Genomic DNA, 115,343 nt, shown 5'->3' on the forward strand with positions numbered 1-115,343 from the left:
TGGGCCGGGAGCTCGCCGTCATCGGCGCGGGCACCCGGGCGGAGATCTGGGATGCCCAGGCGTGGAACGACTACCTGAACGAGAAGGAGGCCGTCTTCTCCGAGACCGAGGAGGAAGTGGTGCCCGGGCTCTTCTGAGCGCAGGGCCGCCGAGACCACCGCGGAGCACGCGGAGCCGCTTCCCGGATGAGATCTCCAGCCGCACAGCCGTCACCGTCCTGACTCACCTTCCCCTGAGCCAGGCCGGATTCGAGGGACGGCCAGCGGATGGGGTTCTGATCCTGGAACGCCCGCCGCCGCACCACGGCGTCGACCCGGCGCCGGCCACCGAAGACCGATCCACCGTCGACCGCCAAAGAGAGGGCCCATGGCGCAACGCCCAGCCGAGCAGCTCCACGTTCCCGTGCTGCTCGAACGGTGCCTGGACCTGATGGCTCCCGCGCTCGGCGAGGACGGCGCCGTGGCGGTGGACGCGACGATGGGCATGGGCGGTCACTCCGAGGCGCTGCTGCGGCGCTTCCCCGGCCTGCAGCTGGTGGCGATCGACCGGGACCCGCAGGCCCACGCGCTGGCCGGCGCGCGGCTCGCCCCGTTCGGCGACCGGTTCCACCCCGTGCACACGACCTACGACCGGATCCCGGAGGCCCTCGGCCGGCACGGGTTCGACCACGCGGACGCGGTGCTCTTCGACCTCGGGGTCTCGTCCCTGCAGCTCGACGAGCGCGAGCGCGGCTTCGCCTACTCCTACGACGCGCCCCTGGACATGCGCATGGACTCCACAGCGCCCGTCACAGCCCAGGACGTGGTCAACGACTACAGCGAGGAGGACCTGCGCCGGATCCTGCGGGACTGGGGCGAGGAGCGCTTCGCCGGTCGGATCGCCCGCGCGATCGTGGCGCAGCGGGCCAGGACCCCGCTGCGGACCACGGGCGAGCTCGTCGAGGTCGTCCGCGGGGCCGTGCCGCAGGGTGCCCAGCACCGCAAGGGCCACCCCGCGAAGCAGACCTTCCAGGCGCTGCGGATCGAGGTCAACGAGGAGCTCGACGTGCTGCGCCGGGCGATCCCCGCTGCACTGGACGCCGTGCCCGTGGGCGGGCGCGTGGTGGCCATGAGCTACCACTCCCTCGAGGACAGGATCGTCAAGCAGGCCTTCGCCCGCGGAGCCGCCTCGACGGCGCCGAAGGGCTTTCCCGTGGAGCTCGACCAGCACAAGCCCACCCTGCGGGTCCTGACCCGCGGGACGGAGACCCCCACCCCCCGGGAGATCGACGAGAACCCCCGTGCCGCCTCCGCGCGCCTGCGCGCGGTGGAGCGCATCCGAGAGCACGTCCCCCCCACAGCACAGAACGCGCAGAGGTACACGGCATGAGCGGAACCGGACTCCAGCGACGCCCCGTCCGCCCGACCTCCCAGCGCACGGGCATCGGCGCCTGGGCCGGGCGGCGCGGGCAGCGTCCGCCGGTGGAGGGCACCTCCGCCCGCCAGCTGAGCGACCCGGCACCGCCCGCCGGGGAGCGGGCCGGGTCGAGCCGGGCCCCGCTGTCCGTGGTCCCGGGCCGGGCGCGCCGGCAGCGGTTCTCCACCGTGGTGCTCAGCCTGGTGGCGCTCGTGGTGGCGCTGGCCTCGATCCTGGTCCTGAACATCCAGATCTCCGGGGGCCAGTACCGGCTCGTGGAGCTCCGCGCCCAGGAGCAGGCCCTCAGCCAGCAGAACGAGGCGCTCACCCAGGACCTCGAGTTCTACAACGCCCCGCAGAACCTCGCGGTGATGGCGACGGACCTCGGCATGGTCCCCGCGCAGGACTCGGGCACGGTCGACGTCACGAACGGGACCGTCGAGGGCGACCCCATGCCAGCGCAACCCCAGAAGAACCACGAGATCCTGGTCGACCACGCCCACCAGACCGGCTCCGAGGCCGCGGACCGTGCCGCCCAGCGCGCCGAGGACCGCGAGCGGGAGCAGGCGGCGCAGGAGCGGGAGGACGCCGAGCGCAGCGCCCGCGAGGACGCCGCGCCGGCCGGCGCCGCGGAGGCGGAGGACGGCTCCCTCGCGGCCCCGCCGCAGCGCACGCCCGGGGAGTGACCGGGCCACCGGCCCCCGCACCCGCCGGCAGCAGCCCCCCGGACATCTCCCAGTCGCAACCAGGAACGAGGCAGACACGTGGCACGCGCACGCTCGACGTCCGACGCCCCCCGCGCCCGCGGCATCGGCCGCAGCCACATCGGCGTCGTCCTCGTGCTCGGCCTGCTTGTGGTCCTCGGGATCCGGCTGGTGTGGGTGCAGGGCATCGACGCCGCCGGCCGGGCCGAGGCCGCCGCCGGTGAGCGGTCCCGCACCGAGGTGGTGCCCGCGCTGCGCGGCGAGATCCGCGACACCCACGGCAACGTCCTGGCCCGCACGCTCCAGCGCTACGACGTCACGGTCGACCAGTCCCTGGTGCGCGAGTTCGAGCGGCCCTTGGCCGACGGCACCACCGAGACCGTGACCCCCACGCAGGCGGTGTACCAGCTCGCCGACGCCCTCGAGCTCGAGGACACCGAGGTCAAGGACGCCCTCGACGGCGACAAGCAGTTCGAGTACGTGGCCCGCGGGGTCACGCCCGAGCAGTGGAACACCGTGCGCGAGCTCGGTCTGCCCTACGTGTACGGGCAGCCGTCCTCCGACCGCATCTACCCCAACGGCCCGGTGGGCGGCAGCGTGGTCGGCTTCATGGGCGGGGACGACGAGGCGCTCGGCGGGATCGAGCAGACACAGGACGAGCTGCTGCGCGGCACCGACGGGAGCCGGACCTTCGAGATCAGCGCCGACGGCGTGCGGATCCCGGTGGCGCCCCAGGAGGAGAGCCCGGTGGAGGACGGCTCCTCGGTGCAGCTGTCGATCGACAGCGACGTCCAGTTCTTCGCCCAGCAGGCGGTCACCGAGCGCGCCGAGGAGCTCGACGCCGAGTGGGGCACGGCCGTGGTCATGCGGATCGAGGACGGTGCGGTGCTCGCACTGGCCGACTCCTCGACCGTGGACCCCAACGACATCGGCTCCGCCGAGGCGGAGGACCTGGGGGCGCGGGCCGTCACCCAGGCCGTGGAACCCGGCTCCACCCAGAAGATCCTCACCGCGGCGGCCGCCGTGGAGGAGGGCGTGGCCACGCCCCGCACTGAGGTCACCGTGCCCCCGTTCCTGGAGATCGACGGGCAGAAGATCACCGACGCCTTCGACCACGGCGAGCAGCGGCGCACGTTCACCGGGATCATCGCCGACTCGATGAACACCGGCACCGTCCTGGTCGGCGGCAAGCTCGCCCCGGAGCAGCGCCACGAGTGGATGCAGCGCTTCGGCGTCGGCGAGACCACGGGCATCGAGCTGCCCGGCGAGTCACCCGGCATCCTCACGAGCGCGGACCAGTGGGACGTGCGCCAGCAGTACACCGTGCTCTTCGGCCAGGGCGTCGCCCAGACCCCGCTGCGCACGGCGACGATCTTCCAGGCCATCGGCAACGGCGGGGTCCAGGTGGAGCCCCGCGTCGTCGAGTCCGTCCTCGCCCCCGACGGCACCAGCACCCCGGTCGAGCGGCCCGAGGGCGAGCGGGTCGTCTCCGAGGAGACGGCCGAGCAGGTGCTCGACATGATGGAGGTCACCGTCACCCAGGGCGGCGCCAAGGAGGCCGCCGTGGAGGGCTACCGGGTGGGCGGCAAGACCGGCACCGCCGAGGCCCCCAGCCCGGAGGGCGGCTACGACGGCTACACCACCTCCTTCGTGGGCGTCGCCCCCGTCGAGGACCCCCAGTACCTCGTGGCGGTCACGCTCCAGCGCCCCCAGGGCGACGTCCGCGCGATCGGCACCACCCCCACCTTCAGCAAGATCATGGGCCAGGTGCTGCGCCACTACGACGTCCCGCCCTCCACCACCGAGCCCGTACGGATCCCGCTGCGCACGGACGATCCGGAGGAGGACGAGAGCGAGCAGACGGCGCCGGTGGACACCCCGCCGGGCGTCGAGGCGCCCGAGGACGGCGGCACCGGGGCGGACGCCCCGGCCGACGCCGAGGAGGGGCCCGCCGCCGACACGGAGGCCGGCACCGGGGCCGACGCCGCGGCCGGGACCGGGGCCGGCGGGACCGCCCCGGAGGCGTCCCGGCGGGCCGACGAGGGCGACTAGACTTCCATATCGCCGTGCCCGGCCACCCCCCGGGCCTGCCCCCCGCTCCCGGCGGACCACCTACCCGCCGCCCAGACCACGAAGGACGTTGATGGACGCGACAGCCCAGCAGGGACACGACGCGCAGACGATGCGCCCCGCCCGCCCCCGGCCGCTGAGCCTCGCGGAGATCGCCCGGCTCGCGGGCGGGACGGCGCCGTCCCGCGCCGTGGACGTCACCGGCATCTCCCTGGACTCCCGGGAACTGCGCCCCGGTGACCTCTACGCGGCGCTGCCCGGCGCCCGCACCCACGGCGCCCGCTTCGCCGCGGCCGCCCAGTGCTCCGGCGCCGCCGCGGTGCTCACCGACGCCGAGGGCGCCGGGATCCTCCGGGACGCCGGCATCGGGCTGCCCGTGGTCGAGGCCCCGGACCCCCGCCGGTCCGTGGGGGCGATCGCCGCACGCATCTACGGCTCCCGGCCGGAGGACGGGACCGCCCCGGCCCTGTTCGCGGTGACCGGCACCAACGGCAAGACGACCACGACCTACTTCACCAACTCGGTGCTCCGCGCCCTGGGCCGGCGCACGGGCCTGATCGGGACCATCGAGATCCTCGCCGGCGACGAGTCGATCCCCTCCCGGCTCACCACCCCGGAGGCCCCGCACGTGCACGCGCTGCTGGCGCTCATGCGCGAGCGCGGCATCACCGCGGCGTCCATGGAGGTCTCCTCCCACGCCCTGCAGTTCCACCGGGTGGACGGCGTCCGCTTCGACGTCGCCGGGTTCACCAACCTGACCCAGGACCACCTCGACCTGCACGGGTCGATGGACGAGTACTTCGCGGTCAAGGCCCAGCTGCTCACCCCGGAGCGGACCCGCCGGGCCGTCGTCGTGGTCCAGGACGAGGACGACGTCTGGGGCCTGCGGATGGCCGAGCACGCGCGGGAGCGGCTCGGCCCGGACCTCGTCGACACGATCGCCCTGCGCGGCGGCGTGCCGGGGGACCGGGACGCCGGACCGGGCCGGCACGGCGCGGACTGGACGCTGACCAGCCTGACCCGCCGCGGGATCGGGCACTCCTTCGCGCTGCGGCACCGGGACGGCCGCACGCTGCGCGTGTCCACGGGCTTGCCGGGCGACTTCAACGTGGCCAACGCCGCGCTCGCCGTGGTCATGGTCGTGGCCTCCGGGGTCGACGTCGTCGACGTGCAGCGCGTCCTCGACGAGGCGGACCCCCTCACCACGGACGTGCCCGGGCGGATGCAGCTCATCGGCACGCAGCCCACCGCCGTCGTCGACTTCGCGCACAACCCGGACGCCCTGCGCCGCGCGCTCGCCGCCGTCGAACCGCCCGACGAGGAGGGCCGCGTGATCGTGGTCTTCGGCGCCACGGGGGAGCGGGACCGTTCCAAGCGCCCGGTCATGGGGGAGATCGCCGCCCGCCACGCGGACGTGGTGATCATCACGGACGACGACCCGCACGACGAGGACGCCGGCGCGATCCGCGCCGAGGTCGCGGCCGGGGCGTTCGCGGCCCGCGCCGCCGGCGCCCGGGCCCAGGAGGTGCTCGTGCTCGAGCCCCGCACCGTGGCCATCCGCGCCGCGGTGGCCATGGCGGGGCGCACCGACTCCGTGCTCGTGGCCGGCCGCGGGCACGAGACGGTCCAGGAGATCCGGGGCGTGGACCACCCGCTGGACGACAGGGAAGAGCTGCGGGCCGCGCTGGCCGACGGGCAGCAGGACCGTTGGGAGAACCGATGATCGACCTCACCGCCGCACAGCTCGCGCAGATCACCGGCGGGCGCGCCGTCGGCGCCGCCGCCGCGGCGCCCGTCGTCCGCCACGTCGCGACCGACTCCCGCGAGGCGCGTCCCGGGACGCTGTTCGTCGCCAAACCGGGGGAGGTCACCGACGGCCACGAGTACGTGGGCGCGGCCTTCGCCGCCGGCGCCGTCCTCTCCCTCGTCGAGCACGAGGTCTCCGACGCCGCGGGGGTCACGTACCCGGGCGTGCTGGTCCCCGACGTCGTGGAGGCGATGGGCCGGCTGGCCGCCTGGGTCGTGGCCCAGCTGCGCGCCGACCACGAGGTGAAGGTCATCGCCGTCACCGGATCCGTCGGCAAGACCACCACCAAGGACCTCCTGCGGGGCATCTTCGCCGCGGAGGGTCCCACGGTCGCGCCCCGCGGTTCGTACAACGGGGAGGTCGGCGTGCCGCTGACCGTCTTCGAGGCCGAGCCGGACACCCGGTTCCTCATCATCGAGATGGGCGCCACCCGGATCGGCAACATCGACTACCTGTGCCGGATGGTCCGTCCCGACATCGGGGTGGTGCTGTGCGTGGGCTCCGCCCACGCCGGCGAGTTCGGCGGGGTCGCCAACATCGCCCGCGCCAAGGGCGAGCTCGTCGAGTCCCTGCGGGCCGACGGCGTGGCGGTCCTCAACGACGACGACCCCCTGGTCCGCCAGATGCACCGCCGCACCGCCGCGCCCGTGCTGTTCTTCGGGGAGTCCCCGGCGAACGCGCTGCCCGACGTCCCGGCCGCCCGGGTGCACGCCTCCGAGATCCGGCTCGGGCCCGGCGGCAGCCCGGAGTTCCGCCTGCATTTCCCGGACAACTCCGCGCACCGGGTCGTCTCCCGGCTCATCGGGGAGCACCACGTCTCCAACCTGCTCGCGGCCGCCTCCGCGGCCTTCGTGGCCGGGGTCGCCCCGGAGCGGATCGCGGCCTCGCTCAACGCCCAGGGCGCCGCGAGCCGGTGGCGGATGGAGCGCACCGAGCGGGCCGACGGCGTCACGGTGGTCAACGACGCCTACAACGCCAACCCGCAGTCGATGCGCGCCGCGCTGCAGACCCTGGCCCAGCTGGGCCGCGGCTCCGCCGGGTCCGCGCCCCGCCGCACCTGGGCGGTGCTCGGGGGCATGCTCGAGCTCGGCGACAGCACGATCGAGGAGCACGACGCCCTGGGCCGCATGGTGGTCCGGCTCAACATCTCCAAGCTGATCGCCGTGGGCGACCTCGCCCGCCCGGTCTACGACGCCGCCCAGCTCGAGGGCTCGTGGGGCAACGAGGCCACCTGGGCGGCGACCGCGGAGGACGCCGAGGAGATCCTGCGCCAGGAGCTCGCACCAGGTGACATCGTGCTCTTCAAGTCCTCCAACGCCGCCGGTCTCCGGGTCCTGGGGGACCGGGTCGCGGCCGACGCCGGGGACGGCGCCGGAGGACCCGCCCCGGGCAACGACGCCCCGGCGCACGGCGACCACTGGCGCTCGGCCGGTCCCTTCGTCAACGCCTCCCTCGACCCGAGCGGGAGGCCCACCACCCCGGGCCCCTCCGCGGACGGGAACGAGCCGGCATGATCCAGATCCTCATGGCGGCCTGCTTCGCCCTGGTCCTGTCCCTCTTCGGCACCCCGGCCTTCATCAAGTTCCTCGCCCGGCGCGGCTACGGCCAGTTCATCCGGGACGACGGGCCCACCAGCCACCACACCAAGCGCGGGACGCCCACCATGGGCGGCGTGGCGATCCTCGGCTCCGTGGTGGTCGCCTACGCGCTCACACACCTGATCTCCGGGATGCTGTGGCCCTCCTACGGGGGCGTCACCCTCTCCGGGCTCTCCGCGCTGCTGCTGATGCTGGGCATGGGCTTCGTCGGGTTCATCGACGACTACAAGAAGATCGCCAAGAAGCAGAACCTCGGGCTCAGCCCCGTGGGCAAGATCGTCCTCCAGGGCCTCATCGGCACCGCCTTCGCCCTGCTCGTGCTGCTCGTGCCCGGTCCGCAGGGCACGACCCCCGCGTCCTCGGCGATCTCCATCACCCGGGACACCGCCCTCGACCTCGCCTTCGCCGGCACCGCGGTCGGGGCCGTCCTCTTCGTGATCTGGGTGAACCTGATCGCCACCGCCACGACCAACGCCGTGAACCTCACCGACGGCCTCGACGGCCTCGCCACCGGGGCGTCCATCCTCGTGTTCAGCGGCTACCTGCTGATCGCCATGTGGCAGAACACCCACCTGTGCGGAACCGTGGCCGAGGGGGTCTGCTACGAGGTGCGCGACGCCGCCGACCTCGCCCTCACCGCCGCCGCGCTGGTCGGGGCCCTGGTGGGCTTCCTGTGGTGGAACACCTCCCCGGCGAAGATCTTCATGGGCGACACGGGATCGCTGGGCCTCGGCGGCGCGCTCGCCGCGTTCGCGGTGCTCACCCGCACCGAGCTGCTGCTGGTGCTCATCGCCGGGCTGTTCGTGATCATCACGGTCTCCGTCATCCTGCAGGTCGGCTACTTCAAGCTCTCCGGCGGCAAGCGCATCTTCAAGATGGCGCCGCTGCAGCACCACTTCGAGCTCAAGGGCTGGAACGAGGTGACCATCGTGGTCCGCTTCTGGATCATCGCCGGGCTGTTCGTCGCGGCCGCGCTCGGCGTCTTCTACGGCGACTGGCTGCTCTCCCACGGAGGAATGATCCAATGATCCACGCGAGCAACGACAACCCCGTCCTGGACCGGCCGCGCCTGGCCGGGCTCACCACGTGGGACGCCGACTGGGCCGGGCTGCGCGTGGTCGTCGCCGGCATCGGCCTGTCGGGCTTCGCCGCCGCGGACACCCTGGTCGAGCTCGGCGCCCGCGTCGTCGTCGTCGACGGGGCGAACACCCCGGAGAACCGGGCGAAGGCCGACACCCTGCGGATCGTGGGCGCCGCCGACGTCCTGCTGGGGGAGGCGGCCCAGGGGGCCGTGCCCGACGTCGAGGGCGAGCGCCCCGACCTGGTCGTCACGTCCCCGGGGCTGCGGCCCGACCACCCCCTGCTGGCCGCCGCGGCCGCCGAGGGCGTCCAGATCTGGGGCGACGTGGAGCTCGCCTGGCGGGTGCGCGAGCGCGCCGGGCGCAAGACCGCCGAGTGGGTGTGCATCACCGGCACCAACGGCAAGACCACCACGGTCGGGATGACCGCGTCGATGCTGCAGGCCGCCGGGCTCACCGCGGCCGCCGTCGGCAACGTGGGCACCCCCATCCTGGACGCGCTGCGCGAGCCGGTCGAGCACGACGTCCTCGCCGTGGAGCTCTCCAGCTTCCAGCTGCACTGGACGTCCTCGATGTCGCCGCTGGCGTCCGTGGTGCTCAACGTGGCCGAGGACCACGTGGACTGGCACGGCGGCTACGAGAACTACGTGGCGGACAAGTCCCGCATCTACGAGCACACCCGGGTGGCGTGCGTCTACAACGCCCAGCAGGCCGAGACCGTGCGCATGGTCGAGGAGGCCGACGTCGTGGAGGGCTGCCGCGCCGTGGGCTTCACCCTCGAGACCCCGGACGTCAGCATGCTCGGCGTCGTGGAGGACCTGCTCGTGGACCGCGCCTTCCTCGACGACCGCCGGGGCTCCGCCCTCGAACTCGCCTCGATCACCGACACCGGCCCCCTCCCCACGCCCCACGGCGTGGCCAACGCGCTGGCCGCCGCGGCGCTGGCCCGGGCCGCCGGCGCCCCGCCGGAGGCCGTGCGGGAGGGGCTGCGCGCCTGGGAGCCCGGCGACCACCGGATCCAGGCCGTCGCCACGACCCACGGCGTGCTGTGGATCAACGACTCCAAGGCCACCAACCCGCACGCGGCCGACGCGGCCCTGGCCGCGTTCGACTCCGTGGTGTGGATCGCCGGCGGCCTGTCCAAGGGCGTCTCCTACGACCGGCTCGTCGCCCGGCACGCCGGCCGGCTGCGCACCGTGGTGCTCATCGGCACGGACAACGACTCGCTGCTGGCCGCGCTCGCCGCGCACGCCCCCGAGGTCCCCGTCCTGCGGACCGCCGAGCGTCCAGGCCCCGCGGCGGGCGACGCCGTGATGGGCGAGGCGGTGCGGCTCGCCCACGAGGTCGCCCGGAAGGGCGACACGGTGCTGATGGCCCCGGCGTCCGCCTCGATGGACCAGTTCAGCTCCTACGCCCACCGCGGTGACGCGTTCGTCCGGGAGGTCGCGGACCTCGTGGGACGGCTCTCGTGACGCAGGTGCAGGACCGGGCGGGGCTCGCGCACACGGCCCGCGGCTCCCTGGGCGGGGCGCGCCGCTTCTGGCGTGCCCTGGTGGACGGCCCCCTCATCCACTCCTACTACGCGCTGGCCGGCTCCGTGCTGCTGCTGACGGCCATCGGCATCATGATGGTCCTCTCCGCCTCGGCGGTCGAGTCGATCTCGGCGCAGGAGTCCGCGTACTCGTACTTCGTCAAGCAGGCCACCTTCGGCGGGATCGGCGTGGTCCTGATGTTCGCGCTGTCCTTCGTGCCCACCGCCTGGTACCGCCGGGGCGCCACCGGACTGCTGGTCCTCGCCGTGCTGCTGCTCATGCTCGTCTTCACCCCGCTCGGGCAGGACATCAACGGCAACCGGAACTGGATCGTGGTGGGCGGGCAGAGCTTCCAGCCGTCCGAGGCCGCCAAGCTCGCCGTGGCGATCTGGCTGGCCATGGTCCTGGCCCGGCAGGGCGACGCCGTGCGCGACTGGCGCCAGGCCCTGTGGCCGTCCGGGCTGGGCATCGGGATCCCCGCCGCGATGATCGTGGCGGGCGACGACGTCGGCACGGCCCTCGTCTTCGTGCTGATCTACGGGGCCGCCCTGTTCTTCGCCGGGGCGCCGCTGCGGCTGTTCGCGATCGCGGCCGCCGGGGCCGCGCTGGTCGGCACGCTGGCCGTGGCCACCGCGCCCCACCGCGTGGACCGGATCACCGGCTGGCTGTTCGGCGAGTGCGGCGCCACCGACGCCTGCTACCAGTCCCAGCAGGGGCTCAACGCCCTCGCCTCGGGCGGCTGGTGGGGCGTGGGGCTGGGCCAGTCCCGGCTCAAGTACAACTACGTCCCCGAGGCGCACAACGACTACATCTTCTCGATCATCGGCGAGGAGCTGGGCCTGCTGGGCACGGTGCTGATCCTCGCCCTCTTCGCGGTCATGGCCCTGGCGATGGCCCGCGTCATCCTGCGCGCCCGCAGCGGCTTCGTCCGGATCGCCACCGCCTGCATCGTGACCTGGCTGGTCGGCCAGGCGTTCATCAACATCGGCATGGTCACGGGGGTGCTGCCCGTGATCGGCGTCCCCCTCCCGTTCATCAGCTACGGTGGGTCGTCGCTGCTGATGAGCCTCGCGGCCGTCGGCGTCGTGATGTCCTTCACCCGGCTGCCGCGCCGGATCCAGGTCCCCACCCCCCGCCCCCGCACCCCGAACGAGGATCGCGCATGACACCGTCCGAACCCACCACCGGAGGCCCCGCGCCGTCGGTCCTGCTGGCCGGCGGGGGCACCGCCGGGCACGTCAGCCCCCTCCTGGCCGTGGCCGCCGCGCTGCGGGAGCAGGCACCGGAGGCCCGCCTCACGGCGGTGGGCACCGCGTCCGGGATGGAGACCCGGCTCGTCCCGCAGGCCGGGCTCGCGCTCGAGCTCGTCGACCGGGTCCCGCTGCCCCGCCGGCCGTCCGTGGACCTCGTCCGGCTGCCCGGGCGGCTCCTCGGCGCCGTGCGGCAGGCCGGGGAGATCCTCGACCGCGTCCGGCCGGACGTGGTGCTGGGCGTCGGCGGCTACGTCTGCACCCCCGTCTACCTCGCCGCCGCCCGGCGCGGGCTGCCCGTCGTGGTGCACGAGGCCAACGCCCGCCCCGGTCTGGCGAACCGGGTCGGCGCGCGCTGGGCCAGGACAGTGGCCGCCGCGTTCCCCGGCACCCCGCTGCGCGGAGCCGTCACCGTCGGCATGCCCATGCGCCGGGAGATCTCCCACCTGGAGCGGGAGGCGCTGCGCGCCGAGTCCCGCCGGTCCTTCGGGCTCGACCCCGACCTGCCCACCGTCGTGGTCACCGGCGGCTCCTCGGGCGCCCTCGCCATGAACCGCACCGTGGCCGGCGTCGTCGGGGAGGTCGCCGCGCGCGGCTACCAGCTCCTCCACGTCACCGGCCGGGGCAAGCAGCTCACCCGGGACGACGGCGCGCCGCTGAGCGCCCCCGGCTACGTGCAGGTCGAGTACGTGGACGGCATGGAGCGCGTCTACGCCGCCGCGGACCTGCTCGTGGCCCGCGCCGGTGCCGCGACCGTCTCGGAGGTCGCCGCCGTCGGCCTGCCCGCCGTGTTCGTCCCGCTGCCCGTCGGCAACGGCGAGCAGGCGTTCAACGCCGCCTCCCTGGTGGCGGCCGGCGCGGCGCAGCTCGTCGCCGACGACGCGTTCACCCCCGACTGGTACCGCCGGAACGTACACCCCCTGCTGGCCGACCCCGGCCGCCTCGCCGCGATGGCCGCCGCGAGCCGCGCCCACGGCGTGCGCGACGCCGACACCGTGCTGGCACGGATGATCCTCCAGGAGGTCCCCGGTGAGCGCTGAGCACGAGACCGACCCCGCCCTGCTGGGCCGGGTCCACTTCATCGGGATGGGCGGCGCGGGGATGTCCGCCGTCGCCAAGCTGATGCTCGCCCGCGGGGTCCCGGTCAGCGGCTCCGACCGCCAGGACTCCCCGGCGCTGCGCCAGCTCCAGGACCTGGGCGCCACCGTGCACGTGGGCCAGCGCGCCGAGCACGTGGACGGGGCGCAGACCGTGGTCGTGTCCACCGCGATCCCGCCCGAGGACCCCGAGTACTCCGCCGCCCGGGCCGCCGGGCTGCGCGTGCTGCACCGCTCCGAGGCCCTCGCGGCCGCGATGCACGGCCGCGCGGTCGTGGCGGTGGCCGGCACGCACGGCAAGACGACCACCAGCGCCATGGCCGCGCTCGCGCTGCACACCGCCGGGCTGGAGCCCTCCTGGGCCATCGGCGCGCACGTGGCCGACCTCGGCTCCAACGCCGCCCTCGGCACGGGCCCGTGGTTCGTGGCCGAGGCCGACGAGTCGGACGGCTCCTTCCTCGCATACGGTCCGCGGATCGCCGTGGTCACCAACATCGAGCCCGACCACCTCGACTACTACGCCTCCCGCGAGGCCTTCTACCGGGCCTTCGACGAGTTCGCCGCGACCCTGCCCGCGGGCGGGCTGCTCGTGGCCTGCCAGGACGACCCCGGCTCGCGGGAGCTCGCGGAGCGCCACCGGTCCGCCGGCGGACGGGTGGTCAGCTACGGCACGGACCCGGGTTCCGACGTCCAGGTGCTCCCCGGGGAGGCCGACGGGATGCGCACCAGCAGCACCCTGCTCCTGGGCGAGGGCGCCGACCGCCGCGAGGAGCGGCTCGAGCTCGTGGTGCCGGGCCGGCACAACGTCCTCAACGCGACAGCCGCCTTCTGCGTGGCCGTCGAGGCCGGCGTCCCGCCCGCGGACGCGGTGCGCGGGCTGGCCGGCTTCCACGGCTCCGCCCGGCGCTTCGACCTGCGGGGCGAGGTGGACGGGGTCCGGGTCTTCGACGACTACGCCCACCACCCCACCGAGGTGGTCGCGGCGCTCACGGCCGCGCGGGAGGTCGCGTCCGGGCACCGGGTGATCGCGATCTTCCAGCCGCACCTGTTCTCCCGCACGCGCGAGTTCGCGGCCGAGTTCGCCGATGCCCTGGCGCTGGCCGACGAGGCCCTCGTCATCGACATCTTCGCCGCGCGGGAGCAGCCCGTCGACGGCCTCACGAGCCAGATCGTCACCGACCGCGCCCCCGCCCACGTCCGCTACGTGCCGGACGGCGCCGACGCGGTCGCCGAGGCCGCGGCGGCCGCACGCCCCGGGGATCTGGTGCTCACGGTGGGCGCCGGGGACGTCACCGCCCTCGGGCCCCGGCTCGTGGACCGCCTCGGGGCCCGCTGATGAGCCGGCACGGCCGCCCGCACCAGCCCCGCTTCGGGGACCCGGCCGGGGACTCCGGCGTTCCCGGGCCCGCCGACGGGACCGTGCCGGAGACAGCAGCGGACCGCGCCCCCGAGCGCGACCCCGGACCGCAGGCCGGCCCCGGGGGCCCGCCGCGGTCCGGGAGCACCGCCTCCGGGGCGGCCGCGCCGGACGGCGGGCGCGTGCGCGTGCGCGTGAACGACGGGACCAAGGTCACGCCCCTGGCCGACGAGGACGACCTCGAGGAGGTCCCGGCCGCCGGCGGGCGCTTCAGCGCCTGGCGGCGGCACCGGCAGGAGCGCGCCGCCACCCGCACGCTCACCGCCTCCCGGCTCCCCCCGGTGGACGAGCCTCCGCGGGCCGGTTCCACGGCTGTGGGGGCCGCAGCCGTGGGGGCCACGGTGGTGGCCTTTCCCGCCTCACCGGGGGCCCGGCGCCGGCGCCGGCGGATCGGCGCGGTCCTCGGGGTGCTCGCCGCCCTGGCGGTGCTCGCCGGCGTCCTGTTCCTCTCCCCGGCGCTGGCCGTGCGGGACATCTCGGTGCGCGGCGCGGAGCTGACGGACCCGGCTCGTGTCGAGTCCGCGCTCGAGGCCTATCGGGGCGTCCCGCTGACGCGGATCTCCAAGGACGAGGTGCGGGAGCGGGTGGGGCGGATCCCGCAGGTCCGCTCCATCGAGGTCCTGCTCGAGCCCCCGCACCACCTCGTGGTCGCGCTGCGCGAGCGAGTGCCCGTGGCCGCGATCGAGGACGACGGGGAATTCGTGGTCGTCGACTCGGAGGGGGTGGAGCTGATGACCGCCGGCTCCGCGGAGGCGGCGGGCGTCCCCGTCGTCACGGGCGGGCGCGACGTGCTCGAGGGCGAACGGTTCGAGGCCATCGCGGACGTGCTGGCCGCCCTGCCGGAGTCCGTCCTCGCCCAGCTGCGCACCGCCTCGGCCGAGTCGCTGTCCTCGGTGGAGCTGGCCTTCACCGACGGCCGCACGGTCGTCTGGGGCACCGCCGAGGACAGCGAGCTCAAGTCGCAGGTCCTCCGGGAGCTCGTCGAGGCGCGCGGCGCCGGCAGCGGCGTCGAGACCTACGACGTGTCGAGCCCGACGCGTCCCGTGGTGCGCTGAGGGACGACACCGGACCTCACGTTCCACCAGAGGTCGAGAATGCGGCCGAAACGCAGCACGACCTGCGGTTTTGGCGAAAAGTGTCGAAAGCGGTATGGCTTGTCGTGCAGGTGGTCCCCGTCGTTGTTAGGCTTGACCCCGACATCGAACCCGCCGGGGGAGCAGCTGACGGCATGAGATTCGACCTTCGATAGAAGGTTGAGAAACGGCTCGCCATCCCCGACCCGAACCATCTCCAGTTAGGTACCCATGGACTCCTCCACCCCCCAGAACTACTTGGCCGTCATCAAGGTCGTCGGAATCGGCGGCGGCGGCGTCAACGCCGTCAACCGGATGATCGAGGAGGGGCTGCGCGGCGTCGAGTTCATCGCGATCAACACGGACGCACAGGCCCTGCTGATGAGCGACGCCGACGTCAAGCTCGACGTCGGGCGCGAGCTCACGCGCGGTCTGGGCGCCGGCGCCAACCCCGATGTCGGCCGCCAGGCGGCGGAGGACCACCACGAGGAGATCGAGGAGGTCCTCAAGGGGGCCGACATGGTCTTCGTGACCGCCGGCGAGGGCGGCGGCACCGGCACCGGCGGCGCCCCCGTGGTCGCCCGCATCGCCCGCTCCCTGGGCGCCCTGACCATCGGTGTCGTCACCCGCCCGTTCACCTTCGAGGGCCGCCGCCGGTCCAACCAGGCGGAGAACGGGATCGAGACGCTGCGCGACGAGGTCGACACCCTCATCGTGATCCCCAACGACCGGCTGCTGTCCATCTCCGACCGCAACGTGTCCATGCTGGACGCCTTCAAGTCCGCGGACCAGGTGCTGCTCTCCGGCGTGCAGGGCATCACGGACCTGATCACCACCCCGGGCCTGATCAACCTCGACTTCGCCGACGTGAAGTCCGTGATGCAGGGCGCCGGCTCGGCGCTCATGGGCATCGGCGCCGCGCAGGGCGAGGACCGTGCCGTGAAGGCGGCCGAGCTCGCCATCGCGTCGCCGCTGCTCGAGGCCTCGATCGACGGCGCCCACGGCGTGCTCCTGTCCATCCAGGGCGGCTCCGACCTCGGGCTGTTCGAGATCAACGAGGCCGCCCGTCTGGTCCAGGAGGTCGCCCACCCCGAGGCGAACATCATCTTCGGCGCGGTCATCGACGACGCCCTGGGTGACCAGGCCCGCGTCACGGTCATCGCCGCGGGCTTCGACTCGGTGAGCCCGGAGACCAACGCGAACAACACCAACGCGGCCGCCCAGCAGGCGGCGACCACGCGCGCGGCCTTCGGGTCCGGCGCCGGTCAGCCCGCCGGCGTGGGCCGTGCGCCGCAGCGCGGCGGGACCCCGTCCTTCGCCCAGCCCTCCACCTCGCAGCGGTGGGCGCAGCCGGTGCAGAACGACGACGTGCCCGACGACGCCGGCTTCGACGTCGACCTGCCCGCCGAGGCGGAGGCCGGCGCCGGGGCGGGCTCCGGGCGCAAGGACTCCCTGGACTTCCCCGACTTCCTGAAGTGAGTCCGGCCCCCTGGGGGCGGACGCGGTGGACCCGCGTCCGCCCCCAGGGCGCGTTAAGCCCCGCCGCCGGTTCCTCCGGCGGCACGACGAGACACGACGAGCAACGACAGGAGGACCCGGTGCTCTGGTGGCAGGACGACGTCGGGCAGGGCGTCCGGGTGGCGTTCACGGACCGCGGCGCAGGCAACCTCGCCCTGCACACGGGCGACGACCCGGACGCGGTGCGGGCCCGCCGGGCCGCGCTCGAGCGGTCGATCGGCGTCCCCGAGGGCTCCCTGGTGTTCCTCGACCAGGTGCACGGCACCGACGTCGCCGACGCGGACCGGCAGGACCGGCCGGCCGTGCCGACCGCGGACGCCGCCGTCACGGCGACGGGTGTCCCGCTGGCCGTGATGGTCGCCGACTGCGTGCCCGTCGTGCTCGTCGGGGAAGGGCCCCGAGGCCCGCTCACAGGCGTGGCGCACGCCGGGCGCCGCGGACTGCTCGAGGGCGTGCTCGAGCGCGCGGTCGAGCAGCTGCGGGCCCGGGGCGCGAGCGGGCTGTCGGCCTGGCTCGGTCCCTCGATCTGCGGCAGCTGCTACGAGGTGCCGGCCGCCATGCGCGAGGAGTCCGCGGAGCGGATCCCCGCGGTGGCCACCACGACGTCCTGGGGCACCCCTGCCCTCGACCTGCGCGCCGGGGCCCGGGAGCGGCTGTCCGCCCTCGGGGTCGCCGTCCTCGAGCCGTCGGGGGCCGGCTCCTCCTGCACCCTCGAGAACGAGCGGCTGTCCTCGCACCGGAGGGACCCCGGCTCCGGCCGCATCGTCGGTCTCGTCTGGAGCCCCGGTCCCCGCGGGGAGGGCGCCGCGTGAGCGCCGACCCGGCCGCCGCCCCCGGCGGCGACGATCCGCGAACCCTGGAGCTCGCCCGGTCCCTCGACCGGGTGCGTGCCCGGATCGCGGCCGCGGCGCGGGGGAGCGGGGCGGCCGAGGAGCCCGTGCTGGTCGCCGTGACGAAGTTCTTCCCGGCCGCTGACGTAGCCCGGCTGCACCAGCTCGGTGTCCGGGACGTGGGGGAGAACCGGGACCAGGAGGCCGCCGCCAAGGCGCGGGAGGTGGCCGGACTCGTGGACGGACCCCTCACCTGGCACTTCGTGGGCCAGCTCCAGTCCAACAAGGCGAAATCGGTGGTGCGCTACGCGGCGTGGGTGCACTCCGTGGACCGGGCCTCCCTGGTCACGGCCCTCGGCAAGGCGGTGCAGCGGCACCGAAAGGCCGTGGCGGCCGGGGACGCGGCCCCCGGGCCGTGCGCCGAGCAGGACCTGACGTGCCTCGTCCAGGTGTCCCTGGACGCCGAGGAGCGCCGCGGCGGCGCCCGCCCCGAGGACGTCGTCGGGCTCGCCGAACAGATCGCCGGCACCGAGGGGCTGCGGGCCGGGGGCCTCATGGCCGTCGCCCCGCTGGGGGCGCCCCCGGGGCCCGCCTTCGACCGCCTCCAGGAGCTCTCGCAGCGGCTGCGGCGGTCCCTCCCGGAGGCCACGGCCGTGTCCGCGGGCATGAGCCAGGACCTCGAGGAGGCGGTCGCCCGGGGAGCCACGCACGTGCGCGTCGGCTCCGATATCCTCGGGCCCCGGGCGCCCGTAGGATAGCTTGGAGGACGGCCCCGCGGGGCCAGGGCCGTACCGCGTTCCGGGCAGCACCACGGGCGCAGGGCGGTCCGAGGATCCCGGAACTCCCCCCACCGCCGATATCCGCACAGACAGTCAAGGAGAGCACCATGGCCGGAGCGTTGCGCCGCACCATGATCTATCTCGGCCTCGCCGAGACGGACGAGGACTACGACGAGCCGACGCCGTCCCGCCAGGAGCACCAGCCCACCGCCGCGGTCCGCGAGGAGCCTCGCGAGGCCCGCGCCCACGAGTCCACCGCAGTGGCCGTGCCGCGCCGGTCGGCCGAGTACCGGGCGCCGGTCACCCCCATCAAACGCGCCCCCTCCAGCTCTCGAGAGGACAGCTCGACCTTGCGCACGATCACCACGGTCCACCCCCGCTCCTACAACGACGCGAAGTCCATCGGCGAGGCCTTCCGCGAGGGCACGCCCGTCATCATGAACGTCAGTGACATGGGCGACGCCGAGGCCAAGCGCCTGGTGGACTTCTCCGCCGGCCTGGTCTTCGCCCTGCACGGCTCCATCGAACGGGTGACCGGCAAGGTCTTCCTGCTCACCCCGTCCTACGTGGAGGTCGTCGGGCACCCCGCCGGCGGCGAGGACGAGACCGACGACCACCAGGAGGACTGAGGCGGACCGATGGACCTGTTGCTCTCCGTGCTGTACCTGGCACTGCACCTCGTGTACGTCGCGCTGCTCGCGCGCCTCGTGCTCGACTGGGTGCAGATGTTCGCCCGCAACTGGCGGCCCCGCGGAGCCGCCCTCGTCGGAGCCTCCGCCGTGTACACCGTCACCGACCCGCCGATGCGGTGGCTCCGGCGGATCGTGCCGCCCCTGCGCTTCGGCGGGGTGTCGCTGGACCTCGGGTTCCTCATCCTCATCTTCGCCGTCAGCATCGTCCAGGGCATCATCGGCTCGATGCTGGTCTGACGCAGTGCTGGTCTGATCCCGTGCCGGTCCGACCCGGCCCGCCGGAGACCGGCCTGTACGCTGTAACCGCACGACCACCGGGCGCCGGCCACCGCGCCGCCCCGGCCCCGGTCGGACGGATCCCCCGCCGCGGGCCGCGCCCGCGCTCCGCCCACGAAGGAATGCACCCATGGCTCTGACGCCCGAAGACGTCATCAACAAGCGGTTCCAGCCCACCAAGTTCCGGGAGGGCTACGACCAGGACGAGGTCGACGACTTCCTCGACGAGATCGTCGTGGAGCTGCGCCGCCTGAACCAGGAGAACAGCGACCTCAAGCAGCAGCTCGAGGCCGCCGGGCAGCCCGTCGCTCCCAAGGACTCCGCGCCGTCGCCCGTCTCCGAGCCCGGCCTCCCGGTCGCCGAGGACACCGCCGGGGACACCGTCGAGGCGCCCGCCCCGGTCACCGGCGGTGCGCCGCAGGAGGCGGTGGAGCGGACCTCGCCCGCCGCGGCCGGCACCGGAGCCGGCGAGACCGTCCCCGCGGAGACCGCGCCCACCTCCGGCGCGGCGCAGTCCGCGGCCGGCGTCCTGGCGATGGCCCAGAAGCTGCACGACGAGTACGTCGCCGAGGGCACCGCCGAGCGGGACCGGATCGTCGGCGAGGCCCGCGAGCGGGCCGAGGAGCTCGTCACGGACGCCCAGCGCACGCGCGAGGAGACCCTCACGGCCCTCCAGGATGAGCAGGCCGAGCTGCAGGCCCGCGTTTCGGGGCTGCGCGCCTTCGAGCAGGACTACCGCACCAACCTCAAGGCGTACATCCAGGACCAGCTGCAGGACCTGGACACCACCCCGTCCCTCGAGCCCGCACCGGCCGCGGACAGCCCCGCCGGCCCGGTCCGGTCCGAGCAGGCCTAGCCGCCGCGCCGCGACGCGCACCCCGCGGAGGGACCGGCCACGTGCCGGTCCCTCCGTCGTCGCCCGCCCCGGGCCGCCCCTGGAGGGGCGCTCCCGGGGCGGATGGCTCCCGGGCGGACGTGGCACCATGGAACGGGACCGACGTCCCCGCCGCCCCGCCACCCGGGGCGGGCCCGATCCCCGCCCCGCCACCCGAGGAGAGCATGAGCGAGTCCCCCGAAGTCCCCGCCGGAGCACCCGACCGCCGGACCCCGCGGGGCGTCCTCCTCCTCGCCGCTGCCGCCGCGCTGCTGGTGTACGCCGCGGACCAGCTCACCAAGTGGTGGGTCGTCGCGACCATGGAGCTCGGCCAGCGGACGCCGGTGGTCGAGGGACTGCTGTGGTGGCAGTTCATCCGCAACCCCGGTGCCGCGTTCTCCCTGGGGGAGAACATCACCTGGGTCTTCACCCTGGTGATGGTGGTCGTCTCCGTCCTCATCGTGCTCACCCTCCGCCGCGTCCGCTCGGCCGCGTGGGCCCTGGCCCTGGGGCTCGTCCTCGGCGGCGCCCTCGGCAACCTGACCGACCGGCTCCTGCGGGAGCCCGGCTCCGGCATGGGCCACGTGGTGGACTTCATCGCCGTGCCGCGCTTCGCGATCTTCAACATCGCCGACTGCGGAGTGGTCGTGGGGGTCTCCCTCGTGGTGCTCCTGACGCTGCTCGGCCGGGAGCTCGACGGCACCCGCACGGGCGCGGGCGCCCCGGACGCGCAGCGGGTCGAGGCCTCGCCGGAGGAGGAGGGCACCCGTGGCTGAGCCCGAGGAGCACGTGCAGGAGCGCTTCACCGTGCCGCCCGAGCTCGAGGGCCAGCGCGCGGACGCCGCCGTGGCCGCCCTCACCGGGCTCTCCCGCTCCGCGGCCGCCGTGCTCTGCGCCGAGGGTCGCGTGCTGCACCGCGACCGGCCCGTCGCCAAGTCCTTCCGGGTCGAGGCCTCGCAGACCCTCACCGTGCACGTGCCCGTCCCCGGGGACCCGGCACGGATCGTGCCCCAGCTGGTCGAGGACTTCCGCGTGGTGCACCTGGACGACGACATCGTGGTGATCGACAAGCCACCCGGCGTCGCCGCGCACCCCTCGCCGGGCTGGAAGGGACCGACCGTCGTAGGGGCCCTGGCGGGCGCGGGCGTCACCGTGAGCACCTCCGGCGCCCCCGAACGGGCCGGTGTGGTGCACCGGCTCGACGTCGGCACGTCCGGGCTGATGGTCGTGGCCCGCACCGAGCGCGCGTACACCGCGCTCAAGCGAGCCTTCAAGGACCGGACGGTCACGAAGGTCTACCACACGGTGGTGCAGGGCCTCCCGGACCCGCTGCGCGGGACGATCGACGCGCCGATCGGGCGCCACCCCGGCTACGACTGGCGCTTCGCCGTGGTCGACGGCGGCCGCGCGTCGATCACCCACTACGAGGTCCTGGAGGCCTTCGGCCGGGCGGCGCTCGTCGAGGTGCACCTGGAGACCGGCCGCACCCACCAGATCCGCGTGCACTTCTCCGCGCTGCGCCACCCGTGCTGCGGGGACCTCACCTACGGCGCGGACCCCGCGCTGTCGGCCGGCCTCGGGCTCACCCGGCAGTGGCTGCACGCCAAGCGCCTGGGCTTCGAGCACCCCGGCACGGGGGAGCCCGTCGAGTACGAGAGCCCGTACCCGCCGGACCTCTCCTTCGCCCTCGAGACGCTGCGCGACGGCGGTCCCACCTGACCCGGCGGAGCGGCCCCGGCCGGGGGAGCCGGCCGCCGCGGGACGGCCCCGGCGGGGCGGAGCGGTCGGTGCGGACCACTACACTGGTCGGGTGACGACGGCGACCGGCAAGAACAGCTTCACCCACCTCCACGTGCACACCGAGTACTCCATGCTCGACGGTGCGGCACGCCTCGACGACCTCTTCGAGGCCTGCCACGAACTGGGGATGTCCTCCCTGGCGACGACCGACCACGGCTTCGTCTTCGGGGCCTTCGACTTCTGGAACAAGGCCCGCAACGCGGGGATCAAGCCCATCATCGGCGTGGAGGCCTACCTGACGCCGGGCACCGCCCGCTCCGACCGCACCCGCGTGAAGTTCGCCGACGGCGGCCGGGACGACGTCTCGGGCGGCGGCGCCTACACGCACATGACGCTACTCGCGGAGACCACCCAGGGCATGCAGAACCTGTTCCGCGCCTCGTCCCTAGCGTCCCTGGAGGGCCAGCTGTACAAGCCGCGCATGGACCGCGAGCTGCTGAACACCTACGGCAAGGGCCTCATCGCGACCACCGGCTGCCCCTCCGGGGAGGTGCAGACCCGCCTTCGCCTGGGCCAGTACCAGGAGGCGCGGCAGGCCGCGGCGGAGTTCCGCGACATCTTCGGCGCCGAGAACTACTACTGCGAGCTCATGGACCACGGCCTGGGGATCGAGAAGCGGGTCACCGGCGACCTGCTCAAGCTCGCCAAGGACCTGCAGCTTCCGCTCGTGGCCACCAACGACCTGCACTACACCCACGCCGAGGACGCGAAGTCCCACGCCGCCCTGCTGTGCGTGCAGTCCGGCTCGACGCTGGCGGACCCGAAGCGGTTCAAGTTCGACGCCGACGAGTTCTACCTGAAGTCCCCGGCGGAGATGCGGGAGCTGTTCCGGGACTTCCCCGAGGCGTGCGACAACACCCTGGAGATCGCGGAGCGGTGCAACGTCGAGTTCGACACCTCCGCGAACTACATGCCCCGCTTCCCGACCCCCGAGGGCCACGACGAGGAGTCCTGGTTCGTCGAGGAGGTGCAGCGGGGCCTGCACCACCGCTTCCCCGGCGGGATCCCCGAGGACGTCCAGCGGCAGGCGGACTACGAGAAGGGCATCATTCTGCAGATGGGCTTCCCCGGGTACTTCCTGGTGGTGGCCGACTTCATCAACTGGGCCAAGAACAACGGGATCCGGGTGGGTCCGGGCCGCGGCTCCGGGGCCGGCTCGATGGTCGCGTACGCCATGCGCATCACCGAGCTGAACCCGCTGGAGCACGGCCTGATCTTCGAGCGCTTCCTCAACCCGGACCGCGTCTCCATGCCCGACTTTGACGTCGACTTCGACGACCGCCGCCGCTCCGAGGTGATCCACTACGTCACCGAGAAGTACGGCGACGAGCGCGTGGCCATGATCGTCACCTACGGCACCATCAAGGCCAAGCAGGCGCTCAAGGACTCCTCGCGCGTGCTCGGCTACCCCTTCTCGATGGGGGAGAAGCTGACCAAGGCCATGCCGCCGGACGTCATGGGCAAGGGCATCTCCCTCAAGGACGTCTACGACGAGAGCGCCAAGCGCTACGGGGAGGCCGACGAGCTGCGCGAGATCCTCGCCCAGGACCCGGAGGCGAAGAAGATCTTCGACACCGCCGAGGGCCTCGAAGGGCTCAAGCGGCAGTGGGGGGTGCACGCGGCGGGCGTCATCATGTCCTCGGACCCGCTGATCGACATCATCCCGATCATGCGCCGCGAGCAGGACGGGCAGGTCATCACCCAGTTCGACTACCCCACCTCCGAGGGGCTCGGGCTGATCAAGATGGACTTCCTGGGGCTGCGCAACCTCACGATCATCTCCGACGCGATCGAGAACATCACGCTGAACCAGGACGGGTTCGTCCTCGACCTCGAGAACCTCCTGCTCGACGACGCCGAGTCCTACGAGCTGCTGGCCCGCGGCGACACCCTCGGGGTGTTCCAGCTCGACGGCGGGCCCATGCGCCAGCTGCTCAAGCTCATGCGCCCCGACAACTTCGAGGACATCTCCGCGGTCATCGCGCTGTACCGTCCGGGGCCCATGGGCGCGAACTCGCACACGAACTACGCGCTGCGCAAGACCGGCCAGCAGGAGATCACCCCGATCCACCCCGAGCTCGAGGAGCCGCTCGCGGAGATCCTCAACACGACCTACGGCCTGATCGTCTACCAGGAACAGGTCATGGCGATCGCCCAGAAGGTCGCGGGCTTCACGCTCGGCCAGGCGGACATCCTCCGCCGCGCCATGGGCAAGAAGAAGAAGTCGGAGCTGGACAAGCAGTACGAGGGCTTCCACGGCGGCATGGTGGAGCGCGGCTACTCCGAGGCCGCGATCAAGGCCCTGTGGGACATCCTCCTGCCCTTCTCCGACTACGCGTTCAACAAGGCCCACTCCGCCGCCTACGGTCTCGTCTCCTACTGGACGGCGTACCTCAAGGCGCACTACCCGGCCGAGTACATGGCCGCGCTGCTCACCTCGGTGGGCGACGACAAGGACAAGCTCGCCCTGTACCTCACCGAGTGCCGCCGGATGGGCATCACCGTGCTGCCCCCGGACGTCAACGAGTCCGCGCTGAACTTCACCCCGGTGGGCACCGACATCCGCTTCGGGATGGGCGCGGTGCGCAACGTGGGCGCCAACGTGGTCAGCGCGATGGTCGAGGCCCGGGAGGAGCACGGCGCCTTCACCTCCTTCAACGACTTCCTCGCGAAGGTCCCCGCCGTGGTGTGCAACAAGCGCACCATCGAGTCCCTGGTCAAGGCGGGCGCCTTCGACCGGCTGGGCCACACCCGGCGCGGACTCGTGCTCTGCCACGAGGAGGCCGTGGACGCCACGGTCGCCGTCAAGCGCCAGGAGGCGGCCGGGCAGTTCGACCTCTTCGGGGGCATGGGGCTGGACGACGAGGACCCCTCGACGTCGCTGACCGTCGCGGTGCCGGACGTGCCCGAGTGGGAGCGCAAGGACCTGCTGGCCTTCGAGCGCGAGATGCTCGGCCTGTACGTCTCCGACCACCCGCTGCGCGGCCTCGACGAGGCGCTCGGGCAGTACGCCGACACCTCGATCCAGCCGCTGCTCGGCGAGGACGGCCGGCCCGACGGCGCCGTGGTGACCGTGGCGGGCATGATCACGTCCCTGTCCCGCCGGATCGCCAAGACCTCGGGCAACGCCTACGCGCGGGTGGAGCTCGAGGACCGGACGGGCTCGATCGAGATCATGTTCTTCGGCAAGGCCTACGCCCCCATCGCGGGCGTGCTCGCGGAGGATCTCATCTGCGTGATCAAGGGCCGGCTGCAGCGCCGGGACGACGGGTCGGTGACGATCTCCGCGCAGGAGCTCACCGTGCCGGAGCTCTCGGCGGACGGGCACAGCGGCCCCGTGCTGATCGCCCTGCCCGAGTTCCGCGCCACGGAGGAGACGGTCAAGGAGATCGGCGCGGTGCTGCGCAACCACCGCGGGGACTCCGAGGTGCGCATCCACCTCGAGACCCGCCAGAAGGTGCAGGTCCTGCGCCTGGGCCCCGATCTGCGGGTGAATCCCTCACCGGCGCTGTTCGGGGACCTCAAGGTGCTGCTCGGCCCGACCTGCCTGGAGGTGTAGCCCACCGGGCGGCGGAGTGCAAGGCCCGGCACCCGGCCGGGCGCCGCGGTGGAATACCATGGAGAGCGTGACTACTGCTGAGACGACCACGACTCCCGTCCTGCGAACGATCGACCTGCGCGGCCGGCACCTGTCCTGGTCCGATCTGCGGGCGGCCGTGCCCCGGCAGAGCTCCACGTCGCTCGCCTCGGCGCAGCAGGCCGTGGAGGAGATCATCGCCGCGGTCCGGACCGAGGGCGCCGTCGCCCTGCGCCGCTACGCGCAGCGCTTCGACGGCGTGGCCCAGGACCGGCTGCGTGTCGACCCGGCGGAGATCCGGCGGGCCGTCGACGGGCTGGACCCGGCCGTGCGCCGGGGCCTGGAGACCGCCATCGAGCGGACCCGGGCCTTCGCGCAGGCGCAGCGCCCGGCCGACGCCCGCGTCGAGGTCGCGCCCGGCGCCGTGCTCGTGCACCGGTGGACGCCCCTGCGCCGGGCGGGGCTCTACGTGCCCGGCGGGCTGGCCGTCTACCCCTCGTCCGTGGTCATGAACGTCGTCCCGGCCCAGGCGGCCGGGGTCGGGTCCGTGGTGCTGTGCAGCCCGCCGCAGAAGGAGTTCGGGGGCCTGCCGCACCCCACGATCCTCGCGGCCGCGGGGCTGCTCGGGGTGGACGAGGTCTGGGCCATCGGCGGCGCCCAGTCGCTGGCAGCCATGGCCCACGGGGTCACGGACGGCGACGACGTCCTCGAGCCGGTCGACACCGTGACCGGTCCGGGCAACGTCTACGTCGCCACGGCCAAGCGCCTGCTCCGCTCCGTGGTCGGCGTGGACGCCGAGGCGGGGACCACCGAGATCGCCGTGCTGGCCGACGACACCGCCGTGCCGGCCTACGTGGCCGCCGACCTGATCTCCCAGGCCGAGCACGACCCCGCCGCCGGCGCGGTGCTGATCACCCACTCGCCCGGGCTCGCCGAGCGGGTCGCCGCGGAGCTCGCCGTCCAGGTCCCCGAGGCGAAGCACGGGGAACGGATCACCACCGCCCTGTCCGGGCCGCAGTCCGGGATCGTGCTCACCGACGACCTCGACTCCTCGATCGCCGTGGCCGACGCCTACGCCGCCGAGCACCTCGAGATCCACACCGCCGACCCGCAGGAGGTCGCCGCCCGGGTGCGCAACGCGGGGGCGATCTTCCTGGGGCCCTACAGCCCCGTCCCGCTCGGCGACTACGCGGCGGGCTCGAACCACGTGCTGCCGACGGGCGGGACGGCGGTGCACGCCCAGGGCCTGTCCACCAGCGCCTTCATGAAGGCCGTGCAGATCGTCGAGTACACCCAGGACGCGCTCGCCGTGATCGGGGAGGACATCGTGGCCGTCGCGCGCTCCGAGGACCTGCCCGCGCACGGCCGGGCCATCACGATCCGCACCGGGAGCTGATCCGACCGTGCACTGCCCGTTCTGCCGTCACACCGACTCCCGCGTCGTCGACAGCCGCACCACGGACGACGGGACGGCGATCCGCCGCCGCCGCCAGTGCTCCGAGTGCGGCCGGCGCTTCACCACGCTCGAGACCACGACCATCTCGGTCATCAAGCGCTCGGGCGTCACCGAGTCCTTCGACCGGCAAAAGATCGTCAACGGGGTGCGCAAGGCCTGCCAGGGACGGCCGGTGAGCGAGGACGACCTCGCGATGCTCGCCCAGGAGGTCGAGGAGACGATCCGGGCGCTGGGCGCCGCGGAGATCGAGGCGCACGAGGTGGGGCTGGCGATCCTGGCCCCGCTCCGCCGGCTGGACGTCGTGGCGTACCTGCGCTTCGCCAGCGTCTACCAGGCCTTCGACGGCCTGGGGGACTTCGAGGAGGCGATCGACCTCCTGCGCCGGCAGCAGGCCGAGCAGACCGGGCAGCAGACCATCCCCGCCACCGTGGAGCCCATCAGCGCCGCCCGGAAGCGCACCGGCCGGCGGCCGCGGGGCAAGGGCCTCGAGGGCGTGTCCCAGCCGAGGCTGCTCTGACGACCCGCCCGTGCGGTGCACCGGCTCCGGCCCCCACGTCCCGGCGTGTCCCTTGCCGCAGGCCCCAGGAGGACCGTAGAGTGGGGTCCACAACAAGCTCCCGCCGGGGGCTGCGGAGGGGAAGCCGCGGCCCCCGGCGGGTTTTTTCTGCCCCCGGCCGGATCGTTCCCGCCCGGTCACGACGACGCCCGGTCACCTCCTCGCGGAGGTGACCGGGCGTCGTCGTCGGACCGGGCTCAGCTCTCGGGCGCGTGCGGGATGCCGGCCCACAGGGCGGCGCCCACGATGCCGGCGTTGTTCCGGAGCTCGGCGACCTTCACGGGCGTGCGCAGCTCGATGAAGGGGAGGAACTTCTCCGCCTTCTTCGACACCCCGCCGCCGACCACGAACAGGTTGGGCGAGAACAGGAACTCCACGTGGCTGAAATAGCGCTGCAGGCGGGTGGTCGCCCACTTCTTCCACGGCATGTCCTCGCGCTCGCGCGCGGCGGCGGACGCCTTCGTCTCGGCGTCGTGGCCGTCGATCTCCAGGTGCCCCAGCTCGGCGTTCGGGACGAGCTTGCCGTTGAGGATCAGGGCGGAGCCGATCCCGGTGCCCAGGGTGATCACGATGACCAGGCCCTTGACGCCCCGTCCGGCGCCGTAGACGGCCTCGGCCAGCCCCGCGGCGTCGGCGTCGTTGAGGGCTTCGACCGGACGGCCGAGCCGTTCGGTCATGAGGCCGTCGACGTCCGTGCCGATCCAGGACTTGTCGATGTTCGCCGCGGACAGGGCCACGCCCTCCTTGATGATCGCCGGGAAGACGATGCCCACGGGCGAGTCGGGGGCGGGAGCCTCGGGACGGGACTGCAGCTCCGCGACGATCTGCTGCATCACCTCCGCGACCTTCTCGGGAGTGGCCGGCCGGGGCGTGGCGATCCGGAAGCGCTCGCCGACGAGCTCCCCCGTGTCGAGGTCCACGATCCCGCCCTTGGTCCCGGTGCCGCCGAAGTCGATGCCGATGACGCGGCGGTTCGGGACGGCGGCGACGTCGCGGTCTGGTGTGGTCATGGGGCGGTCCTCTCGTGGGGCCGTGGTCGGATGATCAGTGGGCAGTCTACGGCAGGGCCTACGGGAGGGTGAGGACGTCCACCCCGTCCTCGGTGACGGCCATGGTGTGCTCGAACTGCGCGCTGCGCCGCCGGTCGCGCGTGGTCACGGTCCAGTCGTCGTCCCACTGCTCCCACTGGATCGTGCCCAGGGTCAGCATGGGCTCGATCGTGAAGACCATGCCCGGGACCATCAGGGTGGAGTAGGACGGCGCGGCGTCGTAGTGGGGGACGATCAGCCCGGAGTGGAACTCCCGGCCCACCCCGTGGCCGGTGAAGTCCCGCACCACGCCGTAGTCGAAGCGCCGGGCGTACTTCTCGATGACGCGGCCGATGACGTTGATCTCCCGGCCCGGGCGGACGGCCTTGACGGCCCGGTTCAGGGCCTCCTCGGTGCGCTCGACCAGCAGGCGGGACTGCTCGTCGACCTCGCCCACCAGGAACATCCGGTTGGTGTCGCCGTGGAAGCCGTCCTTGTAGGCCGTGACGTCCAGGTTGATGATGTCGCCCTCCTCCAGCACCGTGGAGTCGGGGATGCCGTGGCAGATCACCTCGTTGAGGGACGTGCAGATGGACTTGGGGAAGCCCCGGTACCCCAGGCAGGAGGGGTAGGCCCCGTGGTCGCACAGGTACTCGTGGGCGATCCGGTCGAGCTCGTCCGTGGTCGTGCCCGGCACAGCGGCCCGGCCGGCCTCCTGCAGGGCGCGCGCCGCGATCCGGCCCGCCGCGCGGATGAGCTCGATCTCGTCCGGGGTGTAGACGTTGCCGCCGCGGCCCTCGTCCGGCTCCGCCCGGCCCACGTACTCGGGGCGGGGGATGGACGCGGGCACGGGCCGACCGGGGGTCACGGAGCCGGGGGCGAGGGCGCCGACGGGGGCGGTGCCGCCGGGGGCGGGAGCGGTGAAATTGTGCGTGGGCACGGGGGTCTGGACCTCCTGGGTCGGGTGGGCCGGCCCCGTCCGGGCCGGTCCGGGCCTAGGATCTACCCTAGCGCGCCGGGCACGGGGCCGGTCCGGTCACCGGGGCCCGGCGGCCACCGAGAGGAGAGGTCATGGCCGAGTACTGGTTCAACACCTACACCCACCAGGTCGAGGAGGGCCCGCAGTCGGACTACCGCAAGCTGCTCGGGCCCTACGCCACGCGCGAGGAGGCGCAAAACGCGCTGAAGCTCGCCGCGGAGCGCACCCGGCAGTGGGACGAGGAGGACCGCGCCTTCGAGGAGGGCTGATCCGCCGCGGGCGCAGTGCCCCGAGGGCCGGGGCGCCCCGGAACGGTGCGCCGGGCGCGGTGGTTCAGAAGCCGTGCTCCGGGGCCGGGAAGGCCCCCGAGCGCACGTCCTCGACGTAGCGGCCCACGGCGTCGGAGACCACCCCGTGCAGGTCCGCGTACTGCCGGACGAAGCGCGGCATCCGGCCCCGGCGCAGCCCCAGCATGTCCTGCCACACGAGCACCTGGCCCGTGGTCGCGGGCCCGGCCCCGATGCCCACGGTCGGGATCTCCAGGGCGGCGTCCACGGCCGCGGCGGCCTCCGCCGGGACCATCTCCATCACCAGGCAGAAGGCCCCGGCGGCCTCGAGGGCGCGGGCGTCCTCCACGAGCGTGCGCGCGGCGTCGCCGCGACCCTGCACCCGGTACCCGCCCAGGGCGTGCTCGCTCTGCGGGGTGAAGCCGATGTGGGCCACGACGGGCACCCCGGCCTGGACCATGGCCCGGACGTGGGGGGCGAACCACGCCCCGCCCTCGAGCTTCACCGCGTGCGCGCCGCCCTCCTTGAGGAAGCGCACCGCGGTGGCCACCGCCTGTTCGGGGGAGGCCTCGTAGGAGCCGAAGGGCAGGTCCACCACCACGAACGCGCGCTCGACGGAGCCGGACACGGCACGGCACATCGGCAGCAGCTCGTCCACGGTGACGGGCAGGGTGCTGGAGTGGCCCAGGACGTTGTTGCCCGCGGAGTCCCCGACCAGCAGTGAGTCGACGCCGGCCGCGTCGAAGATCGCCGCCGTCAGGGCGTCGTAGCACGTGAGCATCGTGAACTTCTCGTCACGGCGCTTGGCCTCGCGCAGGTGGTGCGTGCGCACCCGGCGCACGTCCAGCGCGCCCGGTGCCGGACGGGGTGTCTCCTGGGTCATGGCCCCACCCTATCGGGCGCGCCCGTCCGCGGCCGTCCGGTCCGGCGGGCGCGGCGGGGCAGGGCGTTAGAGTGGGCGGGACAGCAGGCGTGCCCGGGCGGCACAGCACTCCCGGGTAGGAAGACGAGGAAGACAACCATGGACCGTCAGCAGGAGTTCGTCCTCAGGACCATCGAGGAGCGCGACGTGCGCTTCGTGCGCATGTGGTTCACGGACGTCGTCGGGAGCCTCAAGTCGGTGGCCCTGGCCCCCGCCGAGGTCGAGGCGGCCTTCGAGGAGGGGCTCGGCTTCGACGGCTCCTCCATCGAGGGCCTGTCGCGGGTCTCCGAGGCGGACATGCTCCTGCAGCCGGACCCGTCCACGTTCCAGATCCTGCCCTGGCGCAGCGAGACGGAGCCCACCGCCCGGATGTTCTGCAACATCCTCACCCCGGACGGCGAGCCCTCCTCCTCGGACCCGCGCGGGGTGCTCAAGCGCGTCCTGGAGAAGGCCTCGGACATGGGCTTCACCTGCTACACGGCGCCGGAGATCGAGTTCTACCTGCTGAAGTCCGCGGACCTCGACGCCGAGGGCAGGCCCACGCCCGTGGACCACGAGGGGTACTTCGACCACGTGCCGGGCGGCGTGGTGCAGGACTTCCGGCGCAAGGCCGTCAACATGCTGGAGGCCGTCGGGATTTCCGTCGAGTTCTCCCACCACGAGGCCGGCCCCGGGCAGAACGAGATCGACCTGCGCTACGCCGACGCCCTGCAGACGGCCGACAACATCATGACGTTCCGCACGGTCATCAAGGAGGTCGCGCTCTCGCAGGGGCTGTACGCGACCTTCATGCCCAAGCCGTTCACCGAGCACCCCGGCTCCGGCATGCACACCCACTTCTCGCTCTTCGAGGGGGACACCAATGCCTTCTTCGAGGCCGGGTCCGAGTTCCGCCTCTCCCGCACGGCCGGGCACTTCATCGCCGGCATCCTGCGGCACGCCCCCGAGTTCACGTCGGTGACCAACCAGTTCGTCAACTCCTACAAGCGGCTGTGGGGCGGGGGAGAGGCCCCCTCCTACCAGTCCTGGGGCCACAACAACCGCTCCGCGCTCGTGCGGGTTCCCCTGTCCAAGCCGGACAAGGTGCAGGCCGCGCGCATCGAGTACCGCGGCATCGACTCCGCCACGAACCCCTACCTCTCCTACGCCGCGCTGCTGGCCGCGGGTCTGCGGGGCATCGAGAACGAGTACGAGCTCCCGCCCGTGGAGCTGGACGACGTCGCGGCGATGAGCTCCGCGGAGCGCCGCGCCCTCGGCCACAACCCGCTGCCCTCGAGCCTGTACGACGCCATCCGGGAGACCGAGGAGTCGGAGTTCATGGCCGAGCTGCTCGGGGAGCAGGTCTACGACTACTTCCTGCGCAACAAGCGTCGCGACTGGAACGACTACCGCCGGGTCGTCACGCACTTCGAGCTCAAGAACAACCTCGGCATCCTCTGACCCCGGACGGACCGTCCCATGACACACCCTCCCCAGTCCGCGGCCCCGGCGGGCACCGTCCCGTCCGGCCGTCTCATCAAGGTCGGCTTCGCGGACACGGGCAACGCCCAGCGCTGGCTCGGCTTCCCGGAGCTCGCCGAGGTCGACCTCGACCGGCTGCTGGAGGGTCTGGCCCTGGCGGCCTCGCCCGACGTCGCCCTGCGGCTCACCGTCCGGCTCCTCGAGGGCTCACCGGAGCTCGCCGAGCGGATCAACGCCGACCCGGAGGCCTCCGAGGCCATGTTCCGGCTCCTGGGCTCCTCCGAGGCGCTCGGGGAGTTCCTGCTCCGGCGCCCCGAGCACCTGGACCTGCTCGCGGAGCCCGCCGCCGCCGAGCCAGCGGAGATCCCCGGCGAGCAGTTCCGCGACGCGCTGCTGACGGCGGTCGGCGCGGACCCCACCGCGCGGACCCCGGTGGCCGCCGGGACCGGTGACGCCGCCTGCAGCGCCCTGCGCACGGCCTACCGGCGGGAGCTGACGCGCATCGCGATCCGGGACGTCGGCGCCCTCTACCCCGCCGACCACATGCCCGCGGTGGGCCGCCAGCTCGCCGACCTGGCCGCCGCGGCCCTCGAGGGGGCGCTCGCCGTCTCCCGGGCGGAGGCGGCGGGGACCTGGGCCCCCGAGACCGTCGACCGGGTGCGGCTCGCCGTGATCGGCATGGGCAAGTGCGGCGCCCGGGAGCTCAACTACATCTCCGACGTCGACGTCGTCCACGTCATGGCCGTCGAGGACCCGGACGGCGCGGAGCCCCTGGACGGAGCCGAGGCCACCGTCATCGCCACGGCCCTCGCCACGGGCACCGCCCGGGCGCTCATGGCCCGCGGCGCCGAGCCCCCGCTGTGGGAGGTGGACGCCAACCTCCGGCCCGAGGGCAAGGACGGGCCGCTGGTGCGCACCCTGGACTCGCACGTGCGCTACTACGAGCGGTGGGCCGAGTCCTGGGAGTTCCAGGCCCTGCTCAAGGCTCGGCCCGTGGCCGGGGACCCGGAGCTCGGGGCGGCCTACCGGAAGGCCATCGAGCCGTTCGTGTGGCGCAGCTCCGGGCGAGAGGGCTTCGTCGAGTCCGTGCAGGCCATGCGCCGGCGGGTCACCGACAACATCCCGGCCGCCGAGGGCGAGCGCCAGATCAAGCTGGGCCCCGGCGGGCTGCGCGACGTCGAGTTCACCGTCCAGCTCCTCCAGCTGGTGCACGGGCGCACGGACGAGCGGGTCCGGACCCAGGCCACGACCGAGTCCCTGGCGGCGCTCTCCGAGGGCGGCTACATCGGCCGCCGGGACAGCGAGCAGTTCTCCGCCCACTACCGCTGGCTGCGCCTCCTGGAGCACCGCATCCAGCTGTTCAGGCTGCGCCGCACCCACCTCATGCCGCGGGGCGAGCAGGAGCTCACGGTCATCGCCCGCTCCCTGCGCGGCGCCGCGGACACCGCCCGCCCCTCCGGCGACTCGCTGCTCGAGGAGTGGCGCAAGGTCAAGCGCAGCGTCCGGGGGATGCACGAGCGGATCTTCTACCGGCCGCTGCTGGCCGCGCTCGCCCACCTGCCCGAGACCGACACCCAGCTCTCGGCGGAGTCGGTGCGGGACCGGCTCGCCGCGCTCGGCTACCGGGACCCGAAGGCCGCCGTGCGCCACATCGAGGCGCTCACCCGCGGCGTCAGCCGGCGGGCCGAGATCCTGCGCACCCTGCTGCCCGTGCTGCTGGCCTGGCTGGCCGACGGCGTCGACGCCGACGCCGGGCTGCTGGGCTTCCGGCGGCTCTCCGAGTCCCTCGGGACCACCCCCTGGTTCCTGCGCCTGCTCCGCGACTCGAACGCCGCCGCCGAACGCCTGTGCCAGATCCTCTCCAGCTCCCGGTACGTCACCGATCTGCTGGAGAACTCCCCGGAGGCGACCGCCTGGCTCGGCCAGGACGACGAGCTGTGCCCCGTGTCCTTCGAGACGCTGTGGAGCGAGATCCGCGCCCAGATGGCCCGTCACCCCGATCCCGGGGAGGCCGTGCGGATGATCCGCCTCATCCGCCGCCGCGAGGAGCTGCGCGTCGCGCTCGCGGACACCTCCGGGCTGCTCGACGTCGAGCAGGTCGTGGCGGCGCTGTCCGACATCGACCGGGTCTGCGTCCTGGGCGCCCTGCACGTGGCCGAGCGGGAGGTCTACGACCGGGCCGGAAGGCTCGCCGACGTCCTCGTCGTCGCGATGGGCCGGCAGGGCGGGCGGGAGATCGGCTACGGGTCCGACGCCGACGTCATGTACGTCTACGCCCCGGTGGGGGACGCGGACCCCGCGGCGGCCCGGGAGCAGGCCGAGACCCTGCTGCAGCGGATGGTGCAGCTGCTCAAGGCGCCCTGCACGCCGCCCATCGTGGCGGAGCGCGTGCTGGAAATCGACAACGACCTGCGCCCCGAGGGCAAGCAGGGGCCCATGGTGCGCTCCGTCGAGTCCTACGCAGAGTACTACGCCCGGTGGGCGCAGACCTGGGAGTTCCAGGCGCTCACCCGGGCGTTGCCCCTGGCCGGCAGCGACGAGCTGGCCGACGCGTTCCGGCGGGTCGTGGACCCGCTGCGGTACCCGGTGGAGTTCACGGAGCGCCAGCTGCTGGAGATCCGGCGGATGAAGGCCCGTGTGGAGAACGAGCGGATGCCGCGCGGCGCGGACCCGGCCCGGCACCTGAAGCTGGGGCGCGGCGGGCTCTCGGACGTCGAGTGGCTCGTCCAGACGCTGCAGCTCCAGCACGGGCACCGCGTCCAGGGGCTGCGGACCACGAGCACCCTGCGGGCCCTGCACGCCGCCGAGGAGGCCGGTCTCGTGAGCGCCGAGGACGCCCTGGCCCTGTCCGCCGCGTGGCGGCTGGCCACGGCGGTGCGCAACGGCAACGTCCTGCGGACCGGGCGCCGCTCCGACGCCCTGCCCGCCAAGCGGGCCGACCTCGAGGCGGTGGCCCGCTGGTGCGGGTACCCCCACGGCGGCGCCGGGCGGCTCGAGGAGGACTACCTGCGCACCACCCGCAAGGCGCGGGCCGTGTTCGAGCGGCTCTTCTACGGCCACTGACGGCTGCCATCGACGGTGTCGTCGTCGTCGGACTGCCGGCGGCACGGGCAAGGCCCCGGACCCCCGCGAGGGGTCCGGGGCCTTCCCGGTGCGGTGGCCGATCCGTGCGGATCAGACGCCGTAGTACATCGAGAACTCCAGCGGGTGCGGGACCACGGACAGGGGCTTGAGCTCGAACTCGCGCTTGTACTCGATCCAGGACTGGATGGTGTCCTCGGTGAAGACGTCACCGGCGAGCAGGAACTCGTGGTCGGCCTCCAGGGCCAGCAGCGCCTCCTCGAGCGAGGCCGGGGCCTTCTTGATGTCCTTGGCCTCCTCGGCAGGCAGCTCGTAGAGGTCCTTGTCGATCGGGTCGGCCGGCTCGATGCGGTTGCGGATGCCGTCGAGGCCCGCCATCAGCTGGGCGGCGAACGCCAGGTACGGGTTGCACGAGGGGTCCGGGGCGCGGAACTCGAGGCGCTTGGCCTTCGGGTTGGTGCCCGTGATCGGGATGCGGATGCCGGCGGAGCGGTTGCCCTGCGAGTACACCATGTTGACCGGCGCCTCGAAGCCCTTGACCAGGCGGCGGTAGGAGTTCACCGTCGGGTTGGTGAAGGCCAGCACGGCCGAGGAGTGCTCCAGGAGGCCGCCGATGTACCAGCGGGCGATGTCGGACAGGCCCGCGTAGCCCTTCTCGTCGTAGAACAGCGGCTCGCTGCCCTTCCACAGGGACTGGTGGCAGTGCATGCCGGAGCCGTTGTCGTTGTAGACGGGCTTGGGCATGAACGTGGCCGACTTGCCGAAGGCGTCCGCGGTGTTCTTGATGACGTACTTGAACTTCTGCAGGTCGTCGGCGGCCCGGGTGAGGGTGCTGAACTTGTAGTTGATCTCGGCCTGGCCGGGACCGCCCACCTCGTGGTGGGAGCGCTCGACCTCGAGGCCCACCTCGTCCAGGGCCACGCACATCGCATCGCGCAGGTCGGCCTGCTTGTCGACCGGGGAGACCGGGAAGTAGCCGCCCTTGGTGGCGGTCTTGTTGCCCAGGTTGCCGCCCTCCTCCTTGCGCCCGGTGTTCCAGGACGCCTCGTCGGAGTCGATGGCGTAGAAGGATCCCTGCGGCTGGATGTCGTAGCGGACGTCCTCGAAGATGAAAAACTCGGCCTCGGAGGCGAAGTTGGCGACGTCCGCGATGCCGGTCGACGCCATGTATGCCTCGGCGCGCTCGGCGACGCCGCGGGGGTCGCGGTGGTAGGGCTCACCGGTGCGGGGGTTCACGATCGAGCAGGTGACCACGAGGGTCTTCTCGACGCGGAACGGGTCCACGAAGGCCGACGTCGGGTCCGGGATGAGCTGCATGTCTGACTCGGCGATGCCCTGGAAGCCCCGGATGGAGGAGCCGTCGAACAGCTGCCCGTGCTCGAAGAAGTCGTCGTCCACCGACTTGGCCGGGAGGTTGAAGTGCTGCTGCACGCCGGGCATGTCCGTGAACCGGACGTCGACGAAGACGATCTCCTCGTCCTTGATGAACGTGAGGACTTCCTCGGGTGTCTGGAACATGTGCTGTTCTCCTTGTTAGGTGGGCTGGACCGCCGTGCCGGGAATGCTCGTGCGGCGTCCGTTTCCGGGGACAACGCTACGGATCGCGCATTAAGGCTCCGTGTCCCGGGTGTTTCCTCGGTGTTACGCGGAGGACCTCCGGGGAGCCACGGTCTCCCGTCAGTCTAGGGGAGTCCCGCCCCGATACCCTGAGGGGATGATCGACAGACGTGACGTGGGCTCGTGGCTCGAGGGGCCGGGGACCGGCCGGCAGCGGTACCCGGGGCAGCGCCTCGGGCGACCGGAGCAGGGGCCGGGCTCCGTGGGACGCGTGGGGCGGCGGATCGTGGCCCTGGTGGTGGACTGGTTCCTGTGCTGGGGCCTCGCCGAGTGGCTCGTGCCCCAGTGGAACGAGCAGGGCCTGATGACCCTGGCGTTCCTGTTGGTGCTCAACGTGCTGCTGGTCGGCGCGACCGGCCACACCCCCGGGCACCTGCTCCTGGGCCTCCAGGTGCAGACGCCGGCCGGGCGGCCGGTGGGGTTCGCCCGCGCCGCGGTCCGCTCCCTCCTGCTGTGCCTCGTGATCCCGGCGGTCGTGTTCGACCCGGACCAGCGCGGCCTGCACGACCGGGCGGCTGAGACGATCCTCGTCCGCACGCGCTGAGCGCAGTGCCGGGCGCGGCACCCGTCACGACGACGACGGAGCCCCCGCCTTCCGTGGAAGGCGGGGGCTCCGTGCGTGTCGTGGTGCGTGCCGGGGGGCCGACGGCTCAGCGGCCGCGCATGGCCCTGCGGTCCGGGCGGGCGCGCATCGGGTCCACGCCCTTGGGGATCGGCAGACGGTTGCCCAGGGTGCTGATCCGCTTGTGCACGGTCTGCACCTCCTGCTGGGTGAGCTTCTTGTCGAGCTTCTTCATCCGCTTGGACAGCTCCCGCAGCGGGACCTGCCCCTCGCCCTTGCCGGTCTTGATGACGTGGATCGGCACGTTCTGGATCACGGGGCCGATCCGGCGGCGCTCCTTGGCGACGAGCTTGTCGACCCGCCCCGCGGGGCCCTCGGTCACGAGGACCACCCCGGGCCGGCCGATGGCCCGGAAGATGAGGTCGCGGGTGCGCGGGTCCATGGCGGCCGGCTGGTCCTCGACGATCCAGCCGCGGCGCAGCGCGGACAGCGCGGCGCCGGCGGCCCCGGGCTGGTCCTCGATCCGGGCGAACGCGGCGCGCTCGGCCCGCCGGGAGAGGTAGAAGGAGGCGGCCAGCAGGGCGAACGGCAGGCCGATGAGCAGCCCGGTGATCCAGTTGCCGAGGAGCACGCCGACGAGCAGGAAGACCAGCAGGACCCCGAGGCCGATCAGCAGCATCCACCAGCCGATGTTGGGCTCGACCTCGCGGGTCATCTTGAAGACCTGCTTGATTTGGCCGAGGAAGCCTGGCCCCTTGGTCGCCTTCCGCTGCTTCTTCGCCTCGCGCTTCTGCGCCCGGGTGGGCTTCCCGGACGGCTTGCCCGCCGGCTTCCCGGGGGAGGTGGATCGCGACGCGGGGCGCGACTTGGCGTGGGAAGGTGACACGGTGAGACCTCGTCCTGTGGTGCGGTGGCGGTGTTCCGGGGGGACCCGCGGCGTCAGGGCGTCAGGGCGCCCGGCCGTGGTCCGTCCTCCAGTTTAGCGGGTGGGCGGGGCCGCGCCCCGCCGGACCTCAGCGGAGTCGCTGGACGAGCGAGGAGGCCTCCTGGGAGGCGCTGCCGGTGTCCTCGATGTGCGCCAGGTGCTCCGGGATCGCCCGGCCCGACTTCTCCATGGCGCGGGCCCACAGCCGGCCGGCGCGGTAGGAGGAGCGGACCATGGGGCCGGCCATGACGCCCAGGAAGCCGATCTCCTCGGCCATCTCGGAGAGCTCCACGAACTCCTCGGGCTTGACCCACCGGTCGATCGGGTGGAACAGCGGGGAGGGGCGCAGGTACTGGGTGAGCGTGATGATGTCGCACCCGGCGTCGTTGAGGTCGCACAGCGCCTCGTAGATCTCCTGGTTCGTCTCGCCCATGCCGAGGATGAGGTTGGACTTGGTGATCATCCCGGCGTCCTTGCCCTGGGTGATGACGTCCAGGGAGCGCTCGTAGGTGAACGCGGGCCGGATCTGGCGGAAGATGCGCGGGACCGTCTCGACGTTGTGGGCGAAGACCTCCGGCGCGGCGTCGATGACCTGCTGCAGCCGGTCCGGCTTGCCCTGGAAGTCGGGAATCAGGATCTCCACACCGGTGTTCGGGTTCAGCGTGTGGATCGCGCGGATGGTCTCCGCGTACAGCCAGGCGCCGCCGTCGTCGAGGTCGTCACGGGCCACGCCCGTCACGGTCGCGTAGCGCAGGCCCAGCTCCTTGACGGACTCGGCCACCTTGCGGGGCTCGGTGACGTCCAGCAGGTCCGGCTTGCCGGTGGCGATGTCGCAGAAGTCGCAGCGGCGGGTGCACTTGGAACCGCCGATCAGGAACGTGGCCTCCCGGTCCTCCCAGCACTCGTAGATGTTGGGACAGCCCGCCTCCTCGCACACGGTGTGCAGGCCCTTGCCGCGGGCCAGCGACTTCAGCTCCTGGAACTCGGGGCCCATCCGTGCGGTGTTCTTCAGCCAGGACGGCTTCTTCTCGATCGGCGTCTCGGCGTTGCGCGCCTCGACGCGCAGCAGGCGGCGGCCCTCGGGGGCAACGGTCATGGTCGGTCTCCTTGTCGAGATGTCGACGGTGGTGCGCTCACGGTCCCGGCGGTCCCGGGGGCGGCGCGGGTCAGCTGACGGCGGTGGGCCAGGGCAGCGGACCCGGGGTCCCTGACGGGACGAACTGTTCGCACAACTCGTCCCGGCGGGCGTATATTTCCTGCTCCACGCGCGCGACCACCGTCTCCGGGGTCACGAGCCGGCCCGTCTCCTGGGAGAGGCTCGTGACGGAGGCGTCAGTGATGCCGCAGGGGATGATCTTGCCGAACGGCCGCAGGTCGTTGGAGCAGTTCAGGGCGAAGCCGTGCATGGTGGCCCGTTTGGAGACCTGCACGCCGATGGCGGCGATCTTGCGGTCCGGCCCGTGCTCGTCCGCGAGCACCCAGGCCCCGGAGCGTCCCGCCACGGTGGTGGCCTCCACCCCGAGGTCCGCGACGACGGCGATGATGATCTCCTCGAGCAGGCGCACGAAGCGCACGACGTCGATGGGCGTGGTCAGCCGGACGACGGGATAGCCCACGAGCATTCCCGGGCCGTGGTAGGTGAGCTTGCCCCCGCGTCCGATCTCCACGACCTCGGTCCCGTCGGTGGGGTGCTCGTGGGGCTCGGTGCGCCGTCCGGCCGTGTAGACCGGGGGGTGCTCCAGCAGCAGCACGGTGTTGTCCCGCTCGCCCGCGACGACCTCGCGGTGCACGTTCTTCTGCAGCTCGAGCGCCGAGCGGTAGTCGACGAGGTGCGGGTCGAAGCCGAGCCGTTCGAAGCAGATGGACATGTCCCCAGCCTATCGCGCGGCGGGGACAACGCGCGCCGGGCGGGGGCTGTGGACGGCGCCCACGGCCCGGGGCGACGGGCGGGCATGCTGGGGGCATGGAGTAGCGCCCCGCCGCGCACGGCGGCCACCACGAGCCCTCCCGGGCCCCGTCCGTCTCCGCCCGGGCGCGGCTCGCCGCGGCCGTCCGGGACGACGGTGCGGACCCCCTCCCCGGCACGCGGGCCGAGGACACGCCTCCGCGGCTCCCGCCGGAGGACGGCCTGGAGCCGGTGCGCCGCCTGGGCGGCCGATCGTGGCTGGTGCGGGAGGCCCGGTCGGGGGAGCACTTCGTCCTGCGGCCCTGCCCGGAGGAGCCCGGACCGGAGCGCGACCGGTCGAGGGCCGCGCTCCGGTCGCTCGCGGTCGCCCTGGCGGGCCGGGACGAGGCCTGTCTCGTGGCCGTGCGCGGCCTGCTGGGCCCGGCGGCGGCACCAGCCGGACTGGTCGAGGACTTCCTGCGGGGCGGCTCCCTCGCCGACCGGCTGGCCGAGCGCGGCCGGCTGGCGCCCGCCGAGGCCGCCGCGGTGCTGCGGGACGCCGCGACCGGCCTGGCCGCCTTGCACGCCCTCGGCCGGTGCCACGGGGAGCTCTCCGCCCGGCAGGTCCTGTTCCGCGGCACCGTGACCCCTCCGGAGACCCCGGCCGCGGGCCCGGCGGAGGGCACGGCGGCCGCGGACGGCGCGGGGCACGTCGCCGCGGTGCGCGCGGGCACCGCGGCGGCGAGCCCGGAGGAGGACGTCCGCGCTCTCGGGGCCCTCGGGTGGGCGGCGCTCACCGGGCGGGCCCCGGCCCGGGAGGCGCGGCGGGCGCCCCTGTCCCTGCTGTGCCCCGGCGCCCCGCCCGGCCTCGTGCGGGCGGTCGAGGCGGCCCTCGACCCCGACGCCTCGGCCCGGCCCACGGCGGCGGAACTGGCGGACCGGTTCGCGCGACCCCAGGAGCCGGACCCCGGCGGGCGTCGGGTCGCCGCCGCCCGCCCGGAGCCGGTCCGGACGGGCGGCGGTCGCCGGGCCGCGCTCGTCGGGGCGGCGGCGCTGCTGCTGGCCGCCGGGGGCGCGGTCCTGCTCCCCCTGGGCGGGGCCGACCCGTCGCCGGACCCGGCTGCCGATCCGGCGAACACGCCGGCGGCGACGACGCCCCCGGCGCGGTTCCCCTCTGCGGCGCGGTCGGGCCCGGTGGCGCCGGGGTCCGTCGTCGACCCGCCGCAGGACTCCGTCGAGGACGCGGACCCCCGGCGGGCGCTGCGAGAGCTGGTGGCGCGGCGAGGAGAGGCCCTGCGCACCGGTGACGCCCGGCTGCTGGACGAGGTGTACGCGCCCGGTGCCCGGGCCGCGGCGGCGGACCGGGACACCATCGCCCGGGCGGACGGCGGTTTTCCCGGCCTCGTCCTCGAGGCCGAGAGCGTCCGCGACGGGCCGGCGGGGTCCGCGCCGCCGGGCGGGGTCGTGCTGGTGGCCGAGGTGCGGGTGGACGGCCACCGCGGCGGGCCGGGCACGGTCCCGTCCGTGGTGCCGGCCGGGGACGGATGGGTGCAGACGGTCCTCGTCGAGCTGGTCCACGGGGAGCAGGGCTGGCGGCTGTCCGGGGTGGAACCTGCGGCGGGGGCGACGGCCCCGCCGGGAACCGGCTCGGACGGGCAGTCGCGGAACGGACAGGGGCTGGACGGGCAGGAGCCGGACGGACAGGAACCGGCACGGCAGGACCCCCGGGGCTGACGGGCAGCGCCGGGGGTCCGGTCGTCGATGGTGCGGTGGTGGGCGGGGCTCACCAGAGGGTGGCGACCGCCATGTTGATCAGCGCCAGCCCGCCCACGGCGTGGGCGAGACCGGTCGAGACCGTCTCCCCGCGCCTGGTCCTCCGCTGGCCCACGAAGGCGGCGACCGCCACGGCGAGGGCGACCAGCAGCTTCACGGCGACCTTGGCGTGGTTGACGTCAGCCTCGCCCATCTCGTAGACCGCCACGAGCAGGAGACCGGTCACCAGGCTCAGCAGCGAGGCGTGGAACTGGCCGGGGGACACCGTCGGGCGCTTCATGGTGTAGATCCAGGTGCCCACGATGATCGCGGCGCCGACGAGGTGCAGGAAGACGAGGAGTCCGGTCAGGAAGGTCATGCCGTCGAGCCTATCGGAGCGCCGCCGGCGGACGCCGAGAGGGCGTGCCCCTGTGACCAGGAACACGCCCTCTCGGCGTCCGCCGGCCCTCCGCAGGTGCTCAGCGGGGGCCGTGGACCGGCACGGGGCCGGTCAGAGGCCGACCTCGGACTCGAAGCGGCCCTCCTCCAGGCGCGCCTTGAGCGCCTGGAGGAAGCGGCCGGCGTCCGCGCCGTCGACCAGGCGGTGGTCGTAGGTCAGCGACAGGTAGCACATCTGGCGGATGGCGATGGTGTCGTTGCCGTCGGCGTCGGAGACCACCATGGGGCGCTTCACGATCGATCCCGTGCCGAGGATCGCGACCTGCGGCTGGTTGATGATCGGGGTGTCGAACAGGGCCCCGAACGACCCGAGGTTCGTGATCGTGAAGGTGCCGCCGGTGAGGTCGTCCGGCGTGATGTTGCCGTCCTTGGCCCGGGAGCCGAGGTCCGCGATCTGCTTGGCCAGGCCGCCGAGGTTGAGGTCGCCGGCGTTCTTGATGACCGGCACCAGCAGGCCCTTCGGAGTGTCCACCGCGATGGCGATGTTCTCCGAGCCGTTGTAGACGATCTCCTTCTCGGCCTCCTTGAAGGTGGCGTTGAGCTTCGGGTGGGCCTGCAGGGCCTCCGCCACGGCCTTGGCGAAGAACGGCAGGTAGGTGAGCTTGGCGCCCTCCCGCTCCTGGAACTTCGCCTTCGCCCGGCCGCGCAGCACGGCCACCCGGGTCATGTCGACCTCGGTCACCTGGGTCAGCTGAGCGGCCTCCTGCAGCGACTCGCGCATGCGCTGGGCGATCGTCATCCGGATCCGCGGGGCCTTCTCGGTGGTCCCGCGCTTGGCGTCCGCCTTCGGCGCGGCCGGGGCGGCCTCCTTCGCCGGAGCGGCCGCGGCCGTCTCGGCCGGGGCCTCGGCGGCCGGTGCGGCCGCGCTCTTCTGCTGCTCGGCGGCGGCGAGCACGTCCTGCTTGCGGATGCGGCCGCCCACACCGGTGCCGGTGAGCGCGGAGAGGTCCACGCCCTCCTTCTTGGCGAGCTTGCGCACCAGCGGGGTCACGTAGGACGAGTTGTCGCCCGTCGGCGCCTCCGCGTTCTCGGTGCGGGCGCCGTCGCGCTGGGCGGCGTCCTGCTGCTCGTCCCCGGAGGTGTCGGCCAGCACGGGCTCGTCGGTCTCGACCAGGGCCTCGTCGCGGGACTGCGCCTTCTCCTGCTTCCCGGAGGAGGAACCCTCGTAGCCCTCGCCGCCGGCGGAGGACTGCTTCGCCGGCTTCTCCTCGGCGGAGGTGTCCGCGGCGGGCTTCTCGGCGGGCTTGTCCCCGGACGGGGCGGAGCCGGAGCCGATGACCGCCAGGACCTGGCCGACCTCGGCGTCCTCGTCCTCCTGCACCCGGATCTCCAGCAGGGTCCCGGCCACGGGGGAGGGGACCTCGGTGTCGACCTTGTCGGTGGAGACCTCCAGCAGCGGCTCGTCGACGGCGACCTCGTCACCGACCTGCTTGAGCCACCGGGTCACGGTGCCCTCGGTCACGGACTCGCCCAGGGCGGGCAGCGTGATCTCGCTGCCCTCGCCCGTCTGCTGGGCCTCGGCCTGCGAGGCCTGCTCCTGGCCGGAGGACTCCTGGCCGGATGACTTCTGCTCGGCGGCCTCGTCGGTCGCCTCGGGGGTCTCGGCCTCGGTCGCGGCGTCCTCGGCCTCTTCGGCGGAGGTGTCCGCGGCGGGCTTCTCGGCGGGCTTGTCCCCGGACGGGGCGGAGCCGGAGCCGATGACCGCCAGGACCTGGCCGACCTCGGCGTCCTCGTCCTCCTGCACCCGGATCTCCAGCAGGGTCCCGGCCACGGGGGAGGGGACCTCGGTGTCGACCTTGTCGGTGGAGACCTCCAGCAGCGGCTCGTCGACGGCGACCTCGTCACCGACCTGCTTGAGCCACCGGGTCACGGTGCCCTCGGTCACGGACTCGCCCAGGGCGGGCAGCGTGATCTCGCTGCCCTCGCCCGTCTGCTGGGCCTCGGCCTGCGAGGCCTGCTCCTGGCCGGAGGACTCCTGGCCGGATGACTTCTGCTCGGCGGCCTCGTCGGTCGCCTCGGGGGTCTCGGCCTCGGTCGCGGCGTCCTCGGCCTCTTCGGCGGAGGTGTCCGCGGCGGCCTCGTCCTGGCCGGACCCGCCGCCGGAGCCGGAGCCCGAGCCGTCACCGATGACGACCAGCGGCGCGCCGACCTCGACGTCCTCGTCCTCCTCGACGAGGATCTCCTCGATCACGCCCGCCACGGGGGAGGGGATCTCGGTGTCGACCTTGTCGGTGGAGACCTCGACCAGGGGCTCGTCGACGGCGACCTCGTCACCGACCTGCTTGAGCCACCGGGTCACGGTGCCCTCGGTCACGGATTCGCCCAGTGCGGGCAGGTTTACGGTTTCTGACATGGTCCGACCGTCTCTCTTTCGGTGCCTTCGATGGTGCGGTCCGGGCGCCGGGCCCGGTTCCGGGGTAGTGGGGGAGGCCCCGCCCGGGAGGGGCGGGGCCTCGACGCGGTCAGCCGTGCAGCGGCGTGCCCGCGAGTGCCATGGCGGCCTCGCCGATGGCCTCGTTCTGGGTGGGGTGCGCGTGCACGAACGCGGCGACGTCCTCGGGGTAGGCCTCCCAGTTGACGATGAGCTGGCCCTCGCCGATCTGCTCGCTGATGCGCTTGCCGATGGCGTGGAAGCCGATGATCGGCCCGTCCTTCTCGCGCACCAGCTTGATGATGCCGCCGGTGCCCAGGATCGAGCTCTTGCCGTTGCCGGCGAGGTTGTACTCGGCGACCTCGACGTTGTCCTCGCCGAACTTCTCCTTCGCCTTCGGCTCGGTGTATCCGACCGAGGCGATCTCCGGCTCGGTGAACGTGACCTTGGGGATGTTCACGTCGTCGACGACGGCCGGGTTCAGGCCGGCGATCTCCTCGGCAACGAACCGCCCCTGCTGGTAGCCGCGGTGCGCGAGCTGGACCCCGGGGACGATGTCGCCGATCGCGTAGATGTTGCCGACGCCGGTGTGCAGGCGCTCGTTCGGGGTGACGAAGCCGCGGTCCATGGGGATGCCCTGCTCCTCGTAGCCCATGTCGGCGGTGTTCGGGCCGCGGCCCACGGCGACCAGCACGATGTCGGCCTCGAAGACCTTGCCGTCGGCCAGGGTGACCTTCGCCCCGTTGTCGTCCTGCTCGACCTTCTCGAAGAAGGTGCCGAGGCTGGACTTGATGCCACGCTTCTTGAACTCCCGCTCCAGGATCTTGATGAGCGCGGGGTCCTCGTTGGCGACCAGGTGGGGGAGGCCCTCGATCACGGTGACGTCCACGCCGAAGGACTTCCACATGGAGGCGAACTCGCAGCCGATCACGCCGCCGCCGAGGACGATGGCGCTCTTGGGCACGAAGTCGATCTCCAGCGCCTCGGTGGAGGTCATGATCCGTCCGCCGATCTCGACGCCCAGGGTCTTGGAGATCGAGCCGGAGGCCAGCACGATGTGCTTGCCGGTGTAGGTGGTGCCGTCGACCTCGACGGTGTTCACGCCCGTGAGCTTGCCGACGCCCTCGATGACCTTGATCTTGCGCATCTTCATCAGACCCGTGAGGCCCTTGAACTTGCCGGCGACGATCTTGTCCTTGTACTCCCGGACGGCCGCCATGTCGATGGAGTCCAGCGTGGTGTGGATGCCGTACTTGGAGCTCTCGCGGGCGTCCTCGGCCAGCTCGGCGGAGTGCAGGTACGCCTTGGTCGGGATGCACCCCCAGTGAAGGCACGTGCCCCCGAGCTTGTTCTTCTCCACCAGCGCCACGGTGAAGCCGAGCTGGACGGCCCGCAGCGCGGCGGCGTAGCCGGCACTCCCTCCGCCGAGGACGAGGATGTCGAATTCGTTGTCGGCCACGTGTTTGGCTCCCTTGCGCGTTGACGTCGTTTCGGGTGGGTCGCACCCGTCCCGTGACGGGTTCGTTTCGTACATACCTTAGCCCTACGCCGGAGGGAGCAACCAGGCGGGCGCTCCCTCCGGCGCAGGGGTGTCGCGGGACCTCAGCCGCGGTCGGCGACCGCGTCCTCGAGCAGCCGCACGAGCGTGCGCACGCCCGCGCCGGTGCCCTCCACCGGGGTGTAGCCGTAGGGCGATCCCTCGTTGAAGGAGGGGCCGGCGATGTCCACGTGCGCCCAGGGCACCCGAGCCCCGTCGCCGCCGCCGACGAACTCGCGCAGGAAGATCCCGGCGACGAGCATCCCGCCGTTCTTGTCCCCGATGTTCTTGAGGTCGGCCACCTTGGAGTCCAGGGACGGGCGCAGGTGCTCGGGCAGCGGCATGGGCCAGCCGTCCTCGCCGGCGGCGCGGGCGGCCTCGGCCACGGCGGTGCGCACTGTCTCGTCGCCCATGATCCCGAACGTCCGTGCGCCGAGGGCCACCATCTGCGCGCCGGTCAGCGTGGCGATGTCGACGACGGCGTCCGGGGCCTCCTCGCACGCGGCCACGAGACCGTCGGCCAGCACCAGGCGCCCCTCGGCGTCGGTGTTGAGCACCTCGACGGTGCGGCCGCCGCGGATGGTGATGACGTCGCCGGGGCGGGTGGCGGTCGAAGAGGGCAGGTTCTCGGCCAGGCACAGCCACCCCGTGACCTTCACGGGCAGGCCCAGCTCGGCGGCGGTGAGGACGGTCGCGAGCACGGCGGCCGCGCCGGCCATGTCCGACTTCATGGTCATCATCGAGGCCGGGGGCTTGAGGGAGAGGCCGCCCGAGTCGAAGGTGATGCCCTTGCCCACGTAGGCGTAGTGCTTCGCGGCCCGCGCCGGGGCGTACTCCAGCTTGACGAGGCGCGGACCGTGCACGGAGCCCTGTCCCACCCCCAGGAGCCCCCCGTAGCCGCCCTTGGCGAGCTCCTTCTCGGCGAGCACGGTCACGGAGACCTTGGTGCCCCTGGCGGCCCGGCGGGCGTAGTCCGCCACGGCCTCCGGGTACATGACGTTGGGGGAGAGGTCCACGAGGGTGCGGGCCGCGCGGACGCCGCGGCCGAGGGCGGCGGCGCGGTCGAGGCACCGGCCCAGCGCGGCGCGCGCCACGCCCGGGGCGTGCACGACGGCGGAGGCCAGCGGGTCCTGCACGGAACCGGCGGTCGCCGCGCGCTGGTGGACGAAGGCGAAGGCGCCGAGGGCGGCGCCCTCGGCGACCGCCGCGGCGTCCTGCTCGGAGTCCACGGGCAGGGCGAGCACCGCGGAGTCGGTGCCGGCGAGCCGCCGCACGGCGGCGCCCACGGCCCGGCGCAGCACTTCGGCGCGCTCCGCGGTCCCGGCGGGCAGGGCGCCGACCCCGGTGAGGACCACCACGGTGAACGGCAGCCCGGACGGGGCCGGCACCACGGTCACCTCGTCGGCGGCGCCCTTCACGCGCAGCGCCGCCGCGGCCTCCACCACGGGGGCGAGCCGTCGCTGCTCGCCGGCGGGGAGCAGGACACGGCCCGAGCCGTCGCCGTCCTGTCCCTTCGCCACGCCGAGCACGAGCGCGTGGGCCGGCGTCCGGCCCAGGGCCTTGTGCGTGGCGGTGAGCTCGATGCCCCGGGGTTCGAGCAGGTCCTGTACGTCGGGCATGGATCGTCCTTTCGCTGAGGTCTGGACCGGCGGGGCCGGTGCGGTCCGCGGTCGGCGGCCCGGCCCGGCCCAGCAGGCGTGCTGTCGATCCTATCCCCGGCCGGCACACCGCCGGGGCCCGGACGCACGAGACGGGCCCCGCGGGATCGGCGGGGAATAACGCGGTGCCCGCGGACGGTTGACATGATCCGGGCGCGCCGTCGGAGGCGTGCTCCCACCGGTCTCCCCACGGACGCCCGGAACCGACCCACCCCAGGAGGAAGAGCTGTGCTGGACCCCACCTCGCTGTACCTGAGCAACCCCGCTCTGCTCGAGGACGCCCGGGTTCGCGGACTGCCGCTGATCGTCGCCCTGTCCGGCTACGCGGAGGCGGGGCACGTGGCCGTGCAGATCGAGCACACCATCACCGAGGCCCTCCCGCACGAGGTCGTGGCCCGTTTCGACCTGGACCAGCTCTACGACTACCGGGCCCGCCGCCCGCACGTGAGCTTCGTGGAAGACCACTTCGAGGGCTTCCAGACCCCCGAGCTGTCCCTCCGGCTGGTCACGGACGGTCTGGGGCGCAGCTTCGCGCTGCTGACGGGCCCCGAGCCGGATCTGCAGTGGAACCGGTTCACCGAGGCCGTCGTGGGCCTGGCCCGGCGGATGGACGTGTCCCTCGTGGCCATCGTCTCGGGAATCCCCATGCCCGTCCCGCACACCCGTCCGTTCATCGTCTCGGTGCACGGCAACCGGGCCGACCTGCTCCCCGCCGAGCACGCGTGGAAGCCGGTCGTGGAGATGAGCTCGTCGGCCGCGCAGCTCCTCGAGATCCGGCTGGGCGAGGCGGGGATCGACAACATCGGCTTCACCGTGCACGTCCCGCAGTACCTGGCCGAGGCGCACCTGCCGCACGCCGCCGTGGCCGCCCTCGAGCACATCAGCGCCGTGACCTCGCTGACCCTGCCCTCGGACGAGCTGCGCGAGGCGGCCCGCGAGATCGAGCGCCAGATCGACCAGCAGGTCGGCGCCTCGCCCGAGGTGCAGGCGGTCGTGGCAGGACTGGAACAGCGCTACGATGACGTCGTCGACGCCTCGGTCCCGCGCTCCCTGCTGGTGGGGGACGAGTCCGAGCTCCCCGACGCCGACGAGATCGGCGCCGCGGCCGAGGCCTTCCTCGCCGCCCAGGAGGACGACCAGGACTGAGCCCGGCCGGCGCGCGGGGCGGTCCGGCGCCGTCCGGGGCGGCCCCGCCGTCCCGGGTCCCCGCCCGGACCCGTCCCCCGAGAGCGAAGTGCATGCCGTCCGACCGGTACCGGGCCCACGAGCCCGGCAAGGACTCCCGCCGCGCCTACCTGGTCTTCGCGATCGGCACCTTCGCCTACTTCAGCGCCGTGGCGCAGCGCACCAGCTTCGGCGTGGCGTCGGTCGACGCGGCCGAGCGCTTCGGCACCGCGGCCTCCGCGCTGTCGATGTTCTCGCTCATGCAGGTCCTCGTCTACGCGGCGCTGCAGATCCCCGTCGGCGTGCTCGTGGACCGCTTCGGCTCCCGCGTCCTGGTCGCCGTCGGGGCGCTGCTCATGACGGCCGGGCAGGTCCAGCTGGCCCTGGCCGACACGGTCGGCGAGGGCGTGGCCGCCCGCGTGCTCGTGGGCGCGGGCGACGCGACCACCTTCGTGTGCGTGATGCGGCTGATCCCCGCCTGGTTCTCCGCGCTACGCGTGCCGCCGCTGACCCAGTTCCTGGGCGTGGTCGGCAACCTCGGCCAGCTGGTCTCCGTCATCCCGTTCGCGTGGCTGCTCGATCTCACCGGGTGGTTCCCGTCCTTCGCGGCGCTGGCCTCGCTCGCACTGCTCGCCGCCGTGCTCGCCGCGACCCTGCTGCGCAACGCGCCCCCCGGGGTGGAGGTCCTGAACCCGGCGCTGGGCCTGCGGCGGACCGGCCGGGTGCTCCGGGAGAGCGTGGCCGAGCCCGGCACCCGGCTCGGCTTCTGGGTTCACTTCACCACCCAGTTCGCGGGCAACACGTTCGTGCTGATGTGGGGCTACCCCTATCTCGAGTACGCCCAGGACCTGTCGGACACCACGATCTCCCTGGTGATGACCTCCTTCGTGGTGACCAACCTGGCCGTGGCCCTCGGCCTCGGCGGGCTCTCCGCCCGCCACCCGCACCGCCGGGTGCGGCTGTCCCTGGGGGTGACCGCCGTGATCTTCGCGGCGTGGACCGTCCTGCTGGTCTGGCCCGGGACGGCCCCCGTCCCGGTGGTGCTGGCCGCCGTGTGCGTCATCGCGATCAGCATGCCGGCCTCCATGATCGCCTTCGACATCACCCGCAGCTTCAACCCGGCCCGCCGCTCGGGCACCGCCACGGGCATCGTCAACGTCGGTGGCTTCACGGCCTCGGTGCTGGCCATCTTCGTCACCGGCTTCGTGCTCGACGTGCTCCACGCCGCGGGCTTCCGCGACGAGCTGTACGCGCCCGACGCGTTCCGGGTCGCGATCGCGGCGCAGTTCCTGGTCGCTGCGGCGGGCGCCGCGGGCGTGCTGGCCACCGCCCGGCGGGTGCGCCGGCAGCACGGGCACGACGCCGCCTGACCGGCCGGCCGGTCCCGTCGGCACTGCACCGCGCCGGGCGCCGGGCCCCTGACCCGCCGGCCGTCCACAGACCGCGCCCCGGCCGGTGCTCCCGGACCGGCCGGTGCCCAGGCTGGGCGCATGAGACAGCACCCCTTCCGAGACCCCTTCGTCCCGGTCGTCCGGTGCGCGGCCGACCTGCTCGCCGTCGTGCCCCACACGCTCGGCTACTGGCCCGCCGACTCCCTCGTCCTGTTCGCCGCCGGCGGCGGGACGGCAGGGGCGTGCGTGCGCGTCGACCTCCCGGCCGGCCCGTCCGACGAGCGCCTCGGGGAGGTCTTCGTCGCCGAGCTCGCCGACCTCGTGGCCCACGACGCCCTGAGCGACCGGGTCTTCGTGATCGTGTACACGTCGCCGCCGCCCGGGGACTCCTCCGGGGCGGCGGCGCCACCCGCCGCGGTGGACGGTGTGCTCGCCGTCGTGGACGAGGCCGCCCGGCGCGCGGGGCGGGCGGTGGCGGCGCGCTGGATCGTGGCCGGCGACCGCTGGTGGCCGGCCGAGGACCCGGCCGACGTCCAGGACGTCGCGGACATCGAGGACAGCGCCGTCAACGCCGCGCTCGTGGCCTCGGGCAGCTCCTACGCCGCCGCCCCGCGGCTCGCCATGGACCAGGAGTACGGGGCGCTGCCCGCCGGCACCGCCCGTGCCACCGGGCAGGCCGCGGTCCGCTGGGCACGGGCCGGTGCGGACGCGTGGCACCACCTCGACCGCCTCGGGCCCGCACTGTCCGTCTGGGCCGACGTGCTCGCCACGGTCCGGGGTGCGCCGGGGGGTGCGGTGCCCGCGGTGCTGGACCACGACGACGACCTGCTCGGCTTCCTGGGCGCGAGCCTGGCCGACCCCGTGCTCGCCGACCTGCTCCTGGCCGCCTGCGCCACGGACGACCTCGACGGCGTCCTCGCGGCCGCCGCGATGTGGGCCGAGCTGTGCGACGACGTCGACGACCGGGCGGACGGACCCGACGCCCCGGGCGTTCCGATCGGGCCGACCCGGGTGCCCCTCTCTCCGGGCGTCCTGCCGGTGCCCCGGCGACCGGCGGCCGGTCGCGGCGGCACCGCGTCCGTCCCGGCCACCGCCCGGGTGCCCGTGCCGGACGCGGGGGAGCTGGTCCGGCTGTCCCGCGTGCTCTCCGGCGAGTGGGCGGAGACCCCGCACTGGTCGCTGCTCGACACCCTCTACCGGGTGCTCCAGGTGCTCAGCTGGCTCCTGGAGCCCACGGGGCTGGGGCCGGGGCCCGGACCGGAGCCCGGTTCGGGGGCGGCGGGCGGAGCGGCCGAGGATTCAGCGGGGACGGGCGACGAGGCGCGGACGGACGACGCAGCGCGGGGCCGGGCCGTGCTCGCGGGCGTGCTGGTCGAGCTCGCGCAGCTCAACCGGTTCCGGGCGCGCGGCTCCCACACCGCGCACTTCGTGCGCCGGGCCACGGCGCTGCTCCCCGGACACCCGCCCGCGCTGCGCGTGCTGCGCCTCGCCGACGCCCGGCCCGTGCCGCTCTGGGCCCGGGACCGTGCCACCGCCTGGCACTCCTGAGCCCCGCGCGCCGAGCTTTCTCGGGTCCGTCCGGTCGAGCGGGAACAAATCCCGCCCACGGGTGGTTCCGGCTGTCAGGACCCTTCAAGCCCGCCGCGCCGGACACTGCCCGGCGCACGGACTTGACAGGGTCATAGGCGTGTTGCCCCGAGGGCGGACGCCGTGACCGCTCAACGAAAGGCTCTCAGTGTCACCTGCCGCCAGCAACAAGACGACGGACACCGCCGCCGAGACCCCGGGCACCGGGGACGCTCGGTCGCCGTCCGGCACCACGGGCACGTCGCCGCGGGCGAAGACCGCCGCTGCGAAGTCGACCGCGACCAAGAAGACCGTGGCCGCGAAGAAGACCACGGCGGCGAAGTCCACCGCCGCGAAGTCCACCGCTCCCAAGAGCGCCACCGCGGCCGCCTCGACGAAGTCCACGGCCGGCCGGTCGACCGCGACCAGGACCGCCGCGAGCAAGCCCCCGGCCGCACCGAAGGCCACCGGCCGCAAGAAGGCTGCGGCCCCCGCGGACAAGGACGCCCTGGCCGTCGTCGGGGAGCCCGAGGAGGACGTCGTCGTCACCGACGACGCCGACATCGAGACCGCCCTGACCGACGAGGCCGGGGTCATCGAGCCCGAGGCGGACGAGGACGCCGACGCGGAGGAGGAGGCCGCGCCCGAGGACGCGCCCGCCGTTCCCGCGCCCAAGGACGAGAAGACCTCCGGCTTCGTCATCACCAACAACGACGACGACGACGCCCCGGCCCAGCAGGTCGTCTCCGCCGGCGCCACCGCCGACCCGGTCAAGGACTACCTCAAGCAGATCGGCAAGGTCGCGCTGCTGAACGCCGAGCAGGAGGTGGACCTGGCGCTGCGGATCGAGGCCGGCCTGTACGCGGAGCACAAGCTCGCGGACGGGAAGGACAGCCTCGACCCGCAGACCCGCAAGGAGCTGCGCTGGGTCATCCACGACGGCAAGCGCGCCAAGAACCACCTGCTCGAGGCCAACCTGCGCCTGGTCGTCTCGCTCGCGAAGCGCTACACCGGTCGCGGCATGCTGTTCCTGGACCTCATCCAGGAGGGCAACCTCGGACTGATCCGTGCGGTCGAGAAGTTCGACTACACCAAGGGCTTCAAGTTCTCCACGTACGCCACGTGGTGGATCCGCCAGGCCATCACCCGCGCCATGGCCGACCAGGCCCGCACCATCCGCATCCCGGTGCACATGGTCGAGGTCATCAACAAGCTCGCCCGCGTCCAGCGCCAGATGCTGCAGGACCTCGGCCGGGAGCCGACCCCGGAGGAGCTGGCGAACGAGCTCGACATGACGCCCGAGAAGGTCGTCGAGGTGCAGAAGTACGGCCGTGAGCCGATCTCGCTGCACACCCCGCTGGGGGAGGACGGCGACTCGGAGTTCGGCGACCTCATCGAGGACTCCGAAGCCGTGGTCCCCGCGGACGCCGTGAGCTTCACGCTCCTGCAGGAGCAGCTGCACTCGGTCCTGGACACCCTCTCCGAGCGGGAGGCGGGGGTCGTGGCGATGCGCTTCGGCCTGACCGACGGCCAGCCCAAGACGCTCGACGAGATCGGCAAGGTCTACGGCGTGACGCGTGAGCGCATCCGGCAGATAGAGTCCAAGACGATGTCCAAGCTGCGCCACCCGTCCCGCTCGCAGGTGCTGCGCGACTACCTCGACTGACCGGCCGCTCCCGCGCCCGGAGACCGTCCGGGCGCGGGAGCGGCCACGTCCGGGACCCGCGCACCGCTCCGGTGACCGGGGCGAGGACCGGACACGCAGGAGGGCCCCGACACCAGGTGTCGGGGCCCTCCTGTGTCGACCGCCCTCGGCGGTCGCCCGGTCAGGAACCGATGCGCTCGGTCTCGTCCTGCCAGGTGGCCGCCAGCGGCCGCAGCTTCTGCTCGTTCTTGCGCGCGTGGTGAGCGCAGAACAGCAGCTCACCGCCCGTCGACTCGAGGATCACTCGGACGTAGGCCTGGGCGCCGCACGCGTCGCAGCGGTCGGTCGCATTGAGCTCTCGGCTCTCCAATGTTGCGTTCACGGGATCCTCCTCCTGGGTCGTACTCGTTGCACGGGGCTCGGGGCCGCCGGTGCGGGTACCCGGGGTCTCGTGGACGCGTCGGGGTACTGCTCTATACAACCACGACCCTCGGACAATCGATTCCGGCGGAGGCCGTTTTTCGCCCCGGGCGTAGGTCACGGTGCCGGCCGGGGGAGCGTCCCCGCAACCAGCGCCCGGCCCTGCGGTGTCCGCCACCGGGACTACAGTGGTGGGGAATCCCGCCGTCCTCCAGGAGTCGTATCCCCGTGACACCGTCCCGTTCCGAGTACAACGCCCGCCACCTCTCCGTCCTCGAGGGCCTCGAAGCCGTCCGGAAGCGGCCGGGCATGTACATCGGCTCCACCGACTCCCGCGGGCTGATGCACTGCATGTGGGAGATCATCGACAACTCCGTGGACGAGGCCCTCGCCGGCTTCGGCCACCAGATCACGGTGGTCCTGCACGCCGACGGCGCCGTGGAGGTCCACGACGACGGCCGCGGCATCCCCATCGACCTCGAGCCGCGCACCGGGTTGACCGGCGTGGAGGTCGTCTTCACCAAGCTGCACGCGGGCGGGAAGTTCGGCGGCGGCTCCTACAGCGCCTCCGGCGGCCTGCACGGCGTGGGCGCCTCCGTGGTCAACGCGCTCTCCGCCCGTCTGGACGTCCAGGTGGACCGCGGCGGGAAGACCTACCAGATGTCGTTCCGGCACGGCGAGCCCGGCCGCTTCGTGGACCAGGGCAGGCCCTCCCCGCACGCCCGGTTCGAGCCGTTCGTGGAGGGGTCGGTGCTCGACGTCGTCGGCAAGGCCAAGCGGGGGGTCACCGGCACCCGGATCCGGTACTGGGCGGACGAGCAGATCTTCACGACGGACGCCCGGTTCAGCTACGAGGAGCTCGCCAAGCGCGCCCGCCAGACCTCGTTCCTGATCCCCGGGTTGCGCATCACCGTGCGCGACCAGCGGGGCCTGCCCGGCACGCCGGGGGAGTTCGGGACCCACGAGGAGGTGTTCCAGCACGACGGCGGGATCTCCGAGTTCGTGGAGTACCTCGCCGCCGACAGCTCGGTCACCGACGTGTGGCGGTTTCAGGGCGAGGGCCGGTTCAAGGAGAACGTCCCGGTCCTGGACGAGAACGGCCGCTCCAAGCTCACGGAGCTGGACCGCACGTGCGAGGTCGACGTCGCCCTGCGCTGGGGCATCGGCTACGACACGTCCCTGCGCTCGTTCGTGAACATCATCGCGACCCCCAAGGGCGGCACCCACCAGGCCGGCTTCGAGGCGGCCCTGCTGAAGACGTTCCGGAAGCAGATCGAGGCCAACGCCCGCAAGCTCAAGGCCGGCAGCGACAAGATCGAGAAGGACGACGTCCTCGCCGGGCTCACGGCCGTGCTCACGGTGCGGCTGGCGGAGCCGCAGTTCGAGGGCCAGACCAAGGAGGTCCTGGGCACCCCGGCCGTGCGCCAGATCGTGAGCCGGGTGATCGAGAAGGAGCTGACAGCCAAGCTCACGGCCACCGGCCGCCACGACAAGCAGCAGGCCGGGCAACTGCTCGAAAAGGTCGTGGCGGAGATGAAGTCCCGCATCTCCGCGCGGGTGCACAAGGAGACCCAGCGGCGCAAGAACGCCCTGGAGACCTCCTCAATGCCGGCCAAGCTCGTCGAGTGCCGCTCGAACGACGTGGAGCGCTCCGAGCTGTTCATCGTGGAGGGCGACTCCGCGCTCGGCACGGCGCGGCTGGCCCGGTCCTCCAACTACCAGGCGCTGCTGCCGATCCGCGGCAAGATCCTCAACGTGCAGAAGGCGTCCATCACGGACATGCTCGCCAACACGGAGTGCGCCGCGCTCATCCAGGTCATCGGCGCCGGCTCGGGGCGCACCTTCGACCTCACCGCCGCCCGCTACGGCAAGGTCATCATGATGACGGACGCCGACGTCGACGGCGCGCACATCCGCACCCTGCTGCTCACGCTGTTCTACCGCTACATGCGCCCCCTGGTGGAGGCCGGGCGGGTCTACGCGGCGGTGCCCCCGCTGCACCGGGTGGAGATCGTCAACGCCGGCGGCAAGGCCAACGAGATGGTCTACACGTACTCCGAGCGCGAGCTCACGGACCTGCTCGCCCGGCTCGAGGCGGAGGGGCGGCGGTACAAGGAGCCCATCCAGCGCTACAAGGGCCTGGGCGAGATGGACGCGGACCAGCTCGCGGAGACGACCATGGACGTCCGGCACCGGATGCTGCGCCGTATCCGGGTCGAGGACGCCGAGGCCGCCGAGCACGCCTTCTCCCTGCTCATGGGCTCCGAGGTGGCCCCGCGCAAGGACTTCATCATCGAGGGCGCCACGCACCTGGACCAGGAGCGCATCGACGCCTGAGCGCGCGGGACGGCGAGCACACCGGGGGCCGTTGCCCCGGTGCGGCCGCTACGCTGGGCGGGGACGAGCGACCGTCCCCGAGGAAGGACCCCGCATGACCGCCACCGGCCCGCACACCCCGTCCGCCGCACCCGGCCGGTCCCGGCCGGTCACCGTCACCGTGACCGGTGCCGCGGGCCAGATCGGCTACGCCACCGTCTTCCGGGCCGCGGCGGGCGACCTCCTCGGCCCCGGCACCCCCGTCCGCCTGCACCTGCTCGAGCTCCCGCAGGCGCGGCGGGCCGCGGAGGGCACGGCCCTGGAGCTGCAGGACGGGGCGTTCCCGCTGCTCGACGGCGTGGAGGTCTTCGAGGACGCGGACGCCGCGTTCGACGGCGCCTCGGTGGGGCTGCTCATCGGGGCCCGCCCCCGGTCCCAGGGCATGGAGCGGGCCGACCTGCTCGAGGCCAACGCCGGGATCTTCTCGGTCCAGGGGCGGGCCGTCAACCGCGGCGCCGCCGAGGACTTCCGGGCCGTGGTGGTCGGCAACCCCGCCAACACCAACGCCTACATCGCCGCCTCGCACGCCCCGGACCTCCCGCGTGAGCGGTTCACCGCCCTGACCCGGCTCGACCACCACCGCGCGCTGGCCCAGCTCGCCGCGGCCACCGGGGCCCGGGTCGACGAGATCGACGGCGTGGCCGTGTGGGGCAACCACTCGGCGAGCCAGTACCCCGACCTGACCCACGCCACGGTCGGGGGCCGGCCGGCGCTCGAGGTGCTGGCCGGGGGAGGCCACGACCTCGCCTGGGTGGACGGCACCTTCATCCCCCGGGTGGCGCGCCGCGGCGCGGAGATCATCGACGTGCGCGGCGGCTCCTCGGTGGCCTCGGCGGCCCACGCGGCCCTGTGCCACGTCCGCGACTGGGTCCTGGGCACTCCCGAGGGCACGTGGACGTCCATGGCGGTCGCGTCCGACGGCTCCTACGGCGTGCCGGAGGGACTCGTCAGCTCGTTCCCGGTGGTCTGCCGGGACGGCCGGGCAGCGATCGTGCCGGACCTCGAGCTGGACGAGTTCTCCCGCGCCCGCATCGACCGCTCCGTCCGGGAGCTCGAGGAGGAGCGGGCGGCGGTGGAGCAGATGGGGCTGCTCGGGCCCCGCCGCTGAGCCTCAGCCGTAGGCCGGACCCACCGCGTCGATCACCTGGTCGGTGGGCACGCCCGAGCCGTCCCGGCGGCCGTGCTCGGTGGGCAGGGCCCGGGCCACGCCCGAGGCCGCGACCGCCTTGGCCGGTCCGTGCCCCACCCAGGCCAGGGCCAGTCCCGTCTCGCCCTTGAGGAACCGGTGCGCGCGCACCCCTCCGGTGGCCCGGCCCTTGGGCGGGTACTCCGAGAACGGGGTGACCTTCACCGAGTACTGCGACATGCCGGGCAGCACCTCGTCGGCGCGGGCGAGGGTCACGACCACGGGCGTCTCGTCCGCGGCGCGCACCGCCCCGAAGAACACCACGGCGTCCCCCGCGACCAGCTTGACCCCGGCGACGCCGCCCGCGGTCCGGCCCTGGGGGCGCACCGCACCGGCCTCGAAGTGCAGCAGCTTGCCGTCCCGGGTCACGAACACCAGCTCGTCCTCCGCGGCGGCGGACTCGGCGAGGCCGACCACCTCGTCGTCGTCCTTGAGCGTGATGACCTCCCAGTCCTCGCGGTTGAGCGGATACTCGGGGTTGACCCGCTTGACCACGCCGTTGCGGGTGCCCAGGGCCAGCACCGCGTTGAGCGGCGCGAGCCCCACAAGCCGCTCCCCGCGGCCGAGGGTGAGGAAGTCCTTGACCGGGACCCCGTCGCCCAGCTTCGGGGTGCCCTCGAAGGCGGTCAGCACGGGCACGTCCATCACCTGGACGCGCAGCATGCGCCCGGTGGACGTGACCGCTCCGATCTCCCCGCGGGCGGTGGCGCGCACCGCGGAGACCAGGGCGTCGTGCTTGATCCGCCGGGGCGGGTCCACCAGCGGGACCTGGGAGGGCGTGCGGGCGAGCTGGCCGGAGGTGGACAGGAAGACCCAGCAGGGGTCGTCGGCGATCTCGAGCGCGAGCCCGCCCGCCGCCGTCCGCCCCGGAGCGGGGGCCGCCGCCGCGGCGACGGGCGCCGGCAGGGCCTCCGACTCGAGCAGTTCGGTGCGCCGGTCGTCGCCGTAGACCTCCGCGACCTCCGCGAGCTCCGCGGAGACCAGGGCCCGCAGCAGCGAGTCCGAGGCGAGGGTCTCCTCGAGCTCGGCGATCTCCCGGCGCAGCTCCTCCTGCTCCTTCTCGAGCTCGATCCGCGAGTACTTGGTCAGCTGCCGCAGCCGCAGCTCGAGGATGTGGTCGGCCTGCACGCGGCTGAGGTCGTACACGGCCATGAGCCGTTCCCGGGCCACGGCGGTCTCGTCGGAGGAGCGGATGATCTGGATGACCTCGTCGATGTCGACGATCGCCACGAGCAGGCCCTCGACCAGGTGCAGGCGGTCGCGCCGCTTGGCCAGCCGGAAGCCGGTGCGCCGCCGGACCACCGACAGCCGGTGCTCCACGTAGACCCGCAGCAGCTCGAGGAGACCCATGGTGCGGGGCCGTCCGTCCACGAGGGCCACGTTGTTGATCCCGAAGGAGTCCTCCATGGGCGTGTACTTGTAGAGCTGCTGGAGGACGGCCTGCGGGTTGAAGCCGTTCTTGACCTCGATGACCAGCCGCAGGCCGTTCTTGCGGTCGGTGAGGTCCACGACGTCGGAGACGCCCTGCAGCTTCTTGGCCTGCGCCGCCTCCTTGATCTTCTCGGTGACCTTCTCGGGCCCCACCATGTAGGGCAGCTGGGTGACGACGATGCCCTGCTTGCGGGGGGAGATCTGCTCGACCGAGACCTTCGCGCGGGTCTTGAAGGAGCCCCGCCCGGTCCGGTAGGCGTCCCGGATCCCGTCGAGGCCCACGATCCGCCCGCCCGAGGGCAGGTCCGGGCCGGGGACGAAGCGCATGAGCTCCTCGAGCGTCGCCTCGGGGTGCTCCACGAGGTGCCGGGCGCCCGCGACGACCTCGCGCAGATTGTGCGGGGCCATGTTCGTGGCCATGCCCACCGCGATGCCGGAGGAGCCGTTGACCAGCAGGTTGGGGAACGCCGCGGGCAGCACGCCCGGCTGGGTGAACTGGTTGTCGTAGTTGGGCACGAAGTCGACGACGTCCTCGTCGAGGTCGGCCGTCAGCGCCAGGGCGGCCGGGGCCATCCGGGCCTCGGTGTAGCGGGAGGCGGCGGGGCCGTCGTCGAGGGAGCCGAAGTTGCCGTGCCCGTCCACGAGCGGCAGGCGCATCGCGAACGACTGGGCGAGCCGGACCATCGCATCGTAGATGGCGGAGTCGCCGTGCGGGTGCAGCTTGCCCATCACCTCGCCCACCACGCGGGCGCTCTTGACGTGGCCGCGGTCCGGGCGCAGCCCCATCTGGTTCATCATGAACAGGATGCGCCGCTGCACGGGCTTGAGCCCGTCCCGGGCGTCGGGCAGGGCGCGGGAGTAGATGACGGAGTACGAGTACTCGAGGAAGCTCGTCTCCATCTCGGAGGTCACGTCGATGTCGACGATGTTCTCCCGGAAGTCGGGGGGCAGCTCGTCCTCGGCGGACGGGCGGGAGGGCGCACGGCGGCGTGCCATCACGGCGGGGGGTCCTTCGGTCGTGGGTCGGTCCGGGGCGGGCCCGGCGGCTCGGCGTTCGAGATCGTCCGGGGACGCACCGGGACGCACCGTTGACGGTGCAGGTTTGTCTACTAGCCTGAAGTCTATGGTTCCAGAGACCGCGGACACGGACGACGCCGGGCAGTACCCCGAGTACTGGGAGGCCGACGTCATCCTCCGCGACGGCGCGACGGCGCAGCTGCGCCCGATCTCCCCGGAGGACAAGGACGCGCTCCTGGCCTTCCACCAGTCGCAGTCCGAGAACTCCATCTACCTGCGCTTCTTCTCCTACAAGCCCACCCTCTCCGCCCGGGAGCTGGAGCGGTTCACCCGCGTGGACCACCGGGACCGCGTCTGCTTCGTGCTGCTGCTGGCGGACCGGATCATCGGCGTGGGCCGCTACGACCGCACGGACCGGCACGACGACGCCGAGGTCGCGTTCATGATCTCGGACGCCCACCAGGGGCGGGGCATCGGCTCGATCCTGCTGGAGCACCTCGCCGCGGCCGCCCGCGAGAACGGGATCGACCACTTCTCCGCGGAGGTCCTGCCCGAGAACCGCAAGATGCTCCGCGTGTTCGCGGAGGCGGGCTACGAGCTCACCCGCAAGTTCGACGACGGCGTGGTGGTGGTGGGCTTCGACATCGACCCGACCGAGAAGTCGCTGGCCGTGATGGCCGCGCGGGAGCACCGCGCCGAGGCCCTCTCCATGGCCGACCTCCTCTCCCCGTCCTCGATCGCCGTGATCGGGGCGTCGCGGGACTCCGGCCACGCCGGGCACACGCTGGTCGAGCACCTCGTCGCCTCCGGGTTCGCCGGCCGGCTCAGCGGGGTGAGCCCCACGCCCTTCGAGCGGGAGGGCATGACCCACGCCACCTCGATCAGGGAGGTCCCCGAGCCCGTGGACCTCGCCGTGGTCGCCGTGCCTGTCGACCAGGTGGCCGACGTCGTGGACCAGTGCGGCGCGGCGGGCGTGCGCGCCGTCGTGGTGGTCACGGGCGGGTACGCCGAGGCCGGCGCGACGGGCCGGGCCCGGCAGACCGAGCTGGTGCGCCGCGCGCGCTCCTACGGGATGCGCGTGGTCGGCCCGGCGAGCCTGGGGCTCTACAGCACGGCCCCGGAGTCCCGCTTCAACGCCTCCATCCTGCCCACCGTGCCGCGGGAGGGCCCGCTGGGGCTGTTCAGCCAGTCGGGGGCCATCGGCATGATGCTCAACGCGGCCGCGCTGCGCCACGACGTGGGAGTGTCCACGTACCTCTCCGCCGGCAACCGGGCCGACGTCTCCGGCAACGACATGATGCAGTACTGGGAGGACGACGCCACGACCCGCGCGTGCGGGCTCTACCTGCAGTCCGTGGGCAATCCGCGCAAGTTCTCCCGGATCGCCCGCCGGCTGTCCCTGACCAAGCCCGTGATCGTGGCCAAGAGCGAGGTCACCGGTCTCCGGCTGCCGCCCGGCCACACCGGGCGCACCACCCAGGCCCCGCCGGGGGCCCTGGACGCGATGTTCCGGCAGGCCGGCGTGATCCGCGCGGACACGAGCGAGCACCTCATGGACGTGGCCGGGATCCTCGCCGGCCAGCCCCTGCCCGCGGGCGCCCGCACGGCCCTCGTCTCCAACGCGCTGGCCCTGGGCCAGCTCATGGAGGACCGGTGCATGCAGCTGGGCCTGGACGTCGCGGTGACCCAGGCGGGGGTCCGGACCGCGGACGGCGGGGACGACGCCCTCGAGGCGCTGCGGGCGGCCGTCGACAGCTGCCTCGGCGCCGAGGCCGTCGACTCCGCCGTGGTCACGCTGATGCCGATCCCGGGCACCACGCCGGAGCGCGTGGCCGAGCTCGTGGGCCGGGTGGGGCGGGAGCACGGCAAGACCGTGGTGGTCGTCTTCACGGGCAGCACCGAGCCCGGAGCGGTCTCCGCCCTGCACCACGCCGAGGACGGACTGGACGTGCCCTGCTTCGACTCCCCGGGGGCGGCCCTGCGCGCGCTCGCCAAGGTGGTGGACTACACCCGGTGGCGCGCCCAGGACCAGGGCAACCTCGCCGAGCCGAAGGGCATCGACGCGGAGGCGGCGGAGACCTTCGTGGAGAAGATCCTGCCCAGCGTCTCCGGCGACGAGCTGCTCGAGCTGGACGGGGACCAGGCGCGGGAGCTGCTGGAGACCTACGGCGTGGGCCTGCTGCCCAGCGAGCGGTTCACCGACCCCGAGGACGCCCTGGCCGCCGCCGACCGGCTCGGCTACCCCGTGGCCCTGAAGACCACCGACCCCAACCTCCGGCACCGCCTGGACCTGGGCGGCGTGCAGCTCAACATCCAGGACGACGCGCAGCTGCGGGCGGCCATCGAGACCATGCACCGGGCGCTCGCCCCCTTCGGCACCTTCGACCTCGAGGTGCAGGCCATGGCCCCCACCGGCCAGTCGGTGGTGCTCCGGGCCATCGAGGACCCCCTGATCGGCCCCGTGGTCTCGTTCGGGATGGCGGGGGACGCGGTGAACCTCCTCGAGGACTGGGCCCACCGGGTCCCGCCGCTCACCGACCAGGACGTGCGGCGGATGGTCCGCGAGCCCAAGGCCTCGCGCAAGCTCTTCGGCCACCAGGGGGTCCCGGCCGCGGACGTCGACCGGCTCGAGGACCTCGTCTCCCGGGTGGCGCTGCTCAAGGACCGGCACCCCGAGATCGCCCGCGTGGAGCTGAACCCCGTGCTGGTCTCCAGCGGCTCCGTGACCGTGCTGGGGGCCTCGGTCGGCATCGGCAACGCCCGGCAGCGGACGGACAGCGCGCGCCGGGCCATGCGCAGCTAGGCGGGCCCGGACTTCGTGGCGGACACCATAGCCGGTCGGTACACCCTCATCGACCCGATCGCGCGCGGCGGCAGCGGCTCCGTGTGGCGGGCCTGGGACGGCCGGCTCCAGCAGCTGTGCGCGGCCAAGGTGCTGCGCCAGCGGGACTCCGCGGACCTGCTGCGCTTCGCGCGGGAGCAGTCGGTAAAGCTGGACCACCCGCACGTGCTCGCCCCCTACGGGTGGGCCGCGGAGGACGCGCACGTGGTCATCGCGATGCCCCTCGTGCACGGCGGCACCCTGGAGTCCGCGCTGCTCGACAACGGGGCCGCCTCGGCGGAGCTGACCGAGGAGGTCCTCGCCCAGCTGCTCCAGGCACTGCAGTTCGTGCACGCCCAGGGCTGGGTGCACCGGGACGTGAAGCCGGGCAACCTCATGCTGGACAGCACGGGGACGGGCCGCCCCCACGTCCTCCTCTCCGACTTCGGCATCGCCGTACGCGTCCAGGACGCCCGGCTGACCCGGACGGGCACGGTGGTGGGCACGCCCGGCTACCTGCCCCCGGAGGCCTACGAGCTCACCGACCCGAACCCCGCACAGGACCTCTACGCGGCGGGCATCACCGCGCTGCGGATGCTCGACCCCTCGCTGGAGCCGCAGGAGAGCCTGGGGCCCAACGACGCACGCGCCGTGGTGGGGGAGCAGGGCGACCTCGCGGAGCACCTCGCAGCCCTCCTCACCCCGGACCCCGCCCAGCGCCGCGACGCGGCCGTCACCGTGCTCCACGAGCTCACCGCGGGCGCGGCGCGGCGACGCTTCGACCCTGCCCGCACGCGGGACGGGGAGCCGTTCGAGGTCTTCGACGTCCTCGAGCCGCTGCCGGAGCCGTGGGCGAGCCGGGTGCTGACCGGGTGGGACGGCCCGGAGGGGACGGACGGGACGACCGGCGCCGGGCTCGGCGGCGGAGCCGCCGCGGGTGCGGAGACCGGCGGCCGGTTCCCGGACGGCCCCGACACCCTGGGCACCGGCTCCGGAGGCACCGCCTTCGCCGACACCGCTAGCGGCAGCACCGGGCAGCGAACGGTCGGGACCACGGTGGGCGGCGGCGGGGTGGCCGACACCGGCGGCGCCGGCAGCGGAACGAGCGGCAGCGGGAGAACCGGTGCCGGGGGAGCTGACAGCGGGGGAGTCGACACCGGGTCGGCCGACGACGCGGTGCCGCACCCCACCGGATCCGGGCGCGGCGCGTCGGGGCACGGGGGGCCCGGGCGCGACGGCTCCGGGCACGGCGGGTCCGGCGACGGCGACGGCGGGGGCACCGGGAGCGACCCCGGCCGGGACCGGGCGGGCCGCGGGCCCGCCGGGGGGAGGACCACGGAGGCGCTCCCGCGGCCGACGCGGACCGGGCGGCGCCGCGGCGGCCGCGCCGTGACCGGCGTGTTCGTGGTCCTCGTGGGGATGACCGCGCTGCTGAGCGGATATCTGCTGCTGGACCCCCTGGGCTCCGCAGAGCGGGTGCCCGGTCCCGGGAGCTCGCCCACGGTCACGCGCAGCGCCGACACGACCCCGAGCCCGGCGCCGGAGGAGAGCCCCGTGGTGCTGGAGCGGGTCTGCGAGGACGTGGGCGGCGGGGAGGAGCGGTGCTACTTCCGCGTGCCCTGAGGGCCCGTGTTGGGCACTGGCGCGGCCGTGGGGGAAAATGGCCCCCATGACGTATTCAGGTGAGCGCGGCCAGCGGCTGGTCGAGGACATCAACAAGGCCGGCTTCTACCCGCAGCTGGTGATCGACGTGGTCCAGGACTCCCTGGACGGCCGGTCCCCGGTCTCCCACCTCGTGCAGCTGGAGACCCACATCGACCGCACGGAGGTGCACCGCCACACCACCGTGCTGGTGCTGGCCGAGGACGTGCTGCACGTGACGCACGTGGACGACGAGGAGTTCGACGAGGGCGGCCGGGACGTGGTGGCACGGGTCTCCACGGAGACGGTCGGCATCTCGCAGATCCGTTCGGTCACGCTGAGCTACTCGTACTACCAGCCGGCCAACTACCGGCCGGACAGCCCGATCTCCGAGGTGACGCTCGCCATCGCGTGGACGGGCACCCTGCACGTGGACCTGGCGCCCGCACTCTGCGAGGACCCCCAGTGCCAGGCCGACCACGGCTACACCGGCACGGCCGCCCGGGAGGACATCGTGCTGCGGATCAGCGCGGAGGCCGACGGCCCGACCGCCGTGGAGGGCGCGCGGGAGTTCGCGCGCACGCTGCGCCGGGCCAACCTCTCCCCGCTGACCGACGGCGCGCAGATCGCCCAGCCGGCCCACGGGCGCACGCCGGCCCCGCGACGGGCGGCCGCCGCCACACCGCGCACCCGGTTCACCGATCGGTTCACCGGCCGGGACAGCGGCGCCGCCCGGTGAGGGCGGTGCAGGAGGTCCTGCCCGCGCTGCCCGCCGACCTGCCGGGGCCACCGCGCTACGGCAGCCGCTCGGTCGCGGAGGTCATGTCCTCGGCCGCGGCGTCCCTGGGCGTGCCCGGCTTCCGAGACGCGCTGGGGCTGCCCGCCGCCCGGAGGGTCGTCGTCGTCATGGTGGACGGTCTGGGACGGGCCCAGCTGCGGGCCCGCGCCGGGCACGCCCCGGGCCTGGCCGGCGCGCAGGGCCTGGCCACCCTGGACGCGGCGTTCCCCACGACCACGGCGGCCTCGCTGGCGTCCCTCGGCACGGGCGCGGCCCCCGGGGCGCACGGACTCGTGGGCTACGACGTGCTGGACCCCGACCGGGACCGGGTCGTGAACCAGCTCGGCGGCTGGGACGCCGCCGTGGACCCCCGGGTGTGGCAGCCGCTGCCCACGGTGCTCGAGCGCGCCGCCGAGCACGTGGACGTGGTCACGGTCAGCCGGCACCGATTCGCCGGCTCCGGGCTCACCGACGCGGCCCTGCGCGGGGGCCGGTTCGTGGCCGCGGAGGGGCCGGCCGCGCGGGTCAGCACCGCGCTCGACCAGCTCGCCGCGGGACGCGACGCCCTCATGTACTTCTACTGGGACGAGCTCGACCGCACCGGCCACGCCCGGGGCTGGGAGTCCTGGGAGTGGACGGCCCAGCTCGAGGAGCTCGACGCATCGCTGCGCCGGCTGGTCGCGCGCGTGCCGGCCGGCACCACGGTGCTGGTGACCGGTGACCACGGCATGGTGGACGTCCCGCGGGACGCGCGCGTCGACTTCTCCGAGCTCCCGGGGCTGCTGGACGGTGTCCGGCACACGGCCGGCGAGCCCCGCACGGTGCAGCTGCACCTGGAGCCGGACGCGACGGCGCAGGACGTCCGGGCGCTCGTGGCCGCCTGGCGGGAGCAGTTCGGGTCCCGCGTGTGGATCCTCTCCCGGGAGGCCGTACTCGACGCCGGCTACTTCGGTCCGCCGGCGCTCGTGCGCGACGCGGTGCGCGGGCGCATCGGCGACCTCCTCGTGCTGGGGCGGGAGCCCCTGGCACTGTTCGACCTGGGCCGGCTCCGCCCGAGCGTCCTGTCCATGGTCGGCCAGCACGGCTCGCTGACGCGCGCCGAGCGGGAGGTCCCGCTCCTGCGCCTGGCCTGAGCGCCCGCGCACCGGGAGCCGGCCCAGGGACGCCGCGCCCGGTGAGCCGCCACCGGGTTGCCGCGCCGGGTGAGCCGCCACGAGGCGGCCGCGCAGCGCGGCGATCCGGTTGCCGCGCCGGGTGGGCCGCGGCCGGGGGCCTGCGCTCAGGGTGCCGGCGAGGCGTCCTCGGCCGTGTCCTCCGTGGTGGCCTCCTCGGTCCCCGCCTCCTCGGTCCCCGCCTCCTCGGTCCCCGCCTCTGCGGCGGCCGGGCCGGCGTCCTCCTCGTCCGTGTCGACGTCCTCCGCGCCGGCCTCGTCGTCCTCCGCGGGCGCTCCCGGGGCGGTAGCACCGGGATTCGCCGGGGCCGGTGCGGACGGCGCCGGCGCCGGCGGCGGGGGCGGGGGCGCGGGGACCACGGGTTGCGGCGGGACCGGGGCGGGCACGACGGGTTCGGGCACGACGGGCTCGGGGACCACGGGTGCCGGGGGGACGTACGGCGCCGGGGGCGCCACGGGCTCCGGGGCGGGGGGAGGCGGTGCCGGCTCCTCCGCCGAGGGGCTCGGCGTGGGGGAGGGCGTGCGCGAGCGCGACGGCGTGGGCGACGCGGTGGGCGTGCTGGTGGGCGTGGCGGACGGCGAGCTGGTCACCGCCGGGGCCGGGGTGAACTCGGCCTCCCGGCCGGCGCCGAAGAGGTCGCGACCCACGCCGCCCAGGTAGAGCGCACCCGCGCCGGCCAGGACCACGAGCACGACCGCCCCTAGGACCAGCCCGGCGACGAACCGTCCCGGCCCGGAGCCGCGGACCAGCTCGGCCGGCGCCTCCGGAGCGGCCGAGGCGCCGCGGACACCGGGGTCGCCGGGGTCCGGGGCGGCGGCGTCGCGCTCGTCGTCCCCGAAGAGGTCGTCCTGGATGGAATTGCCCATGTCGTGCTGCCCCTGACGTGGTGTCGTCCGTCCGGGCCGCGCGCGGGATGGGGGAGCGCACGAGCCCGGAGGGACGGCGCGGAGCCGTCCCCTGCTGCGTGCACTCTAGCGCGTGCCGGGCCGGCGGCGCCGGACGGCGCGCACCGGCGCCGGGGCTCAGTCGGACGAGCTGCCGAAGACGATCTCGTCCCAGCTGGGCACCGAGGACCGCGCGGGGCGCCGTGCCTTGGCGGTCTTGTTGCGCGGGCGGGGCCGTTCGGGCGTGGTCTCCTCGGCGGGGCCGGAGTGCTCGGGCTCCTCGCCGGGGACCGCGGGGGCCGGGCCGGCGGAGCGGTCGCCCCGGACGTCGTCGTCCCGGGAGCTCCCGGTCACGGAGTCCTGGGTCGCAGAGTTCTGGGCTGCGGAGTCCTCGGCCGCGGGCGCCTCGTCCCGCGACGCGGCGGTGTCCGGTCGCGCCGCGGACCGCTCGGTGCCGTCGTCGACGCCCCGCTCCCGCCCGGCCTCCCGGAAGGTCTCCGAAGCGGTCCCCGCCACGGTGTCCCGGGCGCTGGCACGAGCGGCGGGGGCAGCGGGCGCGGTGGGCTCGGCGACGGGATCGTCGGCGGGCTGCACGGTGGCGGGCCCGTCCGCCCGGGGCGCGGGCTCACCGACCGGTGCCGGCTCCGGGAACCGGGTGGCCGGCTGGAAGGGGCGGTCGAAGACGGAGCTGTCCTCGGGTGCGGCCAGAGGGCGGGGCCGCCGCTCGACGTGTCCCATGCCGCGGCCCAGGATCTCGGCGAGGGCGTCGTCCCCCTCGGCGTCCTCGCCGATGCGCTGCCCGCGGCGGGCCTGCAGGACGTCGAGCAGGTCGTCGGCCTCCACGGCGGACCGGCGCAGCTGCGTGAGCTCGGGGTCGAGGCCCCCGTCCAGGACGCCGAGGCCCGTGCCGAGCGGCGTGTCCGGGGTGCCGGCCTCCGTGAGGGCCTCCGCCCACGCGTTCGTGGGACGGACGCTCTGGTTCGCCGGGTTGTAGAGCCACTCGGCCAGCGGCTCGTCGTGGGCGGGCGCGGCGGCGCGGTCCACCACGGAGAACCGGGCGACCACCGCCCACAGGTGGTCCTCCCGCTGCCAGGAGTCCCACTCGAGGGAGGAGGGGTCCACCCCGAGGTCGGCGGCCCGGTGGGCGACGGCGCGGCCCAGGGTCAGGGGTTCGCCCTCGAAGACGGAGTGGTAGCCGCGGTGCGCGGAGCGGTCCTCGATCTCGACCTTCTGGGCCTCGGTGGCGATGTGGGCGCGCTCGGCGAGGATCGGCCACTCGTAGCGGCGGACCCGGGAGGCCTCCCACCCGCTCTCGGCCACGATCTCCTCGACCGTGGCCCCGGAGCGGAACCGGGCCTGGATCTCACGCGGCCCGAACTGGCCCGTTCCCCGCTGGCGGGCGCCCGGCAGCCGCCGGGCGCGCTGGACGGCCAGGCGCAGCTCCTGGTCGATCCGCAACAGGTGGCGGGTGCCTGCCTCGTCCTCGACGACCAGGTGCTCACCGTCGTCGTGCACACCTGCCAGGCGCAACTGCTCCATGCTGTCATTCCTCCGGGTGGTTCTCGGGTGCGCTCGGGGTCGTCGAGCGGGCGCTGCGGGGCGGGTCCGTCGGTCGCGGCCGACGTGCCGGCCCGGACCCGCCCCCAATCCTACTGGCCGTCGCGCGCCCCGGCCGGAGGTCGCCCGCGGACGGGCCCGGCCGCGTGTTCGCGGGCCCGTGACGGGGTTGGATTTTTGCCCTCGGATGGTGAACAATCTACGCGACACAGAGCCCGGAGGGCGGCGCACAGCCGTGCCGGAGCCCGCCCTCGGACCCCGCATTGGAGCGAAGACCGGACATGGCCACTGATTACGACGCGCCGCGCAAGCAGGAGGACGAGCTCAAGGAGGACTCGATCGAGGAGCTGCAGACGCGCCGCACCGATGCGCAGTCCGGCACCGTCGACGAGGACGAGGCGGCCGCGGCCGAGAGCTTCGAGCTGCCGGGCGCGGACCTCTCCAACGAGGAGCTGTCCGTCGTCGTGCTGCCGGCCCAGGAGGACGAGTTCACCTGCGGCTCGTGCTTCCTGGTGCGCCACCGCTCCCAGATCGCCGAGGAGCGGGGCGGGGTCAAGTACTGCGTCGAGTGCGTGGGCTGAGCCCCACGGGGCCGAGCTCGTCCGGAGAACCGGAGCACCCCGTCGCGACGGTCGTCGCGGCGGGGTTCTTCCGTGCGGTGGCGGCGGGCGCGCTCACGGGCGCGCGGACAGCACCTCGACGATCCGCTCCGGGTGCCGGGTGGAGGTGAGCCAGTACGGCGTGGGGTCCACGGGGTCGGTGATCCGGATCCGCACCACGGGGCCCACGGATGCCCGGAAGTTCATGAAGGCCCGCCCGTCCAGGTCGGGGCCGCGGACCCTGCGGACGTCGTCGCCGCGGAAGGCCTCGGCCTCGCCCACGAACCGTCGCTCGATGCGGGCCCGGCCGACCTGCAGGGACTCGTCGGTGACGACGATGGTGCTGCTGGAGGCCACGAGGGCCACGGCCGCGCCGCCGCCGACCACGACGGCTGCCGCTCCGGCCACCCACGGGTCGACGGGGGCGAGCGCGACGAGGGCGACGACGCCGGCGAAGAGCACGAGCAGCCACATCCACCACGCGGGGGTGAGCTTCTCCTGGTAGAGGATCTCGGCGCCGGGCCGCTCGGAGGAGGACCGGCGGGGTTCGCGGGGGCCGTCGGCCGGGGACGCAGTGGAGGACGCAGGACGGGACATGCCTCTAGCGTCTCACGACTGCGCCCGGGGTCCGGCGCGTTAGAGTGGGGCACTGTGAACGACCAGTCGACAGGCCACCGGCCGCCGTCGGGCAACGGGCGCCCGCTCAGCATCGCGCTGCAGGCCCTCGACCCGGACCTTCCCCTGCCCGTGTACGCGAAGCCCGGAGACGCGGGCGCCGACCTGCGCTCGCGCGAGGACGTGGTCCTCGGCCCCGGTCAGCGGGCCCTGGTGCCCACGGGGGTGGCGATCGCGCTGCCCGAGGGGTACGCCGGGTTCGTGCACCCCCGCTCGGGTCTGGCGGCCCGGCACGGGATCACGGTGGTCAACGCCCCGGGCACGGTGGACTCCGGCTACCGGGGCGAGATCATGGTCACCCTGCTCAACACGGACGGCGCCGAGCCCTTCACCGTCCGCCGCGGCGACCGCATCGCCCAGCTCGTCGTCCAGCGCGTCGAGCAGGCCGTCTTCGAGCTCGTCGACGTGCTGCCCGAGTCGGCGCGCGGCGGGACGGGGTTCGGCTCCAGCGGCACCGCCTGAATCCACGAGCAGACCCCCCCCACGAGCTCACGCCACGAGCCGGCACCGCGTGCCGGCGGAGGAGAACGACACCATGTTCGGTCGCAAGAAGAAGAAGGCCGCGGCGCAGGACGCCGCCCCGCAGCAGCCGGAGGCCGCGCCGAGCGCGGAGGACGCCGCGGCGGCGCGGCGGCGCGAGCCGCAGGGCCCGCTCGACGTCTCCCAGGTGGAGGACCGGGACGGCTACCTCGATCTCGGCGCCGTGCTCGTGCGTCCCCGCCCGGGGCTGGGGGTGCGGCTCGAGGTGGACGAGCGCACGCAGCGCCCCCGTGCCGTCGCCCTCGACCTCGACGGCGGCTCGGTCCAGGTCCAGGCGTTCGCCGCGCCCCGCTCGGAGGGGCTGTGGGACGAGGTCCGCCGCGAGCTGGTGCAGTCGCTGCGCTCGAGCAACGGCGAGCCGACGGTCGAGAAGGGCCCGTTCGGGCTCCAGGTCGTCACCCGCTTCCCCGCCACCGCCTCCGACGGGACCCGCGGCTTCCGCCTCGCTCGCTTCGTGGGCGTCGACGGGCCGCGCTGGTTCGTGCGGGCGGTGTTCACGGGCACCGCCGCGGTGACCGCGGAGTCGGCCGCGGCCCTCGACGAGGTCGTGCGCGAGCTCGTGGTGGTGCGCGGCGACCGGCCCATGCCCCCCCGGGAGCTGCTGACGCTGGTCGTGCCCGAGGACGCGGTCCGTTCCCCCGCCCCAGAGACGGAGACGGAGACGGAGCCTGAGCCTGAGCCGGCTCCGGAGCCCGTGCGGCCGCCGCGGCGCGGACCCGAGATCACCGAGATCGGCTGAGCCATGACGAGAACAGGCGCCGGCGAGTTCCGGCCGACACCGGGGACGGGGTCCATCGACGTGGTCGCCGAGGCGCCCGTGTGCGCAGGCGACCTCGACCCCTCGACCGCCGCCGGGAGCCGGCGCCGGGTGATGGCGACCGGTCTCGTGGTGGAGGTGACCGTGCCCCCGGTGACCGGCGCGCAGAACTACACCGCCCTGCTCGCCCCGGACTGCCCGCAGGCGCCGGGGGACGAGGGCCTGGCCGCCCCCCGGCCGCTGCGCCTCGTGTGGCACGGCCAGCGCACCGTGCCGGGCGTCACCGCGGGGACGCGGCTGCGCTGCGTGGGCGTGGTGAGCTTCCGGGACGGGCGCCCCTCGATGTTCAACCCGCGCTACGAGATCATCGCGAAGCAGGTCAGCAGATGACGGATCCCCAGGAGCCCGGGTGCGCCGGGGACGGGCCGGGGCGCGGCCACGACGTGGAGCGCTCGATGGCCGCCTACGCCGCGCGCTCGGGAATGCGCCGCAAGGACAACGGGCAGCTCGACGTGCTGCACGCCGTCGGCGGCTGGCGCGGTCTGGCCGAGACGATCCTTCCGGGCTTCGTGTTCCTCGCCGTGCTGCTCGTCGGCAACGCCCTCGGGGTCGCGCTCGCCGCGTCCCTGGGCACGGCCGCCCTGTTCACCGTGCTGCGCCTGGTCCAGCGCCAGAGCCTGGTCCAGGCCGTGTCCGGGTTCGTGGGCGTGGGCGTCTGCGCGCTGTTCGCGCGGGCCACCGGCGAGGCGCTGGACTACTACGTCCCCGGCTTCTGGATCAACGCGGCCTGGTTCGGGGGCCTGGGCGCGTCCCTGCTCCTGCGCTGGCCGCTGCTCGGCGTCTTCTACGGCTACATCCGCGGGGAGGGCGCGCAGTGGCGCGACGTCCCGGTGCGCCGCCGCGCCTACCAGGTGGCCACGGTCATGCTCATGGCGATGTTCGCGGCCCGCCTGCTCGTGCAGGTGCCCCTGTACTTCGCGGAGAACCTCACCGGCCTGGGCGTGGCGCGGCTGGTCATGGGCGTGCCGCTGTACGCGCTGACCCTGTGGCTCGCCTGGCTCGTCTCCCGGCCCCCGGAGCAGATCGCCGCCCAGGAGCAGGACACCCCCTGAGGCCCCGGACCGCGCTCAGCTCCGGTGCGGCTCGTGCCGGCCGGCCGTCGTGAACATCGCGCGCAGCTGCGCCTCGCCCTCCGTGGTGGAGACGAAGAACAGCTGGTCGGCGCCCTCCACCACGTCGTCCCCCGAGGGGGTGATGGGCACCCCGTCGCGCAGGATGGCCACGAGCGTCACGTCCGGCGGCCACGGCACCTGGGAGACCATCGTGGCGATGATGGGGTGCTCGTGCGGCACCGTGTAGGCGGAGAGGGTCGCCCCGCCCGTCTGCAGGGTCAGCAGCCGCACCACGTCACCCACCTCGACCGCCTCCTCCACGAGCGCGGTCATCAGCCGCGGCGTGGACACGGCCACGTCCACCCCCCACGCGTCGTCGAAGAGCCACTCGTTCTTGGGGTTGTTGACCCGGCCCACCGTGCGGGGCACGCCGAACTCGCTGCGCGCCAGGAGGGAGACCACCAGGTTCGCCTTGTCGTCGCCCGTGGCGGCGACGACGACGTCGGTCTCCTCCAGCCCGCCCTCCCGCAGCGTGGAGAGCTCGCAGGCGTCACCGATGATCCACTGGGCCCCGCGCAGGTCCGAGCGGCCGATGACCTCGGGCTTCTCGTCGAAGATCACCACCTCGTGCTGGTGGGACAGCAGCTCCCGGGCGATCGAGGCGCCCACGGCGCCCGCGCCCACGATGACCACGCGCATCAGGATCCTCCCCGGGAGGTGTCGTCGGAGCCGGGCGCGTCGTCGGACTCCCGGCGCAGGGAGTTGGCGAAGTCGAGCACGTCCGGGCCGGGCGGGCGGGACAGGACGCGGGACACGGCCTCGACGTCGTCGGTGCGCATCATGGCGTGCACCACGTCCCCCTGCTGGTAGCTCATGTCGGGACCGGGCAGCACGCCCTCCCCGAAGCGCGTCACGAACGCGATCCGCACCCCCGTGGCCTCCTGGATCGCGTCCAGGTGCAGCCCGGACCACGAGTCGTCCAGGGACAGCTCGCCCAGCTGCAACCGTCCCGAGGCCTCGCGGAAGTCGGCCGTGATCGTCTGCTCGGGCAGGATCCGGCGCAGCGCCTGGTCGGCGCTCCAGCGCACGGCGGCGACGGTGGGGATCCCCAGCCGCTGGTAGAACTCCGCCCGGGAGGGGTCGTAGATGCGGGCCACCACGTGGCGGACCTTGAACGTCTCGCGCGCCACGCGCGCCGCGATGATGTTGGAGTTGTCCCCGCTCGAGACGGCCGCGAAGGCGTAGGCCTCCTCGATCCCGGCCCGGCGCAGCACCTCCTGGTCGAAGCCGAGGCCGGTGACCTTCTTGCCCTCGAAGGACTTGCGCAGCCGCCGGAAGGCGCGGTCGTCCTGGTCGATCACCGCCACGGTGTGCCCGGAGTCCTCGAGGGTGTGGGCGACCATCACGCCGACGCGCCCCACTCCCATGATCACGAAATGCGCCATGCGTCCCAGCCTAGGTCACCCCGGGGCGCGCGGCCCGCACGGGGCGCGGCGGACAATCGGTGCGGGACGGACTACCGTGGGGAGCCGTGCAGAGCATTCCCCGGGCGCTGAGGCGAGCCCTCGTCGGCAAGCCCATCCACAACGAGCGGTTCAGCGACGCCGTGCTGCCCAAGCGCACGGCGCTGCCGGTCTTCTCGGCGGACGCCCTCTCCTCGGTGGCCTACGCCCCCGACGAGATCATCCTCACCCTCGCGCTCGCGGGGACCACGGCCGTGGCGGTCTCCCCGTGGGTGGGCCTGGCCGTGCTCGTGGTGCTCACCGTGGTGATCACCGCCTACCGGCAGAACGTGCGCGCCTACCCCTCCGGCGGCGGCGACTACGAGATCGTCTCCAAGAACCTCGGCCGCACCGCGGGGGTGGGCGTGGGCGCGGCCCTGATGGCCGACTACGCCCTCGTCGTGGCGGTGTCCATGGCCACCGCCGCCCAGTACGTCACCGCGGCGCTGCCCGCGCTCGCCGGGCGGCGGGTGGAGCTGGCCGTGGCCGGGATCCTCTTCGTGGGGCTGCTCAACCTGCGCGGGCTGAAGTTCATGGGCCGGGCCGCGGCCGTGCCCACCTACTTCTTTCTCGCGGTCCTGACCGCGCTGCTGCTCGTGGGCCTGGTCCAGGACCTCACCGGCTCCCTGGGGGACGCCCCCAGCGCCGGCCGGGAGGTCCTGCCCGCCGCCGGCTTCGACGCGGGGCTGGCCGGTCTCGCGGGCGCCCTGCTGGTGCTGCGGGCCTTCTCCTCCGGGGCCGTGGCGCTGACCGGCGTGGAGACCATCACCAACTCGGTGCCGTACTTCCGCAAGCCCCGCGCCGCCAACGCGGCGGCCACCCTGGGCGTGCTCGGGGCGATCTCGGCGGCCCTGCTGGCCGGGGTGCTGTACCTCGCGGACCGCACGGACGTCGTGGTCGTCGGCGACCCGGAGGAGCAGCTGCTCGTCGACGGCCGGCTCCCCGGCCCCGACTTCTTCCAGGACCCCGTGCTGGGCCAGCTCGCGAAGACCGTCTTCGGCACCGACTCCCTGTGGTTCTTCGTGCTCGTCGCCGCGACGGTGGGCGTGCTGATCCTCGCCGCGAACACCGCCTTCTCCGGCTTCCCCACGCTGGCGTCCCGGCTGGCGCGGGACGCCTTCCTGCCCCGGCAGCTGCAGGCGCGCGGGGACCGCTTCGCGTTCACCAACGGCATCCTGCTGCTGCTGCTCGTCGCCGTAGTGCTCACCGTGGCGTTCGGGGCCAACGTCAACGGCCTCATCCAGCTCTACATCGTGGGCGTGTTCGTCTCCTTCACGCTCACCCAGGCCGGCATGGTCCGGCACTGGGCGCGCGTCCGGCGGATGCGCCCGCACCCCGGGGTCCGCCGCGAGCTGTTCGTGCGCCGGGCCGTGGCCCTGGTCGCCTTCGTGCTGTGCGCGGCGGTGCTCGTCGTCGTCCTCGTCACCAAGCTCACCCAGGGCGCGTGGATCACCATCGTGGCCATCGTCGTCCTCAGCGCGGTCATGGCGGGGGTCCGGCGGCACTACGACGCCGTGGACGCCGAGCTCGCGCTGCAGCCCGACTCCCCGGTCCGGGCCCTGCCCTCGCGGGTGCACGCCATCATCTACGTCTCCTCCGTCCGCAAGCCCCTCATGCGCGCCCTGGCCTACGCCCGGGCGTCCCGGCCCTCGACCCTCGAGGCCGTCGTCGTGGACACGAACGCCGCCGCCACCCGCCGGATCCTCGACGAGTGGCGCCGCCTCGAGATCCCGGTGCCCGTCACCGTGCTCCACGCGCCCTACCGGGACACCATCGGCCCGGTCCTCGACCACGTGCGCGGGGTGCGCCGCAAGTCGCCCCGGGACCTGGTCGTGGTGTACCTGCCCGAGTACGTCGTGCGGCACCGGTGGGAGCGGCTGCTGCACAACCAGGCCATCCGGCCGCTGCGGGCCCGCCTGCACCAGGAGCGCGGGGTCATGACGGCCTCCGTGCCCTGGCACCTGTCCTCCGCCTCCGGCCAGGACACGGGCCCCGAGTCCGCCCCCGAGCAGAGAGCGTCCCGCCCGTGACCCCGTCCCACCCCCCGGCCCCCGCCGAGCCCGCCGTCCCCGTCGAGCTCGAGCTGCGCCTGGGCCCCGTCGCCCACGGCGGCCACACCGTGGCCCGCACCGGCGAGGGCCGCGTGGTGTTCGTCCGCCACGGCCTGCCCGGCGAGCTCGTCCGCGTCCGCCTCACCGACAGCGGCCCCGAGGCCCGGTTCTGGCGCGGCGACGTCGTGGCCGTCCTCGAGGCGGACCCCCACCGGCGGACCGAGCACGTGTGGGCCCCGGCCGACCCCCTGCTGACCTGGCGGCGCGGCGAGCCGCCCGTCGGCGGCGCGGAGTTCGGCCACGCCGAGCTGGAGGCCCAGCGCGCCCTCAAGGCCGCCGTGGTCACCGAGCAGCTCACCCGCCTGGCCGGGCTCGAGACCGAGCTCGTCGTCGAGGCCATGCCGGGGGAGGACCCGCAGGGCCGCGGCTGGCGCACCCGGGCGCACTTCGCGGTCGACCCCGCGGGGCGGATCGGGATGCACCCCCACCGCAGCGCGGCCGTCGTCCCGGTGGACGGCTTCCCGCTCGTGGTCCCCGCCATCGACGCCCTGCGGCTCGGGCGGCTCGACCTGCGCGGGGCGGAACGGGTCGACGTCGCGGCCCCCGCCGACGGCGGGACGCCGCTGGTGCACCTGAGCATGGCCGACGGGGCCGACCCGCACCGGCTGCGCCGCGAACTGGCACGGCTCACCACGGACCGGGACGTCTCCGTCACCGCCCGCGCCGAGCGGCAGCGCGAGCCCGAGACGTGGGCGGGCCGGCCGTCGGTCGCCGAGCACGTGGGCCCGCACCGGTGGGAGGTCTCCGCCGAGGGGTTCTGGCAGATCCACCGCGCCGCCCCCGCCCTGCTGCACCGGGAGGTGCCCGCAGCCGCCGCGGCGCGCCCCGGGGAGCACGCCCTCGACCTCTACGCCGGCGCCGGACTGTTCACGGCCGCGCTCGCGGACGCCGTGGGGGAGACGGGCACGGTCCTGGCCGTCGAGGGCTCGCCGGTCACCAGCGCCGACGCCCGCCGCGCCTTCGCCGGCCGGCCGGGGGTCCGCGTCGAGCGCGGGAGCGTGGACAAGGTGCTCGCCCGGACCTGGCCGCAGGCGGCGCCGGCCCGTGGCCGCCGGCCGGCGCGGGGAGGCCGCCCGGCCCGGAGCGGCGCGGCCCACCCCGACGTCGTGGTCCTGGACCCGCCCCGGGCGGGCGCCGGACGGACCGTCGTGGACCAGCTCGTGGCGCTGGCCCCGCGCCGGATCGTCTACCTCGCGTGCGATCCGGCCACGCTGGCGCGGGACCTGGGCCGGTTCCGCCGCGCCGGGTGGCACGTGCGGTCGGTGCGCGCCTTCGACATGTACCCGAACACCCACCACGTCGAGACCCTGGCGGTCCTGGAGCCCTGACGGACGCCGCCGCCCGCTGCGTGACGGCGACCGCCGGGAGTCGTTCGGAGTCACCGGGCTCACACGGGCTACACTGGCGGATGACTGTTCACGGGAGAACCTCCGGCCCTTCGCCGGTGTCCTCCCGCGGGCGTTTCCAAGACGGTGGCGAGAGGAGTTCCACGCATATGAGCACGGTGGACAGCTTCGGGGCCAAGGGCGTACTCGACGTCAAAGGCACCGAATACGAGATTTTCCGACTGAACACGCTGGAGGGTGCGCAGAAGCTCCCGTACAGCCTGAAGGTTCTGCTCGAGAACCTGTTGCGCACCGAGGACGGCGCCAACATCACCTCCGAGCACATCGAGGCCCTGGCCAACTGGGACCCCACGGCCGAGCCCAGCATCGAGATCCAGTTCACCCCGGGTCGCGTGATCATGCAGGACTTCACGGGCGTGCCCTGCATCGTGGACCTCGCGACGATGCGCGAGGCCATCGCGGACCTCGGCGGCGACCCCGCCCGCGTGAACCCGCTCGCCCCGGCCGAGCTCGTGATCGACCACTCCGTGCAGATCGACTCCTTCGGGACCTCGGACTCGATCGGGATCAACATGGACATCGAGTACCAGCGCAACGGGGAGCGCTACCAGTTCCTGCGCTGGGGCCAGACGGCGTTCGACGACTTCAAGGTCGTCCCCCCGGGCATGGGCATCGTCCACCAGGTCAACATCGAGAACCTGGCGCGCGTCGTGATGACCCGCGAGGTCGACGGCGTGCTGCGCGCCTACCCGGACACCTGCGTGGGCACCGACTCGCACACCACCATGGAGAACGGCCTCGGTGTGCTCGGCTGGGGCGTGGGCGGCATCGAGGCCGAGGCCGCGATGCTCGGCCAGCCCATCTCCATGCTCATCCCGCGCGTGGTCGGCTTCAAGCTGACCGGCCAGATCCCGTCCGGGGCCACCGCCACCGACGTGGTGCTGACCATCACCGAGATGCTCCGCGAGCACGGCGTGGTCGGCAAGTTCGTCGAGTTCTACGGCGAGGGCGTCGGCGCCGTGCCCCTGGCCAACCGCGCCACCATCGGCAACATGAGCCCCGAGTTCGGCTCCACCGCCGCGATCTTCCCGATCGACGACGTCACCCTCGAGTACCTGCGCCTGACCGGCCGCTCCGACGAGCAGATCGACCTCGTCGAGGCGTACGTCAAGGAACAGGGCATGTGGCACGACCCGTCCGAGGACATCACCTTCTCGGAGTACCTCGAGCTGGACCTCTCCACCGTGGTCCCCTCGATCTCCGGGCCGAAGCGGCCGCAGGACCGCATCTCGCTCACCGACGCGAAGGCGCAGTTCCACGAGGACATCAAGAACTACGCCACGCACGTCGACGACGACGCCTCCGGCGACACCGTGGACGACGTCGCGGCGCAGTCCTTCCCGGCCTCGGACGCCCCCGGCTACACCGCGGACGACCACCAGTCGGAGGCGGACCGCCCGCGCGAGCACCACGCCTACGCCGAGGACGGCCGCCCGAGCAAGCAGGTCCCCGTGACCATGCCCGACGGCCGCGAGTTCGAGCTCGACCACGGCGCGGTGTCCATCGCGTCGATCACCTCGTGCACCAACACCTCGAACCCGTCGGTCATGATGGCCGCCGCGGTGCTGGCGCGCAACGCCGTCGAGAAGGGGCTCAAGGCCAAGCCCTGGGTCAAGACCTCGATCGCCCCGGGCTCGAAGGTCGTCACCGACTACTACGAGAAGTCCGGTCTGGTGCCGGCGCTCGAGGAGCTCGGCTTCTTCATCGTGGGCTACGGCTGCACCACCTGCATCGGCAACTCCGGTCCCCTCGAGGACGAGATCTCCCAGGCCATCCAGGACAACGACCTGGCCGTGACCTCGGTGCTCTCGGGCAACCGCAACTTCGAGGGCCGCATCAACCCGGACGTGAAGATGAACTACCTGGCGTCCCCGCCGCTGGTCATCGCCTACGCCCTGGCCGGCAACATGGACTTCGACTTCGAGAGCGAGTCCCTGGGCCAGGACGCCGACGGCAACGAGGTGTACCTCAAGGACATCTGGCCGGACCCGGCCGAGGTGCAGAAGATCATCGACGCGTCCATCGACACGGAGATGTTCACCCGCGAGTACGGCACCATCTTCGACGGCGACGAGCGCTGGCAGAACCTGGACACCCCCACCGGAAAGACGTTCGAGTGGAACCCCGAGTCCACCTACGTCCGCAAGCCCCCTTACTTCGAGGGCATGACGATGGAGACGACCCCGGTCGAGGACATCACGGGTGCCCGCGTGCTGCTGAAGCTGGGCGACTCGGTCACGACCGACCACATCTCCCCGGCGGGCTCGTTCAAGTCCGACACCCCGGCCGGCAAGTACCTCATCGAGAACGGGGTCCAGCGCAAGGACTTCAACTCGTACGGCTCCCGCCGCGGCAACCACGAGGTCATGATCCGCGGCACCTTCGCCAACATCCGGATCAAGAACCAGCTCCTGGACGGCGTGGAGGGCGGCTACACCCGCGACTTCACGCAGGAGGGCGGCCCGCAGGCCGCCGTCTACGACGCCTCAATCAACTACCAGGAGGCCGGCGTCCCGCTGGTCGTGCTGGGCGGCAAGGAGTACGGCTCCGGGTCCTCCCGCGACTGGGCCGCGAAGGGCACCTCCCTGCTGGGCGTCAAGGCCGTCGTCGCCGAGAGCTACGAGCGCATCCACCGCTCGAACCTCATCGGCATGGGCGTGCTCCCGCTGCAGTACCCGGCCGGGGAGTCCGCGGACTCCCTCGGTCTGGAGGGCACGGAGACCTTCGACATCCAGGGCGTGACCGGGCTCAACGAGGGCACCACCCCGAAGACGCTCAAGGTCACCGCCACGAAGGAGGACGGCTCCACCGTCGAGTTCGACGCGGTCCTGCGCATCGACACGCCGGGCGAGGCCGACTACTACCGCAACGGCGGCATCCTGCAGTACGTGCTCAGGAACATCGCGAGGTCCTGATTCCAGGGCGTTCGCAACACGCAGGGGCCCGGTCCGGGAACGGACCGGGCCCCTGCGCGTCGTCGGCCCTGTCGGGGCGAACGAGTAGGATCGGGGGAGCGCGCCGCCCCGGCCCCTAGGGACCGACGGCGCGAGCGACCACGACGCCGAGGACTGCGGGAGAAACCATGAGCGTGCTGGAGCGGGTGTCCGGGCCCGAGGACCTCGCGGGACTGAGCCGCGCGGAACTGGGCCGGCTGGCCGAGGAGATCCGCGAGTTCCTCGTCACCCACGTCTCCGCGACGGGCGGCCACCTGGGACCCAACCTGGGTGTCGTCGAACTGACCCTCGCGGTGCACCGGGTCTTCGACTCGCCCAAGGACTCCGTCGTCTTCGACACCGGGCACCAGTCCTACGTGCACAAGCTACTCACCGGCCGCAAGAACTTCGAGACCCTGCGCCAGGAGGGCGGTCTCGCCGGCTACCCAGACCGGCGCGAGTCGGAGCACGACATCGTCGAGTCCTCGCACGCGTCCTCCTCCCTGTCCTGGGCCGACGGCATCTCGCGCGGCTACGCGATGACCGGCCAGCACGACCGGCACACGGTGGTGCTGGTGGGGGACGGGGCGCTCACCGGCGGGATGGCCTGGGAGGCCGTCAACAACATCGCCTCCGACCGCGACCGCAAGGTCGTCATCGTGGTCAACGACAACGGCCGCTCCTACGCCCCGACCGTCGGCGGCTTCGCCAACCACCTCGCGGAGCTCCAGGCCAGCGTGCAGCAGGGCGTGGACGCCGTGCGCACCGACCGCCGCTACGAGCAGACCCTCGAGACCGTGAAGGACCTGCTGAAGCACTCCGGCCCCGTCGGGGAGATGTTCTACCGCGGTCTGCACGGGATGAAGCAGGGCATCAAGGACGTCGTGGTGCCCCAGGGCATCTTCGAGGACCTCGGCATGAAGTACGTCGGCCCCGTCGACGGTCACGACCTCGAGGCCGTCGAGCAGGCTTTGAGCAACGCCAAGAACTACGGCGGACCGGTCATCGTGCACGCGATCACCGAGAAGGGCCACGGCTACGGGCCCGCAACCGCGAACGTGGACGACCAGTTCCACGCCGTGGGCGTCATCGACCCCGTCACCGGCCGCTCCACGGCCACGAGCTCCGAGCGCAGCTGGACGGCCGTGTTCCGCGACGAGATCGCCCGGATCGCCGACGAGCGCGAGGACGTCGTCGGCATCACCGGCGCCATGCTCATCCCCGTGGGGCTGCAGAAGATGCAGGCCGCCCACCCCGACCGGGTCGTGGACGTGGGCATCGCCGAGCAGCACGCCATCGCCATGGCCGCCGGCATGGCCTACGGCGGCCTCCACCCCGTGGTAGCCCTCTACGCGACGTTCCTCAACCGCGGCTTCGACCAGCTCCTCATGGACGTGGCGCTGCACCGGGCCGGCGTCACGGTCGTCCTCGACCGGGCCGGGGTCACCGGCCCGGACGGCCCCAGCCACCACGGCATGTGGGACCTCGCGCTGCTCCAGATCGTGCCCGGGCTCCACCTGGCCGCACCGCGCGACGAGCCCACCCTGACCGAGGAGCTGCGCGAGGCGGTGGCCGTCGACGACGCCCCCACCGTCATCCGGTACCCCAAGGGCGCCGTGGGCGCCCCCGTCCCGGCCGTCGAGCGGCTGGCGGACGGGGTGGACGTGCTCGCGCGCCGCGGCGGCGAGAGCGGGACCGAGGGCGCCCGCCGGGACGTCCTGCTCGTGTCCGTCGGCGCCATGAGCGCTCTGGCGCTGGACGTGGCCGACCGGCTCGAGGCCCACGGCGTCACCTCCACCGTGGTCGACCCCCGCTGGGTGCTGCCCGTGCCGGCCTCGGTCATCGAGCTCGCCGCCCAGCACCGGATCGTGGTGGTCGTCGAGGACGGCGTGCGCGCCGGCGGGATCGGCTCCCGGATTCGCCAGGAGATGCGGGCGGCGGGCGTCGACACCGCCCTCAACGAGGTGGGACTGCCCACGGAGTTCCTCCTGCACGGCTCCCGCTCCCAGGTCCTCGCGCGGGTAGGGCTGACCGCCCAGCGCGTCGCCCAGGACACGCTGGCCTCCGTGCTCGGCACCCGGGTGCCCTACGCGCGACCGGTGCAGGGCGCGGCCGCCGGCCAGGGCGCCGTGCCCGACACGGCCGAGGACGCCCGCGGGGCGTCGCTGCCGCGGTCGCACCGGGGCTGAGCCCCGCTCAGCCGAGCAGGATCCGCCCGTCCGTCACGCTCGCGGGGTACGGCTCCAGCCCGGACTCGGCGGGTCCGGCCAGGACCTCACCGGTCGTGGGGTCGAACTGCGAGGAGTGGCACGGGCAGAAGTAGAGCTCCTCCTGCGGGGCCACCATGCACCCCTGGTGCGGGCACACGGGGAAGAACGCGACGACCGTGTCCGGGTCCGGGCGGCTCACGACGGCCTGCACGCCGTCCCGGTCGAACTTCACGGCCGAGCCCACCGGCAGGTCCTCGACGGCGCCCGCGTCCACGGGGCCGGAACCCGCGGGGGCGGGGCCGCCGCCCGTCGACGGCGGGGCGTCGGCGGTGCACGCGGTGAGTGCCGCGGTCGAGCCGGCCCCGGCCAGGCCGAGAACAGTGCGCCGGGACGGGGCGGACGGGGTGGTCGGGCGCTCGGGCATCGGGGTCCTCTCGACGGCGGGGTGCGGGTCCGCCGTCAGTCTAGGCGCCGCGCCCCACCCCCGTGCGCTGCCTGCCCGAGGGCGCCCCGTGCGGTGATCGCTGTGAGCGGAGCCACACGGGGCCGGTGTCCGCCGCGCCGGTTCATCAGTAGGATGATGAAGACATCAGTCAGCGGGACGGGCCGTGCACGACCAGCTCGTCCTCGGGCCCGGCAGCCGCGCCGGGACGGACGGAAGGACAGCACCATGATCAAGCGACTCATCTTCGTCACCGGATTCGGGGTCGGCTTCGTGGTCGGCTCGGCCTCGGGCCGCAAGAGCTACGAGGCCCTCAAGCAGAACGCCGTGAAGACGTGGCACGACCCCAAGGTCCAGGAGAAGGTCTCCGAGGGCACCGACTGGGTGAAGTCCGAGGTGCCCGTGGTCGGCGGGAAGCTGGCCGACAGCGCCAAGAAGGCCGCCGACACGGTGGGCACCAAGGCCGCCGACGCCTCCTCGTCCGTCAAGGAGAAGGTCTCCGGGTCCTCGGCCGGCACGGAATCCTCGAGCGGTGCCACCGCCGGGGCTTCGACCGCCGGGACCTCGACCACCGGCTACGCCGACCTGCAGGACGCGAAGCCGGTGACCCCGGAGAGCCCCCTGGACCCGGCCGAGCCGCACCCGGCCCCCGGCGACACGCAGCACTGACCCGCCGGCGCCCGCCCGCAGCACCGCTGCCGCAGGACGCGGGCCGCGGGGCGCGCGGAGCCCGGCCCGCACAGGAGGAAGGGCCCCGGCCGTCGGCCGGGGCCCTTCCTCCGCCCCGGGGGGAGCGGCTCACGCGGCGGGCTCGCCCTCGTCCCCGGCCGGCGGCTGGTCGCGCTCCACCTGGCGCGCCGCGCGCTTGCGGGCTCGCAGCTCCCGCCAGGCCGGGCCGAGGACCGGGGCCGTCAGCTCGACCTGCCACCGGCGCGCCCCGAGGTCCCGCAGGCGGTCCGCCACCGCCTGGTCGGTGGTGCTCTTCGGCGGCTGCCAGCAGAAGCGCCGCAGGTGCTCGGGGGTGAGCAGGTTCTCGGTGGGCAGCTCGTGCGCCTCGGCGAGCTCGGCGACGAGCGGCTTCAGGACGCGCAGCCGTGCTGCGGCCTCGGGGCGCTTGACCTCCCACGCCTTCACGGGCGGCAGGGCGTCGGACTTCACGGTGAAGGGGACAAGCTCCGTGGCCGTGCGGGCCTCGGCGATCGCCCGCAGCCACCGGGGCGCCTCCCGAGCCGCGAGCCGGCCGTGGAAGCCGGGGGTGTCGAGGAGCTGCGGCACGGTGCGCGGCATGGCGGCCGCGGCGGCGACCAGGGCGGCGTCGGGCAGCAGCCGGCCGGGGGCGACGTCCTTGTGCTGGGCGAGCCGCTCCCGCTCCTCCCACAGCCCGCGCAGGGCGGTGAGCTGGCGCCGGCCCTTCACCTTGTTGAGCCCCGACGTCCGGCGCCACGGGTCCTGGCGCGGGGGAGCGGGCTCGGCGGTGCGCACGGCCTCGAACTCCTGGAGCGCCCAGTCCAGCTTGCCCTTCTCCCGCAGCAGCTCCTCCATGGCCCAGCGCAGCTGAATGAGCATCTCCACGTCGAGCGCGGCGTAGTTCAGCCAGTCCCTCGGCAGGGGTCGCTTCGACCAGTCCACCGCGGAGTGCTCCTTGGCCAGCGTGTAGCCCAGCAGCTCCTCCGTCTCCGCGGCCAGGCCCACGCGCCGGAGCCCCGCGATGCGCCCGCCCAGCTCGGTGTCGAAGAGCCGGTCCGGCTCCATGCCGAGGGCGCGCAGGGAGGGCAGGTCCTGGGTGGCGGCGTGCAGCACCCACTCGACGCCGGAGAGCGCCTCGCCCAGCACGGCCAGCGAACCGGTGGCCTCCGGGTCGATCAGCACGGTGCCCACGCCCTCGCGCCGCAGCTGCACGAGGAAGGCGCGCTGCCCGTAGCGGAAGCCCGACGCCCGCTCGGTGTCGATCGCCGCCGGGCCGGAGCCCGCGGCGACGGCGGCGGCGGTCCGCTCCAGTCCTGCCACGGTGTCGATGACGGGAGGGATCCCGTCGAACGGGGCCGCGAGGTGGACGCTGTCGGGGATCTCGAAGTCCTCGAAGCCGGCGACCACGGGGGTCGAGGGCTCGTCGGGCGCGGATCGGCGGTCGGCTGGGCTGGTCAAGGAGCGTCTTCGATTCTGTGTCGGCCCCGGCGGGGCGCGGTCGGTTCGGTGGTCAGCGGCGCGGGTGCAGCACGGTCACGCCCCGGGGGTACGGGGGCAGGCCCGCGAAGGTGCAGACCGTGTCGGCCCAGGCCGCCAGGTGCGGTGCCACGTCGGAGCCGTCGGGCGTCCAGGAGGCCCGCAGCTCGACGTCGGCCCCCTCCTCCTGGTCGCCGAGCAGACCGAAGCCCTCGGCGAGGACCCGGGACGCGGTGCCGCCCTCCCGAGAATATCCGGCCCGGTGGCGTTCCAGGGCCTCGAGGAGCCAGGTCCACGCGTGCGCGCCCGCCGTGTCGTCGCAGCCGATCTCGCGGCTCGCGGCCGCGCGGGCCCAGGTGACGATGCGGAACGGTCCGCCCCAGGCCGTCGGCTCGGACGGGTCGTGCAGGAGCACGAAGCGTCCCGTGGCCAGTTCGTCCTCCGGGGCGCCGGGCGCCCGGTCCGGGACGGCGGCCGCGCCGGCGTCCTGCGCCGCTGCCAGACCGGCCGTGAGGGCCGGGGCGCGGGTCGGCGCGGGCGGTCGCCGCACCTCGGCGCGCACCGCGGCCGCGAACGGCGCGAGGTGCGTCGGGGCCGGGATCGCCGTGAGCTCGACGCCCTCCCGGTGGCCGGTGCGGCGCAGCTGCTCGAGGGCGTCCTGGAAGTCCTGATACACCTCGGTCAGGTCGTTCACCGCGCTCACACTGGAAGGGTAGGCCGTCGGGGCGTCCCGGCCCGTCGTGCCACGCCGCGAGCGCGCGATCAGCGTGGTCCCGGTCACCCCGGTCCCGTCCGGGTGGGACCGCTCAGGAGCCGGCGGGCACGAGGCGGACGGAGACGGAGTTGATGCAGTACCGGAGGTCCGTGGGGGTCGGGAAGCCCTCGCCGCCGAAGACGTGGCCCATGTGCGAGTCGCAGGCGGCGCACCGGACCTCCACCCGCTCCATGCCCAGGGCGGTGTCCTTGATGTAGCGGACCCGGTCCTCGGCCAGCGGCGCGTAGAAGGAGGGCCAGCCGCAGTGCGCGTCGAACTTGGTGTCGGAGCGGAAGAGCTCCGCCCCGCACGCGCGGCACTCGTAGACGCCCTCGGCCTTCGTCTCCCAGTACTCGCCGGTGAAGGGCCGCTCCGTGCCCGCCTCGCGCAGCACGTGGTACTCCTCCGGGGACAGGATCGAGCGCCAGTCCTCCTCGGTCCGTCCGGTGGCGTCGGGGCGGTCGCCGTGCCTGGTGGTCTCGCTCATGGTGTGGTCCTCCGGGATGTGGTCGGTGCTCCGGGCGGCGGTCCCCGCACGGGGCCCGCCCGGCGGTCCGCACGGGGCGGCTCGGGGCCTGCGGGGCGCGGACCGCCCGGCCAGCACAACGACGCGTCCCTCCCGGTTATGCCCGGGCTGCGTGGAAGACTGGGGGGCATGCCCCGTCGCCCCCTGCCGGTCCCCGCCGCCCCCGAGCCCCAGTTCGCGACGCAGTGGGCGCGCGGTGCCGTGGTGGGCGCGGCCGTCACGGTGGGCGCGGCGTCCCTGTCCTTCGGGCTCTCGAGCGCGGCGGCCGCCTACTTCGCGCGGCAGGTGGTGGTCCCGCCGAAGTACCGCTCCGAGGACCTGCAGATCCTCGGCGTCACCCGCACCGGCGAGGACGGCGACCCGTCCGCGACGACGCTCGTGCGGCTCCCCGCCACGGTGGACACGACCGTGGCCGGGACCTACAGCCTGCGCTTCGACGCGGGCCGCGGTCACGCCCGGATCGGCGCCATCCGCTCCTACTCCCCCCGGGAGGGCACCGTGACCCGGGTGGTCGAGGAGGTCTACTCGGGGGACCTCTCCCGGGCGACCCGCGGCTTCTGGTCCGGGACGGTCTACCCGGACCCCGGGGCGGCGGGCCTGCCGTTCGAGGAGGTGGAGATCCCGATCGAGGTCGGGCCGGCACCCTGCTGGGTGGTCCCCGCGGAGGGTGGACCGACGCCGGAGGGTGAGCGGCCCCGGGTGCTCCCGGGTCCGTGGGCGATCATGGTGCACGGGCGCGGCGCCAACCGGATGGAGACGGTCCGTGCCGTGCCGGTGGCGCGGGAGCTCGGGCTGACCTCCCTGCTGATCTCCTACCGCAACGACCGGGAGGCGCCGCCCACGCACGACTTCCGGTACGGGCTGGGCTTCACGGAGTGGAAGGACGTGCAGACGGCGATCAGCTACGCGAAGTCCCGCGGCGCCACTCAGATCGTGCTCTTCGGCTGGTCCATGGGCGGGGCGATCTCGCTGCAGACGGCGGACCTGTCCTTCTACCGGGACGACATCGCGGCCCTCGTGCTCACCGGCCCGGTGGTCGACTGGTTCGAGCTGATCGCCCACCACTCCCGCTCCCGCCGGATCCCCTCGGGGATCGGCCGGCTGGCCACGAACCTGATTTCCCACCCGGCGGGGCGGATGCTGACGGGCCTCGCCGCTCCGGTGGACCTCCAGGCGCTCGACTGGCTCTCCCGGTCCGAGCACCTGCGCACGCCCACCCTGGTGCTGCACTCCGTGGACGACGAGTTCGTCCCGGCCGCCAGCTCCCGCCGGCTCGCGGAGCTCAACCGGCTCGTGGAGTTCGTGCCCTTCGCCCGCGCCCGGCACACCAAGGAGTGGAACGTGGACCCGCAGCGCTGGGAGGACGCCGTGCGGCGGTGGCTGCCCGCCCGGCTGGCCCAGGACGCCAGGACCCTCGGGCCCGTGCGCGCGCAGCGGAGCTGAGGCCCGGACCGCAGCGCGGCGGCGCTGAGATCTGGTCGGGGCCGCGGCCCGGCGGCGCCGAGACCAGGTCAGGAGCGCAGCGCGGCGGTGCGCCCGCCCGTGAGCCGCAGCAGCTCGGCCGGCGGCAGCTCGACGTCGAGCCCGCGTCGCCCGCCGGAGACGAGGACCGTGGGCCACGCGTCCGCGGAGTCGTCGAGCAGGGTGGGGGAGGGCGTCTTCTGCCCGAGGGGCGAGATGCCGCCCACCACGTACCCGGTGCGTCGCTCCGCCAGTCGGGGCTCGGCCAGGGCGGCCCGTTTCCAGCCCAGGGCCGCCGCCGCCGCGCGCAGGGACAGCCGCGCGGAGACGGGCAGCATCGCGACCGCCCAATCCCGCTCGTGCACGACCAGCAGCGTCTTGAACACCTGGTCCGGGTCGCGCCCCAGCGCGGCGGCGGCCTCCAGGCCGTAGGACGCCGCCGCCGGGTCGTGGGCGTACTCGTGCACGGTGAAGGCCACCCGCTCCCGCGCCAGGAGCGCGACGGCTGCGGTGGGGCCCGCTCCGCGGGGCGCCTTCGCCATGCCGGTGCCCCGGGGCCTCAGGCGTCCTGGAGCTCGCGGACGCGCCGCTTGATCCGGGCCAGCATCGCGGACATCCCGCGCATCCGCAGGGGCGAGACCAGCTGGGTGAGCCCGAAGCGCTCCGGCAGGTCGTCGGGGACGTCCAGGACCTGCTGGGCCGGGAGCCCGTCGAGGCCCTCGTGCAGGATCGAGGCGAAGCCGCGGGTGGTCGGGGCTTCCGCCGGGGCGGAGAAGAACAGCCGCACCGGGGCGCCGGGGCCGGGGACGGCACCCTCCTCCCACTCGACGGTCAGGAACAGCGGCGACTGGCACTCGACCACCTGCTCGAGCTCCTCCGGGTGCTCGCCCAGGCGGTCCGGCAGCGCCGGCAGGGAGCGGGAGAAGTCGAGCAGCAGCTCGAGCTTGTCCTCCTGCGGCACGGCCGTGAAGTCCGCGACGAGCTCCTCGAGCTGGGCGGGCAGGGCCCCGCTCATCGGGCCGACCCCGGGACTTCGCCGGGCTCCTCGCCGCGGACGATCGGCACGCGCACGGAGTTGCCCCACTCGGTCCAGGAGCCGTCGTAGTTGCGGACCCGGTCGTAGCCCAGCAGGTGCTTGAGCACGAACCACGTGTGGCTGGAGCGTTCGCCGATGCGGCAGTACGCGATGATGTCGTCGTCGGGGGAGAGCCCGACCTCGTCGCGGTAGATCGCCTCGAGCTCCTCGCGCGAGCGGAACGTGGCGTCCTCGGCGGCGGCCCGCGCCCACGGCACGGACGCCGCGGTCGGGATGTGCCCGCCGCGCAGCGTGCCCTCCTGGGGGTACTCGGGCATGTGCGTGCGCTCGCCCGTGTACTCCGGCAGCGACCGGACGTCGATTAGCGGCTGCTCGCCCAGGTGGGCCAGCACGTCCTCCTGGAAGGCGCGGATCGGGGCGTCGTCGCGCTCGACCACGGGGTAGTCGGCGCGCTCGGGCACGACCTTCTCCGTGGACAGCTCACGGCCCTCGGCGACCCACTTGTCCCGCCCGCCGTTCATGAGCCGCACGTCCGGGTGGCCGAACAGCTCGAACACCCACAGCGCGTAGGCGGCCCACCAGTTGGACTTGTCCCCGTAGACCACGATCGTGGTGTCGCGGGAGATGCCCTTGCGCGCCATGAGCTCGGCGAACTCCGCGGCGTCGACGTAGTCCCGGGTGTCGGGGTGGTTCAGGTCGGTGTGCCAGTCGATCTTCACGGCGCCGGGCACGTGGCCGGTCTCGTAGAGCAGGACGTCCTCGTCCGACTCGACCACGACGACCCCGGGGTCGTCCCGGTGCTCGGCGACCCACTGGGTGGACACGAGTCGTTCGGGGTGCGCGTACTGCGCGAATTCTTCGTTGTTCTCCACGGCAACGCCCATGGGGACTCCTTCCGGGGTGGGGATCAGGGCAACAGGTCCTCGCGGACCGGCTTCCCCTCCAGGGTAGTGGTCCCGGCGGTGGCCCGTCCCCGCCGGGGGGGCCGCCGGGGCCCCGGCCCGGCCCTGCGGCGACCCCGTCGCGGCGGTGCCGCCGCCCTGATGACGCGGCGGGCGCGTCCCGGGCGACGGGGAGCCGGTAAAATCGCCGGAGCACGCGCGTGCGCCGCTCGGCGCGCCGAACCAGCGAACCGCCGGGCGCGGCGGACAGAGAGGTCTCCCCGTGAGCATCCAGATCGAACACCTCACCGAGCGGCGCCCCCAGGTGTCGGCCGACGAACTGCTGTCGGCGTTCCGGCCCTCGGAGCGCTTCGGGGAGGTCTCGTTCGACACCTACCGCCCCGACCCGCAACAGCCGTCCCAGGCGGAGGCGGTGCGGGAGCTGCGGAAGTTCGCGGAGTCCGTCAACCGCTCGACCGGCTCCGGCGGCGGGTTCTTCACGAGGCTCTTCGGCGGGGGCCCCCGCAAGGACGAGGTCCGGACGGGGATCTACCTCGACGGCGGCTTCGGGGTGGGCAAGACCCACCTGCTCGCGTCCCTGTGGCACGCGGTCCCCGGTCCCAAGGCGTTCGGCACCTTCGTGGAGTACACCAACCTCGTGGGGGCCCTGACCTTCCGCAAGGCCGTCGACGCCCTGAGCGCCTACAGCCTCGTGTGCATCGACGAGTTCGAGCTCGACGACCCCGGGGACACGGTCCTCATGTCCCGGCTGATGCGCGAGCTCGCCGACTCCGGCGTGCGGATCGCGGCGACGTCCAACACCCTGCCCGGCTCGCTCGGCGAGGGCCGCTTCGCCGCGCAGGACTTCCAGCGGGAGATCCAGGTGCTGGCCGACCAGTTCGAGGTGCTCCGCATCGACGGCGAGGACTTCCGCCACCGGGGCCTGCCGCAGGCCCCGGCGCCGCTGTCCGACGGCGAGCTCGACCGGGCCGTGGAGGAGCACTTCCCGGGCCGGGTCGTCGCCGCCGACCGGTTCGCCGACCTCGTGGAGCACCTCGCGAGCGTGCACCCCTCCCGGTACCGCAAGCTCCTCGAGGGGATCGACGCCGTGGTCTGGCGCGACGTGCACACCATCGAGCAGCAGGCCGTCGCCCTGCGCTTCGTGGTGCTGGCGGATCGGCTCTACGACAAGAACCTGCCGATCATCGCCTCCGGCCGGCCCTTCGACGAGGTCTTCACGGCCGAGATGATGGCCGGCGGCTACCAGAAGAAGTACTTCCGCGCCGTCTCCCGCCTCACGGCGCTGGCCCGCGAGGGCATCCTCGGGGACGTCTCCGCGGTCTGAGCGCCCGCACCCCTCCGGGCGCCGCGGCGCCCGGAGGGACGGGCCCGGCGCCGGGCCCGCGCGTCGTCAGGACGCACCGACGACGACAGAGGGCCCCGGCTGGAATTCCAGCCGGGGCCCTCTGTGCACTGCTCGTGCGCGATACTGGGTTCGAACCAGTGACCTCTTCGGTGTGAACGAAGCGCGCTACCACTGCGCCAATCGCGCTCACTGCTCGAAAACCATAACCCACATCCCGGCCGCGGGCCAATTCGGGGGCGGGCACGGTCCGCCGGCACCCGCCGCGCCGCGGCTCCCCGGGGGATTTGGCGTTTCGGAAAAGGGTCCCGTAAAGTCTCCACCTGTCAGGAACACCGACGGGTTCCGGCGAGCGGAGCAGTTGCGAGGCCGCCCAGGGCACCGATCCCGTCGACCCCTGCACACCCCGGACCGGCGCGAACACCGCCGGAACGGTTGTGCTAGAGTTCCTGATCGGAAGATCGAGAGATCGGCCGAAGCAAGACATGCGGACGTAGCTCAGCTGGTAGAGCACCACCTTGCCATGGTGGATGTCGCGGGTTCGACTCCCGTCGTCCGCTCGCAGTGATCGGCATGAACGATGTCGTGACCGACGGCCCTGTCCGCAAGGACCAGGTCCCGGTGGGGTGGCCGAGTGGTTAGGCAGCGGCCTGCAAAGCCGTCTACGCGGGTTCGAATCCCGTCTCCACCTCGGTGCACACCCACCACGCTTGACGGTATCCCTCGGGAACCGCCGGTCGAGCGCGATTGGCGCAGCGGTAGCGCGCTTCCCTGACACGGAAGAGGTCACTGGTTCGATCCCAGTATCGCGCACCACCTGGAAGGCCCCGGCTCCACGAGCCGGGGCCTTCGTCGTGCCCGGACACGGCACCGCCCGGCGGGCGCCGTGTCCGAGGCGGTCGGTAGCCTGCGGGGCAGGACCCGGAGCCCCGGGACCGCCCCGGGCCCCGGGGCGAGGCGAGGGAGAGGCGACGAGCAGCGTGACACAGCCCAGGCTGGCGGAACAGACAGAGTACGGGCGGATGTACGCGAGGTCCGTGGCGGACCAGGCGACCGTCCCCTCCATCACCACGGTCCTCTCCCGGGCCGCCACGGACCTGGACGGGTGGTACGGCTACTCCGCCGCGCAGGCCGCCGTGCGGGACGACCGGCTGCGCGCGGCCCTGGGCTCGCCGGCCCAGCTGCGCGCCGTGGTGCGGGACGCGGCCAAGGCCGCCGAGCGGCACCGCGACGAGGCCGCGGCGCGCGGGGACCGCGTGCACACCTACGCCGAGCAGATCGCCCTGCGGGCCCTCGGCCGGCCCCACCGGGCCGCGGAGGCGCGGGCCGCGCTGGCCGAGCACGGCGAGGAGCGCTTCGCCTCGCGCTTCGACGAGTGGTGGGACCTCTACGCCCCCGAACCGCTCGCGGTGGAGGTCACGGTGTGGAACTCCACCGTGGGCTACGCGGGGACCCTCGACCTCGTGGCCCGGATCGCGGGCAAGGTGTGCCTGATCGACTACAAGACGAAGGGCACAGACCGGGACGGGCGCGTGAAGTCCCTGGACCCCAAGGTCGTGACCCAGCTCGTGGCCGGGCTCAAGGCGGAGGAGTCCCTCGTGGACGCGGACGCCGGCACCTGGGAGCCGTGGGCGTACGGCGGCGCGGACCTGCTGCTGGGCGTGGCGGTCGGGGAGACGGAGGTCGTGCCCGTGCAGGCCGTCCCGGCGGTGCTCGAGCAGCACTGGTACAAGTTCTGCGCCCTGCACCGGCTGTGGACCCAGGAGACGGCCCTCGCCGCGGCCGGCCCCGCCCTGCGCCCCGTGCCGCCCCCGCCGCTGCGCGAGCAGGCGTAGGCCGGGAGCGCCCCGCGTGCCCGCGGGGGGACGGGCGGCCCGTAGACTTGCCGGGTCGAGAGCGAGGTCCCGCCATGTCCGTCCTGCCCATCCGCACCATCGGTGATCCCGTCCTGCGCACCCGCGCGGAGGAGGTCACGGCCTTCGACGACGCCCTGCGCCGCCTCGTCGCCGACATGCACGAGACGATGCTGGACGTCGGCGGCGTCGGCCTCGCCGCGCCCCAGGTGGGCGTCAGCGTGCGGTTGTTCACGTGGGCGGTCGAGGGCAGCGCGGGACACGTGGTCAACCCGGTCCTGGAGGTGGGCGAGGAGCCCCAGGAGGGCGGCGAGGGCTGCCTCTCCATCCCGGGACTGGCCTACGACACCCCGCGCCGGAACTGGGCCCGGGTCACCGGCCTCGATCAGCACGGCGCCCCCGTGACCGTCGAGGGCACCGGCCTGCTGGCGCGCTGCCTGCAGCACGAGACCGACCACCTGGACGGGCGGCTCTACGTCGACCGGCTGACCGGCGCCGCCAAGCGGGATGCGATGCGAGCCATCCGCGCCGCCGGCTACGACGGCGTGGTGCGCGGCGTGGCCGGGCAGCGCGCCGCGCACGTGGGCACCTCCTTCGGCGCCGGCTCCTTCGGCGCCGGCCCGGCCTGAATTCCGCCCCCCCGTCCCCACCCGTCAGGAGAGCCGTGAAGATCCTCTACGCCGGCACGCCGTCCGTCGCCGTGCCGCCCCTGGTCCACCTGGCCGAGCGGCCCGACGTCGAGATCGTGGCCGTCCTCACCCGCACCGACGCCCCCGTGGGGCGCAAGAAGGTGCTCACCCCCTCGCCCGTGGCCGAGGAGGCCGGGCGGCGGGGCCTGCCCGTGCTCAAGGCCAACCGGGTGGACGCCGAGCTGACCGAGCGGATCCGGGGGCTGGGCGCGGACGTCGCCGCCGTCGTCGCCTACGGGGCCCTGGTCCCGCAGGCGGCCCTGGACGCCGTGCCGCACGGCTGGATCAACCTGCACTTCTCCCTGCTGCCGCAGTGGCGCGGCGCCGCCCCCGTCCAGCGGGCCCTCATGGCCGGGGACACGGTGGTCGGGGCCAGCACCTTCCTGCTGGAGGCCGGCCTGGACACCGGGCCCGTCCTCGGCACGATGACCGACGAGGTCCGTCCCGACGACACGGCCGGGACGGTCCTGGAGCGACTGTCCCGCACCGCGGCGCCGCTGCTGGCGGACTCCCTGCGCGCCGTGGTCGACGGCTCCGCCCGCCCGGCCCCGCAGCAGGGCGACGTGACCCACGCCCCGAAGCTCACCGCCGAGGACGGGCGGGTCCGATGGTCGGACCCCGCCGTGGCCGTGGCCCACCGGGTGCGCGGGGCGACCCCCGAGCCCGGGGCGTGGACCCGGCTCGAGGAGCGCCGGCTCAAGCTCGACCTCGTGCTGCCCCGGCCCGACGTCCGGGACCTCGTCCCGGGCCGGTGCGTCCTGCGCGGGGACGCCGTGCTCGTGGGCACGGGCTCGTACGCCGTCCAGCTCACCCGGGTGCAGCCGGCGGGGAAGAAGACCATGGAGGCCACCGCCTGGGCGCGGGGCCGCAGCACGGAGGACGAGGTGGTGTTCCAGTGAGCGGGCACGAGGACAGGCAGGGCGGCGACCGGCGGGGCGACCGCGACCGGCGACCGGGAGGCCCGCGGCGCAACGCGAGGGGCCACGAGCGCAACCGGCGGGCGCAGTCCGACCGCGCCTTCTCCTCGTCGGCGCCCGCGGGGCGCACGCGGCGGGCCGATCCGGCCCGGCTGGCGGCGTTCGAGACCCTGCGCGCGGTGTCCGAGGAGGGCGCCTACGGCAACCTCGTGCTCCCCAAGCTGGTCCGGGCCCACCGCCTGGACCGGCGGGACGCGGGCTTCGCCACGGAGCTGGCCTACGGGGCGCTGCGCTGGCAGGGCACCTGGGACGCCGTGCTGGCCCGGTGCGTCGACCGACCCCTGGGCGAGCTCGACGGCGCGGTGCTGGACGCCCTGCGCCTGGGCACCCACCAGCTGCTCGCGATGCGGGTGCCCGACCACGCGGCCCTCGACCAGACGGTGGGCCTCGTCCGGGCCGTCGTCGGCGCGGGCCCCGGTGGGCTCGTCAACGCGGTGCTGCGCAAGGTCGCGGCCCGGGACCTGCCCGCGTGGATCGCGGAGCTGACCGCCGACGCCGCCGACGAGACCGCCCGCCTGGGCCTGGCCCACGCCCACCCGGCGTGGGTGGTCCGGGCCCTGCGCCAGGCGCTCACCGCCCACGGGCGGGACGCCGCCGAGCTCGAGGCGCTGCTCGAGGCGGACAACGCCGCCCCCGTGGTCAACCTCGTGGTCCTGCCGGGTCTCGGCGTCCTCGACGAGGCCCTCGCCGCGGGCGCGGAGCAGGGGACGCTCGTCCCGGGCTCAGCGCTGAGCAGCGGAGGCGACCTGCACCGGCTCGCCTCCGTCCGGGAGGGCGGGGTCCGCGTCCAGGACGCCGGGTCCCAGCTCGTCGCCCGCGCCCTGCTCGCCGCCGGCCAGGGCGCCGACGGCGGTGCCGGGGGCGGGCGCTGGCTGGACCTGTGCGCCGGCCCGGGCGGGAAGGCGGCCCTGCTGGCGGCGCTCGCCGACCGGCAGGGGGCGCACCTGACGGCCAACGAGGTGGCCCCGCACCGGGCCGAGCTCGTGCGCCGGGCCCTGCGGCCGGTCCCGGAGCGAGCCTGGACGGTGCGCACGGGGGACGGGCGCGCCGCCGACGAGCTGCTCGGCGGCCGCCCCGTCGAGGAGGCCGGCTTCGACCGGGTCCTCGTCGACGCCCCGTGCACCGGCCTCGGGGCGCTGCGCCGCCGCCCGGAGTCCCGCTGGCGGCGCACCCCCCGCGACCTGGCCGAGCTCGGGCCGCTGCAGCGGGAGCTGCTGCACGCCGCCCTGGATGTCGCCCGCCCCGGCGGCCTGGTCGCCTACGCGACCTGCTCCCCGCACGCGGCCGAGACCCTCGCCGTGGTCCAGGACGTGCTGGCCCGCCGCGAGGACGCCGAGCTGGTCGACGCCCTGGCGCCGGTCCGGGCCGCGGCCCTGCCCGGCAGCCTCGACGGGGACCGCGACCCCTCCCGCCCGTGGGCGGGGGACGCCGGCCCCGCGACCGTCCAGCTGTGGCCGCACGTCCACGGCACGGACGCCATGTTCCTGGCCCTGCTGCGCAGGCGCTGATCCCCCGACCGCCCGACCACCAGGAGTCCCCGTGCCCCGAACCTGCATCCATCCCTCGATCCTCTCCGCCGACTTCGTCAACCTCGAGGCCGAGCTGGGCCGGATCGCCGCCGCCGACGCCGTGCACGTGGACGTCATGGACAACCACTTCGTCCCGAACCTGACGCTGGGTATGCCCCTCGTGGAACGGATCCTCGCCGTCAGCCCCCTCCCGCTGGACGTGCACCTGATGATCGAGGACGCGGACCGCTGGGCCGCGGGCTATGCCGAGCTCGGCTGCGAGTCGGTCACCTTCCACGCCGAGGCCGCGCGCGCCCCGCTGAAGCTGGCCCGCGAGCTGCGCGCCCACGGCGCCCGCGCCGGGATGGCCCTGCGCCCCGCGACCCCCGTGGAGCCGTACCTCGACCTGCTGCCCGAGCTGGACATGCTCCTGGTCATGACGGTGGAGCCCGGCTTCGGCGGCCAGGCCTTCCTCGACGTCACGCTGCCGAAGATCCGCCGGGCCGCCGAGGCGATCCGGGCCGGCGGGGGACGGGTGGCGCTGCAGGTGGACGGCGGGATCACGGAGGAGACCATCACGCGGGCCGCGGAGGCCGGGGCCGACACGTTCGTGGCGGGCTCCGCCGTCTACGGCGCGGAGGACCCCGGGACCGCGATCACGGCCCTGCGCGGGGCGGCCCGCTCCGCACAGTCCTGAGCCGGCCGGCCGCGGGCCGCCGCGGGCACGCCCTGTGACATAATCGGGGCACGAACAACGTGTTCCGGGGTCGGTGGAAGTCCGAACCGGCGGTCACAGTCCGCGAACCGGACGACCACGTCCCTGCGGGCGCCCAGCGCCCGCACCGACGGGTCGCCCGGCCGAACCGGTGGAACTCCGGTACCGACAGTCACAGTCTGGATGGAAGGCAACACGTTCAACGGCCCTCGTGGCGTGCCGTCGACGGCACCGGCCACGGCGCCGTCGGGACCCGTGGGTCCCGACGGCGGCACCGTTGTCCTGCGCCCCGGTTCCGCCCCGGGAAAGGACGACGTGATGGACCCGCAGCACCGGACCGGCGACGACGCCGAGCGCTCGGTCATGCGGACCGCCCTGCACGCGGCGGCGCGCGGCCCGCGCGGGGCCAACCCTCTCGTCGGAGCCGTCCTCGTCGACGCCGAGGGGCGGATCCTGCACGTCGGCCACCACCGCGGGGCGGGCACCGTCCACGCCGAGGTCGACGTCCTGGAGCGCGCCGAGTCCGCCGGCACCGACCTCCGAGGCACCACCATGTACGTCACCCTCGAGCCGTGCAACCACTGGGGCCGCACCGGCCCGTGCGCCGAGGCGATCGTGGAGGCCGGTGTGCCCCGCGTGGTCTACGGCGCCCCCGACCGCACCGCCGCCGCCGCCGGCGGAGCCGCCACCCTGCGCGCCGCGGGCCTCGAGGTCCGCTCGGGGCTGCTGGCCGAGGACGCCGAGCGGCTCAACGACCGCTGGGGCGAGACCGTGCGCGCCCAGCGCCCATTCGTGACCCTGAAGGTCGCCCAGAGCCTCGACGCCCGGATCGCCGCCGCGGACGGGACCAGCCGGTGGATCACGTCGTCGTCGGCCCGCGAGCACGGGCACGACCTGCGCGCCCGTGCCGACGCGGTCCTCGTGGGCAGCGGCACGGTCCTGGCCGACGACCCCCGGCTCACCGCCCGCACCGGCGACGGCGGCGTCGTCCCGCGGCAGCCCCTGCGCGTGGCCATGGGCCTGCGCCCCGTGCCCCCGGACGCCGCGATCCGCGGGACCGACGGGCGGTTCCGGCACGTCGCCACCCGCGACCCCCACTCCGCGCTGGCCGAGCTCTACGACGCCGGCGTGCGCCACCTGCTGATCGAGGGCGGGGCCACCGTCGCCGCCGGTTTCCTGCGCGCGGGGCTCGTCGACGAGCTCAGCCTCTACCAGGCGCCCCTCGTGCTCGGGACGGGACGGCCCGCCTTCGAGGAGCTGGGCATCGGCACCCTCGCGGACGCCTCCCGGTGGCGGCTCGACCCCGCCGGCGGCGGGCCCGTGCAGCAGCTCGGCCCCGATCTGTGGATCCACCTGCGGCCCGTCCCGCCGGACTGAGCGGACCGCCGGCAGCGAAGACCGACAGACCGACCGAGACAGAGTCAGAGACCGAGACAGAGACAGAGGTAGCACCGCATGTTCACAGGAATCGTCGCCGGACAGGGCACCGTGCGCTCGGTCGACCCCCGCCCCGACGGCACGAGCGCCCGCCTCCTCGTGGACGCCGGGCCGCTCGTGGCCGACCTGCCGCACGGCGGCTCCCTCGCCGTCAACGGGGTCTGCCTCACGGCCACGCGCACCGAGGAGATCGGCCCCGGGCAGTTCCTGGCCGACGTCATCGGCGAGACGCTCGTGCGCACCAACCTCGGGGCCCTGGCCGCCGGGGACACCGTGAACCTGGAGCGCTGCGTGCCCGCCGGCGGGCGGCTCGACGGGCACGTGGTCCAGGGCCACGTCGACGGCACGGGCACCGTCACGGTCCGCGAGGACCTGGGGGAGTGGGAGCGGGTCCAGGTCGCCGTGCCCGCCGAGCTCGCCCCGTTCCTCGCCGAGAAGGGGTCGGTCGCCGTGGACGGCGTGTCCCTCACCGTGACGGCGGTCAGCGCCCCCGGTGCCGCGGAGCACTGGTTCGAGGTCGGGCTCATCCCGGCCACCCTCGCCGAGACCACCCTCGGACGCCGCCCCGTCGGCGCGTCCGTCAACCTCGAGGTCGACGTCCTCGCGAAGTACGCCCAGCGCCTGCTGGCCTTCGCCCGGACCGACAGCACCCCGGCGCCGGAGACGGCCCGGACCACGGCAGGAGAAGGAGCATGATGCGGACCAGCAGCACCCACGAGGGGACCGGCCGCGGGGGCGACGGGGCGACCGGGGAGATCCGGCTCGACCCCGTGGGGGCGGCCGTCGAGGCCATGGCCCAGGGCCGGCCCGTCGTCGTCGTGGACGACGCCGACCGGGAGAACGAGGGCGACATCGTCTTCGCGGCCGAGCACGCCACGCCCGCGCTGATGGGCTTCACCATCCGGCACAGCTCCGGGGTCGTGTGCGTGCCCATGACCGGGGCTCGGGCCGACGCGATGCGGCTGCCCCCGATGGTCGACGTCAACGAGGACTCGAAGGGCACCGCCTACACCGTCACGTGCGACGCCCGCCTCGGGGTGAGCACCGGCATCAGCGCCGCCGACCGCGCGCTCACCGCCCGGGTGCTGGCCGACCCCGCGGCCGGGCCCGGGGACATCACCCGGCCCGGGCACGTGCTGCCCCTCCGGGCCGCCGAGGGCGGGGTCGCCGTACGCCGCGGGCACACCGAGGCCGCCGTCGAGCTGTGCTCGCTCGCCGGGCTCGAGCCGGTCGGGGTGATCGCCGAGCTCGTCCACGACGAGGGCGAGATGATGCGGCTGCCCGCCCTGCGCGCCTTCGCCGACCGGCACGGCATCCCGCTCGTGAGCATCGAGGACCTGGCGGCGCAGCTGCAGGAGGACCGCCGATGAGGCCGGACGCCCCCCTGGTCAGCTCCGAACCCGTGGTGGTGCCCACGCCCGAGGGCCGGTTCGAGGTGATCGGCTGGCAGCTGCCGGGCGGGCCCGGGGACGCGGTGGCCGAGCACCTCAGCCTCACCGCGCCCTCCTCGGACCGCGTGCCCGTGGGCCGGCCCCCGCTCGTGCGGCTGCACTCCGAGTGCCTCACGGGGGACGTCTTCGGCTCCTACCGGTGCGACTGCGGGCCCCAGCTGAACCTGGCGCTGCGCCGGATCTCCGACGACGGCGGCACCCTCATCTACCTGCGCAACCACGAGGGCCGGGGGATCGGGCTGGTGAACAAGCTGCGCGCCTACAAGCTCCAGGACGGCGGGGCGGACACGGTCGAGGCGAACGAGCTGCTCGGGTTGCCCGCCGACGCCCGGGACTACACCGCCGCGGCGGCCATCCTGCACCGCCTCGGGCTGACCCGGATCCGGCTGCTGAGCAACAACCCCGTCAAGGCCGAGCGCCTGGCCGACCTGGGGATCGAGGTGGTCGCCATGGTGCCCAACGAGGTGCCGGCCCGCCCGGAGAACCACGACTACCTCGTGACCAAGCGGGACCGCATGCGGCACCACCTGCGCCACGTCGACGACCCCACCGCCCACCGCGGCGTGGCGGTTGAGCCCGCCGACCGGACCGACCGCACGACCGACCGCACGTACGACAGCACCACCGACAGCACCACCAACAGCACAGGAGACCACACCCCATGAGCGGACACGGCGCCCCCGACATCGACCTCAGCACCGACGACGCGAGCGGCCTGCGCGTCGCCGTCGTCGCCTCCAGCTGGCACACCGAGATCATGGACGGGCTGGTCGACGGCGCCCGCCGCGCGCTCGCCGACGCCGGCGTGCGGGACGCGCCGGTCGTGCGCGTGCCGGGCAGCTTCGAGCTGCCCGTCGCCGCGGCCCGCCTCGCCCCGGGCCTCGACGCCGTGGTGGCCCTCGGCGTGGTCGTGCGCGGCGGCACCCCGCACTTCGACTACGTGTGCTCGGCGGCCACGCAGGGCCTCACGGACGTGTCGGTGCGCACCGGCGTGCCCGTGGGCTTCGGCGTGCTCACGTGCGACACCGAGCAGCAGGGCCTGGACCGCGCCGGGCTCGAGGGCTCCCAGGAGGACAAGGGCTACGAGGCCACGGCCGCCGCGGTGCGCACCGCGCTGCTGCTGCGCTCCCTCGGCGTCTGAGCCCCGCCCCGCGCGCCGTGCGGGCCCCCGCCGGTCCGGAGGCCGTCGCGGACCCATTACCCTGGTAGTCGTGAAAACCTTCGAGACCCTCTTCGCCGAGATCAGCGACAAAGCCGTGACCCGACCGGAGGGCTCCGGCACGGTCCGGGAGCTCGACACCGGCGTGCACGGCATCGGCAAGAAGGTCGTCGAGGAGGCCGCCGAGGTCTGGATGGCCTGCGAGTACGAGACCTCGGAGCAGGCCGCGGAGGAGATCTCGCAGCTGCTCTACCACGTGCAGGTGATGATGGTCGCGAAGGGTCTGCGGCTCGAGGACGTCTACCGCCACCTCTGAGCGCCCCGCCGCACCGGCGTCCCCGCCCCACCGAATTCCCTGAGCCGAGAAGGAACCCCATGCTGCGTGTCGCAGTGCCCAACAAGGGCGCCCTGTCCGAGTCCTCCGTCACCATGCTCAAGGAGGCCGGCTACCGGCAGCGGCGGGACTCCCGCGAGCTGGTGCTCGTGGACCCCGAGAACAACGTCGAGTTCTTCTACCTGCGCCCCCGGGACATCGCGGTGTACGTGGGCGGGGGCATCCTCGACGTCGGGATCACCGGCCGGGACCTGCTCCTGGACTCCGGGGCCCACGCCGACGAGGACCTGGGGCTGGACTTCGCCCGCTCCACGTTCCGGTTCGCGGGCCCGGCGGGCGAGTTCTCCTCGATCGCCGAGCTGGCGGGCCGGCGGATCGCCACGAGCTACGACGGCCTGCTGCGCGACTACCTCGCCGAGCGGGGCGTGGAGGCCTCCGTGGTCCGCCTCGACGGCGCCGTGGAGTCCTCCATCCGGCTGGGCGTGGCGGACGCGATCGCCGATGTCGTGGAGACCGGCAACACCCTGCGCGCCGCGGGCCTGCAGGTCTTCGGCGACCCCATCATGACCTCCGAGGCGCTGCTCATCCGCAGCCGCGCCGCCGGGGAGCCCGAGGGCCTGGCCGTGCTCCGGCGGCGCCTGCAGGGCGTGCTCGTGGCCCGGCAGTACGTGCTGATGGACTACGACGTCGCCGAGGAGTACGTCGAGGCCGCCACCCGGATCACCCCCGGCATGGAGGGGCCCACCATCTCCCGGCTCGGCCGCGGCAACGCCTGGGCCGTGCGCGCCATGGTCCCCAAGTCCGAGACCAACAAGGTCATGGACGCCCTCTACGACGTCGGGGCCCGCGCCATCCTGGTATCCCCGATCCAGGCCGCCCGGATCTGACCCCTTCCCGCCCCATCCCCGCAGCCGAGGAGGTGCCGCCCGTGGGCGTTGCCGTACGTGTCATCCCCTGCCTGGACGTCGACGCCGGTCGAGTCGTCAAGGGCGTGAACTTCGAGAACCTGCGCGACGCCGGTGACCCGGTGGAGCTCGCCAAGCGCTACAACGAGGCCGGTGCGGACGAACTGACGTTCCTCGACGTCACGGCGTCCTCGGCCGCCCGGGCCACGACCTTCGACGTGGTCTCCCGCACGGCCGAGCAGGTCTTCATCCCGCTCACGGTGGGCGGCGGCGTCCGCGCGGTCGCCGACGTCGACCGGCTGCTGCGCTGCGGCGCGGACAAGGCGTCCATCAACACCGCCGCGGTCGCCCGGCCCGGCGTGATCGACGAGATCACCGGGCACTTCGGCAGCCAGGTGCTCGTCCTCTCCCTCGACGCCCGCCGCACGGGCAACACGCCCTCCGGCTTCGAGGTCACGACCCACGGGGGGCGCACGCTGACCGGTCTCGACGCCCTGGACTGGGCGCAGGAGGCCGAGGACCGCGGCGTGGGGGAGATCCTGCTCAACTCCATGGACGCGGACGGCACCCAGGCGGGCTTCGACCTGGAGATGATCCGGGCCGTGCGCGCCCGGGTGCACGTGCCCCTCATCGCCTCCGGCGGCGCGGGCGCCCCCGAGCACTTCCCGCCGGCGGTGGACGCGGGCGCGGACGCCGTGCTCGCCGCCTCGATCTTCCACTTCGGTCCCGTGCACGCGATCGCCGAGGTCAAGGACGCGCTGCGTGCGGCCGGCCACGAGGTCCGCTGAACGGCCCCGTGGTCCGGGACGTCCACCGGGCGTAGAGTCGACAGTGAGCTGACGACAGTCGCTCGACAGGCCGACCCGAAGGAGAGTCCACCGTGGGACTGAACAGCATCATCAGGAGCTTCACCGGACGTGCCGGGGGGACCGCCGGCCGTCCCGCCGGCGGACGCCGGGGAACCCGCGGAATGAACGCCGCCGGCCAGGCGGGCGGGGGCAGGAGCGTCCGCGGTCTGGGCGGCAAGCTGCGAGGCCTCCTCAACCGCCGATAGCGCACCGCACGAGGGGCGGTCCCGGAACGGGGCCGCCCCTGCACATGCCGAGGACATCCATGACCACGAACGAGACGTCCGCGCCGGGAGAGGACTCCGGTCCCGCGGCGGACCCGGTCCGCCGGACGTCGTTCGCCACGAACGACGCCGACCGGGGCATCGCCGCCATGTCCGAGCTCTACACGGGTCTCGGCATGCGCCCGCCCACCGACGGCTCGTTCGAGCTGCGCATGGCGGCGGCCTCGGTGGGCCCGCTCCTGGCGCACCGGTTCCGGCTGTCCACCTCGGAGTCCTCCGGCACGGGCGACGTCTCGGGCACGTACTCGGTCGTGCACGTGCTGAGCGGGCGGCTGACGGTCAGCTCCGGGAAGGAGCGCATCGGCACGACCCTGCCGTTCCTGCTGCCCCAGGGACTGTACGGCGGCCGGTGGGACGGGCTGCTGGAGCTGAGCACCGTGGTCCTGGACGCCCGCTCGGTCGAGGAGATCGCGCGCGGCCTGCTCGGTACGCCGGACTTCGCGCTGCGCTTCACGGGCAGCGCGCCCGTGTCCGCGCAGATGACGCGGTACTGGCTGGCCCAGGTCCGGCACTTCCACCGGGACCTGCTGCCCAACGCGGAGGCGCTGCGCACGCCCCTGGTGCGGGCCGAGGCGTTCCGGTCGCTGGCCGGTGCCCTGCTGCACTGCTTCCCGAACACCTTCCTGGCGCAGCCGGCGCCGTCGGGGAGCGCACCGGCGCTGCCGGTGCAGGTGCGCCGGGCGGTCGCCTTCGTCGACGAGCACCTGCACGAGGACGTCGGTCTCGCCGAGATCGCCGCGGCGGCACGGATGAGTCCCCGCGGGCTGCAGGCCGCGTTCCGCCGGGAGCTCGGCCGCACCCCCGTCGGCTACCTGCGGGAGGCCCGCCTGGACGCCGCCCGGCAGGAGCTGCTCCGGGCCGACCCGGCCGGGGGCGTGACGGTCGCGGCCGTCGCGGCCCGCTGGGGCTTCGGCCATCCCGGGCGCTTCGCGACCGCCTACCGGGCCCGGTTCGGGGAGCCGCCCGGCACCACGCTGCACCGCTGAGTCCTCAGGCCCGGTCCCCGTCCCGGCAGGTCCCCTCCAGCCAGTCCCGCACGGGGGCGAGCGCCTCGTCGAGCGCCTGCCCGTCGAACCGCGCCGAGGAGTCCTCCGCCAGGTCCTCCCCGTAGGAGTCGACCAGCAGCTGCACCCGCGCGTAGTCCGCGGCCAGCGCCGGAGGAGCGGCCCCGCGCACGGATTCGACCTCGTCCTCGACGTCCTGCACCTCCGCCACGGTCGGGCCCGCCGAGAGGCCGGCCGGCAGCAGCGCGAGCACCAGGAGGTCGTCGGCGACCGCCGCACACGCCTCTCGGCGGTCCGGATAGGCGCCCCACGTGACGTCCGTGGCGGGAGTGGGCGACGCAGCGGGGGAGGCGGGGGGCGCCGCGGCCGTGGGCGAGCCGGTCGGCGGGCCCGGTGCGTCGGGGCTCCCGCAGCCGCACAGCACCGCGACGACGAGCGCGGCCACCGCCGTGCCGGGGGCCGCGCGCCGTTCCGTCGCCGTCCTGGGATGCATCGTCTCGGTCCCGCCCGCCGTCGCCGCTCTGGTCCTGCTCCCACCATAGGCGCCGCCGACCCGGCAGGGCCACGGGCGGGCGGGCACGGCCTGCGGGGCCGGAACTCCTATCCTGGAGCCCGGAGGACCGGGAGGAGGACGAACGTGCGAGTCGTCGTCGTCGCCGCCCGGGCCTGCGCCCTGGCCGTCGCGGTCTGGGCCCTGGTCTCGCGGGCGGACTGCGCCTTCGTGACGCGCACCTGCCTGGGGTCGAACCTGTTCAGCTACTTCACGGTCCACAGCGCCGTGCTGCTGATCCTCGCCGTGCTGCTGGCCCTCCTGCACACCGCCGCCGGGGCGCAGGAGCCGGGCTGGCTGACCGGGCTCCGGGCGATGGCCACCACCTACACCGTGGTCTCCGGGGCGGTGTTCGGGGTGCTGCTGGCCAACGCGGAGCTGTTCGGCCACCTCTTCCTCGTCCCGCTGTCCTCGCAGGTGCTGCACTTCGTGCTGCCGGTCTACGCCGTGGCCGACTTCCTTCTGTGCCCAGGCCGCCGGCGGCTGCGCTGGGCCGCCACCTGGGCGTCCACCGTGTTCCCGGCGCTGTGGGCCGTGTACACCCTGGTCCGGGGGCAGCTGGTGGGCTGGTACCCGTACTTCTTCCTCGACCCCGCCCTGGTGGGCGGCTATCGCGCGGTGGGCACCTACGCCCTCGGGCTGTCCGTGCTGATCCTCGCGGTGTCCTTCCTGGCCGTCGCCGCCACCCGTCTGCCCACCGTCCCGGTAGGGTCGGCCCATGGACGACTCCTCTCCCGCCGGGCCGGTCCCTGATCCGGACGACGCCCAGCTCCTGCGCTCGGTCCGGCGCCTGGTGGACCGCCTCGCCGCCCTGCCGCCCGAGCGCGGGGACGAGCCCACGCCGCTCGGGCGACACCTGTCCGCGGTGCTCGGCGCGGACGTGCGCATCCTGCCGGTGGTCTCGGAGGACTTCGCCCCGCACCGCCTGGCGGACGTCGACATCGCCCTCGCCGAGCTGGCGGGGGACGGGCCGGGCTCCCTCCTCGGCGTCAGCGGTGGCCGGAGCCGCGACGACCTCGGCCTCGCCGAGCTGCTCACGGCCCCGTACTCCGGGGCCGGCATCGGCCCCGTCGACTACGCGACCCGGGCCACGGGCCCGGCCACCGAGCGGCAGGTCGTCGCGTTCGGCATCCGGTGCCTCACCGTGGACGGGGTGCCGGTGGCCGTGCTCCAGCGCATGCCTCGGCCCGAGTACGGCCGGTCGCAGGTGGTCCTGGAGGTGCTCGCCGCGGACCCCGCCGTCTGCGGCACGTTCCTCGCCCGGCTGCGGGCGCTGATGCTCGAGCGCAGCGTGCTGCGCGGCCAGGTGCTCTCGTTCGCCGCCACCGAGTACGGCAGCGAGGCCGGGGCCACGTTCCTGCCGCGCCCGCACGTGCCCGCCGACGAGATCGTGCTGCCCCCGGGCCTGCTGGAGCAGGTGGTGGGGCACGTCGTGGGCATCGGGGAGCACCGCGACGCGCTCCGGGCCGCGGGCCAGCACCTCAAGCGCGGGATCCTGCTCCACGGCCCGCCGGGGACCGGCAAGACCCTCACGGTCCGGCACCTGCTCTCCGTCACCCCGGGGACCACGGCGATCCTGCTGACCGGGTCGGGCCTGCACCTCATCGGGGCCGCCGCCGAGGTGGCCCGCACCTTCCAGCCGTCGATCGTGGTGCTCGAGGACGTCGACCTCGTGGCGATGGACCGGGACCTCGGGCCCGGGCCCCAGCCGGTGCTCTTCGAGGTGCTCGACGCCCTGGACGGGCTCGACGGCGACGCCGACGTCGCGTTCGTGCTCACGACCAACCGCGTGGCCGTGCTGGAGCGGGCGCTCGCCGAGCGCCCCGGACGCGTGGACCTCGCGGTCGAGGTGCCGCTGCCGGACGCGGACGCCCGGTCCCGGCTGTTCCGGCGGTACGCGGGGGAGCAGAGGTTCTCCGCCGCCGCCCTCGACGCCGCGGCGGCGCGCGCGGAGGGGACCACCGGCTCCTTCCCGAAGGAGCTGGTCCGCCGGGCCGTCCTCGCGGCGGCCGTCCGGGGCGAGGGCGCGGTGGACGCGGACCTGTCCGCCGCCCTCGACGAGCTCCTCTCCGGCCGGGAGGCGCTGACCCGCCGGCTGCTCGGCCACGCGGACACAGGGGAGTCCCCCGACGAGTACGAGGACACGGACGAGGACACGAACGGGCTCCGGTGGTGCGCCCGGCCGGAGTCCCCCTGACGGCTCCGGAGGATCCCGGCGGACGCCGGGGGCCGGGCCGCCCGGACAGGTCGATAGGATGGGTGGCGATGAGCGAGCAGACCCCCGACACCGGAACCGACGTCCTCGACCCCGCCGTGGCCCGGCGGCTCAAGCGCGACCCCTCGGGCCTCGTGGCCGCCGTGGTGCAGCAGCACGACACCCTCGAGGTGCTCATGCTGGGCTGGATGGACGACGAGGCCCTGCGCCGCACCCTCACGGAGGGCCGCGTGACGTTCTGGTCCCGCTCCCGCCAGGAGTACTGGCGCAAGGGCGACACGTCCGGGCACGTCCAGGCCGTGCACAGCGTGAGCCTCGACTGCGACGGCGACGCCCTCCTCGTCCGGGTCGACCAGACCGGGGCGGCCTGCCACACCGGCACCCGCAGCTGCTTCGACGGCCGCGACCTCGGCGCCGTCGCCGCCGTCTGAGCCCCGCCACCCTCCTCCCTCCCGTCCGCCACCAGGAAGTCAGGTCGACACCCATGCAGGACCTGGGCAGCATCAGCCCCAAGCTCGAGGAGTTCCGCGCGCTCGCCGCGGAGCGCCGCGTCATCCCCGTCCGCGTCAAGATCCTCGCGGACGCCATGACCCCGATCGGTCTCTACCGGGCCCTCGCCCTCGAGGACGGGGCGGCCCGGGCGGGCACGTTCCTCCTCGAGTCCGCCGCCGAGGGCGGCGTCTGGTCCCGCTACTCCTTCATCGGCGCCAACTCGCGGGCCACGCTCACCGCCCGGGACGGCGAGGCGCACTGGATCGGGCAGGCCCCGGCCGGCGCACCCACCGGCGGCAACCCCGTCGAGGCGCTGCGGGAGACCATGGCGCTGCTGCACACGGCGCGCTTCGAGGACGTCCCCCCGCTGACCTCCGGGCTCGTGGGCTTCGTCGGCTGGGAGGCCGTGCGCCGCTGGGAGAAGCTCCCGCACCCGCCGGAGGACGACCTGCGCATCCCCGAGCTGGCCATGAACCTGGTCTCGGACATCGCCATCCACGACAACACGGACGGCACCGTGATGCTCGTGGCCAACGCGATCAACTTCGACGACACCGACGAGCGCGTCGACGAGGCCTGGGCCGACGCCGTGGACCGGGTTCACGCGATGCTGGAGCGGCTCGCCCGGCCCCTCGGCCACGGCACGGCCTCGACGCTCACCGGCAGCGACGAGATCCGGGGGGACCTCGAGTCCAAGGTCGACCAGAGCTGGGACCGCACCCTGTTCATGAACTCCATCGTGGAGGGCAAGAAGGCCATCGTGGACGGGGACATCTTCCAGGTGGTCGTCTCCCGGCGCTTCGAGACCGGGTGCACGGCCGACTCCCTCGACGTCTACCGCATGCTGCGCGCCATCAACCCCAGCCCGTACATGTACCTGTACAGCTTCGAGGACGCCGGCGGCCGTCCCTTCTCGATCGTCGGCTCCTCCCCGGAGGCGCTCGTGACCGTCACGGGGGACCAGGCGGTGACCCACCCCATCGCCGGGTCCCGCCCGCGCGGGCGCACGGTCGAGGAGGACCTCGCGCTGGAGCGGGACCTGCTCCAGGACGAGAAGGAGCGCTCCGAGCACCTCATGCTCGTGGACCTCGCGCGCAACGACATCTCCAAGATCGCCGTCCCGGGCTCGGTGGAGGTCACGGAGTTCATGGAGGTGGAGCGCTTTAGCCACATCATGCACCTGTGCTCCAACGTCGTCGGCCGGATGCGCCCGGACGCCACCGCCTACGACGTGCTCGCCGCGACGTTCCCCGCCGGCACCCTCTCCGGGGCGCCCAAGCCCCGGGCCCTGCGCCTGCTCGACGAGTACGAGCCCCTGCGCCGCGCCGTCTACGGCGGCGTGGTCGGATACCTCGACTTCGCGGGGGACATGGACATGGCCATCGCCATCCGCACGGCCCTGCTCGTCGACGGCAAGGCCTACGTCCAGGCCGGCGGCGGGATCGTCGCGGACTCCGACCCCGAGACCGAGGCCCTCGAGTCCCTCAACAAGGCCACCGCACCGCTGCGGGCGGTGCTGCTCGCCGAGCGGCTGCACGCCCTGGACCTCGACCGGGTGGCCGTGCCGGAGACGGGCGCCGGGCGTGCCTGAGGCCCGCGGCTCCCGGCGGGCGGCGCTGTCCCGGCGGTCCACGGTGGTGCTCGCCACCCTGGTCGCCGCCCTGGCCGTGTTCGCCTGCTCGGCCGCCACCTGGGTCTCCGCCACGGTGCAGACCACGCTCGAGCCCGTGACCGTGGACGTCGCCGGGTCCGACGCGGCGCCGGCCGTCACCGCCCTCGGGCTCGTCGCGGCCGCTGGCGCCCTCACCACGGCGATCTCCGGCCGGGTGCTGCGCACCGTGGTGTCCGTGGTGGTCGTGCTCGCCGGCCTCGGCGCCCTGGCCGCGTCCGTGGCCGTGCTGGCCGATCCGACCGGGGCCGCGCAGACCGCCGTGGGTGAGGCCACCGGCATGATCAACGCCGGCGGCGACTTCGCCGTCACCGCCTGGCCCCCGCTCGCGGCGGCCGCCTCGGCGCTCGTGGCGCTGTGCGGCGCCTGGGCCCTCGTGGCCGGCCGCACCTGGACCGCGGCCCGGCGCTACGAGCGCTCCGTGGCGGACGGGCCCCCGTCCGGGACGGCCCGCTCCGGCGACGAGATCGACTCGTGGGACGCCCTCACCGAGGGCCGCGACCCCACCGCCTGAGCGCCCTGCCCGCTCCGGGGCTCCGGGCCCGCCGCGGCGGGGGAGCGGGCGCCCCAGGGCCCCGTGGGGCGTGCGCGGGCGCGGCCCGAGGGGTGGCACAATGGGACGGGACAGACTGTCAGCAACCGCCGCGCCCCGCCGGGGCCGTGCGCGCGGAGCCGGCCGGCTCCGGCAGGGAAATCGGGAGTGCAACAACATGGCAAACGGAAACGAGATCGTCCTCGACCACACCGGCTTCGTGGGGCACGGCAACACGCTGGCCGCGTGGGTGACCGTCGGCATCATGTCGGTGGGCGTCATCGTGGGCGTGGTGGGCTTCACGGTGGGCAGCACCGCCCTGCTGATCGCGGGCATCGTGCTGGTCGTCGTCGGGCTCGTCGCCGGCGCCGTGCTGAGCAGGATGGGCCACGGCAGCGGCTCCGAGCAGCGCAAGCACGAGGCGCGCCAGCACCAGGGCTGAGACCGGGCCGGCGCGGGCCGGCCCCGGGAGCGCGGGACGCGCACGGGCCGACCGGTCCCCGGAAGGGACCGGTCGCCGTCCCCGCCCGGTCCGAGCGCGGCCCACGAACGCACCAGCGCGGCCAGCGCCGCCGAGAGGACAGGAAACCATGTCGCAACAGAGCACCGGGACGGTCCTGGACGCCATCATCGAGGGCGTCCAGGCAGATCTCGCGGAGCGCCGTGAGCACGTCGGCTTCGACGAGCTCCGCCGGGCCGCCGCGCAGCGGCCGCCGGCCCTGGACGCCGAGTCGGCGCTCCGGGGACCCAGCGCGGACGCCGTGCAGGTCATCGCCGAGGTCAAGCGCTCGAGCCCCTCCAAGGGCGCGCTGGCCCCGATCGAGGACCCGGCGCGCCTGGCCGCGGCCTACGAGCACGGCGGGGCCTCGGTGATCTCCGTGCTGACGGAGCAGCGACGCTTCAACGGCTCCCTGGCGGACCTCGACGCCGTGCGCGCGGCCGTGGGGGTGCCCGTGCTGCGCAAGGACTTCACGGTCGACGAGTACCAGATCTGGGAGGCGCGCGCCCACGGGGCCGACCTCGTCCTGCTGATCGTCGCCGCCCTCTCCGACGACGAGCTGCGCCGCTTCCTCGCGCTGACCCACGAGCTGGGCATGCACGCCCTGGTGGAGACGCACACGCCCGAGGAGATCGAGCGGGCGGTCGCCGTGGGCGCCCGCATCGTGGGCGTCAACGTCCGCAACCTCAAGACCCTCGACACCGACGTCGAGACCTTCGGCCGGCTCGCCGGCCTCCTGCCCCAGGACGCGGTGATCGTGGCCGAGTCCGGTGTCGAGGGCGAGGAGCAGATCGCCCTCTACGCCTCGCACGGTGCCAAGGCCGTCCTAGTCGGCGAGGCCCTCGTGCGCAGCGCCGAGCCCGCGTCCACCATCGCGGCCTTCCGCGCCGCCGGTGCCGCCGCGCGCGCCCGGCGGCACGTCCCCGAGGCCGAGGCGGAGGCCGTCGCCGCGGAGGCCGCCTCCCTGCGCGAGGCCCCCGGGCCGTACTTCGGGGACTTCGGGGGCCGGTGGATGCCCGAGTCCCTCATCGCCGCCCTCGACGAGCTCACGGACGTGTTCGAGAAGGCGAAGGCCGACCCGGAGTTCACCGCGGAGTTCCAGCGGCTCTCCCGCGACTACTCGAACCGGCCCTCTTTGCTGACCGAGGCCCAGCGCTTCGCCGCCGAGGCCGGGTGCCGGATCTTCCTCAAGCGGGAGGACCTCAACCACACCGGCTCGCACAAGATCAACAACGTGCTCGGCCAGGCCCTGCTGGCGCGCCGGATGGGCAAGACCCGGCTGATCGCCGAGACCGGCGCCGGTCAGCACGGCGTGGCCTCGGCCACCGCCGCCGCCCTGTTCGGCATGGAGTGCGTGGTCTACATGGGCGAGGAGGACACCCGGCGCCAGGCCCTCAACGTCGCGCGCATGGAGCTGCTGGGCGCCACCGTGGTGCCCGTGACCAACGGCTCCCGCACGCTCAAGGACGCGATCAACGAGGCCCTGCGGGACTGGGTCGCCTCCGTCGAGCACACCCACTACCTGCTGGGCACCGCGGCGGGGCCGTACCCGTTCCCCGCGATGGTCCGATACTTCCACGAGCAGATCGGCGAGGAGACCCGCGAACAGATCCTGAACCAGGCCGGGCGTCTCCCGGACGCCGTCGCGGCCTGCGTGGGCGGCGGGTCCAACGCGATCGGCATCTTCCACGGCTTCCTGGACGACCCCTCGGTGGAGCTCTACGGCCTCGAGGCCGGCGGGGACGGCGTGGAGTCCGGACGCCACGCCGCCACGATCTCGCTGGGCCGTCCCGGGGTGTTGCACGGCGCCCGGACCTACCTCATGCAGGACGAGGACGGGCAGACGCTCGAGTCCCACTCGATCTCCGCGGGCCTGGACTATCCGGCCGTGGGCCCCGAGCACTCCTACCTGCACGACATCGGGCGGGCGCGCTACGAGGCGATCACCGACGTGGAGGCGATGGAGTCCTTCCGGCTCCTGTGCCGCACCGAGGGCATCATCCCCGCCATCGAGACCTCCCACGCCCTGGCCGGCGCGCTGAAGATCGGCCGGCGCTGGGTGGAGGAGCTCGGGCCGGAGGCGGCCGCGGAGAAGATCATCGTGGTCTCCCTCTCCGGGCGCGGCGACAAGGACGTGGCGACCGCCGCGGAATGGTTCGGGATGCTCCCGGACGACAGCGCCGAGGCCGAGCTCGGCGAGAAGGGCGAGCGACTGTGAGCACCACCCGACACGAGACCCCCGGGGCGGACCTCGCGTCCCGCCTCCTGCCGCCGGGACTGAGCGCCGACCCCGGCTCGCGGCTCGCCGCGCGCATCGCCGAGTGCCGGGGCCAGGGCCGGCCGGCCCTCGTCGGCTACCTCCCCGCGGGCTTCCCGACCGTCGACGAGTCCATCGAGGCGGCCGTGGCCCTGGGCATCAACGGCGCCGACGTCATCGAGATCGGCATCCCGTACTCGGACCCCGTCATGGACGGGCCGGTGATCCAGCACGCGACCACCACGGCCCTCGCCAACGGCTTCCGGGTGGCCGACGTGTTCCGCGTGGTCCGGGCCGTGGCCGAGCGGACCGACGCGGTGCCCGTGGTGATGACCTACTGGAACCCCGTCCTGCAGATGGGCGTCGACACGTTCGCCCGCCGGCTCGCCGAGGCCGGGGGAGCGGGGATCATCACCCCCGACCTGATCCCCGACGAGGCCCGGGAGTGGTTCGCCGCGTCCCAGGCCCACGGCCTGGACCGGATCTTCCTGGTGGCGCCCTCCTCCTCGCGGGAGCGGCTCGACCTGGTGGTCAAGGCCGCGAGCGGCTTCGTCTACGCGGTCTCTGTGATGGGCGTCACCGGCGCCCGGGACGCCGTCTCCGACGTCGCCGAGAAGCTCGTGGCGGACACGCGGGCCGCCGGGGCCCAGCACGTGTGCGTGGGCCTGGGCGTCTCCCGCCGGGAGCACGTCGAGGAGATCGGGGCCTACGCGGACGGCGTCATCGTGGGCACCGCCCTCGTGCAGGCGCTGGCCGACGGCGGCCCCGAGGCCGTGGGCGCGCTGGCCCGGGAACTGGCCGGGCGCGCCTGATAGCGTGACGTGGCGCCCCGCCCTCCTCCGGGCGGGGCCGCCCGTCCCGACGACCCCACGAGCCGAGGCCCCACCGCATGCTGCTGAGCGCCGTTCCCCCCGTGCCCGCCCTGATGAGCGCCCCGCTCCGGCAGGGCATCCCCTCCCCGGACTGGTCCGGCTTCTCGCTCGGCCCGCTGACCGTGCACGCCTACGCGCTGTGCATCCTCGCGGGCATCGCGGCGGCGCTGTGGTTGACCACGCGCCGCTGGGCGGCCCGGGGGCTGGACCCGGAGATCGTGTGGGACATCGTGATGTGGGCCGTTCCCGCCGGGATCGTGGGCGCCCGCGTCTACCACGTGCTCATCACCGACCCGGCCGGCTACTTCGGCCCGGGCGCCGACCCCGTCGACGCGCTGCGGATCTGGGAGGGCGGTCTCGGGATCATGGGGGCCGTGGCCTTCGGCGCGGCGGCCGCGTGGTGGGTGTGCCGCCGCAACAACGTCTCCCTGGCCGTCTTCGCCGACGCCGCGGCACCCGGCCTACTGCTCGCGCAGGCGATCGGGCGCTGGGGCAACTGGTTCAACCAGGAGCTCTTCGGCCGGCCCACCACCCTGCCGTGGGGCCTCGAGATCGACCCCGGCAGCCCGAACTTCCCGGCCGGGCTGCCGGCGGACACCCTCTTCCACCCCACGTTCCTGTACGAGTCCCTGTGGAACCTGGCCGGCGTGGTGCTCCTGCTGGCCCTGGACCGGCGGTTCCGCCTGGACGGCGGCCGCCTCTTCGCGCTCTACCTGGTCCACTACGGCCTGGGCCGGATGCTCATCGAGCTGTTCCTGCGGATCGACCCGTCCCTCATGGTGCTGGGCCTGCGCGTGCACGTGTGGACCGCCCTGGGGCTCGTGCTGCTCGGGCTGGCCCTCTTCGCGGCGGTGGTGCTCCGCCGCCGCAGGGCCCGCGGCGCCGCGGTGGAGTCCTCGCGCGCCTGATACCGCACCGGGGGCCGCACCGGGGCTCCTGGCCGAAGAGTTTTCAGAGCTGTAACATCTGAGTGCTAGATTTTTCCAGCGCCTGACCGGCGGACGGGTGAACCACGTCCACCGCTCCGGTGCACGCCACGATCGTCCATCGTCGGACATTCCTGGAACGGGGCCCTTCCGCCGCCCGGCACCCCCTCGATCACTGCTCGAGGACGTCGGCGGCAGCTCACGATCCGGCGGCACCTCCCGACCGGAGCTCTGCCGCGGGGGCCGCTCCTGTTGACCGCATCCCATGGTGAGGAGACGTCAGTCATGACCTCTACCCCGGCCGGCACCCCCGGTGACACTTCCGCCCAGGGCGGCACGGACCCGCGTCCGGCCGATCCCGCCGAGACCGCGCAGGAGCAGCCGGAGTCCCCGTTCGAGCAGTTCTCCAACGCGCCCGAGGAGCAGGGCCTCTACCACCCGGACGAGGAGAAGGACGCGTGCGGCCTCGCCGTGGTCGCGACCCTCAACGGCGCACCGAGCCACGAGATCGTCGACGCGGCGCTGACGGCGCTGCGCAACCTGGAGCACCGCGGCGCCGTGGGCGGCGACGAGGGCACCGGTGACGGCGCCGGGCTGCTGACCCAGCTGCCGGACGCGTTCTTCCGCGCCGTGCTGGACTTCGAGCTGCCGCCCCTGGGCGGCTACGCCGTGGGCACCGCGTTCCTCCCGCACGGCGGGGAGAACGCGGAGCGGATCCAGGGCGCCCTTGAGGAGCTCGCGCG

Annotated in this window: 100 protein-coding genes, 4 tRNA genes and 1 riboswitch (2 of these 105 only partly in view); of the genes, 77 read left to right on the top strand and 27 right to left on the bottom strand. The window is 74.0% G+C overall.

All coding sequences use genetic code 11. The features are described from left to right. From mraZ to nrdR, 23 genes are all read left to right on the top strand, one after another. On the top strand, window positions 1-137 hold the 3' portion of the coding sequence (gene mraZ / locus RF647_RS07295) for a division/cell wall cluster transcriptional repressor MraZ (protein WP_031283112.1). The gene continues 295 nt to the left of window position 1, outside the view; the window shows 137 of its 432 coding nt (coding positions 296-432); its start codon lies beyond the left edge, outside the window; it ends in the stop codon at window positions 135-137. Between the two features lie 229 nt (window positions 138-366). Beyond that, window positions 367-1,368, top strand: a complete 1,002-nt coding sequence (rsmH, locus tag RF647_RS07300; protein WP_035924058.1) for a 16S rRNA (cytosine(1402)-N(4))-methyltransferase RsmH — start codon at window positions 367-369, stop codon at window positions 1,366-1,368. Further along, the gene (locus RF647_RS07305; protein ID WP_368811171.1) at window positions 1,365-2,081 is read left to right on the top strand and encodes a hypothetical protein; all 717 of its coding nucleotides are present in this window, start codon (window positions 1,365-1,367) and stop codon (window positions 2,079-2,081) included. The genes rsmH and RF647_RS07305 overlap by 4 nt, the downstream gene beginning before the upstream one ends. A 78-nt stretch (window positions 2,082-2,159) precedes the next feature. Next, the gene (locus tag RF647_RS07310) at window positions 2,160-4,151 is read left to right on the top strand and encodes a peptidoglycan D,D-transpeptidase FtsI family protein (RefSeq protein ID WP_368811172.1); all 1,992 of its coding nucleotides are present in this window, start codon (window positions 2,160-2,162) and stop codon (window positions 4,149-4,151) included. A 91-nt stretch (window positions 4,152-4,242) separates the two neighbouring features. Then, complete coding sequence (locus RF647_RS07315; RefSeq protein ID WP_368811173.1) at window positions 4,243-5,892, top strand: UDP-N-acetylmuramoyl-L-alanyl-D-glutamate--2,6-diaminopimelate ligase; 1,650 nt, start codon at window positions 4,243-4,245, stop codon at window positions 5,890-5,892. Continuing rightward, window positions 5,889-7,490 (top strand): UDP-N-acetylmuramoyl-tripeptide--D-alanyl-D-alanine ligase, encoded by a 1,602-nt coding sequence (gene murF / locus RF647_RS07320; RefSeq protein ID WP_368811174.1) that lies wholly within the window; start codon window positions 5,889-5,891, stop codon window positions 7,488-7,490. Before RF647_RS07315 ends, murF begins: the two co-directional genes overlap by 4 nt. Further along, window positions 7,487-8,602 carry a phospho-N-acetylmuramoyl-pentapeptide-transferase gene (gene mraY, locus RF647_RS07325; protein WP_368811175.1) on the top strand — a complete coding sequence of 372 codons (1,116 nt, stop codon included), beginning with the start codon at window positions 7,487-7,489 and terminating at the stop codon, window positions 8,600-8,602. Before murF ends, mraY begins: the two co-directional genes overlap by 4 nt. After that, complete coding sequence (gene murD / locus RF647_RS07330) at window positions 8,599-10,125, top strand: UDP-N-acetylmuramoyl-L-alanine--D-glutamate ligase (protein WP_368811176.1); 1,527 nt, start codon at window positions 8,599-8,601, stop codon at window positions 10,123-10,125. The genes mraY and murD overlap by 4 nt, the downstream gene beginning before the upstream one ends. Further along, complete coding sequence (gene ftsW, locus RF647_RS07335) at window positions 10,122-11,351, top strand: putative lipid II flippase FtsW (RefSeq protein WP_368811177.1); 1,230 nt, start codon at window positions 10,122-10,124, stop codon at window positions 11,349-11,351. Before murD ends, ftsW begins: the two co-directional genes overlap by 4 nt. Beyond that, window positions 11,348-12,475: an undecaprenyldiphospho-muramoylpentapeptide beta-N-acetylglucosaminyltransferase gene (gene murG / locus RF647_RS07340; protein ID WP_368811178.1), complete on the top strand. Its 1,128-nt coding sequence runs from the start codon at window positions 11,348-11,350 to the stop codon at window positions 12,473-12,475. Before ftsW ends, murG begins: the two co-directional genes overlap by 4 nt. After that, on the top strand, window positions 12,465-13,868 hold the full coding sequence (murC, locus tag RF647_RS07345) for a UDP-N-acetylmuramate--L-alanine ligase (protein ID WP_368811179.1): 1,404 nt from the start codon (window positions 12,465-12,467) through the stop codon (window positions 13,866-13,868). The genes murG and murC overlap by 11 nt, the downstream gene beginning before the upstream one ends. Next, window positions 13,868-15,004, top strand: coding sequence for a cell division protein FtsQ/DivIB (locus RF647_RS07350; protein WP_368811180.1), 1,137 nt, complete (start codon window positions 13,868-13,870; stop codon window positions 15,002-15,004). The genes murC and RF647_RS07350 overlap by 1 nt, the downstream gene beginning before the upstream one ends. A 249-nt stretch (window positions 15,005-15,253) precedes the next feature. Beyond that, window positions 15,254-16,501: a cell division protein FtsZ gene (gene ftsZ / locus RF647_RS07355; RefSeq protein WP_035924051.1), complete on the top strand. Its 1,248-nt coding sequence runs from the start codon at window positions 15,254-15,256 to the stop codon at window positions 16,499-16,501. A 119-nt stretch (window positions 16,502-16,620) separates the two neighbouring features. Next, window positions 16,621-17,352, top strand: a complete 732-nt coding sequence (locus RF647_RS07360) for a polyphenol oxidase family protein (protein WP_368811181.1) — start codon at window positions 16,621-16,623, stop codon at window positions 17,350-17,352. Further along, window positions 17,349-18,128, top strand: coding sequence for a YggS family pyridoxal phosphate-dependent enzyme (locus tag RF647_RS07365; RefSeq protein ID WP_368811182.1), 780 nt, complete (start codon window positions 17,349-17,351; stop codon window positions 18,126-18,128). The genes RF647_RS07360 and RF647_RS07365 overlap by 4 nt, the downstream gene beginning before the upstream one ends. Window positions 18,129-18,256: 128 nt before the next feature. After that, entirely contained in the window at window positions 18,257-18,778 is a 522-nt protein-coding gene (locus RF647_RS07370; protein WP_017833680.1) for a cell division protein SepF, read from the top strand. Window positions 18,779-18,787: 9 nt separating this feature from the next. After that, window positions 18,788-19,078 (top strand): YggT family protein, encoded by a 291-nt coding sequence (locus RF647_RS07375; RefSeq protein ID WP_017833679.1) that lies wholly within the window; start codon window positions 18,788-18,790, stop codon window positions 19,076-19,078. A 169-nt stretch (window positions 19,079-19,247) separates the two neighbouring features. After that, on the top strand, window positions 19,248-19,973 hold the full coding sequence (locus RF647_RS07380) for a DivIVA domain-containing protein (protein WP_368811183.1): 726 nt from the start codon (window positions 19,248-19,250) through the stop codon (window positions 19,971-19,973). Window positions 19,974-20,176: 203 nt separating this feature from the next. Next, on the top strand, window positions 20,177-20,767 hold the full coding sequence (gene lspA, locus RF647_RS07385) for a signal peptidase II (protein ID WP_017833677.1): 591 nt from the start codon (window positions 20,177-20,179) through the stop codon (window positions 20,765-20,767). After that, a complete protein-coding gene (locus tag RF647_RS07390) occupies window positions 20,760-21,710 on the top strand; it encodes an RluA family pseudouridine synthase (protein WP_368811184.1) in 951 nt (316 codons plus the stop codon). The genes lspA and RF647_RS07390 overlap by 8 nt, the downstream gene beginning before the upstream one ends. 91 nt (window positions 21,711-21,801) lie before the next feature. Further along, window positions 21,802-25,350: a DNA polymerase III subunit alpha gene (gene dnaE / locus RF647_RS07395; RefSeq protein WP_017833675.1), complete on the top strand. Its 3,549-nt coding sequence runs from the start codon at window positions 21,802-21,804 to the stop codon at window positions 25,348-25,350. Between the two features lie 58 nt (window positions 25,351-25,408). Beyond that, window positions 25,409-26,764 (top strand): histidinol dehydrogenase, encoded by a 1,356-nt coding sequence (hisD, locus tag RF647_RS07400; protein WP_368811185.1) that lies wholly within the window; start codon window positions 25,409-25,411, stop codon window positions 26,762-26,764. A 7-nt stretch (window positions 26,765-26,771) separates the two neighbouring features. Beyond that, window positions 26,772-27,341 carry a transcriptional regulator NrdR gene (gene nrdR, locus RF647_RS07405; protein ID WP_368811186.1) on the top strand — a complete coding sequence of 190 codons (570 nt, stop codon included), beginning with the start codon at window positions 26,772-26,774 and terminating at the stop codon, window positions 27,339-27,341. A gap of 236 nt (window positions 27,342-27,577) precedes the next feature. On the opposite strand, the gene ppgK is transcribed toward nrdR, so the two are convergent. After that, a complete protein-coding gene (ppgK, locus tag RF647_RS07410) occupies window positions 27,578-28,390 on the bottom strand; it encodes a polyphosphate--glucose phosphotransferase (protein ID WP_017834143.1) in 813 nt (270 codons plus the stop codon). 58 nt (window positions 28,391-28,448) lie between these two features. Further along, window positions 28,449-29,348 carry a type I methionyl aminopeptidase gene (map, locus tag RF647_RS07415; RefSeq protein ID WP_368811187.1) on the bottom strand — a complete coding sequence of 300 codons (900 nt, stop codon included), beginning with the start codon at window positions 29,346-29,348 and terminating at the stop codon, window positions 28,449-28,451. Between the two features lie 131 nt (window positions 29,349-29,479). Here map and RF647_RS07420 point away from each other — a divergent pair, with 131 nt between their 5' ends. Continuing rightward, entirely contained in the window at window positions 29,480-29,656 is a 177-nt protein-coding gene (locus tag RF647_RS07420) for an SPOR domain-containing protein (protein ID WP_017834145.1), read from the top strand. Between the two features lie 64 nt (window positions 29,657-29,720). Here the strand turns inward: RF647_RS07420 and panB are convergent, their stop codons facing one another. Further along, window positions 29,721-30,557: a 3-methyl-2-oxobutanoate hydroxymethyltransferase gene (gene panB, locus RF647_RS07425; RefSeq protein ID WP_133411694.1), complete on the bottom strand. Its 837-nt coding sequence runs from the start codon at window positions 30,555-30,557 to the stop codon at window positions 29,721-29,723. A 138-nt stretch (window positions 30,558-30,695) separates the two neighbouring features. Between panB and glnA (RF647_RS07430) the strand changes: the two genes are divergently transcribed. Beyond that, entirely contained in the window at window positions 30,696-32,036 is a 1,341-nt protein-coding gene (gene glnA / locus RF647_RS07430; protein ID WP_017834147.1) for a type I glutamate--ammonia ligase, read from the top strand. 18 nt (window positions 32,037-32,054) lie between these two features. Then, complete coding sequence (locus RF647_RS07435) at window positions 32,055-35,120, top strand: bifunctional [glutamine synthetase] adenylyltransferase/[glutamine synthetase]-adenylyl-L-tyrosine phosphorylase (RefSeq protein ID WP_368811188.1); 3,066 nt, start codon at window positions 32,055-32,057, stop codon at window positions 35,118-35,120. A 111-nt stretch (window positions 35,121-35,231) separates the two neighbouring features. On the opposite strand, the gene glnA (RF647_RS07440) is transcribed toward RF647_RS07435, so the two are convergent. After that, complete coding sequence (glnA, locus tag RF647_RS07440) at window positions 35,232-36,656, bottom strand: type I glutamate--ammonia ligase (protein WP_368796346.1); 1,425 nt, start codon at window positions 36,654-36,656, stop codon at window positions 35,232-35,234. Between the two features lie 196 nt (window positions 36,657-36,852). Here glnA (RF647_RS07440) and RF647_RS07445 point away from each other — a divergent pair, with 196 nt between their 5' ends. Continuing rightward, window positions 36,853-37,299: an RDD family protein gene (locus RF647_RS07445; protein ID WP_368811189.1), complete on the top strand. Its 447-nt coding sequence runs from the start codon at window positions 36,853-36,855 to the stop codon at window positions 37,297-37,299. Window positions 37,300-37,405: 106 nt separating this feature from the next. On the opposite strand, the gene RF647_RS07450 is transcribed toward RF647_RS07445, so the two are convergent. From RF647_RS07450 to lipB, 3 genes are all read right to left on the bottom strand, one after another. After that, window positions 37,406-38,203 (bottom strand): DUF4191 domain-containing protein, encoded by a 798-nt coding sequence (locus RF647_RS07450; protein ID WP_368811190.1) that lies wholly within the window; start codon window positions 38,201-38,203, stop codon window positions 37,406-37,408. Window positions 38,204-38,330: 127 nt separating this feature from the next. Beyond that, on the bottom strand, window positions 38,331-39,338 hold the full coding sequence (lipA, locus tag RF647_RS07455; RefSeq protein ID WP_017834152.1) for a lipoyl synthase: 1,008 nt from the start codon (window positions 39,336-39,338) through the stop codon (window positions 38,331-38,333). Between the two features lie 70 nt (window positions 39,339-39,408). Further along, window positions 39,409-40,110 (bottom strand): lipoyl(octanoyl) transferase LipB, encoded by a 702-nt coding sequence (gene lipB / locus RF647_RS07460; RefSeq protein WP_368811191.1) that lies wholly within the window; start codon window positions 40,108-40,110, stop codon window positions 39,409-39,411. 269 nt (window positions 40,111-40,379) lie between these two features. Here lipB and RF647_RS07465 point away from each other — a divergent pair, with 269 nt between their 5' ends. Next, the gene (locus tag RF647_RS07465) at window positions 40,380-41,861 is read left to right on the top strand and encodes a hypothetical protein (RefSeq protein ID WP_368811192.1); all 1,482 of its coding nucleotides are present in this window, start codon (window positions 40,380-40,382) and stop codon (window positions 41,859-41,861) included. Window positions 41,862-41,910: 49 nt separating this feature from the next. On the opposite strand, the gene RF647_RS07470 is transcribed toward RF647_RS07465, so the two are convergent. From RF647_RS07470 to RF647_RS07485, 4 genes are all read right to left on the bottom strand, one after another. After that, entirely contained in the window at window positions 41,911-42,258 is a 348-nt protein-coding gene (locus RF647_RS07470; RefSeq protein ID WP_017834155.1) for a hypothetical protein, read from the bottom strand. A gap of 132 nt (window positions 42,259-42,390) precedes the next feature. Next, complete coding sequence (gene sucB / locus RF647_RS07475) at window positions 42,391-44,691, bottom strand: 2-oxoglutarate dehydrogenase, E2 component, dihydrolipoamide succinyltransferase (RefSeq protein WP_368811193.1); 2,301 nt, start codon at window positions 44,689-44,691, stop codon at window positions 42,391-42,393. Window positions 44,692-44,800: 109 nt separating this feature from the next. Beyond that, window positions 44,801-46,168, bottom strand: coding sequence for a dihydrolipoyl dehydrogenase (lpdA, locus tag RF647_RS07480; protein WP_368811194.1), 1,368 nt, complete (start codon window positions 46,166-46,168; stop codon window positions 44,801-44,803). A gap of 143 nt (window positions 46,169-46,311) precedes the next feature. Then, window positions 46,312-47,865: a leucyl aminopeptidase gene (locus RF647_RS07485; RefSeq protein ID WP_368811195.1), complete on the bottom strand. Its 1,554-nt coding sequence runs from the start codon at window positions 47,863-47,865 to the stop codon at window positions 46,312-46,314. A gap of 267 nt (window positions 47,866-48,132) precedes the next feature. On the opposite strand from RF647_RS07485, the gene RF647_RS07490 reads away from it, so the two are divergent. The 4 genes from RF647_RS07490 to RF647_RS07505 all read left to right on the top strand — a co-directional run bounded on the left by RF647_RS07490 (window position 48,133) and on the right by RF647_RS07505 (window position 53,691). Further along, window positions 48,133-49,050 (top strand): proteasome assembly chaperone family protein, encoded by a 918-nt coding sequence (locus tag RF647_RS07490; protein ID WP_017834159.1) that lies wholly within the window; start codon window positions 48,133-48,135, stop codon window positions 49,048-49,050. A gap of 92 nt (window positions 49,051-49,142) precedes the next feature. After that, on the top strand, window positions 49,143-50,438 hold the full coding sequence (locus RF647_RS07495; RefSeq protein ID WP_368811196.1) for a nitrate/nitrite transporter: 1,296 nt from the start codon (window positions 49,143-49,145) through the stop codon (window positions 50,436-50,438). 120 nt (window positions 50,439-50,558) lie between these two features. Beyond that, window positions 50,559-52,007, top strand: coding sequence for a DUF4192 family protein (locus RF647_RS07500; protein ID WP_368811197.1), 1,449 nt, complete (start codon window positions 50,559-50,561; stop codon window positions 52,005-52,007). Window positions 52,008-52,194: 187 nt separating this feature from the next. Next, window positions 52,195-53,691, top strand: coding sequence for an RNA polymerase sigma factor (locus tag RF647_RS07505; RefSeq protein WP_368811198.1), 1,497 nt, complete (start codon window positions 52,195-52,197; stop codon window positions 53,689-53,691). Between the two features lie 160 nt (window positions 53,692-53,851). Here RF647_RS07505 and RF647_RS07510 read toward each other — a convergent pair whose 3' ends face one another. Then, a complete protein-coding gene (locus RF647_RS07510; RefSeq protein ID WP_017834164.1) occupies window positions 53,852-54,052 on the bottom strand; it encodes a hypothetical protein in 201 nt (66 codons plus the stop codon). Window positions 54,053-54,318: 266 nt separating this feature from the next. Here RF647_RS07510 and RF647_RS07515 point away from each other — a divergent pair, with 266 nt between their 5' ends. Both RF647_RS07515 and RF647_RS07520 read left to right on the top strand, forming a co-directional pair. Then, window positions 54,319-56,427, top strand: coding sequence for a type IIA DNA topoisomerase subunit B (locus tag RF647_RS07515; RefSeq protein WP_133409979.1), 2,109 nt, complete (start codon window positions 54,319-54,321; stop codon window positions 56,425-56,427). A 94-nt stretch (window positions 56,428-56,521) separates the two neighbouring features. Continuing rightward, window positions 56,522-57,574 carry a malate dehydrogenase gene (locus RF647_RS07520; protein ID WP_368811199.1) on the top strand — a complete coding sequence of 351 codons (1,053 nt, stop codon included), beginning with the start codon at window positions 56,522-56,524 and terminating at the stop codon, window positions 57,572-57,574. A 3-nt stretch (window positions 57,575-57,577) separates the two neighbouring features. Here the strand turns inward: RF647_RS07520 and RF647_RS07525 are convergent, their stop codons facing one another. Beyond that, window positions 57,578-60,079: a DNA topoisomerase (ATP-hydrolyzing) subunit A gene (locus tag RF647_RS07525; protein ID WP_368811200.1), complete on the bottom strand. Its 2,502-nt coding sequence runs from the start codon at window positions 60,077-60,079 to the stop codon at window positions 57,578-57,580. A gap of 127 nt (window positions 60,080-60,206) precedes the next feature. On the opposite strand from RF647_RS07525, the gene RF647_RS07530 reads away from it, so the two are divergent. The 4 genes from RF647_RS07530 to RF647_RS07545 are packed head-to-tail and all read left to right on the top strand — an operon-like array spanning window position 60,207 to window position 66,473. Further along, entirely contained in the window at window positions 60,207-62,903 is a 2,697-nt protein-coding gene (locus RF647_RS07530; protein ID WP_368811201.1) for a GNAT family N-acetyltransferase, read from the top strand. Window positions 62,904-62,918: 15 nt separating this feature from the next. Continuing rightward, a complete protein-coding gene (locus RF647_RS07535; protein ID WP_368811202.1) occupies window positions 62,919-64,544 on the top strand; it encodes a protein kinase in 1,626 nt (541 codons plus the stop codon). A gap of 46 nt (window positions 64,545-64,590) precedes the next feature. Next, window positions 64,591-65,301, top strand: a complete 711-nt coding sequence (locus RF647_RS07540; protein WP_035924032.1) for a DUF5998 family protein — start codon at window positions 64,591-64,593, stop codon at window positions 65,299-65,301. 5 nt (window positions 65,302-65,306) lie between these two features. Beyond that, the gene (locus RF647_RS07545) at window positions 65,307-66,473 is read left to right on the top strand and encodes an alkaline phosphatase family protein (protein WP_368811203.1); all 1,167 of its coding nucleotides are present in this window, start codon (window positions 65,307-65,309) and stop codon (window positions 66,471-66,473) included. Window positions 66,474-66,619: 146 nt separating this feature from the next. On the opposite strand, the gene RF647_RS07550 is transcribed toward RF647_RS07545, so the two are convergent. After that, window positions 66,620-67,378: a hypothetical protein gene (locus tag RF647_RS07550; protein ID WP_368811204.1), complete on the bottom strand. Its 759-nt coding sequence runs from the start codon at window positions 67,376-67,378 to the stop codon at window positions 66,620-66,622. Between the two features lie 156 nt (window positions 67,379-67,534). Continuing rightward, the gene (gene sepH, locus RF647_RS07555) at window positions 67,535-68,935 is read right to left on the bottom strand and encodes a septation protein SepH (protein WP_368811205.1); all 1,401 of its coding nucleotides are present in this window, start codon (window positions 68,933-68,935) and stop codon (window positions 67,535-67,537) included. Window positions 68,936-69,234: 299 nt separating this feature from the next. Between sepH and RF647_RS07560 the strand changes: the two genes are divergently transcribed. Beyond that, window positions 69,235-69,534: a DUF4193 domain-containing protein gene (locus tag RF647_RS07560; RefSeq protein WP_017834172.1), complete on the top strand. Its 300-nt coding sequence runs from the start codon at window positions 69,235-69,237 to the stop codon at window positions 69,532-69,534. 93 nt (window positions 69,535-69,627) lie between these two features. On the opposite strand, the gene RF647_RS07565 is transcribed toward RF647_RS07560, so the two are convergent. Further along, window positions 69,628-70,149 (bottom strand): DUF3093 domain-containing protein, encoded by a 522-nt coding sequence (locus tag RF647_RS07565; RefSeq protein WP_368811206.1) that lies wholly within the window; start codon window positions 70,147-70,149, stop codon window positions 69,628-69,630. Between the two features lie 54 nt (window positions 70,150-70,203). On the opposite strand from RF647_RS07565, the gene dut reads away from it, so the two are divergent. From dut to RF647_RS07585, 4 genes are all read left to right on the top strand, one after another. Beyond that, a complete protein-coding gene (gene dut, locus RF647_RS07570; RefSeq protein ID WP_368811207.1) occupies window positions 70,204-70,689 on the top strand; it encodes a dUTP diphosphatase in 486 nt (161 codons plus the stop codon). Between the two features lie 73 nt (window positions 70,690-70,762). Next, window positions 70,763-71,506 (top strand): DUF3710 domain-containing protein, encoded by a 744-nt coding sequence (locus RF647_RS07575; protein WP_368811208.1) that lies wholly within the window; start codon window positions 70,763-70,765, stop codon window positions 71,504-71,506. Window positions 71,507-71,509: 3 nt separating this feature from the next. Next, window positions 71,510-71,914, top strand: a complete 405-nt coding sequence (locus tag RF647_RS07580) for a hypothetical protein (RefSeq protein WP_368811209.1) — start codon at window positions 71,510-71,512, stop codon at window positions 71,912-71,914. Then, window positions 71,911-72,636, top strand: coding sequence for a DUF3159 domain-containing protein (locus RF647_RS07585; RefSeq protein WP_368811210.1), 726 nt, complete (start codon window positions 71,911-71,913; stop codon window positions 72,634-72,636). The genes RF647_RS07580 and RF647_RS07585 overlap by 4 nt, the downstream gene beginning before the upstream one ends. Before the next feature lie 15 nt (window positions 72,637-72,651). On the opposite strand, the gene RF647_RS07590 is transcribed toward RF647_RS07585, so the two are convergent. Continuing rightward, entirely contained in the window at window positions 72,652-73,335 is a 684-nt protein-coding gene (locus tag RF647_RS07590) for a TrkA family potassium uptake protein (protein ID WP_017834178.1), read from the bottom strand. Next, window positions 73,335-74,081 carry a TrkA family potassium uptake protein gene (locus RF647_RS07595; protein WP_017834179.1) on the bottom strand — a complete coding sequence of 249 codons (747 nt, stop codon included), beginning with the start codon at window positions 74,079-74,081 and terminating at the stop codon, window positions 73,335-73,337. The genes RF647_RS07590 and RF647_RS07595 overlap by 1 nt, the downstream gene beginning before the upstream one ends. An 86-nt stretch (window positions 74,082-74,167) precedes the next feature. Here RF647_RS07595 and RF647_RS07600 point away from each other — a divergent pair, with 86 nt between their 5' ends. The 4 genes from RF647_RS07600 to dxs all read left to right on the top strand — a co-directional run bounded on the left by RF647_RS07600 (window position 74,168) and on the right by dxs (window position 82,777). Then, on the top strand, window positions 74,168-76,168 hold the full coding sequence (locus tag RF647_RS07600) for an APC family permease (protein WP_368811211.1): 2,001 nt from the start codon (window positions 74,168-74,170) through the stop codon (window positions 76,166-76,168). Beyond that, window positions 76,165-77,577 carry a class I SAM-dependent RNA methyltransferase gene (locus tag RF647_RS07605; RefSeq protein ID WP_368811212.1) on the top strand — a complete coding sequence of 471 codons (1,413 nt, stop codon included), beginning with the start codon at window positions 76,165-76,167 and terminating at the stop codon, window positions 77,575-77,577. The genes RF647_RS07600 and RF647_RS07605 overlap by 4 nt, the downstream gene beginning before the upstream one ends. A gap of 167 nt (window positions 77,578-77,744) precedes the next feature. Then, complete coding sequence (locus RF647_RS07610) at window positions 77,745-80,570, top strand: aconitate hydratase (protein WP_368811213.1); 2,826 nt, start codon at window positions 77,745-77,747, stop codon at window positions 80,568-80,570. Window positions 80,571-80,737: 167 nt separating this feature from the next. Next, a complete protein-coding gene (dxs, locus tag RF647_RS07615; RefSeq protein WP_368811214.1) occupies window positions 80,738-82,777 on the top strand; it encodes a 1-deoxy-D-xylulose-5-phosphate synthase in 2,040 nt (679 codons plus the stop codon). 7 nt (window positions 82,778-82,784) lie between these two features. Here dxs and RF647_RS07620 read toward each other — a convergent pair whose 3' ends face one another. Next, a complete protein-coding gene (locus RF647_RS07620; RefSeq protein WP_368811215.1) occupies window positions 82,785-83,222 on the bottom strand; it encodes a Rieske (2Fe-2S) protein in 438 nt (145 codons plus the stop codon). Between the two features lie 246 nt (window positions 83,223-83,468). Between RF647_RS07620 and RF647_RS07625 the strand changes: the two genes are divergently transcribed. Then, window positions 83,469-83,909 carry a hypothetical protein gene (locus RF647_RS07625; protein WP_368811216.1) on the top strand — a complete coding sequence of 147 codons (441 nt, stop codon included), beginning with the start codon at window positions 83,469-83,471 and terminating at the stop codon, window positions 83,907-83,909. A gap of 129 nt (window positions 83,910-84,038) precedes the next feature. Here RF647_RS07625 and RF647_RS07630 read toward each other — a convergent pair whose 3' ends face one another. From RF647_RS07630 to msrB, 3 genes are all read right to left on the bottom strand, one after another. Further along, a complete protein-coding gene (locus RF647_RS07630) occupies window positions 84,039-85,334 on the bottom strand; it encodes an HRDC domain-containing protein (protein WP_368811397.1) in 1,296 nt (431 codons plus the stop codon). A gap of 103 nt (window positions 85,335-85,437) precedes the next feature. Continuing rightward, window positions 85,438-86,106, bottom strand: coding sequence for a DUF3000 family protein (locus RF647_RS07635; protein WP_368811217.1), 669 nt, complete (start codon window positions 86,104-86,106; stop codon window positions 85,438-85,440). A gap of 103 nt (window positions 86,107-86,209) precedes the next feature. Further along, window positions 86,210-86,644, bottom strand: coding sequence for a peptide-methionine (R)-S-oxide reductase MsrB (gene msrB / locus RF647_RS07640; protein WP_017834188.1), 435 nt, complete (start codon window positions 86,642-86,644; stop codon window positions 86,210-86,212). A 168-nt stretch (window positions 86,645-86,812) separates the two neighbouring features. Here msrB and RF647_RS07645 point away from each other — a divergent pair, with 168 nt between their 5' ends. Continuing rightward, window positions 86,813-88,126: an alpha/beta hydrolase family protein gene (locus RF647_RS07645; protein ID WP_368811218.1), complete on the top strand. Its 1,314-nt coding sequence runs from the start codon at window positions 86,813-86,815 to the stop codon at window positions 88,124-88,126. A gap of 68 nt (window positions 88,127-88,194) precedes the next feature. Here RF647_RS07645 and RF647_RS07650 read toward each other — a convergent pair whose 3' ends face one another. Genes RF647_RS07650 through RF647_RS07660 form a run of 3 tightly spaced genes read right to left on the bottom strand, consistent with a single transcriptional unit; the run spans window position 88,195 to window position 90,064 of the window. Beyond that, window positions 88,195-88,686, bottom strand: a complete 492-nt coding sequence (locus RF647_RS07650) for an aminoacyl-tRNA deacylase (RefSeq protein ID WP_368811219.1) — start codon at window positions 88,684-88,686, stop codon at window positions 88,195-88,197. 17 nt (window positions 88,687-88,703) lie between these two features. Next, a complete protein-coding gene (locus RF647_RS07655; RefSeq protein WP_035924019.1) occupies window positions 88,704-89,159 on the bottom strand; it encodes a SufE family protein in 456 nt (151 codons plus the stop codon). Beyond that, window positions 89,156-90,064, bottom strand: a complete 909-nt coding sequence (locus RF647_RS07660) for a sulfurtransferase (protein ID WP_368811220.1) — start codon at window positions 90,062-90,064, stop codon at window positions 89,156-89,158. Before RF647_RS07660 ends, RF647_RS07655 begins: the two co-directional genes overlap by 4 nt. Before the next feature lie 280 nt (window positions 90,065-90,344). On the opposite strand from RF647_RS07660, the gene zapE reads away from it, so the two are divergent. Further along, window positions 90,345-91,406 carry a cell division protein ZapE gene (gene zapE, locus RF647_RS07665; protein WP_115162584.1) on the top strand — a complete coding sequence of 354 codons (1,062 nt, stop codon included), beginning with the start codon at window positions 90,345-90,347 and terminating at the stop codon, window positions 91,404-91,406. 135 nt (window positions 91,407-91,541) lie between these two features. Here the strand turns inward: zapE and RF647_RS07670 are convergent. After that, window positions 91,542-91,613 (bottom strand) — tRNA-Val (locus RF647_RS07670). A 298-nt stretch (window positions 91,614-91,911) separates the two neighbouring features. Here RF647_RS07670 and RF647_RS07675 point away from each other — a divergent pair. The 17 genes from RF647_RS07675 to RF647_RS07755 all read left to right on the top strand — a co-directional run bounded on the left by RF647_RS07675 (window position 91,912) and on the right by RF647_RS07755 (window position 104,570). Continuing rightward, window positions 91,912-91,984: transfer RNA gene (locus RF647_RS07675), tRNA-Gly, on the top strand. 60 nt (window positions 91,985-92,044) lie between these two features. Continuing rightward, window positions 92,045-92,115: transfer RNA gene (locus tag RF647_RS07680), tRNA-Cys, on the top strand. 50 nt (window positions 92,116-92,165) lie between these two features. Then, window positions 92,166-92,240 (top strand) — tRNA-Val (locus RF647_RS07685). Between the two features lie 164 nt (window positions 92,241-92,404). Then, a complete protein-coding gene (locus RF647_RS07690) occupies window positions 92,405-93,259 on the top strand; it encodes a hypothetical protein (protein ID WP_035924018.1) in 855 nt (284 codons plus the stop codon). 74 nt (window positions 93,260-93,333) lie between these two features. Continuing rightward, window positions 93,334-93,906 carry a peptide deformylase gene (def, locus tag RF647_RS07695; protein ID WP_368811221.1) on the top strand — a complete coding sequence of 191 codons (573 nt, stop codon included), beginning with the start codon at window positions 93,334-93,336 and terminating at the stop codon, window positions 93,904-93,906. Between the two features lie 35 nt (window positions 93,907-93,941). After that, complete coding sequence (gene fmt, locus RF647_RS07700; protein ID WP_368811222.1) at window positions 93,942-94,865, top strand: methionyl-tRNA formyltransferase; 924 nt, start codon at window positions 93,942-93,944, stop codon at window positions 94,863-94,865. Next, window positions 94,862-96,451, top strand: a complete 1,590-nt coding sequence (locus RF647_RS07705) for an RsmB/NOP family class I SAM-dependent RNA methyltransferase (protein ID WP_368811223.1) — start codon at window positions 94,862-94,864, stop codon at window positions 96,449-96,451. The genes fmt and RF647_RS07705 overlap by 4 nt, the downstream gene beginning before the upstream one ends. 31 nt (window positions 96,452-96,482) lie before the next feature. Continuing rightward, window positions 96,483-97,148, top strand: coding sequence for a ribulose-phosphate 3-epimerase (gene rpe, locus RF647_RS07710; RefSeq protein ID WP_368811224.1), 666 nt, complete (start codon window positions 96,483-96,485; stop codon window positions 97,146-97,148). Window positions 97,149-97,203: 55 nt separating this feature from the next. Continuing rightward, window positions 97,204-97,367: riboswitch (FMN riboswitch) on the top strand. Between the two features lie 117 nt (window positions 97,368-97,484). Then, a complete protein-coding gene (gene ribD, locus RF647_RS07715) occupies window positions 97,485-98,543 on the top strand; it encodes a bifunctional diaminohydroxyphosphoribosylaminopyrimidine deaminase/5-amino-6-(5-phosphoribosylamino)uracil reductase RibD (protein WP_368811225.1) in 1,059 nt (352 codons plus the stop codon). Window positions 98,544-98,621: 78 nt separating this feature from the next. Continuing rightward, on the top strand, window positions 98,622-99,299 hold the full coding sequence (locus RF647_RS07720; protein WP_368811226.1) for a riboflavin synthase: 678 nt from the start codon (window positions 98,622-98,624) through the stop codon (window positions 99,297-99,299). Beyond that, window positions 99,299-99,973: a 3,4-dihydroxy-2-butanone-4-phosphate synthase gene (gene ribB / locus RF647_RS07725; protein WP_126347014.1), complete on the top strand. Its 675-nt coding sequence runs from the start codon at window positions 99,299-99,301 to the stop codon at window positions 99,971-99,973. Before RF647_RS07720 ends, ribB begins: the two co-directional genes overlap by 1 nt. Beyond that, window positions 99,970-100,719: a GTP cyclohydrolase II gene (locus RF647_RS07730; RefSeq protein ID WP_368811227.1), complete on the top strand. Its 750-nt coding sequence runs from the start codon at window positions 99,970-99,972 to the stop codon at window positions 100,717-100,719. The genes ribB and RF647_RS07730 overlap by 4 nt, the downstream gene beginning before the upstream one ends. Beyond that, entirely contained in the window at window positions 100,716-101,195 is a 480-nt protein-coding gene (ribH, locus tag RF647_RS07735; RefSeq protein ID WP_017833947.1) for a 6,7-dimethyl-8-ribityllumazine synthase, read from the top strand. Before RF647_RS07730 ends, ribH begins: the two co-directional genes overlap by 4 nt. 70 nt (window positions 101,196-101,265) lie before the next feature. Beyond that, complete coding sequence (locus RF647_RS07740) at window positions 101,266-101,529, top strand: phosphoribosyl-ATP diphosphatase (protein WP_017833948.1); 264 nt, start codon at window positions 101,266-101,268, stop codon at window positions 101,527-101,529. Between the two features lie 59 nt (window positions 101,530-101,588). Further along, window positions 101,589-102,434 carry an ATP phosphoribosyltransferase gene (gene hisG / locus RF647_RS07745; RefSeq protein ID WP_017833949.1) on the top strand — a complete coding sequence of 282 codons (846 nt, stop codon included), beginning with the start codon at window positions 101,589-101,591 and terminating at the stop codon, window positions 102,432-102,434. A gap of 41 nt (window positions 102,435-102,475) precedes the next feature. Next, a complete protein-coding gene (hisF, locus tag RF647_RS07750) occupies window positions 102,476-103,240 on the top strand; it encodes an imidazole glycerol phosphate synthase subunit HisF (protein WP_035924012.1) in 765 nt (254 codons plus the stop codon). Window positions 103,241-103,565: 325 nt separating this feature from the next. Further along, window positions 103,566-104,570 (top strand): helix-turn-helix transcriptional regulator, encoded by a 1,005-nt coding sequence (locus tag RF647_RS07755; RefSeq protein WP_368811228.1) that lies wholly within the window; start codon window positions 103,566-103,568, stop codon window positions 104,568-104,570. A 4-nt stretch (window positions 104,571-104,574) separates the two neighbouring features. Here RF647_RS07755 and RF647_RS07760 read toward each other — a convergent pair whose 3' ends face one another. Next, entirely contained in the window at window positions 104,575-105,081 is a 507-nt protein-coding gene (locus RF647_RS07760; RefSeq protein ID WP_368811229.1) for a hypothetical protein, read from the bottom strand. A 144-nt stretch (window positions 105,082-105,225) separates the two neighbouring features. Here RF647_RS07760 and RF647_RS07765 point away from each other — a divergent pair, with 144 nt between their 5' ends. The 10 genes from RF647_RS07765 to gltB form a co-directional block, all read left to right on the top strand. Next, a complete protein-coding gene (locus RF647_RS07765) occupies window positions 105,226-105,891 on the top strand; it encodes a Pr6Pr family membrane protein (RefSeq protein WP_368811230.1) in 666 nt (221 codons plus the stop codon). Continuing rightward, the gene (locus RF647_RS07770; protein ID WP_368811231.1) at window positions 105,857-107,335 is read left to right on the top strand and encodes an AAA family ATPase; all 1,479 of its coding nucleotides are present in this window, start codon (window positions 105,857-105,859) and stop codon (window positions 107,333-107,335) included. Before RF647_RS07765 ends, RF647_RS07770 begins: the two co-directional genes overlap by 35 nt. A gap of 68 nt (window positions 107,336-107,403) precedes the next feature. Further along, complete coding sequence (gene hisI, locus RF647_RS07775) at window positions 107,404-107,784, top strand: phosphoribosyl-AMP cyclohydrolase (RefSeq protein WP_017833956.1); 381 nt, start codon at window positions 107,404-107,406, stop codon at window positions 107,782-107,784. A gap of 53 nt (window positions 107,785-107,837) precedes the next feature. Beyond that, window positions 107,838-109,436 carry an anthranilate synthase component I gene (locus tag RF647_RS07780; protein WP_368811232.1) on the top strand — a complete coding sequence of 533 codons (1,599 nt, stop codon included), beginning with the start codon at window positions 107,838-107,840 and terminating at the stop codon, window positions 109,434-109,436. After that, window positions 109,429-110,028, top strand: coding sequence for a Trp biosynthesis-associated membrane protein (locus tag RF647_RS07785; protein WP_368811233.1), 600 nt, complete (start codon window positions 109,429-109,431; stop codon window positions 110,026-110,028). The genes RF647_RS07780 and RF647_RS07785 overlap by 8 nt, the downstream gene beginning before the upstream one ends. A 196-nt stretch (window positions 110,029-110,224) precedes the next feature. Beyond that, window positions 110,225-110,488 carry an HGxxPAAW family protein gene (locus RF647_RS07790; protein ID WP_017833959.1) on the top strand — a complete coding sequence of 88 codons (264 nt, stop codon included), beginning with the start codon at window positions 110,225-110,227 and terminating at the stop codon, window positions 110,486-110,488. Between the two features lie 148 nt (window positions 110,489-110,636). Next, window positions 110,637-112,763, top strand: a complete 2,127-nt coding sequence (trpB, locus tag RF647_RS07795) for a tryptophan synthase subunit beta (protein WP_368811234.1) — start codon at window positions 110,637-110,639, stop codon at window positions 112,761-112,763. Window positions 112,764-112,810: 47 nt separating this feature from the next. Then, window positions 112,811-113,614 (top strand): tryptophan synthase subunit alpha, encoded by an 804-nt coding sequence (trpA, locus tag RF647_RS07800; protein WP_368811398.1) that lies wholly within the window; start codon window positions 112,811-112,813, stop codon window positions 113,612-113,614. 77 nt (window positions 113,615-113,691) lie between these two features. Beyond that, a complete protein-coding gene (gene lgt, locus RF647_RS07805; RefSeq protein ID WP_368811235.1) occupies window positions 113,692-114,582 on the top strand; it encodes a prolipoprotein diacylglyceryl transferase in 891 nt (296 codons plus the stop codon). Between the two features lie 303 nt (window positions 114,583-114,885). Beyond that, window positions 114,886-115,343: the start of a glutamate synthase large subunit gene (gene gltB / locus RF647_RS07810; protein ID WP_368811236.1), read on the top strand. It continues 4,213 nt past the right edge of the window; only the first 458 of its 4,671 coding nucleotides appear in the window; the start codon lies at window positions 114,886-114,888; its stop codon lies off the right edge, out of view.

The sequence above is a fragment of the Kocuria sp. CPCC 205263 genome (genome assembly GCF_040981075.1).
GTDB lineage: Bacteria > Actinomycetota > Actinomycetes > Actinomycetales > Micrococcaceae > Kocuria > Kocuria rosea.

Bases quoted from the DNA above. Each gene is read 5' to 3' on its own strand.
- rsmH (WP_035924058.1), top strand. From the start codon at position 367: ATGGCGCAACGCCCAGCCGAGCAGCTCCACGTTCCCGTGCTGCTCGAA.
- RF647_RS07305 (WP_368811171.1), top strand. From the start codon at position 1,365: ATGAGCGGAACCGGACTCCAGCGACGCCCCGTCCGCCCGACCTCCCAG.
- RF647_RS07315 (WP_368811173.1), top strand. From the start codon at position 4,243: ATGGACGCGACAGCCCAGCAGGGACACGACGCGCAGACGATGCGCCCC.
- murF (WP_368811174.1), top strand. From the start codon at position 5,889: ATGATCGACCTCACCGCCGCACAGCTCGCGCAGATCACCGGCGGGCGC.
- mraY (WP_368811175.1), top strand. From the start codon at position 7,487: ATGATCCAGATCCTCATGGCGGCCTGCTTCGCCCTGGTCCTGTCCCTC.
- murD (WP_368811176.1), top strand. From the start codon at position 8,599: ATGATCCACGCGAGCAACGACAACCCCGTCCTGGACCGGCCGCGCCTG.
- murG (WP_368811178.1), top strand. From the start codon at position 11,348: ATGACACCGTCCGAACCCACCACCGGAGGCCCCGCGCCGTCGGTCCTG.
- RF647_RS07350 (WP_368811180.1), top strand. From the start codon at position 13,868: ATGAGCCGGCACGGCCGCCCGCACCAGCCCCGCTTCGGGGACCCGGCC.
- ftsZ (WP_035924051.1), top strand. From the start codon at position 15,254: ATGGACTCCTCCACCCCCCAGAACTACTTGGCCGTCATCAAGGTCGTC.
- RF647_RS07370 (WP_017833680.1), top strand. From the start codon at position 18,257: ATGGCCGGAGCGTTGCGCCGCACCATGATCTATCTCGGCCTCGCCGAG.
- RF647_RS07375 (WP_017833679.1), top strand. From the start codon at position 18,788: ATGGACCTGTTGCTCTCCGTGCTGTACCTGGCACTGCACCTCGTGTAC.
- RF647_RS07380 (WP_368811183.1), top strand. From the start codon at position 19,248: ATGGCTCTGACGCCCGAAGACGTCATCAACAAGCGGTTCCAGCCCACC.
- lspA (WP_017833677.1), top strand. From the start codon at position 20,177: ATGAGCGAGTCCCCCGAAGTCCCCGCCGGAGCACCCGACCGCCGGACC.
- hisD (WP_368811185.1), top strand. From the start codon at position 25,409: ATGGAGAGCGTGACTACTGCTGAGACGACCACGACTCCCGTCCTGCGA.
- ppgK (WP_017834143.1), bottom strand. From the start codon at position 28,390: ATGACCACACCAGACCGCGACGTCGCCGCCGTCCCGAACCGCCGCGTC.
- RF647_RS07420 (WP_017834145.1), top strand. From the start codon at position 29,480: ATGGCCGAGTACTGGTTCAACACCTACACCCACCAGGTCGAGGAGGGC.
- panB (WP_133411694.1), bottom strand. From the start codon at position 30,557: ATGACCCAGGAGACACCCCGTCCGGCACCGGGCGCGCTGGACGTGCGC.
- glnA (WP_017834147.1), top strand. From the start codon at position 30,696: ATGGACCGTCAGCAGGAGTTCGTCCTCAGGACCATCGAGGAGCGCGAC.
- RF647_RS07435 (WP_368811188.1), top strand. From the start codon at position 32,055: ATGACACACCCTCCCCAGTCCGCGGCCCCGGCGGGCACCGTCCCGTCC.
- glnA (WP_368796346.1), bottom strand. From the start codon at position 36,656: ATGTTCCAGACACCCGAGGAAGTCCTCACGTTCATCAAGGACGAGGAG.
- RF647_RS07445 (WP_368811189.1), top strand. From the start codon at position 36,853: ATGATCGACAGACGTGACGTGGGCTCGTGGCTCGAGGGGCCGGGGACC.
- lipA (WP_017834152.1), bottom strand. From the start codon at position 39,338: ATGACCGTTGCCCCCGAGGGCCGCCGCCTGCTGCGCGTCGAGGCGCGC.
- lipB (WP_368811191.1), bottom strand. From the start codon at position 40,110: ATGTCCATCTGCTTCGAACGGCTCGGCTTCGACCCGCACCTCGTCGAC.
- RF647_RS07470 (WP_017834155.1), bottom strand. From the start codon at position 42,258: ATGACCTTCCTGACCGGACTCCTCGTCTTCCTGCACCTCGTCGGCGCC.
- sucB (WP_368811193.1), bottom strand. From the start codon at position 44,691: ATGTCAGAAACCGTAAACCTGCCCGCACTGGGCGAATCCGTGACCGAG.
- RF647_RS07485 (WP_368811195.1), bottom strand. From the start codon at position 47,865: ATGCCCGACGTACAGGACCTGCTCGAACCCCGGGGCATCGAGCTCACC.
- RF647_RS07495 (WP_368811196.1), top strand. From the start codon at position 49,143: ATGCCGTCCGACCGGTACCGGGCCCACGAGCCCGGCAAGGACTCCCGC.
- RF647_RS07500 (WP_368811197.1), top strand. From the start codon at position 50,559: ATGAGACAGCACCCCTTCCGAGACCCCTTCGTCCCGGTCGTCCGGTGC.
- RF647_RS07520 (WP_368811199.1), top strand. From the start codon at position 56,522: ATGACCGCCACCGGCCCGCACACCCCGTCCGCCGCACCCGGCCGGTCC.
- RF647_RS07525 (WP_368811200.1), bottom strand. From the start codon at position 60,079: ATGGCACGCCGCCGTGCGCCCTCCCGCCCGTCCGCCGAGGACGAGCTG.
- RF647_RS07530 (WP_368811201.1), top strand. From the start codon at position 60,207: ATGGTTCCAGAGACCGCGGACACGGACGACGCCGGGCAGTACCCCGAG.
- RF647_RS07540 (WP_035924032.1), top strand. From the start codon at position 64,591: ATGACGTATTCAGGTGAGCGCGGCCAGCGGCTGGTCGAGGACATCAAC.
- RF647_RS07550 (WP_368811204.1), bottom strand. From the start codon at position 67,378: ATGGGCAATTCCATCCAGGACGACCTCTTCGGGGACGACGAGCGCGAC.
- sepH (WP_368811205.1), bottom strand. From the start codon at position 68,935: ATGGAGCAGTTGCGCCTGGCAGGTGTGCACGACGACGGTGAGCACCTG.
- RF647_RS07560 (WP_017834172.1), top strand. From the start codon at position 69,235: ATGGCCACTGATTACGACGCGCCGCGCAAGCAGGAGGACGAGCTCAAG.
- RF647_RS07565 (WP_368811206.1), bottom strand. From the start codon at position 70,149: ATGTCCCGTCCTGCGTCCTCCACTGCGTCCCCGGCCGACGGCCCCCGC.
- RF647_RS07575 (WP_368811208.1), top strand. From the start codon at position 70,763: ATGTTCGGTCGCAAGAAGAAGAAGGCCGCGGCGCAGGACGCCGCCCCG.
- RF647_RS07580 (WP_368811209.1), top strand. From the start codon at position 71,510: ATGACGAGAACAGGCGCCGGCGAGTTCCGGCCGACACCGGGGACGGGG.
- RF647_RS07585 (WP_368811210.1), top strand. From the start codon at position 71,911: ATGACGGATCCCCAGGAGCCCGGGTGCGCCGGGGACGGGCCGGGGCGC.
- RF647_RS07590 (WP_017834178.1), bottom strand. From the start codon at position 73,335: ATGCGCGTGGTCATCGTGGGCGCGGGCGCCGTGGGCGCCTCGATCGCC.
- RF647_RS07595 (WP_017834179.1), bottom strand. From the start codon at position 74,081: ATGGCGCATTTCGTGATCATGGGAGTGGGGCGCGTCGGCGTGATGGTC.
- RF647_RS07610 (WP_368811213.1), top strand. From the start codon at position 77,745: ATGAGCACGGTGGACAGCTTCGGGGCCAAGGGCGTACTCGACGTCAAA.
- dxs (WP_368811214.1), top strand. From the start codon at position 80,738: ATGAGCGTGCTGGAGCGGGTGTCCGGGCCCGAGGACCTCGCGGGACTG.
- RF647_RS07620 (WP_368811215.1), bottom strand. From the start codon at position 83,222: ATGCCCGAGCGCCCGACCACCCCGTCCGCCCCGTCCCGGCGCACTGTT.
- RF647_RS07625 (WP_368811216.1), top strand. From the start codon at position 83,469: ATGATCAAGCGACTCATCTTCGTCACCGGATTCGGGGTCGGCTTCGTG.
- msrB (WP_017834188.1), bottom strand. From the start codon at position 86,644: ATGAGCGAGACCACCAGGCACGGCGACCGCCCCGACGCCACCGGACGG.
- RF647_RS07645 (WP_368811218.1), top strand. From the start codon at position 86,813: ATGCCCCGTCGCCCCCTGCCGGTCCCCGCCGCCCCCGAGCCCCAGTTC.
- RF647_RS07650 (WP_368811219.1), bottom strand. From the start codon at position 88,686: ATGGCGAAGGCGCCCCGCGGAGCGGGCCCCACCGCAGCCGTCGCGCTC.
- RF647_RS07655 (WP_035924019.1), bottom strand. From the start codon at position 89,159: ATGAGCGGGGCCCTGCCCGCCCAGCTCGAGGAGCTCGTCGCGGACTTC.
- RF647_RS07660 (WP_368811220.1), bottom strand. From the start codon at position 90,064: ATGGGCGTTGCCGTGGAGAACAACGAAGAATTCGCGCAGTACGCGCAC.
- def (WP_368811221.1), top strand. From the start codon at position 93,334: ATGTCCGTCCTGCCCATCCGCACCATCGGTGATCCCGTCCTGCGCACC.
- ribD (WP_368811225.1), top strand. From the start codon at position 97,485: ATGGACCCGCAGCACCGGACCGGCGACGACGCCGAGCGCTCGGTCATG.
- RF647_RS07720 (WP_368811226.1), top strand. From the start codon at position 98,622: ATGTTCACAGGAATCGTCGCCGGACAGGGCACCGTGCGCTCGGTCGAC.
- ribB (WP_126347014.1), top strand. From the start codon at position 99,299: ATGCGGACCAGCAGCACCCACGAGGGGACCGGCCGCGGGGGCGACGGG.
- RF647_RS07730 (WP_368811227.1), top strand. From the start codon at position 99,970: ATGAGGCCGGACGCCCCCCTGGTCAGCTCCGAACCCGTGGTGGTGCCC.
- ribH (WP_017833947.1), top strand. From the start codon at position 100,716: ATGAGCGGACACGGCGCCCCCGACATCGACCTCAGCACCGACGACGCG.
- hisG (WP_017833949.1), top strand. From the start codon at position 101,589: ATGCTGCGTGTCGCAGTGCCCAACAAGGGCGCCCTGTCCGAGTCCTCC.
- RF647_RS07755 (WP_368811228.1), top strand. From the start codon at position 103,566: ATGACCACGAACGAGACGTCCGCGCCGGGAGAGGACTCCGGTCCCGCG.
- RF647_RS07760 (WP_368811229.1), bottom strand. From the start codon at position 105,081: ATGCATCCCAGGACGGCGACGGAACGGCGCGCGGCCCCCGGCACGGCG.
- RF647_RS07770 (WP_368811231.1), top strand. From the start codon at position 105,857: ATGGACGACTCCTCTCCCGCCGGGCCGGTCCCTGATCCGGACGACGCC.
- hisI (WP_017833956.1), top strand. From the start codon at position 107,404: ATGAGCGAGCAGACCCCCGACACCGGAACCGACGTCCTCGACCCCGCC.
- RF647_RS07780 (WP_368811232.1), top strand. From the start codon at position 107,838: ATGCAGGACCTGGGCAGCATCAGCCCCAAGCTCGAGGAGTTCCGCGCG.
- RF647_RS07790 (WP_017833959.1), top strand. From the start codon at position 110,225: ATGGCAAACGGAAACGAGATCGTCCTCGACCACACCGGCTTCGTGGGG.
- trpB (WP_368811234.1), top strand. From the start codon at position 110,637: ATGTCGCAACAGAGCACCGGGACGGTCCTGGACGCCATCATCGAGGGC.
- lgt (WP_368811235.1), top strand. From the start codon at position 113,692: ATGCTGCTGAGCGCCGTTCCCCCCGTGCCCGCCCTGATGAGCGCCCCG.